General features: G+C 40.1%; 98 protein-coding genes and 2 tRNA genes (2 of these 100 cut by a window edge). 57 read left to right on the top strand and 43 right to left on the bottom strand.

Annotation, left to right across the window (positions count from 1 at the left end):
• The 3 genes in view from DFQ12_RS18240 to DFQ12_RS18230 are tightly spaced (at most 25 nt apart) and all read left to right on the top strand, a layout consistent with a single transcriptional unit that may run on beyond the window.
• On the top strand, positions 1–1,822 hold the 3' portion of the coding sequence (locus DFQ12_RS18240; RefSeq protein ID WP_167457303.1) for a TonB-dependent receptor. The gene continues 1,475 nt to the left of window position 1, outside the view; the window shows 1,822 of its 3,297 coding nt (coding positions 1,476–3,297); its start codon lies off the left edge, out of view; its stop codon occupies positions 1,820–1,822.
• An 8-nt stretch (positions 1,823–1,830) separates the two neighbouring features.
• Positions 1,831–3,672: a RagB/SusD family nutrient uptake outer membrane protein gene (locus DFQ12_RS18235; protein WP_208642581.1), complete on the top strand. Its 1,842-nt coding sequence runs from the start codon at positions 1,831–1,833 to the stop codon at positions 3,670–3,672.
• 25 nt (positions 3,673–3,697) lie between these two features.
• Complete coding sequence (locus tag DFQ12_RS18230) at positions 3,698–5,047, top strand: BT_3987 domain-containing protein (protein WP_167457302.1); 1,350 nt, start codon at positions 3,698–3,700, stop codon at positions 5,045–5,047.
• A gap of 595 nt (positions 5,048–5,642) precedes the next feature.
• Here DFQ12_RS18230 and DFQ12_RS18225 read toward each other — a convergent pair.
• Positions 5,643–5,717: transfer RNA gene (locus tag DFQ12_RS18225), tRNA-Glu, on the bottom strand.
• Positions 5,718–5,828: 111 nt separating this feature from the next.
• Positions 5,829–6,470, bottom strand: a complete 642-nt coding sequence (locus DFQ12_RS18220; RefSeq protein WP_120260459.1) for a 4'-phosphopantetheinyl transferase family protein — start codon at positions 6,468–6,470, stop codon at positions 5,829–5,831.
• A 311-nt stretch (positions 6,471–6,781) separates the two neighbouring features.
• On the opposite strand from DFQ12_RS18220, the gene dcd reads away from it, so the two are divergent.
• Together dcd and DFQ12_RS18210 are read left to right on the top strand one after the other, a co-directional pair.
• Positions 6,782–7,318, top strand: a complete 537-nt coding sequence (gene dcd / locus DFQ12_RS18215) for a dCTP deaminase (protein ID WP_120260458.1) — start codon at positions 6,782–6,784, stop codon at positions 7,316–7,318.
• Position 7,319: 1 nt separating this feature from the next.
• Positions 7,320–8,429 carry an MBL fold metallo-hydrolase gene (locus DFQ12_RS18210; protein WP_120260457.1) on the top strand — a complete coding sequence of 370 codons (1,110 nt, stop codon included), beginning with the start codon at positions 7,320–7,322 and terminating at the stop codon, positions 8,427–8,429.
• On the opposite strand, the gene DFQ12_RS18205 is transcribed toward DFQ12_RS18210, so the two are convergent.
• Complete coding sequence (locus DFQ12_RS18205; RefSeq protein WP_120260456.1) at positions 8,430–9,668, bottom strand: glycosyltransferase; 1,239 nt, start codon at positions 9,666–9,668, stop codon at positions 8,430–8,432. It lies immediately after the preceding gene.
• A 121-nt stretch (positions 9,669–9,789) separates the two neighbouring features.
• Here DFQ12_RS18205 and DFQ12_RS18200 point away from each other — a divergent pair, with 121 nt between their 5' ends.
• The 6 genes from DFQ12_RS18200 to DFQ12_RS18175 all read left to right on the top strand — a co-directional run bounded on the left by DFQ12_RS18200 (position 9,790) and on the right by DFQ12_RS18175 (position 16,783).
• Positions 9,790–12,384, top strand: coding sequence for a phosphatidylglycerol lysyltransferase domain-containing protein (locus DFQ12_RS18200; RefSeq protein WP_120260455.1), 2,595 nt, complete (start codon positions 9,790–9,792; stop codon positions 12,382–12,384).
• Between the two features lie 39 nt (positions 12,385–12,423).
• Complete coding sequence (locus tag DFQ12_RS18195) at positions 12,424–13,092, top strand: AcvB/VirJ family lysyl-phosphatidylglycerol hydrolase (protein WP_120260454.1); 669 nt, start codon at positions 12,424–12,426, stop codon at positions 13,090–13,092.
• 76 nt (positions 13,093–13,168) lie between these two features.
• A complete protein-coding gene (locus DFQ12_RS18190; protein ID WP_120260453.1) occupies positions 13,169–14,209 on the top strand; it encodes an Atu2307/SP_0267 family LLM class monooxygenase in 1,041 nt (346 codons plus the stop codon).
• Positions 14,210–14,281: 72 nt separating this feature from the next.
• Positions 14,282–14,863 (top strand): MiaE family protein, encoded by a 582-nt coding sequence (locus DFQ12_RS18185; RefSeq protein ID WP_120260452.1) that lies wholly within the window; start codon positions 14,282–14,284, stop codon positions 14,861–14,863.
• Positions 14,864–14,971: 108 nt separating this feature from the next.
• The gene (rlmN, locus tag DFQ12_RS18180; protein WP_208642585.1) at positions 14,972–16,039 is read left to right on the top strand and encodes a dual-specificity RNA methyltransferase RlmN; all 1,068 of its coding nucleotides are present in this window, start codon (positions 14,972–14,974) and stop codon (positions 16,037–16,039) included.
• Positions 16,040–16,081: 42 nt separating this feature from the next.
• A complete protein-coding gene (locus tag DFQ12_RS18175) occupies positions 16,082–16,783 on the top strand; it encodes a ComF family protein (protein WP_120260450.1) in 702 nt (233 codons plus the stop codon).
• Positions 16,784–16,868: 85 nt separating this feature from the next.
• Here DFQ12_RS18175 and DFQ12_RS18170 read toward each other — a convergent pair whose 3' ends face one another.
• Entirely contained in the window at positions 16,869–17,252 is a 384-nt protein-coding gene (locus DFQ12_RS18170; RefSeq protein WP_120260449.1) for a VanZ family protein, read from the bottom strand.
• A 155-nt stretch (positions 17,253–17,407) separates the two neighbouring features.
• Here DFQ12_RS18170 and DFQ12_RS18165 point away from each other — a divergent pair, with 155 nt between their 5' ends.
• From DFQ12_RS18165 to DFQ12_RS18155, 3 genes are all read left to right on the top strand, one after another.
• Complete coding sequence (locus DFQ12_RS18165; RefSeq protein ID WP_120260448.1) at positions 17,408–17,779, top strand: PadR family transcriptional regulator; 372 nt, start codon at positions 17,408–17,410, stop codon at positions 17,777–17,779.
• Positions 17,772–19,442, top strand: coding sequence for a PspC domain-containing protein (locus DFQ12_RS18160; protein WP_120260562.1), 1,671 nt, complete (start codon positions 17,772–17,774; stop codon positions 19,440–19,442). The genes DFQ12_RS18165 and DFQ12_RS18160 overlap by 8 nt, the downstream gene beginning before the upstream one ends.
• Positions 19,443–19,590: 148 nt before the next feature.
• The gene (locus DFQ12_RS18155; RefSeq protein WP_244211785.1) at positions 19,591–21,999 is read left to right on the top strand and encodes a TonB-dependent receptor domain-containing protein; all 2,409 of its coding nucleotides are present in this window, start codon (positions 19,591–19,593) and stop codon (positions 21,997–21,999) included.
• A 79-nt stretch (positions 22,000–22,078) separates the two neighbouring features.
• Here the strand turns inward: DFQ12_RS18155 and DFQ12_RS18150 are convergent, their stop codons facing one another.
• The 5 genes from DFQ12_RS18150 to uxaC form a co-directional block, all read right to left on the bottom strand.
• Positions 22,079–23,698 (bottom strand): NADP-dependent glyceraldehyde-3-phosphate dehydrogenase, encoded by a 1,620-nt coding sequence (locus tag DFQ12_RS18150; RefSeq protein WP_120260446.1) that lies wholly within the window; start codon positions 23,696–23,698, stop codon positions 22,079–22,081.
• A gap of 72 nt (positions 23,699–23,770) precedes the next feature.
• The gene (locus tag DFQ12_RS18145; RefSeq protein ID WP_120260561.1) at positions 23,771–25,210 is read right to left on the bottom strand and encodes an MFS transporter; all 1,440 of its coding nucleotides are present in this window, start codon (positions 25,208–25,210) and stop codon (positions 23,771–23,773) included.
• A 32-nt stretch (positions 25,211–25,242) separates the two neighbouring features.
• Positions 25,243–25,887: a bifunctional 4-hydroxy-2-oxoglutarate aldolase/2-dehydro-3-deoxy-phosphogluconate aldolase gene (locus tag DFQ12_RS18140; RefSeq protein ID WP_120260445.1), complete on the bottom strand. Its 645-nt coding sequence runs from the start codon at positions 25,885–25,887 to the stop codon at positions 25,243–25,245.
• Complete coding sequence (locus DFQ12_RS18135; protein WP_244211784.1) at positions 25,884–26,909, bottom strand: sugar kinase; 1,026 nt, start codon at positions 26,907–26,909, stop codon at positions 25,884–25,886. The genes DFQ12_RS18140 and DFQ12_RS18135 overlap by 4 nt, the downstream gene beginning before the upstream one ends.
• A 5-nt stretch (positions 26,910–26,914) precedes the next feature.
• The gene (uxaC, locus tag DFQ12_RS18130; RefSeq protein ID WP_120260443.1) at positions 26,915–28,315 is read right to left on the bottom strand and encodes a glucuronate isomerase; all 1,401 of its coding nucleotides are present in this window, start codon (positions 28,313–28,315) and stop codon (positions 26,915–26,917) included.
• Positions 28,316–28,629: 314 nt separating this feature from the next.
• On the opposite strand from uxaC, the gene DFQ12_RS18125 reads away from it, so the two are divergent.
• The 3 genes from DFQ12_RS18125 (at position 28,630) to DFQ12_RS18115 (ending at position 32,702) form a co-directional block, all read left to right on the top strand.
• On the top strand, positions 28,630–29,931 hold the full coding sequence (locus tag DFQ12_RS18125) for a UDP-N-acetylmuramoyl-tripeptide--D-alanyl-D-alanine ligase (RefSeq protein WP_120260442.1): 1,302 nt from the start codon (positions 28,630–28,632) through the stop codon (positions 29,929–29,931).
• A 243-nt stretch (positions 29,932–30,174) separates the two neighbouring features.
• Entirely contained in the window at positions 30,175–30,930 is a 756-nt protein-coding gene (gene truA, locus DFQ12_RS18120; protein ID WP_120260441.1) for a tRNA pseudouridine(38-40) synthase TruA, read from the top strand.
• An 8-nt stretch (positions 30,931–30,938) separates the two neighbouring features.
• Entirely contained in the window at positions 30,939–32,702 is a 1,764-nt protein-coding gene (locus DFQ12_RS18115; protein WP_120260440.1) for an ABC transporter ATP-binding protein, read from the top strand.
• 3 nt (positions 32,703–32,705) lie between these two features.
• Here the strand turns inward: DFQ12_RS18115 and DFQ12_RS18110 are convergent, their stop codons facing one another.
• Entirely contained in the window at positions 32,706–33,224 is a 519-nt protein-coding gene (locus tag DFQ12_RS18110; RefSeq protein WP_077437273.1) for a PglD-related sugar-binding protein, read from the bottom strand.
• 283 nt (positions 33,225–33,507) lie between these two features.
• On the opposite strand from DFQ12_RS18110, the gene DFQ12_RS18105 reads away from it, so the two are divergent.
• A complete protein-coding gene (locus DFQ12_RS18105) occupies positions 33,508–33,990 on the top strand; it encodes a DUF4293 domain-containing protein (RefSeq protein ID WP_120260439.1) in 483 nt (160 codons plus the stop codon).
• Positions 33,991–34,056: 66 nt separating this feature from the next.
• Positions 34,057–34,524 (top strand): hypothetical protein, encoded by a 468-nt coding sequence (locus tag DFQ12_RS18100; RefSeq protein ID WP_120260438.1) that lies wholly within the window; start codon positions 34,057–34,059, stop codon positions 34,522–34,524.
• A 91-nt stretch (positions 34,525–34,615) separates the two neighbouring features.
• Here the strand turns inward: DFQ12_RS18100 and DFQ12_RS18095 are convergent, their stop codons facing one another.
• Positions 34,616–35,155 (bottom strand): tetratricopeptide repeat protein, encoded by a 540-nt coding sequence (locus DFQ12_RS18095; protein WP_077437270.1) that lies wholly within the window; start codon positions 35,153–35,155, stop codon positions 34,616–34,618.
• 232 nt (positions 35,156–35,387) lie between these two features.
• On the opposite strand from DFQ12_RS18095, the gene ung reads away from it, so the two are divergent.
• Complete coding sequence (gene ung, locus DFQ12_RS18090; RefSeq protein WP_120260437.1) at positions 35,388–36,062, top strand: uracil-DNA glycosylase; 675 nt, start codon at positions 35,388–35,390, stop codon at positions 36,060–36,062.
• Here ung and DFQ12_RS18085 read toward each other — a convergent pair.
• Both DFQ12_RS18085 and DFQ12_RS18080 read right to left on the bottom strand, forming a co-directional pair.
• Positions 36,059–37,132 carry a DUF6695 family protein gene (locus tag DFQ12_RS18085; protein ID WP_120260436.1) on the bottom strand — a complete coding sequence of 358 codons (1,074 nt, stop codon included), beginning with the start codon at positions 37,130–37,132 and terminating at the stop codon, positions 36,059–36,061. The two genes, ung and DFQ12_RS18085, sit on opposite strands and share 4 nt — an antisense overlap.
• A gap of 10 nt (positions 37,133–37,142) precedes the next feature.
• Complete coding sequence (locus DFQ12_RS18080; protein ID WP_028071042.1) at positions 37,143–37,613, bottom strand: Lrp/AsnC family transcriptional regulator; 471 nt, start codon at positions 37,611–37,613, stop codon at positions 37,143–37,145.
• A 333-nt stretch (positions 37,614–37,946) separates the two neighbouring features.
• Between DFQ12_RS18080 and sufB the strand changes: the two genes are divergently transcribed.
• The 4 genes from sufB (at position 37,947) to DFQ12_RS18060 (ending at position 43,192) form a co-directional block, all read left to right on the top strand.
• A complete protein-coding gene (gene sufB, locus DFQ12_RS18075) occupies positions 37,947–39,398 on the top strand; it encodes a Fe-S cluster assembly protein SufB (RefSeq protein ID WP_120260435.1) in 1,452 nt (483 codons plus the stop codon).
• A 63-nt stretch (positions 39,399–39,461) separates the two neighbouring features.
• Entirely contained in the window at positions 39,462–40,220 is a 759-nt protein-coding gene (gene sufC / locus DFQ12_RS18070) for a Fe-S cluster assembly ATPase SufC (protein WP_104383566.1), read from the top strand.
• Between the two features lie 60 nt (positions 40,221–40,280).
• Positions 40,281–41,588 carry a Fe-S cluster assembly protein SufD gene (gene sufD / locus DFQ12_RS18065; protein ID WP_120260434.1) on the top strand — a complete coding sequence of 436 codons (1,308 nt, stop codon included), beginning with the start codon at positions 40,281–40,283 and terminating at the stop codon, positions 41,586–41,588.
• 380 nt (positions 41,589–41,968) lie between these two features.
• Entirely contained in the window at positions 41,969–43,192 is a 1,224-nt protein-coding gene (locus tag DFQ12_RS18060) for an MFS transporter (protein WP_120260433.1), read from the top strand.
• Positions 43,193–43,241: 49 nt separating this feature from the next.
• Here the strand turns inward: DFQ12_RS18060 and DFQ12_RS18055 are convergent.
• Together DFQ12_RS18055 and DFQ12_RS18050 are read right to left on the bottom strand one after the other, a co-directional pair.
• Positions 43,242–43,317: transfer RNA gene (locus DFQ12_RS18055), tRNA-Gly, on the bottom strand.
• Between the two features lie 59 nt (positions 43,318–43,376).
• On the bottom strand, positions 43,377–44,921 hold the full coding sequence (locus DFQ12_RS18050; RefSeq protein WP_120260432.1) for an NAD(P)/FAD-dependent oxidoreductase: 1,545 nt from the start codon (positions 44,919–44,921) through the stop codon (positions 43,377–43,379).
• Between the two features lie 166 nt (positions 44,922–45,087).
• On the opposite strand from DFQ12_RS18050, the gene DFQ12_RS18045 reads away from it, so the two are divergent.
• From DFQ12_RS18045 to DFQ12_RS18025, 5 genes are all read left to right on the top strand, one after another.
• Positions 45,088–45,666 carry a LemA family protein gene (locus DFQ12_RS18045; RefSeq protein ID WP_120260560.1) on the top strand — a complete coding sequence of 193 codons (579 nt, stop codon included), beginning with the start codon at positions 45,088–45,090 and terminating at the stop codon, positions 45,664–45,666.
• Between the two features lie 158 nt (positions 45,667–45,824).
• A complete protein-coding gene (locus tag DFQ12_RS18040; RefSeq protein ID WP_341867866.1) occupies positions 45,825–46,253 on the top strand; it encodes a TPM domain-containing protein in 429 nt (142 codons plus the stop codon).
• 19 nt (positions 46,254–46,272) lie between these two features.
• Complete coding sequence (locus DFQ12_RS18035; protein ID WP_425275601.1) at positions 46,273–47,064, top strand: TPM domain-containing protein; 792 nt, start codon at positions 46,273–46,275, stop codon at positions 47,062–47,064.
• A 74-nt stretch (positions 47,065–47,138) separates the two neighbouring features.
• A complete protein-coding gene (locus DFQ12_RS18030) occupies positions 47,139–48,278 on the top strand; it encodes a TlpA disulfide reductase family protein (protein ID WP_120260559.1) in 1,140 nt (379 codons plus the stop codon).
• Between the two features lie 370 nt (positions 48,279–48,648).
• Entirely contained in the window at positions 48,649–49,095 is a 447-nt protein-coding gene (locus DFQ12_RS18025; RefSeq protein ID WP_244211783.1) for a hypothetical protein, read from the top strand.
• A 215-nt stretch (positions 49,096–49,310) separates the two neighbouring features.
• Here the strand turns inward: DFQ12_RS18025 and pfkA are convergent, their stop codons facing one another.
• The 4 genes from pfkA to DFQ12_RS18005 form a co-directional block, all read right to left on the bottom strand.
• Entirely contained in the window at positions 49,311–50,285 is a 975-nt protein-coding gene (gene pfkA / locus DFQ12_RS18020) for a 6-phosphofructokinase (protein WP_120260428.1), read from the bottom strand.
• Positions 50,286–50,481: 196 nt separating this feature from the next.
• Positions 50,482–52,188: a protein-disulfide reductase DsbD family protein gene (locus DFQ12_RS18015; protein ID WP_120260427.1), complete on the bottom strand. Its 1,707-nt coding sequence runs from the start codon at positions 52,186–52,188 to the stop codon at positions 50,482–50,484.
• A gap of 86 nt (positions 52,189–52,274) precedes the next feature.
• On the bottom strand, positions 52,275–52,724 hold the full coding sequence (locus DFQ12_RS18010) for a protein-disulfide reductase DsbD domain-containing protein (RefSeq protein WP_120260426.1): 450 nt from the start codon (positions 52,722–52,724) through the stop codon (positions 52,275–52,277).
• A 123-nt stretch (positions 52,725–52,847) separates the two neighbouring features.
• The gene (locus DFQ12_RS18005) at positions 52,848–53,618 is read right to left on the bottom strand and encodes a biotin--[acetyl-CoA-carboxylase] ligase (protein WP_244211782.1); all 771 of its coding nucleotides are present in this window, start codon (positions 53,616–53,618) and stop codon (positions 52,848–52,850) included.
• 47 nt (positions 53,619–53,665) lie between these two features.
• On the opposite strand from DFQ12_RS18005, the gene rsfS reads away from it, so the two are divergent.
• The 4 genes from rsfS to DFQ12_RS17985 are packed head-to-tail and all read left to right on the top strand — an operon-like array spanning position 53,666 to position 57,504.
• Positions 53,666–54,040, top strand: a complete 375-nt coding sequence (rsfS, locus tag DFQ12_RS18000; protein ID WP_104383576.1) for a ribosome silencing factor — start codon at positions 53,666–53,668, stop codon at positions 54,038–54,040.
• A 48-nt stretch (positions 54,041–54,088) separates the two neighbouring features.
• Complete coding sequence (gene ftsH, locus DFQ12_RS17995) at positions 54,089–56,173, top strand: ATP-dependent zinc metalloprotease FtsH (RefSeq protein ID WP_120260425.1); 2,085 nt, start codon at positions 54,089–54,091, stop codon at positions 56,171–56,173.
• A 57-nt stretch (positions 56,174–56,230) separates the two neighbouring features.
• Entirely contained in the window at positions 56,231–56,878 is a 648-nt protein-coding gene (locus DFQ12_RS17990) for a LutC/YkgG family protein (RefSeq protein ID WP_120260424.1), read from the top strand.
• Positions 56,879–56,880: 2 nt separating this feature from the next.
• Positions 56,881–57,504: a rhomboid family intramembrane serine protease gene (locus tag DFQ12_RS17985; RefSeq protein ID WP_120260423.1), complete on the top strand. Its 624-nt coding sequence runs from the start codon at positions 56,881–56,883 to the stop codon at positions 57,502–57,504.
• Here the strand turns inward: DFQ12_RS17985 and DFQ12_RS17980 are convergent.
• Entirely contained in the window at positions 57,501–59,045 is a 1,545-nt protein-coding gene (locus DFQ12_RS17980) for a YifB family Mg chelatase-like AAA ATPase (protein WP_120260422.1), read from the bottom strand. The two genes, DFQ12_RS17985 and DFQ12_RS17980, sit on opposite strands and share 4 nt — an antisense overlap.
• Before the next feature lie 238 nt (positions 59,046–59,283).
• Here DFQ12_RS17980 and DFQ12_RS17975 point away from each other — a divergent pair, with 238 nt between their 5' ends.
• From DFQ12_RS17975 to DFQ12_RS17965, 3 genes are all read left to right on the top strand, one after another.
• Positions 59,284–59,553: a YtxH domain-containing protein gene (locus tag DFQ12_RS17975; RefSeq protein WP_120260421.1), complete on the top strand. Its 270-nt coding sequence runs from the start codon at positions 59,284–59,286 to the stop codon at positions 59,551–59,553.
• Between the two features lie 130 nt (positions 59,554–59,683).
• Positions 59,684–60,103: a hypothetical protein gene (locus DFQ12_RS17970; RefSeq protein WP_120260420.1), complete on the top strand. Its 420-nt coding sequence runs from the start codon at positions 59,684–59,686 to the stop codon at positions 60,101–60,103.
• On the top strand, positions 60,096–60,599 hold the full coding sequence (locus tag DFQ12_RS17965) for a hypothetical protein (protein WP_120260419.1): 504 nt from the start codon (positions 60,096–60,098) through the stop codon (positions 60,597–60,599). The genes DFQ12_RS17970 and DFQ12_RS17965 overlap by 8 nt, the downstream gene beginning before the upstream one ends.
• Here the strand turns inward: DFQ12_RS17965 and fcl are convergent.
• Complete coding sequence (gene fcl, locus DFQ12_RS17960) at positions 60,596–61,534, bottom strand: GDP-L-fucose synthase (RefSeq protein WP_120260418.1); 939 nt, start codon at positions 61,532–61,534, stop codon at positions 60,596–60,598. The genes DFQ12_RS17965 and fcl overlap by 4 nt on opposite strands.
• Positions 61,535–61,591: 57 nt before the next feature.
• Here fcl and trmB point away from each other — a divergent pair, with 57 nt between their 5' ends.
• From trmB to DFQ12_RS17930, 5 genes are all read left to right on the top strand, one after another.
• Positions 61,592–62,248 carry a tRNA (guanosine(46)-N7)-methyltransferase TrmB gene (trmB, locus tag DFQ12_RS17955; protein ID WP_120260417.1) on the top strand — a complete coding sequence of 219 codons (657 nt, stop codon included), beginning with the start codon at positions 61,592–61,594 and terminating at the stop codon, positions 62,246–62,248.
• 1,495 nt (positions 62,249–63,743) lie between these two features.
• Positions 63,744–67,010 carry a SusC/RagA family TonB-linked outer membrane protein gene (locus DFQ12_RS17945; protein ID WP_244211781.1) on the top strand — a complete coding sequence of 1,089 codons (3,267 nt, stop codon included), beginning with the start codon at positions 63,744–63,746 and terminating at the stop codon, positions 67,008–67,010.
• 12 nt (positions 67,011–67,022) lie between these two features.
• Positions 67,023–68,567, top strand: a complete 1,545-nt coding sequence (locus DFQ12_RS17940; RefSeq protein ID WP_120260415.1) for a SusD/RagB family nutrient-binding outer membrane lipoprotein — start codon at positions 67,023–67,025, stop codon at positions 68,565–68,567.
• Positions 68,568–68,600: 33 nt separating this feature from the next.
• Positions 68,601–70,127 carry a DUF5689 domain-containing protein gene (locus DFQ12_RS17935; protein WP_120260414.1) on the top strand — a complete coding sequence of 509 codons (1,527 nt, stop codon included), beginning with the start codon at positions 68,601–68,603 and terminating at the stop codon, positions 70,125–70,127.
• A 182-nt stretch (positions 70,128–70,309) separates the two neighbouring features.
• On the top strand, positions 70,310–70,990 hold the full coding sequence (locus DFQ12_RS17930) for a DUF937 domain-containing protein (RefSeq protein WP_120260413.1): 681 nt from the start codon (positions 70,310–70,312) through the stop codon (positions 70,988–70,990).
• A gap of 67 nt (positions 70,991–71,057) precedes the next feature.
• Here the strand turns inward: DFQ12_RS17930 and trhO are convergent, their stop codons facing one another.
• The 10 genes from trhO to DFQ12_RS17880 form a co-directional block, all read right to left on the bottom strand.
• On the bottom strand, positions 71,058–72,044 hold the full coding sequence (gene trhO / locus DFQ12_RS17925) for an oxygen-dependent tRNA uridine(34) hydroxylase TrhO (RefSeq protein ID WP_120260556.1): 987 nt from the start codon (positions 72,042–72,044) through the stop codon (positions 71,058–71,060).
• A gap of 94 nt (positions 72,045–72,138) precedes the next feature.
• A complete protein-coding gene (locus DFQ12_RS17920) occupies positions 72,139–72,354 on the bottom strand; it encodes a DUF3820 family protein (protein ID WP_046673143.1) in 216 nt (71 codons plus the stop codon).
• Positions 72,354–73,109: a glycosyltransferase family 2 protein gene (locus DFQ12_RS17915; RefSeq protein WP_120260412.1), complete on the bottom strand. Its 756-nt coding sequence runs from the start codon at positions 73,107–73,109 to the stop codon at positions 72,354–72,356. Before DFQ12_RS17915 ends, DFQ12_RS17920 begins: the two co-directional genes overlap by 1 nt.
• A 2-nt stretch (positions 73,110–73,111) precedes the next feature.
• Positions 73,112–74,026 carry a glycosyltransferase gene (locus tag DFQ12_RS17910; protein WP_120260411.1) on the bottom strand — a complete coding sequence of 305 codons (915 nt, stop codon included), beginning with the start codon at positions 74,024–74,026 and terminating at the stop codon, positions 73,112–73,114.
• 3 nt (positions 74,027–74,029) lie between these two features.
• Entirely contained in the window at positions 74,030–74,902 is an 873-nt protein-coding gene (locus tag DFQ12_RS17905; RefSeq protein WP_120260410.1) for a glycosyltransferase family 2 protein, read from the bottom strand.
• Positions 74,903–76,363 (bottom strand): lipopolysaccharide biosynthesis protein, encoded by a 1,461-nt coding sequence (locus DFQ12_RS17900; protein ID WP_120260409.1) that lies wholly within the window; start codon positions 76,361–76,363, stop codon positions 74,903–74,905.
• A gap of 23 nt (positions 76,364–76,386) precedes the next feature.
• Entirely contained in the window at positions 76,387–77,130 is a 744-nt protein-coding gene (locus tag DFQ12_RS17895) for a DeoR/GlpR family DNA-binding transcription regulator (protein WP_120260408.1), read from the bottom strand.
• Positions 77,131–77,196: 66 nt separating this feature from the next.
• Positions 77,197–78,738 (bottom strand): hypothetical protein, encoded by a 1,542-nt coding sequence (locus DFQ12_RS17890; RefSeq protein ID WP_120260407.1) that lies wholly within the window; start codon positions 78,736–78,738, stop codon positions 77,197–77,199.
• A gap of 121 nt (positions 78,739–78,859) precedes the next feature.
• Positions 78,860–79,585: a YebC/PmpR family DNA-binding transcriptional regulator gene (locus DFQ12_RS17885; protein ID WP_120260406.1), complete on the bottom strand. Its 726-nt coding sequence runs from the start codon at positions 79,583–79,585 to the stop codon at positions 78,860–78,862.
• A 2-nt stretch (positions 79,586–79,587) separates the two neighbouring features.
• Positions 79,588–80,535, bottom strand: a complete 948-nt coding sequence (locus DFQ12_RS17880; protein WP_120260405.1) for an NAD-dependent epimerase/dehydratase family protein — start codon at positions 80,533–80,535, stop codon at positions 79,588–79,590.
• 405 nt (positions 80,536–80,940) lie between these two features.
• On the opposite strand from DFQ12_RS17880, the gene DFQ12_RS17875 reads away from it, so the two are divergent.
• Entirely contained in the window at positions 80,941–81,930 is a 990-nt protein-coding gene (locus DFQ12_RS17875) for an aspartate-semialdehyde dehydrogenase (protein WP_120260404.1), read from the top strand.
• Between the two features lie 120 nt (positions 81,931–82,050).
• On the opposite strand, the gene def is transcribed toward DFQ12_RS17875, so the two are convergent.
• A complete protein-coding gene (gene def / locus DFQ12_RS17870) occupies positions 82,051–83,277 on the bottom strand; it encodes a peptide deformylase (protein WP_120260403.1) in 1,227 nt (408 codons plus the stop codon).
• A 175-nt stretch (positions 83,278–83,452) separates the two neighbouring features.
• Between def and ruvX the strand changes: the two genes are divergently transcribed.
• From ruvX to DFQ12_RS28725, 3 genes are all read left to right on the top strand, one after another.
• Positions 83,453–83,866: a Holliday junction resolvase RuvX gene (ruvX, locus tag DFQ12_RS17865; RefSeq protein ID WP_120260402.1), complete on the top strand. Its 414-nt coding sequence runs from the start codon at positions 83,453–83,455 to the stop codon at positions 83,864–83,866.
• A gap of 140 nt (positions 83,867–84,006) precedes the next feature.
• Positions 84,007–84,435, top strand: a complete 429-nt coding sequence (ybeY, locus tag DFQ12_RS17860) for an rRNA maturation RNase YbeY (RefSeq protein WP_120260401.1) — start codon at positions 84,007–84,009, stop codon at positions 84,433–84,435.
• Positions 84,436–84,755: 320 nt separating this feature from the next.
• Positions 84,756–85,532 (top strand): class I SAM-dependent methyltransferase, encoded by a 777-nt coding sequence (locus DFQ12_RS28725; RefSeq protein ID WP_120260400.1) that lies wholly within the window; start codon positions 84,756–84,758, stop codon positions 85,530–85,532.
• Positions 85,533–85,600: 68 nt separating this feature from the next.
• On the opposite strand, the gene DFQ12_RS17850 is transcribed toward DFQ12_RS28725, so the two are convergent.
• Positions 85,601–86,020, bottom strand: coding sequence for a nucleoside-diphosphate kinase (locus tag DFQ12_RS17850; RefSeq protein WP_077437233.1), 420 nt, complete (start codon positions 86,018–86,020; stop codon positions 85,601–85,603).
• 301 nt (positions 86,021–86,321) lie between these two features.
• On the opposite strand from DFQ12_RS17850, the gene DFQ12_RS17845 reads away from it, so the two are divergent.
• From DFQ12_RS17845 to galK, 5 genes are all read left to right on the top strand, one after another.
• Positions 86,322–87,170, top strand: a complete 849-nt coding sequence (locus DFQ12_RS17845; RefSeq protein ID WP_120260399.1) for a 4-hydroxy-3-methylbut-2-enyl diphosphate reductase — start codon at positions 86,322–86,324, stop codon at positions 87,168–87,170.
• Between the two features lie 80 nt (positions 87,171–87,250).
• Positions 87,251–88,285 carry a ferrochelatase gene (gene hemH, locus DFQ12_RS17840; protein ID WP_120260398.1) on the top strand — a complete coding sequence of 345 codons (1,035 nt, stop codon included), beginning with the start codon at positions 87,251–87,253 and terminating at the stop codon, positions 88,283–88,285.
• 12 nt (positions 88,286–88,297) lie between these two features.
• Positions 88,298–89,572 (top strand): metallophosphoesterase, encoded by a 1,275-nt coding sequence (locus tag DFQ12_RS17835; RefSeq protein ID WP_120260397.1) that lies wholly within the window; start codon positions 88,298–88,300, stop codon positions 89,570–89,572.
• Between the two features lie 202 nt (positions 89,573–89,774).
• Positions 89,775–90,824, top strand: coding sequence for a UDP-glucose--hexose-1-phosphate uridylyltransferase (locus tag DFQ12_RS17830; protein WP_120260396.1), 1,050 nt, complete (start codon positions 89,775–89,777; stop codon positions 90,822–90,824).
• A gap of 2 nt (positions 90,825–90,826) precedes the next feature.
• Entirely contained in the window at positions 90,827–91,978 is a 1,152-nt protein-coding gene (gene galK / locus DFQ12_RS17825; RefSeq protein ID WP_120260395.1) for a galactokinase, read from the top strand.
• A gap of 94 nt (positions 91,979–92,072) precedes the next feature.
• Here galK and DFQ12_RS17820 read toward each other — a convergent pair whose 3' ends face one another.
• The 6 genes from DFQ12_RS17820 to DFQ12_RS17800 form a co-directional block, all read right to left on the bottom strand.
• The gene (locus DFQ12_RS17820; RefSeq protein WP_120260394.1) at positions 92,073–93,263 is read right to left on the bottom strand and encodes a trans-sulfuration enzyme family protein; all 1,191 of its coding nucleotides are present in this window, start codon (positions 93,261–93,263) and stop codon (positions 92,073–92,075) included.
• A 202-nt stretch (positions 93,264–93,465) separates the two neighbouring features.
• Positions 93,466–96,804, bottom strand: a complete 3,339-nt coding sequence (gene mfd / locus DFQ12_RS17815; protein WP_120260393.1) for a transcription-repair coupling factor — start codon at positions 96,802–96,804, stop codon at positions 93,466–93,468.
• Positions 96,805–97,018: 214 nt separating this feature from the next.
• Positions 97,019–97,150 carry a hypothetical protein gene (locus DFQ12_RS28520; RefSeq protein ID WP_257096529.1) on the bottom strand — a complete coding sequence of 44 codons (132 nt, stop codon included), beginning with the start codon at positions 97,148–97,150 and terminating at the stop codon, positions 97,019–97,021.
• 2 nt (positions 97,151–97,152) lie between these two features.
• A complete protein-coding gene (locus DFQ12_RS17810) occupies positions 97,153–97,737 on the bottom strand; it encodes a hypothetical protein (RefSeq protein ID WP_120260392.1) in 585 nt (194 codons plus the stop codon).
• Between the two features lie 179 nt (positions 97,738–97,916).
• A complete protein-coding gene (locus DFQ12_RS17805) occupies positions 97,917–99,209 on the bottom strand; it encodes an HAD-IB family phosphatase (RefSeq protein WP_120260391.1) in 1,293 nt (430 codons plus the stop codon).
• Positions 99,210–99,509: 300 nt separating this feature from the next.
• Positions 99,510–100,481, bottom strand: coding sequence for an NAD-dependent epimerase/dehydratase family protein (locus DFQ12_RS17800; protein ID WP_120260390.1), 972 nt, complete (start codon positions 100,479–100,481; stop codon positions 99,510–99,512).
• A gap of 108 nt (positions 100,482–100,589) precedes the next feature.
• Here DFQ12_RS17800 and DFQ12_RS17795 point away from each other — a divergent pair, with 108 nt between their 5' ends.
• Both DFQ12_RS17795 and DFQ12_RS17790 read left to right on the top strand, forming a co-directional pair.
• Entirely contained in the window at positions 100,590–101,777 is a 1,188-nt protein-coding gene (locus DFQ12_RS17795) for a formimidoylglutamase (protein WP_120260389.1), read from the top strand.
• A 239-nt stretch (positions 101,778–102,016) separates the two neighbouring features.
• Entirely contained in the window at positions 102,017–103,339 is a 1,323-nt protein-coding gene (locus DFQ12_RS17790; protein ID WP_120260388.1) for a DNA recombination protein RmuC, read from the top strand.
• A 267-nt stretch (positions 103,340–103,606) separates the two neighbouring features.
• Here DFQ12_RS17790 and DFQ12_RS17785 read toward each other — a convergent pair whose 3' ends face one another.
• On the bottom strand, positions 103,607–104,683 hold the full coding sequence (locus tag DFQ12_RS17785) for a DUF4407 domain-containing protein (RefSeq protein ID WP_120260387.1): 1,077 nt from the start codon (positions 104,681–104,683) through the stop codon (positions 103,607–103,609).
• 169 nt (positions 104,684–104,852) lie between these two features.
• Between DFQ12_RS17785 and DFQ12_RS17775 the strand changes: the two genes are divergently transcribed.
• Complete coding sequence (locus DFQ12_RS17775; protein WP_120260385.1) at positions 104,853–106,964, top strand: M3 family metallopeptidase; 2,112 nt, start codon at positions 104,853–104,855, stop codon at positions 106,962–106,964.
• Positions 106,965–107,093: 129 nt separating this feature from the next.
• The gene (locus DFQ12_RS17770) at positions 107,094–107,414 is read left to right on the top strand and encodes a hypothetical protein (RefSeq protein WP_120260384.1); all 321 of its coding nucleotides are present in this window, start codon (positions 107,094–107,096) and stop codon (positions 107,412–107,414) included.
• A 139-nt stretch (positions 107,415–107,553) separates the two neighbouring features.
• On the opposite strand, the gene DFQ12_RS17765 is transcribed toward DFQ12_RS17770, so the two are convergent.
• On the bottom strand, positions 107,554–108,939 hold the full coding sequence (locus DFQ12_RS17765) for a nucleotide sugar dehydrogenase (RefSeq protein ID WP_120260383.1): 1,386 nt from the start codon (positions 108,937–108,939) through the stop codon (positions 107,554–107,556).
• 308 nt (positions 108,940–109,247) lie between these two features.
• On the opposite strand from DFQ12_RS17765, the gene dnaG reads away from it, so the two are divergent.
• The 3 genes from dnaG to DFQ12_RS17750 all read left to right on the top strand — a co-directional run bounded on the left by dnaG (position 109,248) and on the right by DFQ12_RS17750 (position 112,950).
• Positions 109,248–111,251, top strand: coding sequence for a DNA primase (dnaG, locus tag DFQ12_RS17760; RefSeq protein WP_120260382.1), 2,004 nt, complete (start codon positions 109,248–109,250; stop codon positions 111,249–111,251).
• 10 nt (positions 111,252–111,261) lie between these two features.
• The gene (locus DFQ12_RS17755) at positions 111,262–111,618 is read left to right on the top strand and encodes a YraN family protein (protein ID WP_120260381.1); all 357 of its coding nucleotides are present in this window, start codon (positions 111,262–111,264) and stop codon (positions 111,616–111,618) included.
• A 303-nt stretch (positions 111,619–111,921) separates the two neighbouring features.
• Positions 111,922–112,950, top strand: coding sequence for a glutaminyl-peptide cyclotransferase (locus DFQ12_RS17750; RefSeq protein ID WP_120260380.1), 1,029 nt, complete (start codon positions 111,922–111,924; stop codon positions 112,948–112,950).
• Between the two features lie 578 nt (positions 112,951–113,528).
• Here DFQ12_RS17750 and DFQ12_RS17745 read toward each other — a convergent pair.
• Positions 113,529–114,566 carry a Kelch repeat-containing protein gene (locus DFQ12_RS17745; RefSeq protein WP_120260379.1) on the bottom strand — a complete coding sequence of 346 codons (1,038 nt, stop codon included), beginning with the start codon at positions 114,564–114,566 and terminating at the stop codon, positions 113,529–113,531.
• 3 nt (positions 114,567–114,569) lie between these two features.
• Positions 114,570–115,343, bottom strand: the 3' portion of a protein-coding gene (locus tag DFQ12_RS17740) for a DUF4270 family protein (RefSeq protein WP_120260378.1). The gene runs 636 nt beyond the window's last position; only the last 774 of its 1,410 coding nucleotides appear in the window; the start codon falls outside the window, past its right edge — the gene reads right to left on this strand; its stop codon occupies positions 114,570–114,572.

The following is a 115,343-nucleotide window of genomic DNA, read 5'->3' as shown; positions in this document are numbered from 1 at the left end:
TCCAACGCAATTTTCGACAGGAGCCTATGCAATGAGTCCCTATTATTTTCTAAATACAACAGGGTATTCGAAAGATTTTTGGAATAATGCCCAGTCCTTGGTTGGAATAACGCAGGATTTCTCTGAATTAATCACGCCCGGATTAAGAACCAATGTCAAATTTTCTTGGGATGCGAAGAACTCTACATCTTTGGATAGGCGGAAGAATCCAGTCACCTATTATGTAGACAAGAAGAATGCACGGGACAGCGATGGAAATCTTATTTTGATAGATAATGGTGCGGGAAGCGACTATTTCGAACTGGAAGACTTTCATTCTGGCGAACGGGCGATTAACTTTGAAAGTTCTCTGATGTATGATCGGCTGTTCGCTGACAAACATCGTTTAGGTGGGCTATTCTTATTTTCTATGCGCGAGCGAACGAATAATTTTCCAAGTAAAAATTACATTGCAGCGCTTCCTTATCGTAATACTGGGATTGCCTCCCGCCTAACTTATTCATATCAGGACCGCTATTTTATTGAAGGAAACTTTGGCTATAATGGATCGGAAAATTTTGCGCCCAAAAAGCGTTTCGGATTCTTTCCGTCCTTGGCAATGGGCTACGTGTTGAGTAATGAATCGTTCTTTAAACCGTTATTGCCGGTGATAAATTTCCTAAAGATACGGGGATCCATTGGTAAGATCGGTAGTGATAAGATTGATGGGCGCCGCCGATTTGCCTATAACTCGGAGATGGAAGATCGTGGTGGATATACATTTGGCTTAGCAGGGAAGAAAATACTGACTGGAATTGCAACAGGTTATCCAGGAAATCCATTGGTCGCCTGGGAAAGCGCTTTGAAGCGCAATATTGGCGTGGAATTAACCATGTTCAATAAGTTGACGATTCAGGCGGATTATTTTGCCGAGAAACGTGAAGGGATTTATATTCCACAAGAAAGTGTTCCATCTATCGTCGGAGTTAATATAAAGCCGTTAGTGAATATCGGTAAAATGGAGAATAAAGGGATAGAAGGTTCTTTGGAATTTAACCATCATCAAGGAGATTTCGGCCTTCAGGTTCGGGGTAATATCACTTATAATCGCAACAAAAAAATCTTTGATGATAAACCCACCCCGATATGGGCCTACCAATCGGATATAGGACAACGTTGGGGGCAGCAACGTGGTCTAATCGCGATGAGTTTGTTTCAGTCGGAGGAGGAAATCGCACATAGTCCAGTACAAAAATTTAGCCCTCCACGTCCGGGAGATTTGAAGTACCGAGATATCAACGGCGATGGGCAGATATCTTCTGAAGATATGGTCGCTATCGGTGATACCGATATGCCGCAGTTGACGTATGGTTTTGGAACAAGTGTATCTTGGAGAGGTTTCGATATTGCAGCATTTTTTCACGGTGTGGGGGATATCACCCGGATTATTGCGGGAGGACCTTTGTACGGACAGACGGGCAATATCTGGAATTCGGGACAAATTTATGCAGATGTTGCGGATAACCGCTGGAGTGCTGATAATCCCAATCCAAATGCGCTCTACCCACGCCTGTCGCTTAACATTGCAAATAATTCCCAAGCATCAACATGGTGGCAGCGGGACATGAGTTTTATCCGCTTAAAGAATTTGGAGTTTGGCTATACATTGCCCAAACAATGGATTGAAAAATGGAAGTTATCCTCCCTGCGTTTGTATGCACAAGGAGTGAATGTCTTTACATTCAGTAAATTCAAGTTATGGGATCCTGAACTGGAAACAGTGTCCGGAAGCAGCTACCCGCAAATGCGTGTATTTAATATTGGTCTAAGTGTGATATTTTAACTGAAAAAATGATGAAAAAATATATTTACCTCCTGTCTTGTCTTTTGGTGCCATTTTTCTTTGGGGCATGCAGCAAGTATTTAGATGTCGATCTGGCCAATCAAAAAACCCTCGATGAGACGTTTATGAAGCGTATTACAACTGAGAGATATCTAGCTCAGGTATATGGTTATCTACCCGTTGAGCATGATCTGTTTAATAGTGAAGGGGGGAATGTCCCGCTGAGTGATGAAGCGCTATTTTCTTGGGTGGCTTGGGTGCCCTGGCTCAACTTCGCTAATGGAGGATGGGGTGTTACCACGGATGAATATGCGACTTGGGTACATAATTATCAAGGGATCAACCAGGCGACCGTTTTTATCAATAATATTGATAAAAACGTGGAATTAGATGAATCAACCAAAAGCATTATGAAGGCAGAAGCGAGATTCTTACGCGCGTATTTTTATTACTTGCTATTAAGACGCTATGGACCAGTATATATTTGGGGTGATCGAGCTGCTGATGATAAAATCGACGCTAGGTCAGTGGATCGAATGCCTTTGCAAGCCAATGTAGATTTTATTCTCTCCGAATTTGATAAGTCAACAGCGGTATTGCCTCGGGAGATTACAGATCAGGCATGGTATGGTCGCCTGACAAAAGGTGCCGTCATGGCTGCAAAATCGGAACTGTTATTGTATATGGCACGTCCCTTATTTAATGGCGCAAAATTATATGTTGGAATGAAGAATAAAAGCGGAGAATTCTTGTTTCCTCAGACTACCAATCCCACTAAATGGGAGCTGGCGGCCAAAGCGGCCAAAGATGTGATTGATTTAAATCTGTATGCACTGTATCAGGACAATAAAGAGACAAATTCCTTTCGTCGAGCTATAAAGTCTTATATGGGTATTTATTTCGAAAAATGGAATTCAGAAACTATTTGGGGCCGCTGGTCAGACGATGGCTTTAATTATAATGTCCGTACAGCTCCGCCCCGGGTAGTGACAACGGGCTGGGGTGGATATGCGCCATCATTGAAATTAGTAGATGGTTATCCCATGGCAAGTTCTGGACGATATCCGGTAACAGGGTATAGTGCCAATGGCCAACCGATTATCGATGAAAAATCGGGGTATCAAGAAACGGGATTTACAGATAACTATGTCCATCCATTGGACAATTTTGGGAACTTCAAAGCTCATAACAGTTGTGTGGGACGTGATGCCCGCTTCTACGCCTCTATTTTGGCTAATGGAATGTACTGGATCAATACATTACATGGCATGAAGAAGGTTACGTTTTTTGATGGCGGAACATCAACCTATACCACAACAGGTGACTGTGTAAAATCTGGGTACCTTTGGCGAAGAATGAGTGACCCGACAAATGATATCGAGTCGGGAAACTGGGGGCAGTTTGCTTGGCCCTATTATCGCCTTGCTGAGATATACCTCAATTATGCAGAAGCATGTAATGAAAAACCAAACCGGGATGAAGCGGAAGCGTTGCGCTATGTCAATCTGGTGCGTGAACGTAGTGGATTGAATAAAATGGAGGTCGCTTATCCTGAAGTATTAGGAAATAAGGAGTTGCTTCGGGTATTGCTCCGCAAAGAACGGATGGTAGAAATGGCTTTTGAGGGGCATCGCTATCCGGATCTAAGAACTTGGATGATCGCAGAGCAGGAAATGAACGAACCTTATTACACGCGTAATGTTGCCGCCAAAACGTATGAAGCCTCATGGGAAAGAACGAAAGATGTTTTTCCTGGAAGACGAGTTTTTCAGCCAAAGCATTATTTCTTTCCGATACATCAAAAGCAATTGAGCGAGATGGTCAACATTACACAGAACTATGGATGGTAGTGCAAATTTACTAATACTGAAGAAGATGAGAAATTATATATCCTATTGTGTCTTCCTGTTGGCATTTGCCCTGATTCTTGGATGTCAGAAGGATGATCGAATGAATAATATGGTCGATGATACCATTTATTTCAGAGACTTTAAAGAAAATAAAATAACTGTATTTGACTGGGGAAAGTTTGATTACAATGTGACCGTTGTGAAAGCTGGAATTGGGCAGAAGGAAGCGAAGGTGAACTTTAAAATTGATGAAGCATATCTGGCTGATTATAATGCTCGAGAAGGAACAAATTATAGACTGCTTCCAGCAGATTGTTATACAATGGGTAATTCTGTTTTAACATTTGGGGATAAAGACACGCAGCGAGATGTTCCATTTATCTTCGATACTGAGAAAATAAAAGCGCTACAAGGTAAATACAAAGAGCAATATGTGCTTCCCTGCCGTATTGAATCTGAGGGTGGCTTGTTGCAGCCGCTTAAGCCAGAGATGGGAGTCGTCTTACTAATACCTATTGTCAAGGATCCTTTTTTGGAGTTTATCTCGCCGGGATTGCAACTTGATCTGGTCAAATTGACGCCAACAAGTGCCGAACAGATAAAAGGGGAGGCAGGGGTCGCAACAAACTATCCTAATCAGTGGAGTCTTGATTATGAAATCGAGGAGTATCCAGCTGCTTTAGATGCATATAATGCAACCATAAAGGAGGAAGACAAGGATAAACGATTGAAATTGCTTCCAAAGGCAGCTTATCAGTTACCGCAGATGCCCTATAAAGTTGGAGAGAAGAAAAATAAGGCGACCTTTGATTTTACGATCATTAAAAAGGGGCTTGTTAGTGGAACCACAAATTTATTTGGAGAATATGCCTTGCCTTTACGGATTAAATCTGTTTCAAAAAATAGTATTAATCCAGAAGCGTCAACCATATTGATACCCGTTTCATTTCAACCGCCAGATATCGCCCGTACAGGATGGAAGGTTATTCAGGCTTCATCCGAATGGATCGGTGGCGGTGAAAAGGAGAACATTCTGGATGGTAAAACAGAGACCTTTTGGCATAACGTATGGGTGGGGGGAGAACCGCCATTACCTCATTTCTTAATCATTGATTTGGGTAAAGAGCACGAAATGATGGCAATTGAGCTCATAAGACGAGCCAACAATGACCTGAAAACGGTATTATTTGAGGTTAGCACCGATAATAAAACCTATATTCCGGTAGGTAAAGTTGACTTTGGTACAAATAATCCAAAACATACACTTATGACCAATATTCCGACGACGAAAGCACGTTATTTGAAATGTATTGTTACTGAGAGTAACCGTCCACCTTCATCTGCTATCGCCGAAGTATATGTAAAGGGGCTGTAGCGATATTTGATATTTATCGTATTATCTACAGGTAGATTGTTAGTATAGGGCTGTTCGAAAAAAATCGAATGGCCCTATTTTTCTTTAGGGGGAATGTGTTAGGTCTTAAACAAAAAGCACAATAACTTATACCCTTAGACTATTTCGTTATGTAATAAAGAAGATTTGCAAAGCAATAACTTCTATTTGTTAAGCAAAAAAGTGTTTTTGTTAAACAAATAAAATCTGCGTTTATAGGTTGTAAATGCATAAAATAACCTTTTTTTAAATAAGTGGGGGTCAAATTGAGCCAAAAATCAAGTGTTCTTCCAATAATTTTGGCCCGATTTGATCCGCTATAAAAATCTTGAATCAGTTGTCGTGGTTACTTTCATGTGTGTGATAAATAAATTTCGCATTTCGCTGACCAAAATTTTATTTTTTCCAATGTCATATGGTTACATCGAAAAAATGGTCACGGTGTTCTTATTGATTTTTATGGGTCTTGTTCAAAATTTGTCGAGGAGATAAAAAATAATGAGATATCTGCGTATTGGTATCTATTCAAATGGGACCAAAAAAAAAATCCTGCAAATTTTGTTTGCAGGATTTTTTTTGGTAGCCCGTAGGGGAATCGAACCCCTGTTTCAAGAATGAAAATCTTGCGTCCTAACCCCTAGACGAACGGGCCATTTCCTTTGTGATGCTGCAAATATAGAAGCTTTTTCAATAAGCACAAAAAAAAAGTGCGCTTACATCGCTAATTCGCTGAAATTGAGAAAAATTATTTTTTTAAGCGACCTTAGCCAACAGCATATGCAAGCATATATTCATTGAATTTTTCATAATGTACCTCAAAAGTCTGGTGGGTCTGGTTGCTGTCCAGATCAAGTTTCAAGACACCTTGTTTTTGGTATTCGAAGGGTTGTATGGTCATGTTGTTTAAGAAAGAGACACCTGAATTCCCCTGAAGTTTATAGATTGCCTCTTTGGCACACCAACAGGCATACAACTGCTCGTATCGTGTATCCCCCTGTGAAATAAAAGCAAGTTCAACGGGTTTGAGAAACTTATGCTGGATCCGTTCAACTTTCGTCTTGATAATTTCCATATCTATCCCTACTTCTCCTTCGGTACTTATCATTGCTGCGGCATAGTCAAAAGAGTGCGAAAGTGATATTTTCTGCGGGAAATTGGCAAGGTAAGGTTTACCGTTAGCATCAGAAGGGCAGTCAATATAACGTGAAGTATTTAGTAAGGTCCGCAACAACACACGCGTAGCAAGCCAATGTAAGCGCCGCTTCCCCTTATTAAAAGAAGCTAATTTGGCCTTCTCACGCTCATCCAACTGAAGTTTGGACAACAAATCATCATCCGATTCTTCAATCCGCCAAATGGCAAATTTGGTTTGGCTATCTATTTCACGTAAATACACTAGACTCATACCCAAATTTAAAAAACAAATCGCAAATTATCGCACACTCAATGCCAAGCGATTTGAAAAGTTGATTAGCATGTCTGAAAAGAAGAGGACAAAATCAATTTGAGCGGATTGCTGAGATTAGCGTTAATAGCATTTGAAAAACGGGCTGCCGCTCGTCTTTGAAATGATCAAATGAGGCTGATCCGAACCCGACGGAGTGAATTATCAATAAAAACGAGCACTTTAAATAAAAAATAGCATAAAAATTTGTGTGAGAACCGTATTTTTGAATTTATATAGCATGGCCTGATGCTCTTGCTATCTTGATACACATGATTTTATCGGATAAAAGAATTCTTGAAGAAATTGAAAATGGCAGCATTGTCATTCAACCATTTGATCGTAAGTGCTTAGGAACAAATTCCTACGATGTGCATTTGGGTAAATATTTGGCAACTTATGCCGATCGCGTTTTGGATGCCAAAAAACACAATGAAATTAATCATTTTGAAATTCCAGAGGAGGGTTTTGTATTGGAACCTAATACCCTTTATTTAGGCGTCACTCAGGAGTATACAGAAACGCACAAACATGTTCCTTTTTTGGAAGGAAAATCGAGTACTGGTCGTTTGGGAATTGACATCCATGCGACAGCTGGTAAAGGTGATGTGGGCTTTTGCAATACATGGACATTGGAGATATCTGTTGCACAACCCGTGAGAGTCTATGCAGGTATGCCAATCGGTCAATTGATTTATTTTGCTGTAGAAGGCGAGATAGAGACTTTTTACAATACAAAGGGTAATGCAAAATATAATGGTAAGACTATCCGTCCTGTCGAATCCATGATGTGGAAGAATAGTTTTTAAAATGAAAAACGTCGGATGGATTATTTTAGGGATGCTATTGATTGTCTTAGTCAGTGGGTTGCTCTATTATTTTGTCCATCCGATGTTTGGCGGAAGTTTTAAAGGTGCGCGATTGGAGCGGATGAAGCAATCGCCTAATTTCAGAAATGGTGTATTTCATAATCTTGAGGTGACACCATCCTTGAAGAGTGATGTAAACATCGTCTCTTTAATGTGGGATTTTCTTTTCAACAAAAAACCGGGACTGAAGCCATCGGGTGTATTACCAGCCATGAAATGTGATCTAAAAAATCTGCCGTCACAGGATATTCTGGTCTGGTTTGGTCACTCATCCTACCTCCTGAAGATTGATGGTAAATTATTGCTTGTAGACCCTGTATTCAGTGACAACGCTTCGCCCGTTCCGGGGAGCAACAAAGCATTTAAAATCGCTGTGGATTATACTGCGGCAGACTTCCCCAAAATAGATTATTTATTTATCTCCCATGATCATTATGATCATCTTGATTATGGGACCATAATCAAACTGCGTGAGAAGGTCGGTCAGGTCATCTGTGGTTTGGGGGTGGGAGCGCATTTCGAATCCTGGGGTTATAAAGCAGAACAAATTGTCGAAGGCGATTGGTATGATCAGATAAATCTTGTGCCTGATTTTCAGGTAACTTTTACGCCCGCTAGACATTTTTCCGGACGTAGAGTCACGAGAAACAATACCCTTTGGACTTCCTTCGTCCTGAAGACTTCAAAATATAATTTATTTTTAGGAGGCGATAGTGGTTATGGAAAACATTTTAAGACAATCGGTGAACGGTTTGGTCCATTTGACCTGGCTATTTTAGAAAATGGGCAGTACAATGATGCTTGGCATTATATTCACTCTTTACCCGAAGAATGGGGCCTTGAAACCAAAGATCTACAAGCCAAAGTTACACTGCCTGTCCACTCTTCAAAATTTGCTTTGGCCATGCACGGATGGAAAGAGCCAATGGAAAAGTTTTATGAAACTGCTCAAAAGGAACATAGTAAACTTATTACCCCAAAGATAGGAGAACTGGTTCATCTGAATAAATTGGATACTGTATATTCCCCTTGGTGGCGGGAGGTTAATTAATTATTGCTTGTTCTTTTCAGCAATCCACAACGACATATATTTTGTGCTCTGTACCGTATGATGCAGGAGTATCTGGCTAATAAAATTCTGCTGCCGATGTTTATCCAATTGTACTTTAAGTAAAGATAGATTGGTCATGAAATCCGCTTGATATTTTCGTTTTTCATAACGCTCGTTGATAATACGAATACCGTTAGTCTGTGCTGTTTTCCAGGTGATCTCATCGTTATAAAGTTCCACTGTTTTTTGACAGAATATCTCAGGCTCATCTTCAATAAAGCCATCCCAGCTTAGGTTACCTCTCATCGCTTCAGCACCAATGGACGTTGTGATGGAGGGAGTCCCCGTTTGCATGGCATCGATAAATTTGCCCTTTACACCAGCGCCAAATTGGATTGGAGCAACCAGTAGTCTGTAATTGGACATAGTGAGCTTTGCAGAATCAGCTCTTCCTTTGATATGAAAATTCTCCCGGGGGTTATGCAGCTGAAGTACTTTTTGGGTGGGATAAGCCCCATAAATGTGTAATTCTACTTTCGGAAGCATTTTCCGAAGAATTGGCCAAACTGTTGTCTTTAGATATTGCACGGTATGCCAGTTTGGCTCATGGATGAAGTTGCCAATAAATAGCAGGTCTTTTCGCTCTTCAAATGGTTTCCAGGCATTAATATCGGTAGCAGTAATCTCATTTTCAAGAAAAGGGAGATAATATAGAATATCGGGTGAAATGCGGAATACTTCTGTTAGAATTTTCATTTCGGACTCCGAAATGATTAATGATAAATCGCATCGTAATATCGAAGCAATTTCTCTTTTTGCTGTGTCGGTAAATAATTCCTCGAAGGAAAAATCGTCTTTGTTTTTAATACAAGTTTGTCGCGCTTGTCTTAAGAAATGGAGATCCTCGGTGTCAAGTATCCGTAGAGCATCAGGACATTGCTGAGCCACCCGCCAACCATATTGTTCCTCCACCATAAAGCGGTCAAAGACAACAATGTCCGGTTGTAGCGCTGCAATAAATCCGTCAAAACTATCACTGTTCAATACAATGGATTGTTCATCAACACCTAACGGTTTTAATGCGGCACTATAGGGAGACTTCGCGGCGGCGGAAGCAAATGTAATTTGATAGGAACGATCCAGGAATGTCTCGATCAGTTGCATCATCCGAAAGCCGGCAGCTGATGATGTTGGCTCTGGCCACACCAGTCCGATAAACAAAACCCTTTTCTCTTTCATGGGCGAAAATTACAGATTAATGTCAAAAGAATTGACGAAAACTTAACAATTTATCATTTTCAAACGATTAGCTTTATTTCGTGTTTATAATACGGTTGGTTATTATACAATAAACGATAATATGGGCAAGACTATTGTTCAACGCATTCGACATTTTTCGCCAAAGACCTATTGGAAGGAGCTAATAGCTGTTTTGGTCATTTTGTTAGCCTTTGTTTTTTTTAGAAATGAAAGAAAAGAGCTAGCCGCCATTATTCCACAGTTAAAGGCGGCAGATCTGACTTGGGTTTCGGTCGGCATTGGTATAACCCTGCTCTATGTCCTATTGCAAGGCCTGATGTATGTGCAGAGTTTCAAAGCCATTGGTCTTTCAATCAGTTTGAAAATTGCCATAGATCTATTCTTAAAAAGAAACCTGCTCAGTGTATTCCTCCCAGCAGGTGGTATTAGTTCACTCGCCTATACCACCACGCAGTTGCGAAAGAGAAATCTAAATACGACACAGATTCATCAGGCTGGTGCCCTCTATGGTTATGTGGGACTACTAACCGTTTTTCTGATCGGTGTCCCTGTGATATTATATACCATTTGGGACAATAAAAATTTTGGAGATGCTTGGATTTCATTACTGATTTTGGGAGTGCTTTTGGCCGTTGTGTTTTGGTTGGTATGGTCCTTTCGTACGCATAAAGGGATCTATCGGTGGGTAGAATTAAAATTTCCGGCAGTTGCCTCCAATATAGACGAGATATTTTCTGGAGAAGTGAAGATGAAATATCTCTTGGGGACGGTATTGGCTTCAATCGTCGTGGAGTGCTGTGGGATAGCGCATGCTTTTGTCAGTATGTATGCTTTGGGCTTGGATCATTCCTTTGAGGCGGCAGCTATCGCCTATACGGTATCAGTGGTTTTGATGATTGTATCCCCTTTTTTGAGAGGATTGGGGGCGGTGGAACTAACTATGCTATATATCTTCAAAGCATACGGCTACGGTCAGGCCGAAGGTTTGGGTATAACCATTCTTTATCGGGTATTCGAATTCTGGCTGCCGTTATTGTTAGGATTAATCGCTTTCGCTTGGCGCGGTAGGCAGCTTTTAGCGCGTGTAGGACCAGCCTTGCTGATCTTCTTTTTGGGTATGGTCAACATTGTTTCGGTACTGACGCCTCCGTTGGCGGATCGCATGAAGCTAGATCGGTTTTATTTACCTCTCGAAGCTATCCACGCATCTAAGTTTATGGTATTTGTTCTGGGAGTAGGTTTATTGGTTACCTCAGCCTATTTGATCAAGGGCTTTCGCGTGGCATTCTGGATAGCTGTTGTGTTCAGTGCGCTTTCTTTATTTGGACATGTGTTTAAAGCATTGGACTATGAGGAAGCATCAGTAGCCCTGTTGACCCTTATCTTTTTGGGGATTAGCTATAAACAGTATCCAATTAAAAGTAATATTCGCTGGATCAGGATTGGATTCGTAACATTTGCGGTCGGATTGATTGGGGTCTGTTTATTTGAAATATTAAGCTTTTACTTTATTGATAAACAACATTTTGGTATTGAGTTTACTTGGCGACAGTCTATTTATCATACCGTAAGAAGTTTTCTGTTATTCGCTGATGATGATTTGATGCCACATACCAATTTTGGACAGGAATTCCTGCGGATTACGCAAGTTTTGGGGATTTTTTGCTGGTTTCTACTCATCTATGCGTTGGCCCGCCCGCGCTTGATTGCCGATGAGGATTCAAGTAAGTCTGAATTAGAACGGGCACAACAGCTGTTGGACGAATTTGGGCAATCACCGATGGATTTTTTCAAATTGGGGAAGGACAAGTATCTTTTTTTCTCTGAGATTTCTGAGGGTTTTACAGCTTATCGACTAGCAAATGAGTTTGCAATTGTATTGGATGAGCCAGTCTGTGAACAAGGCGATAAAGAAGAACTGGTTGAGGAGTTTGATCGGTATTGTTATGCAAATGGATTAAAAGCTATTTATTATCGGGTTGATGAAAATAGTCTGGTTCATTTCTCATCGCTTCGAAAACAGAAGATAACGATCGGCCAAGAGGCTGTTTTGGAATTAGAGACATTTACACTGGAAGGAAAGGACCGTAAATCACTTCGTAATGGACTTAATGCAATTCAGAAAAAAGGGTTTACCACGGCAGTATTGAAAGCGCCGCAGCAACTAGAGATGTTGGAAGAGCTTAAGGCCATTTCTGACGAATGGCTGAGAGAATTTGATAAAAAAGAAATGGTCTTTTCACAGGGGATGTTCAATGCCGAAACGCTCGTCGAGCAGGATATTATTGTCCTTAAAAATGATAGCGACAAAATCGTGGCCTTCCTGAATATTATTCCTGATTATGCCAAGGATGAATGTACGTATGATATGATCCGAAAGTCGCTGGAAGCACCAGGAGGCAGTATGGATGCACTAATAGTTGAGATGATCAGCTATGCAAAAGCCCAAAATTATAGTTATTTGAATATGGGAATGGTTCCCATGACTGGGTTGGAAACAACAGATAGTCCGGCAGAAAAGATTATGAAATTTGCTTCCACACGGTTGGGAAACTTCAAACATTATCATAGTTTGCGCGATTTTAAAGAGAAATATGCGACCTTTTGGGAAAACAAATACCTTATCTTTGATAATGATTTTGATCTGATACAGCTCCCTATTGCATTAGTTAAGGTGATGAAACCTAATGATTAATATACTTTGGAGCCTTATTTAGCAAGTATTACTGATCCTATGAAGAAGTTGACCGTTTTATTTATCATTGGTTGCATGGCATTTCATGCCCTCGCCCAACAACGTTTGATCGAAATGAAATATTGGAATAATAAAGCAGTATTACCTCTGGTGCTTTACTTGAGTGGAGATGGTGGATTCAATTCTTTTTCAAATAAGATATGTCAGTTGATTGCTGATGCGGGTTACGCTGTGGCTGCTATTGACTCCAAGAACTATTTTTGGAAGAAAAAGACCGCCAAGGATATCGCCGCGGATATTTCGAATACACTCAAAAACCTTATTTTGGCAAGACAGAACCAACAGCTTTTTATTGTGGGCTATTCTTTTGGAGCAGATGCAGTACCTTTTATCATAAACCGTATTGATCCCTTAGTAAAGAAAAATGTGCGAAGCATCGTACTGTTGGAGCCCTCAGTGTCCACAGATTTAGAGATTCATATCGCCGACATCTTAGGACGGAGTAATACCAAACGTAGCCTTGACGTTGTTGCCGAGATTAATCGGATAGAGGGGATTAAAACGAGCATTGTTCTGGGAGATGATGAGACCGAATTTCCGGTAGAAAAGATTCGATTGAAAAACTTTAACAAGAAATATCTTTCAGGTGGACACCATTTTAGTGGCAATGCAGATAAAGTGGTTAAGACAACCCTGTCTCTTTTTTAGTATTTCTTATCCTAGATCAAATAAATTGATAAAAAGACCCACTATTTTTGAATTAGTTTTTAAATAGAGAAGACACATGGAATTAGGAATAGGAATGTTTGGTGACTCCAGGATAGATCCCGCTACAGGTCAGATCCAGGCTGCACAGGATAGAATGAAAGAAATTATTGAAGAAATCAAACTGATGGATCAGGTCGGGTTGGATTTCTTTGGTATCGGCGAGCACCATCGGGAAGATTATGCTGTCGCTGCTCCCGAAATTATACTGGCGGCAGCTTCCACAGTGACCCAAAAAATCAAGTTGGGTAGTGCTGTTTCGGTATTGAGCTCGGCTGACCCGGTCAAATTGTTTCAAGATTTTGCAACAGTCGATCTGTTGTCCGACGGTCGGGCAGAGCTTATGGCAGGTAGGGGCTCGTTTATTGAGTCATTTCCACTATTTGGATATGATTTGAAGGATTATGCGGATTTGTTTGAGGAGAAACTGGAACTATTACTTCGGTTGAATAAACAGAATCCAGTGACTTGGCGTGGAAATTTTAGAGCTCCTTTAATCAATCAAGAAATTTTTCCACGACCAAAGAATGGATCTTTGCCAATCTGGGTTGCAGTAGGGGGGACCACTTCATCTGTTATCCGTGCCGGAAAACTGGGTTTACCTGTCATGTTCGCAATTATTGGGGGAATGTATGAAAGTTTCGACCATTTGTTTGAAATGTATCGGCAAGCTTATGAAGATAATGGACACGATATGTCAAAATTTCAAGTTGGTGTTCACATGCATGCTTTTTTTGGTGATAACAGTGCGCAGATTGCGGATTATTATTATCCGATCTACTCGGCACAGATGAATCGGATCGGAGCAAGTCGCGGATGGCCACCCTATCAAAAGACACAATATGACTTTGGCAGATCGTCTCGGGGGCATCTTATCGTTGGTGATGCAGAATATGCAGTTGACAAAATTTTGGAGATCCATGAGAAATTTGGATTGACCCGTTTCTCGGCACATATGGACGTTGGCGCACCCGGACATAAAGAAATGTTGCGGTCTATTGAGATCTATGGCGAAAAAATAGCACCTAAAATTAGGTCGATACTTAATAAAGATAGCTAAAAGAGCGCATTATCATTTTTTTTAAGCAGAGATATTACCTACCTTTGTCAGTAAATTATTTTAGATAGTAGAATGCTTGGACTTAAGTTGTTGACAGATCCGCGATGGGCAAATATCGCTGAAGGAAATTTGGAGGAGATTCTGACAGATCATGCTTGGTGTGAACAGAAAGCCGCTTCAAATGCAATATCCTTGATCACAAACAACTCAGAGCATGAGGATTTGGTTCATGAATTGACAGCTATAGCCATTGAAGAAATGGAGCATTTCAAAATGGTTATTGACATTATCAAAGAACGGGGCTACACATTGGGGCGTGAACGGAAAGACGACTATGTCGGTCAGCTGATGAAATTCTCCAAAAAAGATGGCAGCCGGAATATGGCTTTTATAGACAGGCTACTATTTGCTGCCATGATCGAAGCGCGTAGCTGTGAGCGGTTTAGGGTTTTATCGCAAAATATTCAAGATAAAGATCTAGCGCAATTTTATTATGATCTGATGGTGTCTGAAGCAAACCATTATACCACATTTCTGAATTTTGCAAGGAAATATTCCGTAGATGTCGACGTAGACAAACGTTGGAAAGAATGGTTGGATTTTGAGGGTAAACTGATCCAGTCTTACGGAAATAAAGAGGCCATACATGGCTAAAGGATAGCGAATCTACCTATTTTAAAACACATACATAACAGTTGTCCCGTTCTATTTTCTTTAGAACGGGATTTTTTGTCACTTAATTATTCTTATCTTTGTACCGTGATTGAAAAAAGTAAAATAATAGATATCAGGAGTTTGTCTTTGAGTCAGATCAAAGATCAACTGACCGCGTTGGGTGAGCAAGGCTTTCGTGCAAAGCAGATTTACGAGTGGCTATGGGAAAAATCCTGTGTAGATTTTGATCAAATGAGTAATTTGAGCAAGCCCCTACGCGAAAAGCTGAAAGAAAATTTTACGATTAATGCTGTCAAGGTTAAGGAGTCGCAAATCAGTTCAGACAAGACGATAAAAAGCAGTTTTAGGCTTTATGATGGTAATATCATAGAAGGTGTACTTATTCCTGCACCCGAACGTATGACCGCCTGTGTTAGTTCGCAAGTCGGCTGTAGTTTGACCTGTAAATTCTGTGCGACGGGTTATATGGATCGAAAACGTAATCTTAATGCGGATGAAATTTATGATCAAGTGGTGCTAATCAGTAAACAAGCTGAGGAAAATTACAATCAGCCGCTGACGAATATTGTCTATATGGGTATGGGCGAACCGCTGTTGAACTATGCTAATATGATGAAGTCTGTTGAGCGTATCACAGCTCCAGATGGTCTTAATATGGCTGCCAAGCGAATCACCGTATCTACTGCCGGTATTGCGAAAATGATCAAAAAATTGGGTGATGATCAGGTGCGTTTTAACTTAGCTCTTTCGTTACATGCAGCCAATGATAAAAAACGGAATGAGATTATGCCGATCAATGAGCAGAATTCCTTAGCTGCATTGGCGGAAGCACTGAAATACTTTTATGCGAAGACGAAGAGCCCAATAACATTTGAATATATTGTTTTCAATAATTTCAATGACGAATTGGAGGACGCAAAGGAACTTGCTAGATTCTGTAAGCATGTGCCTTGTAAAGTAAATTTGATTGAGTACAACCCAATTGCTCTTGCTGACTTCCTGAATGCGGAAGCTGATAAGATCGATGTATTTGCCAACTACCTCAAAAGCCAAGGCATCATTACCAATGTAAGAAGAAGCCGAGGAAAAGATATTGATGCTGCTTGTGGACAATTGGCAATAAAAGACAAGGATAAGGAGACTTCAGAGGCGTAGTTTACAAGATTGTTGGTATCTTTAACTGAGGGAGTTACCTGTATGCAATTTGATCTACGAAATATTCTGGGTGATTTTGTCGCCATATTCTTTCCCAAGGAATGTGCGTGCTGCGGTTGTGCGCTTAAATATCAGGAAAAATATATCTGTATTGCCTGCGATTTCCATTTGCCGTATACCAATTTTCATACTTACTCGGATAACGATACTGCCAGGCAGCTTTGGGGGAAAGTCCCTATCGAAGAAGCTTGCTCTTTTATACTCCTACAAAAGGGGAGTCGTGTGGAGCGTTTAATTTACCAGATTAAATACAATAATCAACCCTTTTTGGCCGAATATTTTGGTTATCAGTATGGTCTCAAACTGCTTGAATCGGAGCTATATCGGGGTTTATCTGCGATTGTTCCAATTCCTTTGCACACGAGTAAACTCAGGAAAAGAGGATATAATCAATCCACATATTTTGGGCAAGGCCTATCTCGGGCAATGAATATTCCTTTGCGGGATGATGTACTGAAACGTCAACGGGCGACAATGACACAAACAGGTAAAGACCGTCTATCACGTTATGAAAATGTAGAAGATGTATTTGTCTGTACACAGCTTTCACAACCGTTGGGAGAACATGTTTTACTTGTTGATGATGTTCTAACAACCGGTGCGACAATCGTTTCGGCTACACTTACGCTGCAGGAATCGTGGGGATGTAAGGTCTCGGTGGCGACTTTGGCTCGTGCCCAATAATTGCCTTTGACAGCCCATGATGAAGCTATCGTTGATCCAAGCGCTCTAAAGTAATAAATAGTTCTGAGTACATGAAGAAGGCCTTCTACACTCTTCTGTTTACGTAATTCAATAGATAGGCAAACCCCGCCATACCAATACCTACAGAGTCAGCAAATAAATCCCACCAATCACCACTACGGTAAGTAAAAATATAAAGCTGAAGTAATTCGGTCAATCCGGCAAATGAAAAGCCTAGGAAAGATACAATGAAAATAGGGAGCCAACGTGTTGGTTTTCCTCTAAATTGCTGTATAACACCGTTATACAAGAGGGTGCAGAAAACGAAAAACATACCTGCATGAACGAGTTTATCCATGCCAGGGTAGCTAGGCACTGTGTCAAAATTATTCCCGGGAAGCGTACACAAAACAATAACTATGATGGCCCAAATAAAACACCATTTATAGTCCAGTAGGATTTTAATCATGGGGATAAATATCCAAAAATTTCCTGATAGAAATGAAATTTAAATAATTTTAAAAAATTATAACACTGATAATCAGTTAATTATTGTATTTATTTTGTTTTATATGGTACTATGTATTGCATGGTACCATAAAATACATATATCTTTGTATTGTTATGATAGCTGAAAATACACAAATCCAAATGAGGAAGGGGATACTTGAATATTGTATCCTATCCATAATTTCTCGAGGAGAAATTTATGCCTCCGATATTATCAGCGAACTGAAGAAAGCCCAATTGTTGGTTGTGGAAGGAACCTTATATCCGCTTTTAACACGTCTAAAAAATAATGGCTTGTTGAGTTATATATGGAAGGAATCGACTTCAGGTCCGCCTAGAAAATATTATGAAATTACCCAAGAAGGGCTCGATGTCCTTTCAAGATTGGATGTTACCTGGAATGAATTAGTGTTTGCTGTAAACACGTCATTGGTAGGTAGAAACAATGATTCAACTAAACCAGTTAAAGACAATAGCGATGAATAAGACAATAATTATCAATATAAATAGCATCGTCTTCCATATTGAGGAGGATGCCTATGAGGTACTGCGGTCGTACATGATTGATATACAGAAGCATTTTGGTCAATCGGAGGATAGCCGCGAGATTTTGGAAGATATTGAGAACCGTATTTCTGAGATGTTTACAGAGAAGATCCAGGCAGGAAGTAAAGAGGTCCTCAATATGGAAGATGTAAACGCTGTTATTGATCAGATGGGAAGGGTGAGTGATTTCGAATCAGAAGATCAGGACGACTATGCTTCTTTTCGCCGCGAGACAAATTCCGACGGTTTTAAGGTTGGCAAAAAGCTGATGCGTGATCCCGATGATCGCGTTTTCAGTGGTGTCTGTAGCGGGCTAGGTCACTTTTTTGGTATTGAGGCCAAATGGGTTAGACTACTTTTTGCACTGTTTGTCATCATCGGAGGATCGGGGCTGTTGGTCTATGTCATTCTTTGGATTGTCATGCCACCAGCTATGACCAGGGCGGATAAAATGGAGATGCGGGGCGAAGCGCCGAATATCCAGAATTTTAAGCGCTCTTTTGATGAGGAAATGAGCGGTGTGCGTGATACGTTTTCACGCGGACTGGATCGAACAGGGGATGGCGTAACAAAACTGTTGCAAATCATTGTAAAAGCCATTGGTGTCTTTTTTGTTATCCTTGTTGGGGCGACACTCATTGGATTGATTATCGGATTAATATTCTTTGCATTAGCTATTGTAAACGTGATTCCTGATGTAATGGACGACTCTGGACCATTCTATTTAATGGAGCCTAACGATGTGCCTTTTGCTTTGATAGCTGGCTTTTTGTCTATATTCATTCCTCTTGCGGGATTATTTTACTTACTTCTACGTGTTCTTTTTGAAAAGAAGCCGATGAATAATTATTTGACAACAACGCTCTTCGTAGTGTGGTTGGCCTCTATAGGAGCGATTATTTACTATTCTACTTCAGTAGCAAAAGAATTTAGAGAATCGAGTACCATTGTTGAAGAAAAGCCTCTACAAAAACAATCTGTATACTTTTTGAGTGAAAATGATATTCGGGTAATCCGTTTAAAAAATGGTGTTAAAAGTGGTGTCGGAATAAAAAGTGATAACTTTTCGTCCTATCTGAAACGTGATATCCGGATCCGGATCGAACGTATTGATTCATTACAGGCTCCCTATGTACGCTATGAATATTCTGCTAAAGGAAATACCTATAAAGTGGCTACCGATAGGGCTGCCAAAATCAATTATGCCCTTAAACAAGATTCAACTGCACTGATTTTTGATAATGCATTCCAGTTGAGTGAGGGTGAGCGTTATCGGGATCAAGAGGTAAATGTTACATTGTTTTTGCCTGTAGGTACCAAACTGGTGATCAATGATAACCTGGAGGATAAGTTACGTGACATCTCATTTTATGATTGCCGCGACCGATACAATAAAGATTTAAGGGATATAAGAGATGTCGAATTTGTGGTGACCTCACTTGGTGTGAAATGTGCTTTGCCGGAAAAGGAATCCGCGGAAGAGGAAAATGATGATTCGGATAGCAATCATATTGTTATTGCTGATACATCCATTGTAATCCGAAGGGATACGATCATCAATGCGAAAAAAGACGGTGTACCCGTTCAGATAAAAAAGAAATAAATCTTTAGAAGTCTTCCGCTCCTATGGGCGGAAGACAAAATATACAAGCCAATACCATTATGAAGCCTTCGTGAGCTTATTGAATCTGCAAAGCCAGATAAATATTTGCCTCATAGGAACTTCATTGCCTTAAAAAATGATTAACCTAATGAAAAAGTGTTTTTACTTCTTACTGTTAAATTTGTTGATTGTCTCCTTTGTCCAAGCGCAGGTGAAGGTTACGGGAAAAGTGCAATCTGCAGATAGTGTGCCGCTGCCTTTAGCAACGGCCTACCTGATGAAAGTCAATTCTGCTGTTGTCCTAAAAGCTGTCGTGACGAATGAATCAGGAGAATACCAATTTACAGATGTGGGGCCGGGGAACTATCTCGTCGAAGCAAAGATGGTGGGGTATGCTTCAAATCGAAGTGCCACCTTTGCTATCAATAAGTCCGATCATTCACTTGCAGTGATCCAGCTTAATGCTGATAACCGAAAATTGCAGGAAGTCACGGTGGAAGGAAAACGCCCAATGGTCGAGAGTAAACCTGGCAAGTTGATTCTAAACGTAGAGAATTCTCCATTAGCAGCGGGCAACAATGCATTGGATATTGTGCAACGTGCACCAGGTGTGAGCCTCGACAACAATAATAATTTGCAGTTGATGGGGCAATCGGGGGTAGCGGTTACCATTGATGGACGGCAAACTTACATGTCTGGTGAACAATTGCTTAATTTTCTGAAAAGTACAGATGGCAATCAAATTAAATCTGTGGAAGTGATTACGACCAGAGCCGCAAAAGATGATGCCGAGGGAGCAGTGGGAACGATTAACATTGTCCTTAAAAAGAATCGGATGGAGGGGTTTAACGGAGCCTTTAATCTGACGGCGGGGCATGGTGAAAAGTTCAGGGGAAATAGTTCCCTTTCATTGAATTACAAAAGGAATAATACCACGCTATTTGGATCATATGCTTATTCTAATGAAAAGTCTTATCGAAGACTTTACATCGATCGTGTCATACAGAATGGAGGGAAAAAGAAATATTTCGAGCAAAAGTCTACATTGGATGAGGATGAACGCAATCATTCTTACCGTTTCGGTGTTGAACAAAAGACATCTTCAAGAAATACATTGACCCTGCAATTCAATGGATCTAACAATACCGAATACAATGACAATAATAGTAAAACTAACATTGGTACAGCTGTTTCCGTTTATGATACAATTTTAAGCTCTTCGTCTTCTTTCAAAGAATTGTTTGACCGTTATTCGGCTAATCTCAATAATGAGTTTAAGATAGATTCTAATGGACGGAAACTGACTGTTGACCTGGACTGGAGTAAATTTAGGAGCAGTAAACGTGTTACTTATCTCAATCAATATGCTGATCTCAATAGTAAACCAATTGGTCCTGCGGAAAATGAACGTAGTGGAATGCCAATTGGTATTGATATCTATGTTGCAAAATTCGACTATGAACATCCCTTATCAAAAAAGTCAAAGCTCGAGATGGGGGCTAAATATTCAAATGTAAAGTCTGATAATGACCTCCTTTTCGAAAAGCTGCAGAATGATTCTTGGGTAAATGATACGACACGGACAAACCATTTTGTATACAGAGAGCAAATCGTTGCTGGTTATCTGGATTATAATACCAGTATTGGAAAGTGGAGCCTTAAGGCGGGGGTGAGGGGAGAATATACGATTTCGGATGGTAATTCTCTTACGACAAGTAAACGTGTGAAACGTGATTATTTTCAACTTTTCCCCAACGCTAATTTGACCTATTCGTTAAATGAAAACCATATACTCTCATTAGGTTACACCAGAAAAGTGACACGTCCTAATTATCGACAATTGAATCCATTTGACTATTATATTGACAAGTTGACCTTTGAGCGTGGAAATCCTTATTTAAATCCTCAATTTTCCAATGAGTTCACATTAAACTATACACTATTGCAACGTTATAATGTGACACTGGGAGTTAATGATGTGAAAGATGCAATTGTCGAAAGCATGGGACAGGATTCGGTTAAAGGTGAAACCTGGGTCATTCGGGAAAATTTAGGGCGGAACCTGAATTCCTATTTAAACCTCAATATTCCTGTGACTGTGTCGAAGATCTGGAGTATGAACAATAATATCACTGGAATCTATTTTGATTTCGATGGAATGATTTCAGGTATTCCGGTCAAACGGAAATCATTTCTGCTTCAAGCGAATTCTATGCATAACCTAAAATTAAGTAAGAGCCTTTCTGCCAATGTTAATTTACGTTATTTCTCACCTTTTAAATATAGTGTATATGATCTAGAAGGGCGATGGGATATGGAAGTCGGTGCGACCAAAACATTTAAGGATCAACGAAGCTCATTAAAACTAGCTGTTAGTGATTTGTTCAATACAGGTAATCAGAATTTGCTCACTACTTTTGGCGAATTTGATTCTAAGATCAGGCAGCGTCAAGATCGCAGGGTAGTACGATTGACTTACTCGTATAAATTTGGTAATCTTAAAAACAATTATCGTAAAAAGGATACAAGTAACGAAGAGAAAGACCGGGCTCAATAGAAAGCTTAATAAAATATGTGGTAACAAAAAAGAGGGCAGTTCAATTAAATGGACGCCCTCTTTTGGTTTATACTAACTACTAAAAAATATACTTTGTACTTAGGAAGTTGGACTCATTTTCGCTAACAATCTCATTTAAGAGTTTTTTGTTTTCCTCGGTAAATTTGGCTGCGACCAATGAACGGATGGAGAACGAGCGTAATGCATCTACCACAGATAATGTTCCCTCGGCGCTATCTTTTCTTCCGGTGAATGGGAAGGTATCTGGACCGCGCTGACATTGGCAATTGATATTGACACGGCTAACCTGATTAACCAATGGGTCGATTAAAGATGAGACTACCGCCGCGTTATTGCTGAAAATGCTCACCTGCTGTCCATGAGATGAACCGATGAGGTATTCGATAGGCTCTTCCAGATCATCAAAAGGTACAACAGGGATGACAGGTCCAAACTGTTCTTCTCTATACAGCTTCATCTGTGAATTTACTGGATAGACAATAGCAGGATAGAAAAACGATTCGGCAACCTGACCGCCGTTCTCGTTCACTACTTTTGCACCATAAGCTTTCGCATCTTCGATACATTCAGTCAGATAAGCGGGTTTATTAACTTCTGGAAGTGGTGTTAAGGATACTCCTTTCTCCCATGGCATTCCATATTTAAGTTTGCTCACTTCGGCAGAGAGACGTTTTAAAAATTCTTGTGCTAAGCTGCGGTGTACATAGATTATTTTCAATGCTGTACAACGTTGTCCGTTGAAAGATAACGAACCTAATACAGTCTCAGAGACAGCTAGATTTAAATCGGCATCTTTTGTAATAATTGCTGCATTTTTGGCATCCAATCCTAAAATTGCACGCAATCTATTCACTTTTGGATGTAACTTTTTAAGTTCGTCAGCTACACGGCTTGAACCGATTAAGGTCAATACATTGATCTTACCGGATTGCATCAAGCTAGGTACGATCTTGTTGCCTCGACCATAGATAGTATTAACTACACCTTTTGGAAAACTTGTTCTAAAAGCTTCTAATAAAGGGTAATGTAATAGCGTTCCGTGTTTAGGTGGTTTGAACAGCATCGTGTTCCCCATGATCAATGCAGGGATCAATGTTGTAAAAGTTTCGTTTAATGGGTAGTTGAATGGTCCCATACATAAGACAACACCTAAAGGAGATCTTCTGATTTGTGCAATGATACCTTGTTCAATCTGAAAACGTGATGAATCGCGGTCTATATCTTTTAGTGCATCGATTGTCGCATAGATATATTCTACTGTGCGATCAAATTCCTTTACAGAGTCTGCATAAGACTTGCCGATTTCCCACATAATAAGCTTGACAACAATGTCCTTCTTGGCAATCATCTTTTGTGTGAAATTTTCAACACAGGTAATACGATCGGCAACACTCATTGTTGGCCATTCTCCACGTCCGTTGTCATATGCTTTTACAGCAGCGTCAAGGGCTTCGATGGACTCTTTTTCTGTACAAACAGGAAAGCTGCCGATGCGCTTACGTTTCAAGCCATCCTTAGTCTTCACACAAATCGGTGAAAATACCTCGTTTACTTGACCCGTCCAAGAAATCATTTCTCCATTGGAAAGGAACTCTCTTTGATCGACCTGTTCGTCCAGTGTAAATTCTGCGGGAATGTCTTTCTCCTCGTAGAAGATACCTTCTAAGTTTAAGCTCATTGTTTTTAAAAAATGGTTTAGATTGATATTTGTAATGATATTGCTAATATAATATAAATTTTACAATATATGTTAATTTTTTATTAAAATTAGTTTAGGTACTAGTGTTTTCATTACGATCCATGCAATCAAATAGGCAATCGCACAAAAAGAGAAGATGATAAAATATCCTGCTTCCTCGCCTTTAAAGCCCATAAAGGTCATTTGCGTTTCCTTGGCATAATCGAATAACCATCCTGATGTTTTATTGATGATAAAAGCACCAACGCCACCCGCAAGTCCACCGATTCCAGTAACCGTTGCAATGGAACGTTTTGGGAATGCATCTCCGATTGTCGAAAAAATATTAGCGGACCATGATTGGTGCGCTGCGCCTGCAAAACCGATCAAGATTACAGGTATCCAGTAGGATATATGTCCCAATGGTTGGGCCAGGAGAACCACTAATGGAACAAAAGCGAATAAAAGCATGGCTTTCATACGACCTTCATAGGCATTCATACCTTTCTTCTCAACAAAATAGGTCGGTAACCAGCCTCCATAAATGGAAAGCATTGTAATTGCATAGAGCACGAATATAGCCAGCTGTCCTTCCGTATCGGACGATTTTATATCGTATACAGCGGAGAGGTAGGCTGGCATCCAAAATAGGAAAAACCACCAAACACCGTCTGTCATAAATTTTCCGAAGACAAAGGCCCAGGTTTGTTTGTATTTAAGGCATTCAGAAATTGTTGTTCTTGGAACTTTTGTATTCCCCTGTAGTTCCGGCTGCTGTTCGTGATCATCCTGATTGATATAGGCTAATTCCGCAGCATTTACTTTCGGATTTTCATCAGGTTTTTTATAAAGAAAGATCCAAAAACCCATCCAAACGAATCCTAGGGCACCAATAATAATGAATGACATTTCCCAGCCCCAATGTGCGGCGATAACAGGGATGGTCAAAGGAGCCGCCAGGGCACCTATTGTTGCACCTGAGTTGAAGATACTTGTCGACAGCGCCCGATCTTTCTTTGGGAAGTACTCGGCGGTAGCTTTGATTGCCGCAGGAAAGTTTCCTGCCTCTCCAACGGCGAGGATAAAACGGGCAAAGATAAATAGGTTGACACTGACGCTAATGACAAGACCCGCATTGTTAACGTGAGAAATCGCTTCTTTTGCGCCTTCAAAGCCTACAAACCATTCTCCAGCGACAATGCCGGAAGTCGCGATGCCACAAAAAGCGTGCAATATGGCGCCAATAGACCAAATGCCAATAGCCCATAAAAATCCTTTTTTTGTATCCATCCAGTCTACAAACCGACCTGCAAAAAGCATACTGATGGCGTAAAAAATCGAAAATAAAGCTGTAATATTACCGTAGTCTGTATTTGTCCAATGGAATTCGGGGCTAATAAAATCTTTCCAGGTCAAAGAGAGTACCTGACGGTCTAAATAATTGATCGTAGTAGCAAAAAATAGTAGGGAGCAGATTACCCAACGGTAATTTCCCTTTTTCTCCGTATTCATCATAATAGGTTTATAAAGTTTGTTTTTTAAGTTTATCGTGCTTTCGACACGAACTCGAGTGCTAGCTTTGTGTTTTCAGCTAGTTGGTCGGTATTTTTTGGATCGATCAGCTTGCTGCCCATACCAACAGCACATACTCCTGACTTGAACCATGCTTTTAAATTTTCCATTTCGATCTCTACACCCCCTGTAGGCATAAATTTTTGACCTTTAAAAAGATCGCGTATAGATGACATAAAGGCTGGCCCCAAGATATTTGCCGGAAACAATTTGATGAGTGCGGCTTTTTGCTGTTGAGCAGTATAAATCTCAGTCGGTGTCATACAACCCGGAATCCAAAGTTTATCTTGTTCATGTACGAGTGCTCCAACCGCAGGATTGACCAGTGGTGCAACGATAAAATCTGCACCGATTTGGAGAAATTGCGTTGCGTCTTCGACGGATTTAATGGTACCTATACCCAGATAAAGATCTGGCATCTCAAGGTCTCTCACGGCGAGCAAGCTTTCGAATACACCTAGTGCTTCAGGTCCACGGTTCGTAAATTCAAAAACACGTATGCCTGCCTGATATAAAGTGCGGAGAATATCAATGCTCTCTTCTTTATCATGATGGAAGAACAAAGGAAGCATCCCCTGTTCAATAATCTTTTCTAATACTTTCTCTTTCAAACTCATGCTATCATTCTATTTTTTATATCTTCAACAGTACTTGTTGTGGCATCGCTGGGAATAAACAGTTTGTCAAATGCAGCGAGCGTTGCAAACTCCAGTGTCTCCGTTGGCGAAAGGTTGGAATACAAGCCATAGATCAGGCCCGCCATAAAACAGTCTCCACTACCTACTTTATCCAAAATCTCTGCCGAGCGGAATTCCGATGATTCAATTAAATTACCCTGATTAAATAGGGTGGTATAATATTTTATCCCTTTGGATTCATAGTCGAATCGGAAGGTATTGGCAACATATTGACACAGCGGGTTGTTCGCTATGATCTCCTTGCTTGTTTGCTCTGCTTGCCGTAATAATTCCTCTTCTTCGTATCCCGCTGACTGTGTGATGAACTTACTGTCGAGCTGCGTGCCAAGCATTTGATGTGCAGCCCAGATGTTGCCCATAATTAGATTACAGTGTTTTGCGATCTCTGGCATAATGTCTTTGGGATCCTTACCATATTTCCAGAGTTTTGAACGATAATTAAGATCTAAAGACACAAAAATTCCTTTTTCTTGCGCCACATTAACAGCTTCAAGGCAGAGGTCGGCAATGTCTGCACTGATCGCAGGACAGATCGCAGAGAAATGGAACCATTGAACACCCGAAAATGCCTGATCCCAGTCTATACTGCCTACTTTTAGGCTAGCAAATGAGGAGTTGGCCCGGTCATAGATTACCCCTGCGTTTTTCAGGTCTTTTCCTTTAGGTAGGTAATAAATTCCTAGCCTATCTCCTGTCCATTGCATGGGAGAGGTGTCTATATTTTTTCGTTTTAAATAGAGATCAATTGCTTCACAGATTGCATTTTGAGGAATGGCTGATAGATAAGACGATGGCACTCCCCAGAGTGCCAAAGCCGTAGCCACATTTAATTCTGCTCCTCCAATATAGAAGGGTAGTTGATGCTGTTCAATCCAATCCTGCTCGATGTCTGGACAGATCCTCAGCAACAATTCTCCGAAACTTAATACTTTACCTTGCATTTTCATTAAAAATCAAAATATTCTTTTGCATTATTATAGCTGATATCCTGTACAATTTTTCCTACCCACTGGATATCATTCGGGATCTCACCATTTTCGATATCCTGTCCGAAGATGTTACAGAGTAATCGCCTGAAATATTCATGCCGTGGAAAGGAAAGGAAGCTTCTAGAATCAGTCAACATACCAACAAATCGACTTAACAGGCCCATATTTGATAAGGTATTGATCTGTTTTGTCATGCCATCTTTTTGATCCAAAAACCACCAAGCCGAACCAAACTGTATTTTCCCTTTTACAGAACCATCATTGAAATTCCCGATCATTGTCGCAAAGAGTTCATTGTCTGCCGGATTCAGATTATATAAGATTGTCTTGGTCAGTTTGTTCTCATTATCTAATTTATTCAAAAATTTTGACAAAGCACGTCCTTGACTGAAATCACCGATTGAGTCCCAGCCTGTATCTGGGCCGATCAAACGGTGCATGCGGGCATTGTTGTTGCGCAATGGGCCAATATGATACTGTTGTACCCAGCCCTTTTCATAATCCCATTCGGCAAAATAGATCAACATGGCCGATTTGAATTTTAGATTCTCGATAGGACTAATTTCTTTTTTACTTCTGATCTTATCGAATATATCCTTAATCTCCTGTTCCGTATAATCCTCCGCATAAATTTGCTCTAACCCGTGGTCAGAAACCTTACAACCATTGGCAGCGAAAAAATCATGTCTCAATTTCAATGCATTCAGGTAGTCTTGCAAATCACTGATTTGCCGATTGCTTATCCTTTCAAGTTCGTCAATATACTGATTGAGCGCTACGATGTTGTCCGCATTCATGGCTTTATCTGGACGGAATGCCGGAAGCATTTTGAAAGATTCCTTTTCTTGGGCAAACTGTTGATGATATTGGAGGTTATCGATCGGGTCATCGGTTGTACATACGACCTCTACATTCATCATCCGAAGCAGCCCGCGTACGGAATGACTGTCTTGTTGTAGTTTGGCTTGGGTGTCTGCATATATTTGGGATGCGGTTTTGGGGGAAAGTAAATCCGTTATACCAAAATAACGCTGCAGCTCAAGATGGGTCCAATGATGAAGCGGATTCCGTAATGTATAAGGAACAGTTTCGGCCCATTTGATGAATTTTTCTTCATCCGATGCATCTCCAGTAATATAGCGCTCATTGATCCCATTTGCCCGCATAGCCCGCCATTTGTAATGGTCTCCATGAAGCCAGGCTTGACTGATGTTGTCAAACTTGATATCGTTGGCTATTTGCTCTGGAATCAAGTGGTTATGGTAATCAATGATGGGTAGATCTTTTGAATAATTGTGGTACAGCTCTTCTGCTGTTTTGTTGTTTAATAAAAAATTCTCGTCTAAGAAAGCTCTCATATATATAATTTATAAGCTTGTATTCTATTTTACTACAGTACCGTTTTTGCGATTACAAAGCATCATAACTTTCGCTGTTGAGGCGAAAGGAAAGAAAAATTGCAAAAGAGTTTAAAGTTTGGTCGTCCGCATTTCAAACTGTCTAATTGGTCAATGAAATTACCAATATTAAAGCCTTAGTTAAAGAAAATTGATTAAAATAAATGCGCAAACGTTATCGGGGATTGTATTTGGGGTCCAATTATTTTAGATGTGCTTCTCCATTTATCTGAAATCAGGCAGAATGGTTATATTTGCTCATCAAATTTCTAAACATGGACATTCAATCGCTATATCAGATTTATAAACAGTATCCAAATATTACAACAGATACGCGTAAAATTGAGAAGGATAGTATATTCTTTGCACTGAAAGGCGCAAATTTCAACGGAAATACCTTTGCGGAGCAGGCTCTTGAAATCGGAGCGAGGTACGTTGTCATTGATGAGGAAATTTATAAAAAAGGGGAACAATATATCTTGGTAGAAGATGTGTTGACAGCGCTACAAGGCTTGGCAAACCATCATCGGAAACAGCTAAATATTCCCGTTATTGGTGTAACAGGAACGAATGGAAAGACAACAACAAAGGAATTATTATATTCCGTTGTCTCTCAGAAATATAATACCTATGCCACAAAGGGGAATCTAAATAATCATATTGGCGTTCCTTTAACCTTGTTGGCTATTGATGCAACTGTTGAAGTTGCCATTATAGAAATGGGGGCAAATCATCTCGGAGAAATAGCCTTTTTATGTGCAATCGCTGAACCAACACACGGACTGATCTCTAATGTGGGTAAGGCACATCTGGAGGGATTTGGTTCTTTTGAAGGTGTTAAGAAAACCAAAGGGGAACTATATGATTGGCTCCAGGATCACCAAGGAACACTTTTTTTGCAGGGGGATAACCCACATCTTGGCGAAATGGCTGCTGCCCGTCAAATTGCTAAAACTGTGACTTACGGATTCTCAGAGAGTAATGATATCATCGGTAAATTGATGAAAGCAAATCCGTTGTTGCAGATTTCCTGGAAGACAAAAGAAGATCCACAAACCTATGTGATAGATACGCAACTTACAGGTTCATACAATACAGAAAACTTTTTAGCCGCTATTGCAGTGGGCCTACATTTCAATATCTCTCCGCAGGAAATCAATTCAGGTATTGAAGGTTATACACCGACCAACAATCGCTCGCAGATCATGAAAACAGCTCAAAATACAGTGATCTGTGATTATTATAATGCCAATGCAACGAGTATGGCTGCTGCATTGGATAATATTCGGATTATTGAGGCCGATAAGAAGGCGGTTATCTTGGGGGATATGTTTGAACTTGGAGCAGAATCTTTTGACGAACATCGGAAAATCGTGGATAATGTAAAGAGTATGTTCGCTGATCGTAAGATTTTTGTCGGAAAGGCATTTTTTGAACATAGAAATGATGATGCCGAGTTTTATGAAACGACAATAGAAGCGAAGACTGCCTTGCAAGAAAAACCGATTATCGGAGCTACCATATTATTAAAAGCTTCCCGTGGTATGGCTTTTGAAAATCTGATAGACATACTGTAAGTTCCTTTTATTTTTCTTAAGGTCAACCAGGTATTAAGGTTGGACTTTGTCTGACCTACCAGCGCAATGTTTTCATGCTTAATGTACTTAAAAAGGTGGACTTTCCACGGACTCAAGGTGCTAAGTTAAATTTAAAAGCAGCGTAAGTTTTGTCATGTGAGGATTAAATATTGACGAAAATGAGCAAAATAGTCCTTCGGGGAAATGTAGCTCATTTGGAAAAATGTACCTTTGTATCGTATAATGGACAAAAGACGTTTTTTTTTAGAAATAGCCTACTTTGGGCAATCATATCATGGCTGGCAGGTTCAAAACAATGCGATTTCTGTACAGGAAGTATTGAATAGTGCTTTGGAGACCTTGTTACGTGAGCCTATCGAGACTACTGGAGCCGGGAGGACAGATACCGGTGTACATGCAAAGCAATTGTATGCTCATTTTGATGCAGCTCCTGTAGGGATATTAGCAAAGCCAGATCGTTTTATTCATTCACTTAATGCCCTATTGCCTTTTGATGTTGCGGTTAAAAGATTAATTGAAGTTGCCGATGATGCACATGCCCGATTCGATGCGACGCATAGATCTTATGAGTACCACCTTCATTTCCATAAGGATCCGTTTATTTATCCCTATTCTTGTTTCATGCGCGACCGCCCTGATGTCGATAAAATGAACGAAGCTGCCCAGTTTTTGTTGGGTAGGCAAGATTTTGAATGTTTTAGCAAGTCTCATACGCAAGTCTTTACAAATATTTGTGATATTCGTAGAGCAGAATGGTTATGGCATAACGAGCAGGATCTCGTTTTTCATATTACCGCTGATCGTTTTTTGCGCAATATGGTTCGTGCTATTGTAGGAACTTCGTTGGAGATCGGACTGAAGGGTAAACCAGCGTCCTTTATGCAAGAAGTGATCAAGAGCAAAAGTCGTGGCAAGGCGGGTGTGTCTGTCCCTGCACATGGATTGTATTTAACAGAAGTAGCGTACCCTTATATATAAATATTAACGTGAGTCAAGATAAAATAACAGGTAAAACATACGATGTCAATTTGTTGCGACGCATGAGTCGCTATATGCGACCCTATCATGTTGCATTTTGGATATCGGTCGTTTTAACGATCCTATTGGCGGCTGTAGCGCCCGCCCTACCTATGCTGATCCAGCATACACTAGACAATTATATCTTGAACTTTGACACTGGCGGACTGTCTTATATGCTGATTGCCATGCTGGCATTGGTCATCGTGCAGACCTTAATCCGTTATTATCATACCCTGATGACAAATACCCTGGGGCAGTCTGTTATCAAGGATATTCGCATCCAGGTCTTTAATCATATTGTGCAGTTACGTCTTAAGTATTTTGATCGGACAGCTTTAGGAAAGCTGATTACACGGACGATATCTGATCTTGAAACACTTTCCAATATCTTCTCTGAGGGATTGATTCAGATTATTGGTGATCTATTGCAACTGGCCGTGATATTGGGGGTCATGTTCTATTCGGATTGGAAATTGACGCTGATCGTGCTTATTCCAATGCCTTTGATGGTCGCCGCAACCTATGTATTTAAAGAAGCGATGAAAGCCGCTTTTATAGATGTCAGGAAATGGGTGTCTAATTTAAATACGTTTTTGCAGGAACATATCACAGGAGTTGGGATTATCCAATATTTTGCACGCGAAAAGCAGGAGATGGATAAATTTAAGGAGATCAATGCACAGCATAGGAATGCTCATATCCGTACGAACTGGTACTTCTCTATCTTTTTCCCTGTTCTGGAAATCATCATGGCTATTTCACTAGGTCTGTTGGTCTGGTTTGGAGCAAAACAGATTATGGGTGACGTGATTTCACCGGGTGTGGTCGTTGCCTTTATCATGTATATCAACATGATTTTTCGACCTATTCGTGAGCTTATCGATAAATTCAATACACTTCAAATGGGTATGGTTAGTGCTGAACGTATTTTTGAGGTTCTGGATACAGACGAGATGACGCCTAATTTGGGTACTTTGAAACCTGATCATATCAAAGGAGAAATTGCTTTTAAGCATGTTTGGTTTGCCTACAACGATGAGAATTGGGTGTTAAGAGATGTGAATTTTAGCGTACAACCTGGTGAAACATTGGCTTTAGTTGGAGCTACGGGAGCCGGAAAATCATCGACTATTAACATCCTAAGCCGATTTTACGAAGTAAATAAGGGTGAGATCTTACTAGATGGTGTAAATATTCGCGATTATGATCTTGATTATTTAAGAAATACCATTGCAACGGTATTACAAGATGTGTTTCTGTTCTCAGATACTGTCATCAATAATATTACATTAGGTGATCCTTCAATTTCGAGGGAACAGGTCATCGAGGCAGCGAAAGAAGTGGGAGCACATGATTTTATTATGCGACTTCCGGGTGGATACGATTATGATGTCAGGGAAAGGGGAGCTACACTGTCAGCAGGGCAGGCGCAATTAATTTCCTTTATTCGGGCATTGGTACATGATCCGAGAATTCTGGTCTTGGATGAAGCGACTTCTTCCGTTGATACTGAAACAGAGGAAATGATCCAAAGTGCAATTGACAATTTAATGCGGGGACGGACATCCATTGTCATTGCGCACCGCTTGTCCACCATTCAAAAGGCAGACAAGATCATCGTATTGGATAAAGGTGAAATTAAGGAAATCGGAACACATCAAGAGCTTTTATCTTTTGATGGTTACTATAAAAAGCTATACGATCTACAGTTCCATTCCGCAGGAATTTAGTCGTTAAACGACACTCTCTTTGGGGATGGTTTCTTCGTCTTCAATATGTGTATTCGCTTTGATTTCTGATCCTCGACCTACGAGTACATTGGCTCCAATGGAGACATTTGGTCCAACGTTCACAAAGTCCTCAATGATGGTGTTGCTTTCAATGACTGCCGAACCCGAAATGATGCAATGATTGCCAATCTGTACATCTGGGGCTATCGTCGCTCCAGGAAGAATGATACAACCTTCGCCGATTTCAGCTCTTTTTGAAACATAGGCTTTAGGGTGTATTAAGGATTGAAAATTCCATTCTGGATTTTCAGAGACAATTCTTTCGCGGAGCCCAGGGTTTTTAACAGCAACAAAGAAATTTTCTGCAGCATCTTTAACCTGATGGTGGAGTTGGACCTCATAGTCAAATACATCCTCTATCAACAAAGATTTGTCAATAAGGCCACCGATTTCGATATCTAAATCCTCTGCAACATCTACCGCAGTTTTTGCATGTGCTGTTGCTCCATATATGTATAGCATGATCTTTTAAATTTGTGCAAAGATAGTGCTTTCTGAAAAGAACTCCATGAGGTAGCTCGCATCAATATTGGAATAGTGAATCGGGACTGGTATTGGATTCGTACACAGTATAGTGGGCATTCCGTTGCCGCAAAGAAAGAGTTTAGAGTAAATTATAGGTGACTTAAAGATCAAAGGGTATGTTTTATCTACCAAAAGTTGCAACAAAATAGCCCTTTCGATTGTTCTGATTTCTAAATAGAAAGAAAGCTTATTATATTTGTTGATATACAAAAATTAAAATATGATTCAACGTATCCAAACTGTTTATTTATTAGTGGCAGGATTAGTTATATTCGGCTTGTTTTTATTCCCTTATGTAAATTACAGTGATTTAGTCGGTTTGGGAAAGAATGTGAAGGTGACAGGTGTTTATGGTGTTGCTGCCGGACAGCCGGTGCATGAAGGTGGTTTTGGTTATATTCTGCAGACCATCGTGACAGCCCTATTGGGATTGCTCCCGATCTTCACGATCTTCAAATTTAAACAGCGTAAGGTACAGCTTCTGCTGATATGGGTGGAGATTGTTGCGATTATCTTTTTCGCGATTTGGCTTTACTCTTCAGCAAGTACACATCTCACTACCGTTAATCAATTTTTGGGAGCAGGTAATATTGGGGTAGGTTTCTTTTTGCTGCCGATATCAATTATTTTCTGTGCACTAGCATTAGGTGGAGTGCGACGGGATGAAAAATTGATTCGCTCAGCTGATCGTTTGCGTGCATAATTTTATTTAAATAGATTTTTAATATGGAAAGCCACGGTTAGCGTGGCTTTTTAAATGGTATAAAATATGAATGTAATTTTTCGTTGTACTGCCACGCTGCTTTTTCTTTGCTTTGTGGGCGGTGCGGTAAAGGCCCAGTCAGCAGATTCATTATTGGTGGTTGATGATATTCAGTTTGATTTAAAAGAGTTTCATGTAGACAAGGCAACAAATGAATTGGTTATTAATTTGTTCGCAATCTCTTATAGCAAAGATCCTCGGGAGTTTAAAATGAATACGTTCTCCACACAGATTTTGGATCAGAAGAAACAGCCTCACTTTTTCTCTTCGATTCAGATGGGAAATGTCCAGATAAGATTTGAGGACAAACAGAACTATTTGCATTACTTGCTTGAGGAGGATAAACCTGTAGATATCCAGGTCATTGTGAAAGACTGGAAGAAGACAGATAAACCCAGTAGTATTAAGCTTGTTTTTGAGAGTAGTGAGGAGGAAGGTAAATTTTTGGATGTCCCTATCTTGCTGAATAAATAGTTGATCGAAGCGGTTAAAGGTTAAAATAGAAAAAGCGCTGTAATCTTCATAGATCACAGCGCTTTTTTAGTCTTTAGCAATTTGCCTCAACCTATCGGTTGTATCGGATTTGTTGTTTGTCCAGCATGCCCATCTGATCTTTCATCATTTTGATCTGGTCAGCCAACAATTTATTCTTGTCTGCTTTTTTAGCTTCTTGAAGTAATTTTTCTGCTTCGCGCTTATTGCGTTTTGCCATGGCAACACCCGCTAAGCTCAATTTTGCCAATGCAATGTTGTGGTCCATGTGGAGCCCTAGTGCCAGTGCTTTTTTGAAATATTTTTCGGATTGCATCGGAGCACGTTGAGATTCAATCAATCCAATCAACATGTTGTAATAACCGTGTTGTTGTGGGATCAATTGTTTTTCATAATTCGTGATTTTCCTCAACCATTTTTCGGCGCTAGCCATATCTTGTTTGCGCATATACCATTGCGCGATGAGCATGTATTCATGAAAAAATACAGTGACAAAACCTAGGATAGTGATCAAGATGCCTAGAATTCCCCATCCCCAATTTCCAGTCCAAAATAAGGCAACTGTTCCAATCAGCAATGCACTGCAAATGATGATTCTAACGAGATTTGACATAAATCTTTGTTTAAAAAATATTTGTGTTCAATTTAATTCTGCAAATATCCGTTAATTTCGTCGTTTAAGCAACTCGTTCAAGTGGTTATTTTGTAAAATTATGTTTTTAATGTAGATGATGGCTATCAAAAATTCCTTGGGGTAGCCGATCATGCTGCAGTTATAAATGCTTTGTGAACAGATGCAAGCGAAAAAATTTGTCATTACATACAACTTTATCTAAGTTTGGTTTATGGAAAAGCTATATGATGAGTCTTGGGCATCGGTGCTGAAACCTTTGTTCAGCCAGCCCTATATGAAACAGTTGTCTGTCTTTGTGCAAGAGGAACGCCAGCGGACAAAGGTGTTTCCGCCTGCTGATCTGGTGATGAATGCTTTTAAGCTTACGCCGATCCAAGATGTTAAGGTCGTTATTCTGGGACAGGATCCATATCATAACGATGGTCAGGCACATGGTTTGTCTTTTTCTGTGCCAGAAGGGATTGCTTTACCTCCCTCGCTAAAAAATATTTTTAAGGAATTACAAGATGATATTGAAGGCTTTGTAGAACCTCGCTCTGGAGATCTGACATCCTGGGCCAAACAGGGGGTATTATTACTCAATGCAACGTTGACTGTGCAGGCACATCTAGCGGGTTCACATCAAAAAAGAGGTTGGGAAGTTTTCACTGATAGTATCATACATGCTATTTCGGAACAGTGTGAGCATGTGGTTTTTCTGCTTTGGGGGAGCTATGCGCAAAAGAAAAGTGTATTAATTGATGCCCGGAAACATCTTATTTTGACATCGGTGCATCCGTCACCACTTTCTGTTTATAGGGGTTTTTTTGGTAGCAAACACTTTTCAAAGGCAAATAAATATTTGGTGGAACATGGTAAGGCTCCGGTTGACTGGCGGTTGTCTTAGGCATATTTGTCATTCTTAGAAAAACCTTTTTCACCAACAGTCAGCACACAAATATGTTCCAGTCTAATGGTATTATTAGCTTGTAGAATATGGCTGAATAGAAAATGGCTGTCATAAGTAATCTGATAAGGGCTTTCAAAATCGATCGATTGGCAGGCTTTTCCGAGTACAGTATATTCTAGTTCCCCTTTCGGAGTAAAGCGATGTATGATTGCCTGACTGGTGCCAATGGGTTCGATATAGAACCAGGCTCCTTCGCCAACGCCACCAAGATATTGTGCTTTGGTTGGGATGGAGTCAGGTTTGTCCTTTTGTACTATTCCGCCGATTGTAATATCTTCAGGTAGGGACTCTGCGAGATCACGACAGATATTCGTTCGTAGTTTTTTTAATAAAAATATTAGCGATGCGAATCTGTTCATTTTCATCATTTCAAGGCCGCCTGATTCTGTATATTTATAGATCGATCTATTCGGAGAGGCATTTACCACATTGCTCATTGGGCTTGCTTTTATCGTTTCGGGGAAATTGATGGAATGCCAGAAATGAAATCTTTTGGAGGCGTGGTTGAGGAGTCTTGCAATAAATCGGGAGCAGTTATTGTTATTGAAGGCTACTGCACCATAGGGGTATGAACCTCTATGGACCCATTGGTCTGCGAAAGATTTTCCGCTATAAAAATCTATTCCCTGGACAATAGAAAAATAAAGATCACCTACACCCTGCATCGCATCTTTTATTTCTTCAAAAAACTGGACAATTTCGAGTAGGTTTACAATGCGGTCGCCGTCAATTTGTGCTTTAGCTTTAATTGTTAATTTGGGATCGGAATCTTTCGAGCGAGTTCTTCCATATCCTCTCGGCGCAATGTATCGGCCAAAATCGTAAAAATGAAGTTCACCTGTATCGCGCTCAATCAGAATAATGCCTGTATGACCGACCTTAAAGTTCAGGTTTTTAACGAATCCTATTTTCTTGAAAAACATCATCCATGCCTCATCACCACGGATTGTAGCATCAGGCCAAGCAAGGATCATCGCTAGATCCTGATATTGGGATGATGTTTTCATAAATATTTTTTTAGTATTCCAATGGGATAATCGGTTCCTTTTTACTGGTAGACATGATCATCATTGTCTGGAATGTTTTTACAAATGGAATTTTGGCAATTTTCTCCATGATAACGCCTTCATAGGCTTTTATGTCTTTCACATAGACTTTGAGGATAAAGTCGCAATTTCCGGTGACGTGATGACATTCTGTGACCTCAGGGATCATTTTTACGGCAGCAACAAATTCGGGAATTGCATTGTGTGTATGGAAGTCCAATGAGATCTGTATAAAGGATTTAATCCCAAGTCCTAGTTTTTCTTCGTCAACAAAAGCATGATAACTCTTGATGAAGCCCGAATTTTCAAGTTTTCTTACACGTTCCAACGTTGGTGCAGGAGAAAGTCCAATACTTGATGCTAATTGCAAATTGGTAATGCGGCCATTCTCTTGTAATAGCTTAAGAATTTTTAAATCTGTTTTGTCTGGTGCAAACGGCATATCTTAGAGTCTTAATAATCAATAGTATTTGTAAATATACAAAATTATATTTGGAAATTTAAAAATATACAAAATTATTGATGATTAATAGATTTTGACTATATTATTCAATCTGTATTATAAGTTTAATTGATTTAAAATCATTTGACTGTCATAATCGTTTGAAATGTGCGCATTTCAATGAAATGGAGTGATAAATGTCATTTTTTTATTAAAAATACCTGTTTGAGGGTACATAAAATGTATTTTATTGGCTTTGAAATTGTAACTTTGCAGTTCGATAGTTGCGGAGGCTAGACCCCTCCCGAATTAGTTAAACCGTGAGAGCGCAATATGAGTACTAAAGACGACGATTTATTAAAAGAGCTGGAGCTCGAAGAATATAAATACGGGTTCACGACAGATATCGAAATGGAAATTGCAGCCAAAGGCCTTACAGAGGATACGGTGCGTTTTATTTCGGCAAAAAAGAATGAACCTGAATGGTTATTGGAGTGGAGATTGAAAGCTTTTCGTCATTTTTTGACGTTAAAGATGCCTACTTGGCAAAATTTCAGAGCTCCAGAGATTGATTTTCAAGATCTATCTTATTATGCTGCCCCTAAAGCAAAACCACAATTAAATTCCATGGACGAAGTTGATCCTGAGTTGATTGCGACTTTTGAAAAGTTGGGTATTCCTTTAGATGAGCAAAAGATTTTGGCAGGTGTGGTTGCTGTCGATGCTGTTTTTGATTCTGTATCGGTAAAAACAACTTTTCGCGAGAAACTGAAAGAACAAGGAGTAATCTTCTGTTCATTTGGTGAAGCTGTGCAAGAGCATCCTGATCTCGTCAAGAAATACTTGGGAACAGTAGTTCCTCAAACAGATAATATCTACGCGGCATTAAACTCTGCTGTTTTTTCAGATGGATCATTTGTTTATGTTCCAAAAGGAGTGCGGTGTCCAATGGAGTTATCAACTTACTTCCGTATTAATGCGCAAAATACAGGTCAGTTCGAACGTACATTAATCGTTGCGGATGAAGGCGCTTATGTGTCCTATCTGGAAGGTTGTACTGCACCAATGCGTGATGAAAATCAACTGCATGCTGCCGTGGTGGAATTGATTGCTGAACGCGATGCGGAGATTAAATACTCTACTGTGCAGAACTGGTATCCTGGTGACAAAGATGGTAAAGGTGGTATTTTTAACTTTGTGACCAAACGTGGTATTTGTAGAGGGGATAACAGCAAGATTTCGTGGACTCAGGTAGAGACTGGATCTGCAATTACCTGGAAGTATCCGGGGGTAATTCTAAAAGGAGATAATTCAATCGGTGAATTTTACTCCGTTGCGATGACCCGTAACTACCAAGTTGCTGATACAGGTACAAAAATGATCCACTTAGGTAAAAACACGAAGTCTAAAATTGTTTCAAAAGGAATTTCTGCTGGAAAAAGCCATAATAGCTACAGAGGTTTGGTGAAAATCGGACCTAATGCAGATAACTCCCGGAACTTTACCCAATGTGATTCCTTATTGATCGGTGATAGATGTGGTGCACATACTTTCCCATATATCGAAAACCGGAATAAGACTGCAAAATTAGAGCACGAAGCAACTACATCAAAAATTGGTGAAGATCAAGTATTTTATCTGAACCAACGTGGTATAGACTCTGAAAAAGCGGTGGGATTAATTGTTAATGGTTATGCCAAAGAGGTGTTAAATCAGCTGCCAATGGAATTTGCTGTTGAGGCACAGAAATTATTGGCGATTTCTTTAGAAGGTTCAGTAGGATAGATAAAAAATAATTGAGCAAGCTAGCTAATGCTGGCTTATCGTTCAATACTCAATAAGAATAAAATGTTAAGCATTAAAAATTTACATGCGTCTGTAGAAGACAAACAAATATTAAAGGGATTAAACCTAGAAGTTAAAGCAGGGGAAGTCCATGCTATTATGGGACCTAATGGAGCTGGAAAAAGTACTTTAGGTAATGTATTGGCTGGCCGTGAATCATACGAAGTGAGTGAAGGTTCTGCTTTATTGGATGGAGTAGATCTATTGGATCTTTCTCCAGAAGACCGTGCCCGTGAGGGTCTATTTCTGGCATTCCAATACCCTGTTGAAATCCCGGGAGTATCGAATATCAATTTCCTGAAAACAGCAGTGAATGATATCCGTGAATATAAAGGTTTGCCTCCTATGGAAGCGAAAGAGTTCTTACAAATGGTAAAAGACAAGCAAAAGCTGGTTGAATTTTCAGCCAACTTAGCTAACCGTTCTTTGAATGAAGGATTCTCTGGTGGTGAGAAAAAACGTAACGAGATTTTTCAATTGGCGATGTTGAATCCTAAATTGTCAATTTTGGATGAGACAGATTCAGGCTTGGATATCGATGCACTTCGCATTGTTGCAAATGGTGTGAATGAGTTGCGTTCTAAAGACAATGCTTTTATTGTCATCACACACTACCAACGTTTATTAGATTATATCGTTCCAGATTTTGTTCACGTATTATACAATGGTCGTATCGTGAAATCAGGCCCTAAAGAATTGGCTTTAGAGCTAGAAGAAAAAGGATACGATTGGTTAAAAGAATATGATACACAAAACGCCTAATCTTTTACACCGGTAAAATAGGAGTAGAAGAGAATTTTGGCGATTTGATTAAAAAATAACATGAGTACATTAGTTTCAGAATCATTACTTCAACAAGTGTTGGGAGCTTTTAAAGAGCAAGGTGTTTCAGACGAACCTGCTTTCTTTACAGAAGCACGTCAACAAGCATTCGAACGTTTCGAAGCAGCAGGCTTTCCCACAGTTAAGAATGAAGAATGGAAATATACAAACATCCACAGTATTATCAATAAGCCCTATGCGCTTGATGTAGATGTGGATATAGAGGGCTTGGATTTTAGTGCGGGAGAGATTCCAAATTTGGATGCGTACCGTATTATTCTGGTTAATGGCCAGTACGTATTGGCGGTGAGTGAGCTGGAAAAGGTAAAAGGACTTGTTGTTATTCCAATGGATGACGCTGTTGCTGAGCCTGCATTTCAAGCACATTTTGCGAAGTACGCTGATAAATCCGATAATATCATGGTGGCGCTTAACACAGCTGCTTTTACCAATGGTGTATTCATCCATTTGAAAAAAGGTGTTGTACTTGATAAGCCTATACAGATTATTCACGTCGCTACAGGAACAGAAGATTTCTTTGCACAAACACGGAATTTGGTTGTTGTTGAAGCTAATGCTGAACTTGAATTGATCGAAAGCTTTATCACTGCAGATGGTGCCGCAAGCAATGTGCATAATAAAGTTTCAGAGATTGTCGTAAAAGAGAATGCTAAAGTCCAACATTACTATCTTCAAGTGGCTCAATCTGTAAGCCGTTACTTTAATCATACGGAAGTATACCAAGAGAAATACAGTCTTTATAATAACTACAACTGTAATTTCCCGGGTGCATCTTTTATCCGTAACAATATTAATGTACGCTTGGATGCAGAAAATGTAGAAAGTCATTTGTACGGTATTAACCTGACCGCAGGAGATCAATTGGTCGATAATCACACTGTCGTAGATCATCTTAAACCACATTGTGAATCATACGAATGGTATAAAAATATCACACAAGATAAATCTACAGCTGTTTTCAACGGAAAAATCTTTGTTCGGGAGGATGCACAAAAAACCAATGCTTTCCAACAGAACAATAATATGTTGATGTCCGATAGCTCAGCGGTTTATACAAAGCCCCAACTAGAGATTTTTGCAGATGATGTGAAATGTTCACACGGATGTACGATCGGTCAGTTTGATAATGAAGCTTTGTTTTATTTGAGAGCACGCGGAATTGGTGAGGAGTCAGCACGTATTCTTCTCGTACATGCTTTCGCATTTGACGTAACAACTCGTTTTTCAAATGAGGTTGTTCGGAGATATGTGGAAGAATTGGTGGAAGAAAGTTTAAGAACGAACTAAACTAAATCACACAAACTATACACTTGATAAGGCGTTTACTGATTCAGTAAACGCCTTATTTTTTGATAAGTATTCCTTTTTCGGTCTTTTTCTTTTACTTTTGTAGTGCTATGTACATGTCTTTATATACAACTTACGCTTATAAACCTTGGGTTTTATAGCTCATTTACGTTTTTAAAATCCTAATAGAACGCATCTGTTCACGAAAGGAATGGCTTGTTTCATACTGAGATATCAAAAAATCAGCTTTAACTGATTTGATACTCGGGAAAGAACTTTCTTCTATTTTATTTCGTTGGTCTGGCATGCGTAATAAACGTTTTATTTTAATGTGTTGGTCATTCTTGATCATACACCTGTTGTATTTTATATAAAATTTTATGGAAAAAAATAACTGGTTTCGTACCTATAGTTATATATGGACTGGGCAATTTATCTCTTTGCTGTCTAGTTCAGCTGTCAACTTTTCGATCATGATATGGTTGAGTTTGACGCACAAGTCTGCTGAAGTATTGGCTTTTGCTGCTATCGCAGGCTTATTGCCACAAGCGATCATCGGGCCATTTGCTGGTGTTTATATTGATCGATGGGATAGAAAGAAAGTCATGATCTTTGCAGATGGCTTTATCGCGCTCTGTACATTAGGAATGACCTTTGTACTCAAAAGTGATGGTACCAATATGTTTCTGATTTATCTGTTAATGGCCTGTCGTTCGATCGGTTCAGCATTTCACTCACCAGCCATGCAGGCAATTGCGCCACTTCTCGTGCCGGAAGACAAATTATTACGTGTTTCAGGTATTAATCAAATGTTACAGTCGGTAAGTAGTATTGCTGGTCCCGCATTGGGAACCTTGGCTATTAGCTATTTCCCTATTTCGAGTGTCTTGTATCTGGATGTCATCGGTGCCGCAGTAGCTATTACATCTTTACTCTTTGTGACTATCCCACACCTGTCCCGTTCTGATGTGAAACCTTCTATTGCTGCTGTTTTGGATGATCTTAAACAGGGAATGCGCGCTATCTATCATAATAAAGGACTAAAAATGTTGTTCCTATATGCTATGGTGGCGACTTTCTGTATTATGCCCGTTGCCATTATGTTTCCCTTGCTGACGATTGGTCATTATAGCGGTGGCAAGTGGGAGATGAGTATTATTGAGATTATTTGGGGGATAGGTATGCTTGTTGGAGGCAGTTTTTTGGGACTTGCAAAAGTGTCTCTATCAAAAGTAGTATTAGTAAACAGCATGCATATTGTATTGGGGATAACCTTTGCGCTATCGGGTTGGTTTCCCTCGACCTGGTTTGTTCCATTTGTCATCATGACAGGTTTAGGTGGAGTCTCCATGTCTATCTTCTCGGCATCATTTATGACAATTATTCAAGAACAGGTACCAGTAGAAATGTTGGGGCGTGTTTTCTCGCTTTATTTTAGCATAGCTATTTTACCGAGCATGATAGGACTTCTTTTTACAGGCTTTATCGCAGACGCAATCGGAGTGGCGACAGCTTTTATTATTGCGGGTCTTATTGTTGTATTGGTCGGACTGCTGTCTTTTTTCAATGCATCAATTATGAGTTTAGGACACACGGAAAAGTAAGTTGAGCACAAATAAAAAACGCTTCCAAATTTTGGAAGCGTTTTTTATTTGGAGCGAAAGACGAGATTCGAACTCGCGACCCCAACCTTGGCAAGGTTGTGCTCTACCAACTGAGCTACTTTCGCGTTGATGCTACAAAAGTAAGGCATTTCTTCTTATTCTGCAAGAGAAAAAGTAAAAAAACTTAACTTAAATCAATTGCATCGACACAATTAATTCCATCTATAGCCGCCGAAATAATACCCCCTGCATAGCCGGCTCCCTCCCCACAAGGGTAAAGTCCTTTGACCTGAGGGTGTTGCAGATTTTCTTTGTTTCGAGGTATACGTATGGGTGAAGATGTCCTAGATTCTACACCGACCAAAATCGCATCATTTGTATAATACCCTTTCATCTTCTTTCCAAATATTGGTAAGGCGCCACGAAGGGCTTCATGCACAAAAGTGGGTAAAACTTCGCTGAGGTCTGCCGAAGATGTCCCAGGTTTGTACGAATTCTCAGGTAGGTCCATCGAGACCCGTCCCTCAACGAAGTCAACCATTCTTTGTGCGGGGGCAACAAGATTTCCTCCACCCACCTCGAAAGCTTTGCGTTCAATTTGCTTCTGAAAATCAAGTAAAGCAAAGGGATCATTTAGGGCATTAGGTACATCTTCGAGGTTGATCTGGATGACGGTGCCTGAATTGGCATGTGGATTATTACGTTTGGAAGGCGACCATCCGTTGACCACGATTTCATCACGGTCTGTTGCACAGGGAGCGATGACGCCACCGGGGCACATACAGAATGAGAATACACCACGATCATTAACCTGTTCGACCAGACTATAATAAGCTGGAGGTAAATGCTCACTTCTGACTTGGCAATGGTATTGTGCCTGATCTATAATAGCCTGTGGGTGTTCTATGCGGACGCCTAATGCAAAGGCTTTTGCTTCGATCAGCCAGTTGTTGCGATGAAACAGTTCAAAAATATCCCTAGCGGAGTGGCCAGTGGCCACGATAACATGATCAGCTTTGATTTCCTCCCCACTGGCTAATTTTACACCACGAACCTGACCAAAGGATTCCAAAATATTATCTACACGTTGGTCGAAAAGAAATTCACCACCAAATTCAATCACACTCTCCCGCATCGCCTCAATAATATGAGGGAGCTTGTTTGTACCGATATGGGGGCGGGCATTCACTAAGATGTCTGTTGTCGCTCCATGAGATACAAAAAGTTTGAGAACTTTGTCTACATCCCCCCTTTTATTGGAGCGAGTATAGAGCTTCCCGTCTGAATAAGTTCCTGCACCACCTTCTCCAAAACAGTAGTTGGATTCAGGGTTTACAACACCTTCGCGGTTCAGTTTCGCAAGATCACGTCTTCGGTCCTGTACTTTTTTTCCTCTTTCCATGACAATCGGTTTGAGGCCACGTTCAATACAGCGAATTGCCGCAAATAAGCCAGCAGGGCCAGCACCAACGATAATGACCGGTTTGCCATCCTGGACAGACTTAAAGTGGTTTTCATAAATCTCCGGTACCGGGAGTTCGTCGATATAATAAATGACCCTTGCTCGATAGACCACCTGCTTACTGCGGGCATCGATAGAACGTTTACGGATTTTATAACCTTTGACCTGTTGTGGTTTCAGACGTAGGGCTTTTACGCCTTGTTGTAGAATATATTGCTCATCTTCGATTTTTTCGGGAAGGATAGCAATCTCAATTTCTTTTTGCATAAGATAAAGGGCTGGGTTTTTATCCCAAAACCGGGACAAAGTTACGGAATATTGGCTGTTTGCCGATTTGGAAATAAAAATATTCTTATCTTAGTAAGAGCTTGGTATATGCTTTGATAGTGTAACCATATAATTTGAATAGTATTTAATTCTTTGAACAATGAAAATGAAAAGATTTTTAGTAGCCCTATGTGGTTTATTTGCATTAGTGTCATTAAACTCATGTGGTTACAATACGATGGTTTCTCAAGATGAGAACGTCAAAGGGAAATGGGCACAAGTTGAAAATGCGTACCAGCGCCGCGCTGATTTGGTGCCAAACTTGGTGAATACTGTCAAAGGTGCAGCAAAACACGAGGAGAGCACATTGACGGCAGTAGTTGAAGCGAGAGCTAAGGCAACATCTGTTACAATTAATGCAGATGACTTAACAGAAGAGAATATTGCGAAGTTCCAAAAAGTTCAAGATCAATTCAGTGGTTCTTTGAGCCGCCTATTGGCTTCGGTAGAGGCATACCCAGATTTGAAGGCAAATCAAAACTTCTTGGAATTACAGGCTCAATTGGAAGGTACTGAAAACCGTATCTCGACCGAACGCAGATCATATAACGAGGCTGTACAGCAATTTAATACGACTGTACGTAGCTTCCCAAATAACTTAATGGCTGGCATGTTTGGATTTAAAGCCAAGGGGACATTTACTGCTGCTCCCGGCTCAGACAAAGCGCCGACCGTATCATTCTAATAAGACCTTTATTAGAAATACACGATATAATGGATGATGCGGCTTGCGTATGGGCCCTTCATCCATTTTTTATACAGAATGTTTTATAGGTAAGTGTTTGCCAGAAGGCATAGTCTGACAGGCGAACGTGCTAATGCGAACATAAATGAAGATATATTATGGCTTTAAATGCTGAGGAACAAGAAAGAGTCGTTCATGCCATCAATGTGGCTGAAAACGAAACATCAGGAGAAATCCGTGTTGTGATCGAAAATCATTGTCCCGATGAAGTTCACGATCGTGCAACGTACTATTTTTCCAAATTGGGCATGCATAAAACCATGCTAAAAAATGGCGTGCTTATTTACATCGCATTGGAGGATCATAAATTTTCTATCATCGGTGATAGGGGTATCAATCAACGGGTGGAAAGCGACTTTTGGAATTGTACCAAAGATCTTATGGTCGAAGAATTCCGTACGGATAAAATTGTTGAAGGTCTTGTGAAGGGAATTGAACATGCGGGCAAACAGTTAGCGAAATTCTTTCCTAGGGAACATGATGATATCAATGAACTTCCAAATGATATTGTTTTTGGTGATCGCTAGTCAATAAAAAATAAAACTTATGTCGAAATTATTTTCTCGGGTTCGGATTCCAGTCATGATGATGGTGCTGTGGGCACTGACTTTCATGACTGCAATAGGGCAGGATTTTCCAGAGACACCCAATAAACTTGTCAACGATTATACAAATACATTGACAGCCAGTCAAAAACAGCAGTTGGAGCAAAAGCTGTTGGCATTTGAAGATTCTACTTCCACACAGATTGCCGTTGTTGTGATGAACTCTACCGGAGGGTATGATATCTCAGATTATGCAGTTCGGCTGGCGAAGAAGTGGGGTGTCGGGAACAAAAAATACAGTAATGGTATTTTATTATTGGCGGCATTGGGCGACCGGGCTGTTACCATTCAGACTGGTTACGGGATTGAAGGAGCTGTGCCAGATGCGATAGCCTATCGTATTATTGAAAATGATATCAAACCAGCGTTTCGTCAGGGTGATTATTATGGTGGAGTTGACAAAGCCACGAATTCCCTGATTTCTTATGCAAAAGGAGAATATAAAGCTGATCCTAAACAGCCTAGTGGTGGTGGGTCGGGATCAATTATATTTGTCATCATTGTAGTGATATTTCTTGTTGTGATGTTTTCAAATCGAGGTGGAGGAGGAAAGGGCGGTGGTCGTGTGATGAATGGTCGCGGCTCGTCCGATATTTTCTGGTGGACCTTGCTTAACGGTCTTGGTGGTGGCGGCCGAGGTGGTGACGGCGGATTCGGTGGTGGATCTGGAGGTGGATTTGGTGGATTCGGCGGCGGCGATTTTGGCGGCGGTGGTGCTTCGGGACGTTGGTAACAACTTTGCTAAATAATGTTAAATAGCATGTCAGTGCAAAGGAAATGTTTTACATTTATGGGAAGTATATAATTATGAAAAAGGGAATATTAATGGGTTTAAGCTTTTTACCAGCCTTATTGATGGCACAAGAAAGCTATACGGTAACAGGAAAAGTGAATGCAGCTTCTGACAAAGCCAAAGTATTTTTGCAGTATCCTAATAATGGTACACGTCAGTTGGATTCAGCAGCTGTCGTTAAAGGTGAGTTTAAATTCAATGGTCAGGTAGCTTCACCAACAAAAGGTGTAATGATTTATTCTCCTGAAGGACTTTCTTTCGGAGAACTAAGAGGTGCTCAAAAGCAACCTGAAACAGCACAATTGTATTTATCCAAAGGGGTGATCAAGGTTGATGCATCCAAAGGATTTAAAGATGCTTCGGTAACAGGTACAGCAATCAATGATGATTTTACCCAATACAAAACTTTTGTAAAACCTCATACAGATGCATATGAGGCATTAAACCAACAATATTTCGCGGCATCTGAAGCTCAAAAACAAGATCCGAAATTTATTGAGGGATTGCAAAAGCAAGCTGGTGAGATTTCTGAAAAGATGGAAAAATCTGACGCTGAATTCATCAATAAGAACCCAAAAAGCTGGTATACATTGGATCTATTGGCGGAAAATGTAAGCGGCGAAAATGTGAATGAATATGTAGCTTCTTTTGATAAACTGTCTCCGGAATTAAAAAATTCTGAAAAAGGAAAAGAACTGGCAGAACGTATTCAGAAATTGAAAGCTGTTGCCGTAGGTTCTGTAGCTCCGGATTTTACATTGCCTGATACGACCGGTAACAATGTTTCTTTATCTTCGTTGAGAGGAAAATATGTCTTGTTAGATTTCTGGGCAAGCTGGTGTGGACCTTGTCGTCATGAAAATCCGAATGTTGTTGCGGCATTCAATAAGTTTAAAGATAAAGGATTTACAGTTTTTGGTGTTTCCTTGGACAATCCAGGTAAGAAAGATGCTTGGATGAAAGCGATCCATGATGATAATTTGCAGCAATGGCCGCATGTATCCGATTTACAAGGTTGGAAATCTGCTCCTGTTAAATTATATGAGGTGCGTGGAATTCCGCAAAACTTCTTAATTGATCCTTCAGGCAAAATTGTCGCTTCAAATCTAAGAGGAGAAGCTTTGGAAGCTAAATTAGCAGAATTGTTGAAATAGTCTGATCTTACAGTCAAAGACTGCGCTATACAAAGACACTTATTTAAAATCTTTTATGTATGAGAGATTTTAAATAAGTGTCTTTTTGTTATGGGGTGTCCTACGTATCTTTTCTTTACCTTTGCTTAAGAAATTAATTTGGGTTTCCCCTTTTAAGCTGTTGAGGATCGTATGAATGCTTTGGAAGGATCCGATTAAGCAAGAAACAAGAAGGATGATTTTTTGTCGATTTATATCCCCCAGATAATCGAATTAGGGTAATTTGTAGGGATGAAATCGAGCAGGACATAATTTTGACCCGCGAGGATAACTGCTCGGGTTTTCATAAGTAATCAAACCGGGTGTCGTAGTACACTCAGAAAATAATAAAATGAGAAAGAGACTGATTGTGGTGATGGCTTTGGCTATATGTGCTGTTGCCTGTAATTCGAAGAAAGAAAATGGCATCCCTGTGGTTAACCTGGAAGCGCTTAATGCAATTCCTTTGGATCATTCTATTGACACACTGGCTAAAGGAACAGCATTTATCGATGTAACACTACCACCTAATGCACGGATAGATGAACTTTCGCAACAGGAACTAGGCTTGTTGAAGGCTGCCGCCTATCGTTTCTATCATCATGTAACATTAACAGACAACCAGTATAAAGTTGATATCAAGGACCCAAAGTCCTTACATATTTCCGATCAGGTTGTCAAAGCCTATGAGCTGGCAATTCTAAATACCAATCATTTTGCCGATTCAATGGCTAGGGCTGGACAGACCATTCAATTACCTGTTGTCAATGAGGAGTATATAAATAACTTGCTGAAATAGCCGTCTCAAAAGAAGATAAGAAAAGGATTTCGAGGTAAGAATATAGTACTAAGAATTCATAAAAAAACGGTGTGTCCGAGCTGGTTGGACACACCGTTTTTTTAGTTTTATTTGTTTCTCCTACAGTTGGTTTTCAGCTATTCAACTTTTAGAGGAAGTACTTCTACTTTTGAGTAGCTTCGTTTTCTTATATCCCAATTTGGAAGCCTATCTTTTTATAAAGAAAGTATCTCAATGATACGAAGCAGATCCTCATTAAGTTTGACGTTATGTTTAATAGCGCTTTTGAAAGGAGTGAATCTGATTTCACTACAGATTAGTCCAGCCATTTCACCTCTACGGCCCGCAACAAGCGCTTCTACTGCGGCTACACCAAGTCTGCTTGCAAGTACACGGTCCATACATGTTGGGCTACCACCACGTTGGATGTGACCTAAAATAGAAAGCCTTACATCATAATGCGGGAAATTTTCTTTTATTTTTTCCGAAACAATCATTCCACCTTCTTTGTCCCCTTCAGCAACGATAATAATACGCGAAGATTTGTTCTTACGGCTCTTATCCAATCTTTTCATGATTGCATCGTAATCCACTTCAAATTCCGGAACCAATACCGCTTCAGCTCCGGTACTTATTCCAGAACGGATGGCGATCAAGCCAGAGTCACGTCCCATAACCTCAATAATAAAAACACGATCGTGAGACTCAGCAGTGTCACGAATCTTATCTACTGCCTGAATAACGGTGTTTATTGCTGTATCATAGCCAATCGTGAAATCAGTTCCGGCCAGATCATTGTCGATTGTACCTGGTAGACCGATAATTGGAAAGTCAAACTCGTCAATGAATTTTGATGCACCTGTAAATGTTCCGTCACCACCGATGACGACCATAGCGTCAATTTCATGGCTACGTAAGTTATCATAAGCTTGTTTACGGCCTTCTATGGTCTTGAAAGCCTCACTGCGCGCAGTTTTTAGGATTGTGCCACCACGTTGTATGATATTGGCTACGGATTTGGCATCCATAGGGAAAATTTCTCCATTTACCAAACCATCATAGCCCCTTCGTACACCAAATACCTCAAGATTGTTAAAGATACCCGCTCTCACTACAGCGCGAATACCAGCATTCATTCCTGGAGCATCTCCTCCAGATGTCAAAACAGCAATTTTTTTAATGTTACTCATACGTACTCAAACTTAGCTATTTTTGTGCTTATATACAATTATATTTCCGTTATAAAAAGTTCTGAATCGCTTAAAAGTGCTTAAATAATTGCCTTATGCTATGCAATTAATCTAAGCGAGTAGCAAACTTCATGTAAACTTTACAATAGCCTTTTACATATTAAATAAGCTATTTACGGTTGTTATATCAGCAGACTTATTTCTTCGCTTTAAAAGCGTCAATTCCGCTTTGTAAAAAAGCTTTGTATTGTTCAATATTATAGTTAGCACCAGTTTGTGGTACTAATACCTTTCCAGAGGCGTCGACAATGACATATAAAGGCTGCGAGTTGCTATTGAAGGTCGATGCCTGAAAATCACTGTTTTTATTACCGATTGTTTTAATTTTTTTGCCGCTATACTTTGAAATGGATTGTTCGTTTGCAGGCAATTCTGTTTTATCATCAACAAACAGTTCGGCCATAACAAATTCTTCTTTTAATAGTTTAGCAACACCGGGATCCGTCCAAACAATTGTTTCCATTTTTCGACAGTTGACACAGTTCCACCCTGTAAAATCTATTAGTACAGGTTTGTTCAATTCTTTTGCAGCTTCTAATGCTTGATCATAATCGTAGTATGGATCAAATCCTTTTGGAGTACCACGCTCATGGAAGATTTCCGCATATTTTTTTACTTTACCATCACTGTGAGCAGGTGTGCTTGCCACTCCAGCCGAAAGGTCGAAGTCCTGTGTTGCAGAAGGTGGTAAGAAAGCGGAGATTGATTTCAATGGTGCCCCCCATAGACCAGGAACCATATAAACGACAAAGGAGAATACAACTATGGCAAGTATTGTACGCGGTACAGAAAGGAATTTCAGTTCACTATCATGCGAAAACTTGATCTTCCCAATAAGATATAAGCCCATGAGACCAAATATGGCAATCCACAAGGATAGGAATACCTCACGATCCAACCAATTCCAGTGATAAGCTAGGTCTACATTGGACAAAAACTTTAAGGCCAAGGCAAGCTCTAAAAATCCAAGAACTACTTTTACCGAATTGAGCCATCCACCTGATTTTGGCAATGACTTTAACATCGAAGGAAACATAGCGAATAGACCGAAAGGAATCGCTAATGCAATAGAAAAACCCAACATACCAATGGCTGGGCCTAAACGTTCACCTTTTGATGCGGCCTCAACAAGCAAGGTGCCGATGATCGGACCCGTACAGGAAAAGGATACAAGCGATAGACTGAATGCCATAAAGAAAAGTCCAATAAGGCCCCCTTTATCTGATTTGGCATCCATTTTATTAACAAAAGAACTTGGTAATGTGATTTCGAAAGCACCAAAGAATGATGCTGCGAAAACAACGAGCAATAGAAAAAATAGGAAATTGAATATCCCATTGGTCGATAAGGCGTTAAGTGCATCCGAACCAAAAGCAATTGTGATAATCATTCCGAGGGCTACATAGATCACAATGATAAAAAGTCCATACAGTAGCGCTTTGCTAATGCCGCTCGCGCGCGTACCAGATTGCTTGGTAAAATAGCTGACTGTAAGTGGTAACATCGGGAATATACATGGCATCAAGAGTGCGGCAAAACCGCCAATTAATCCAGCGATAAAAATACTCCAAAGGGATTTCTTCCCAGTTTCGGAATTACCAGCGGGAATATTTGTGGCTGCCTTATCCAATTTGCTGCTATCTTGAGTCAGGGTTGTATCCGGAGCGTCTGAAAAAGCCAGGTCGTCCGGTACTGCCTCTACTGCAGGTGTAGTATCTGGTGAAGATTCAAATTGAAGCCCTTCTGTGCTCGTTAAACTATCTTGCTCAAAGGCAAAAGTCGTTGTCGTAAGAGAGAGGCTGAAAAAAGCAATTAAAAGTAGAATAAATGTGTTTTTTAACATGAGTGTCTGTTTCTGATGTCAGCTTCAAAAATAAAAAAAGGCGATGAGAATCGCCTTATTATTTTATCTGTGTATGATCATTTTTACTATTTGATTGTCACAGCAAAAGCATATTCGTCAGGAGGAAGACATTGTGATGCATCACAAGCTTGCCATTCGACGGTACCTTTTACTGTTGCTGTACCTTTATTCAACTTTACTTTTTGTTGAAAGATCACTTCATTTGTAAAGTAACCAACGTCCATTTTAAACACCTCTTCGTGTTTAACTTTTGGTTTTGGCTCAGCAGTTTTACCAACTAATGCGTATTCAGCAGCTTTTGCAAAATTAAAAGAAGTTGGAATAGGTCCACCATCTTTTACATTTTGGGAATAAATGTGCCATCCGTTTTGGATTGTTCCTTTGACATAGACAACAGCTTCGTTGTTGTTAAGTTTCTTGCTGGCTACAGTCCATTTTACAGGTTTGTGAATTTGAGCGAAGGCTCCAGTAACTGCGAAAATTACTGCAGTTATTAACAATACTAATTTTTTCATTTTCCTAAATAATTATTGCAGTTCGTTATACACCTTTGATAACTAAAGTTAAAAAAGGTTTAATTTATCCACTTTACAAAAGTAGCATATTCTAAAATGGTTTATCTGTATTTAGTGTAAAGATTAGGATATAAGGTGGCTTATCTCTTTGATGTTAAACTTCTGCAATTTGTTTTCAATAAGCACTTGCAATTGGCCATCAATCCCCACCGCTTTAATAATCCCTGTCTTTTTTTCTCCTGCGATCAAAAATGACCGTTCTTGGTCTCTCCAAAATAGGGACTCATTATAACGGTCCAATATAGGCTGCCAGGATTGGGTGAAGAGGTTGTTGTATTCCTTTTGGATACTATCAAAAAGCTCGACGGCCAGGTCCTTTATGACGTAATCGGCTTTGTTTGTAAGAACAGCTAATGAAGTAATTGTTGTCGCTGTGTCAAAATTGACTTGATTAATATTAATGCCGATTCCGACAATAGACGCTTCAATTTTATTTCCCTTTAATTTATTTTCAATAAGGATGCCAACTATTTTTTTGTTGCCCACATAAATGTCATTGGGCCATTTTACGGTCACATCCTGCTCAGTCTTGCATTTAAGCCAGTTGACTACAGCGATTGCAACTGTCGCTGAGAGCGCAAATTGCTGCGCTATTGATAAGAAATGCGGTTTTAAAAGAATTGATGTAGTCAGGTTTTTTCCAGGTTCACTGACCCAGGTGCTTCCTCGTTGCCCTTTTCCCTGAAACTGTTCTCCTGCTAAAATGGCAGTGCCCTCTGCGAGTGGCTTGAAATTTGACAATAAATCTCTTAAATAATCGTTTGTAGAGGCAACTTTGTCAAGATATATTGTATTTTGACCGATGATAAGTCCCGAAATATTGTTATTTTGCAAACTGAAAGTATTAAATAAATATTAAGTCAAAACTATCATATTTTTTAATGAGTAAAAATAAAAGTTCAGAATTGTCGCAACGTCTATCAGAAATTATCGTTCATGGTATGCAGGAAAAGAAAGCAAACGAGATTGTTCGTTTGGATTTAAGAGATCTTCACAGTTCTGTTTCTGATTATTTTGTGATTTGCCATGCCGACTCCAACATTCAGGTTAACGCTATTGCCAAGAGTGTAGAGGAGGAAGTCTATAAGGCTTTTGGTCAAGAACCCCAATATAAAGAAGGACAATCAAATGGAGAGTGGTTGATTTTGGATTTTGTGGATGTGGTTGTACATATCTTTAAGACCGAAAAAAGAGCGCATTATGCAATCGAGGATTTGTGGGGAGATGCACAAGTTCAGCATTTCCAAAGCGCTTAATAAAAGCCTCAATTCAATAATTTATACAGAAAATATAATTACGATATAATGAAAAAAATCCCAAGTAGTAAGGTAAGCCCGAAACCGCCAAAATTTAATTTTGTGTGGCTTATGATTGCCATGTTTTTAGGTTTTTTTGCCTTGCAATATGTTTTTGGAGAAAACCCGGCTAAGGAAATTAGCTATAGTGATTTTGAAACACGCATGTTAAAAACCGGCGCTGTTGAGCGTTTGGAAGCATATAAGAAAAATGATCTTGTCGAGGTAGAAGTTTATCTAAAAAAGGGCTGGAAAGATAATCCCAATTTTAAAGACGTAACTAAAAGCAATGATCCAATCCCTAGTCTTGCTGGTCAAGAGGAAACAGGTCCGCAGTATATCTTTAAGGATGCCTCAGCAGAGGTTCTGGAGAAAAAGTTAGCTGCATCGCAGGCTGAACTAGCACCAGGAACACCTAAAGTACAATTAAAATATGCTGATCGTTCTAATCCTTGGGCGAGCTGGTTTGTGACATTTATGTTGCCGTTGTTAGTGTTGGCAGCGATCTGGATTTTCTTGATGCGCCGTATGGGCGGTGGTGCTGGTGGTGGCGGTGGTGCGATATTTAATATCGGCAAATCCAAAGCACAGTTATTCGATAAAGAATCACAAATCAATATCACCTTTAATGATGTTGCAGGCTTAGAAGAAGCAAAACAAGAAGTAATGGAAATTGTGGATTTCTTGAAAAATCCACGTAAGTATACGAATCTAGGGGGTAAAATTCCAAAAGGAGCATTGCTGGTAGGCCCTCCGGGAACAGGTAAGACTTTATTGGCAAAAGCTGTTGCTGGTGAAGCACAGGTGCCTTTCTTCTCCCTATCTGGCTCAGACTTCGTAGAGATGTTTGTTGGTGTGGGTGCTTCACGTGTCCGTGACTTGTTCAAACAAGCCAAAGAGAAAGCGCCATGTATTATTTTTATTGATGAGATTGATGCGATCGGTCGTGCCCGCGGTAAAAATTCTATGATGGGTGGTAACGACGAACGTGAAAATACATTGAACCAGTTATTGGTAGAAATGGATGGTTTCGGTACGGATTCGGGTGTTATTATTTTAGCAGCGACAAACCGTATTGATGTATTGGATACTGCATTATTGCGTCCAGGACGTTTCGACCGTCAGATTTCTATTGATAAACCAGATTTAATCGGTCGTGAGCATATTTTTAAAGTGCACTTAAAACCATTGAAGTTATCAGCGGAGGTAGATGCCAAAAAATTGTCGGCACAGACTCCAGGTTTTGCTGGTGCAGAGATCGCTAATGTTTGTAATGAAGCGGCGTTGATTGCTGCACGTAAAAACAAACCTGAGATAGATATGCAAGATTTTCAGGATGCTGTGGATCGTGTGATTGGTGGTCTTGAGAAAAAGAATAAAATCATTTCTCCTGAAGAGAAACGTATCGTTGCTTACCACGAAGCAGGGCATGCTATTGCGGGCTGGTATTTGGAACATGCAGATCCTTTGGTAAAAGTTTCTATTGTTCCGCGTGGAGTAGCGGCTTTGGGATATGCACAATATCTTCCTCGTGAACAGTTCTTATATACAACAGAGCAACTGGTAGACAGCTTATGTATGACTATGGGTGGACGTGTAGCCGAAGATATTACTTTTGGTAGAATTTCCACAGGTGCTCAAAATGACCTGGAACGTATCACGCAGCTTTCTTATGCAATGATTGCCATCTATGGTATGAACGATAAGGTAGGAAATGTGTCTTTCCGTGACAGCTCAGAGGCTTCTTTCCAAAAGCCATACTCTGACAAAACGGCAGAGCTTATTGATGCCGAAGTTCGTAATTTGATTACAGATGTCTATGCACGTACAAAACAACTTTTGTTGGACAAACGCGAGGGGCTGATTAAGATTGCAGAGAAGCTATTGGAAAAAGAGATCCTTTTCCAATCTGACCTTGAAGAGATATTAGGTAAGCGTCCTTTCGATACCAAAACAACTTATGATGAGTTTGTCAACGGTGCGGATGGTGGCGGTGTACCACAGACCGATTTGCCATTGGATGTTCACCCTGAGGAGGCAACTTCAAAAGATGAACAGCGGTTGGATAATCCATCATCGAATAGTTTAAACTAATTTAGATTTTACAGCGCTAGAAAAACTCTAGCGCTGTATTTATATTGCTATTGAGCCATGAACGTGAAGAACGCGACAGCGAAGGAGGTAATGTTAAAACGCATACGTCAGGCATTACTTCAAAAAAACGATAATCCACACCCTAATTTCAAAGAAACACCCCTTTACAAAGAAGAGGATGAATTGGTTGATCTTGTTTTTGTTCGTGAATTGACAGCCGCTGGCGGCAAGTTTCTTTATTGCGATGGTGAGATTGGTCTCATCGAAAATCTGATTACATTAACCGAGGTAAACAATATAAAAAATATCTATGCCTGGGAGCAGGGGATCCAAAATCTGCTGAGTCCCTATGGTTTCCCTTTTTTCAAAACGGAGAAAGACTTTGAGTCTGCCAATGCGAGTATTACCTCATGTGAAGCGTTGATTGCGCGTAATGGCAGTATTATGGTGAGTAATGCAAATGCCTCCGGACGTCGCCTAAGTATCTACCCTCCGATTCACATCGTTGTTGCCAAAGCTTCTCAATTGGTGTGGGACGTGAAAGATGCCTTAGCTTATATGCAGAAACGTTATGGCCAGGAGATTCCAACAATGATATCAACAATTACAGGCCTTTCACGTACTGCGGATATTGAGAAAAGGCTGGTTTTGGGCGCTCATGGGCCTAAAGAGCTATATGTTTTACTTTTAGAAGACCGTTTCTAGCAATGCTTACTTTTTATTTACAACAAACTCCTGTAGCAAGTGTTATTTTCTTTTTTACGCTTGTAACGAGTATCTATACCTTTTCTCATGAGCAGCTTTATGGTAAGTTAATGCTCCATCCGTATAGTATCGCGCGTAAACAGCGCTTGTATACAATATTTACCAGTGGTTTTATCCATAAAGATTGGGGACACCTGCTGTTTAATATGATCACGTTTTATTATTTCGCATTTGGATTGGAACAGATGCTGGCACAGGCAAGCCCCTATGGACATCTTCTCTTTGCTGTTATCTATTTAGGTAGTCTAGTACTGAGTGATATTCCGACCATTATCCAACAGAAAAATAATTACGGTTATTACAGCCTGGGTGCTTCGGGCGCTATCTGTGCTGTTTTATTTAGTTATATCCTTTTTAACCCGAAGATGACTATTGGAGTTATGATGATAATCCCAATGCCAGCTTATTTATTTGCCTTTCTATTTTTGGGTTATTGCATTTGGGCTTCTAAAAAAGCACAGGATGGGATTAACCATGATGCGCATTTCTTTGGTGCATTATCGGGATTGATCTTGACCATTATCTGTTTTCCTTGGGTTATAAAGCATTGTCTGTCACAGTTCTAAAATTTTCCGCCCCAGGTTTCCCTATCCAAATTTCTGTACTGGATTGCTTCAGCGAGATGGTGGTTTTCGATCGTGGAACTATTTTCCATATCCGCGATGGTGCGGGCGACTTTTAATATTCGATCATAGGCCCTGGCGGAAAGATTTAGACGATCAATAGCTGTCTTTAATAGTTTTTTTTGTGGTTCGCCGATCTGACAGATATCTCTGGTTAATTTGGTGCTCATGTGTGCATTACAATGAACATCTGGGATGGATTCGAATCGTTGTTTTTGAATCAACCTCGTTTGGATGACACGATTGCGGACTGTCAGGCTATTTTCAGAAGAACCTGCGGCACTCAGCTCATCGAAAAGTACAGGTGTGACTTCTACATGAAGGTCAATCCGATCTAATAATGGACCCGATATTTTACTTAAATAACGCTGAACAGTGTTGCTGCCACAGATACATTCCTTTTCGGGGTGATTGAAATATCCACAAGGGCATGGGTTCATCGCGGCGATCAACATAAAGCTGGCGGGATAATCTATGGTTAATTTTGCTCTTGATATGGTGATACTTCGGGATTCTAGTGGTTGTCGCATGACTTCAAGGACACTTCGTTTAAATTCAGGAAGTTCATCCAGAAATAGTACGCCATGATGTGATAGTGAAATCTCGCCGGGTTGAGGATTGGAGCCGCCACCCACCATGGCTACATCAGAGATGGTATGGTGAGGGGCGCGAAATGGCCGTATCGTTAGTAAGGCGTCTTTAGCTTTAAGGTTTCCCGAAACAGAGTGAATTTTGGTTGTTTCAAGCGATTCGATCATATTGAGGGGCGGTAATACCGTTGGTAATCTTTTCGCTAACATGGTCTTCCCCGCGCCAGGGGGACCGATTAGAATAACATTATGCCCTCCAGCAGCGGCTATTTCTAATGCTCTCTTGATATTTTCCTGTCCCCGAACATCTGCAAAATCAACATCATACTTATTTGTTTCAGTGTGAAAGAGAGATTGGATATCGACTTTCGTTGGAAGGATATTTTTTGAGTTATTAAGAAACTGTACCACCTCTGTTAGGTTTTCGACGGCAATCACATCGATGCCAGCAACAATGGCGGCTTCCTGTGCATTTTGTTGCGGAAGTATAATTCCCTTAAACCCGTCATTTAATGCCTGTAAGGCAATGGGTAATACACCTCTGATAGGTTTTATACTACCATCCAGAGATAATTCGCCCAAGATCAGATACTGTTCCAATAACTCATTTGTAAGTTGCCCCGAGGAAGCGAGTATACCGATGGCGATCGATAGATCATAACTAGAACCTTCTTTTCTGATGTCAGCTGGTGCCAAGTTGACCACAATTTTCTGTCGTGGCATGTGAAGTTGGCAGGAAGTAATGGCGCTTTCAATACGTCTGAGGCTTTCTTTGACAGCATTGTCAGGAAGCCCGACTATATAATAATGTAGTCCAGTAGAAACAACTACCTCAACTGTTATGGTGCATGCCTCAATACCATAGACGGCACTACAATAGGTTTTGTTTAGCATAAATTCTATAATCGGTTGATTTAAAGATACTAAATATTAAATCATAAATAATAATGCGCTAGTGAATTATTGTAAATCGATAGCGAATTGTTGAAAAATGACTATATTGTAATTATATAGATTCTAGTTAATAATGGATAATCGCCGTATTTGGCAAACGATTTGCTTTATAAATTGTATTATTATCGAAGACTAGATTCATCGTATAATAGAATTAGAACTTTAAAACGAAAAAGAAATGAATGACACAAGTAAAGTAGCTTTGGCGTTATTGGCAGGTCTTGCTGCAGGTGCAGCTTTAGGAGTTTTATTTGCTCCGGACAAAGGATCAGATACGAGAGATAAGATCAATGATTCATTAAGCGATTTGAGTGATGCTATTCGTGAGAGAGCTGAAGAACAATTCGATCAATTGAATGATTTTAAAGAGAAAATTGTCTCCACCTTGAAAGGTAAAATAAACCAAGTCGAGGAAATTGTAGACGATGATATCATCGAGCATGCATAAAAGACAAATTGTCCTTAAGGGCAATTTGAGGAGATACATAGAATTATAGGCTATTTCAAAAGGCTGAATATAAATAATCTATAGAAATTCGTATAAAACTTTTGAGATAGCCTTAATAAATTTAAGATGCATGGAAGAAGAAAAATTTTCACTTAGTGGTACTTTTCAAAAAACAAAGGAGTACATAGATTCCCAGTTTAAGCTCGTTAAGTTGAAGACAATTGAGCGTTCATCGCGCCTGATTGCCAGTTTGGTGGTGGATGCGACCAAATTGATATTCACTTTGTTTGTTGTCTTTTTCTTATGTCTGGCTTTGGGCTTTTGGCTAGGTGAACTGTTGGGAAGTAATTCGTTGGGATTCTTGGCAACAGCAGGTATTTTTATGTTGATTATCGTTATAATCCGGATTTTTGAACCTGCTCTGGAATCGAAGTTTATGGATCTCTCTATCCGCCGTTTTTTGGCCAAATGGAATGACGAGATCGAAGAAGAGGAAGAGGATCTGAAAAAAGAAGAAAAATTTGATAGAGAAGGGACTACAAATGAATAACAAGCAAACGAAAATACGCAATTTACAGGAGCTTAAAACTGAAATCGCTCGTTTAAAGGAACTCAAAAATGAACAAGAGGCTTACCTGAAAACACAGTTTACTTTATTTAATAACAAAATCGAAGCTCCGATTCGTTTTTTCAATTCATTAAAAAATAATATTCCCGGAGTCAATATCATTCAGCAATTATTTGCGAAAAGTAACAATCCTGATTCGGATTGGCTGACAAAAACCTTGCGCATAGGTGTTCCTTTTGTGATGAATAGGCTGTTTTTGAAAAATTCAGGAATGCTGAAAAAAGCGTTAATGTTGCTTTTATCAGAGCGTGCTGTCGGACAGATCAATCAGGATAAAATCAGTGGATTGATAGGTAAACTCAGCAATTTTATCCGTCCCAAAAAGAAGAAAAAGAAAGCCTCACAAATTGACGGGGATGATACCATAAAAGATGAAGTCAATGAATATGGTATTCCTTCCTATAGTGAAACCTACTAGGAGGTTGCCTCTTCTTTACTCAAAAAATCCTCGTAAGCTAATTTAATTCCCTCGCGAAGATTGGTTTTATGCTTCCAGCCTAAGGCGTGTAATTTGGATACGTCCATTAATTTGCGTGGTGTTCCGTCTGGTTTACTTGTATCAAAAGAGATTTTTCCAGTATATCCAATGACCTCTTTAATGAGTTCAGCAAGATCCTTTATGCTTAAATCTTCACCGATGCCGATATTGACGAACTGTTTCTCATTATAGCTATTCATCAAAAACACACAGGCGTCAGCTAGATCATCCGAAAAAAGAAACTCCCTTAAAGGAGTACCCGAACCCCAAATAACCACTTCATCCAGGTTATTTACCTTTGCCTCGTGAAATCTACGGATCAGGGCTGGTAAAACATGCGAGTTCTGTGGATGATAATTATCATTGATACCATAGAGATTCGTTGGCATAACTGATATATAGTTACAGCCATATTGATCACGAAAAGCTTCTGCCATTTTAATACCAGCTATTTTGGCGATGGCATAAGGTTCATTGGTAGGTTCTAAGGTACCTGTCAACAATAAGTCTTCGTTCAAAGGTTGTGGTGCCATTTTGGGGTAGATGCAGCTTGAACCTAAAAACATCAACTTTGTAACCTCATTGTCGTAAGAGGATTTAATAACGTTATTCTGTATCGCCATGTTTTCGTAAATGAAATCTGCGCGATAAGTGTTGTTCGCCATAATCCCACCAACTTTAGCGGCTGCCAGGAAAACATAATCAGGTTTTTCTTCGTTGAAAAAGTCAGCAACTGCTTGTTGATTACACAGATCTAGTTCTTGAGAGGTACGGGTCACGATGTTACTGTATCCCAGTTCTGTTAATTTGCGATATATTGCCGATCCGACCATTCCTCGATGGCCTGCTACGTAAATTTTAGCGTCTTTTTCCACGATAAGTTATTGATTCCTGCAAATATAAGGTTATTTTTGCGGGATATTAATTAAAAAATGGGAAAGGATAAACTACGTAAATTTGCCGAAGTAGCGACTTTTGAGAATGTCATCCAGCTCGATGCCGGCAAAGAATATAAAGGAAAATGGGCTGAGAAGCAATTTGGAAATACAAATCCAGTTGTTTTGGAACTTGCCTGCGGTAAAGGAGAATATACAGTTAATTTGGCGCGCTTGTTTCCGGAAAAGAACTTTATCGGGATTGATTTTAAAGGCAACCGTATCTGGCGTGGCGCAAAAACCGCGTTGGAAGATGGTATCAAAAATGTCGCATTTTTACGGATACAGATTGAAACGCTTCTTGAGCACTTTGCTGAGAATGAAATTGATGAAATTTGGATTACCTTTCCAGATCCACAGCCGCAGGACAGTCGCGAAAAGAAACGCTTGACAGGCCCTAAATTTTTAGACCGTTACAAGATTGTCATGAAGCCAGAAGGGATGATGAATCTAAAGACAGATAATGATGGCTTCTATGCCTATACTCTTGAGCAAATAGAGTTACAGAATCTGAAGAAATATAAAGAGACGACAGATCTGTATCACTCGGACTTGGTCGATAATGTTTTGTCGATCAAAACATACTATGAGAAAAAGTATCTTGCTGACGATAAGAATATAAACTATGTGAAATGGAGCTTTGAGAAACGCTAATATCAAAGTTTTTATTATAAAAGAAAGTCCAAACGAAAGTTTGGGCTTTCTTTTTGTTTTATAATATATTATTGTTACACCCTCCGTATGGTGTTTTTTTGGTAAGCGTATCTTTAAGGTTGGCAAAAATATGTTCTCATAATCACCTGTTCCTAGTAGCTATTTCGGCAGAGCCTTTGAGCTCAAATTTGAAAGGAAGTTGTTGTCCATAAGTAGTATGAAATCCGTTAGGGAGTTCAGCTTCGACGAGATAGATTTTGGCTTTGTCTTGGTTTGTTCCCCAAGTGTTGCTTTTACTGATATTAACCAGTTGATTTCGGTATGTTGAGGGGAAAAGGCGGTTTATCTGTGCTAGAAGGCTATATTTTCTTAAATGTTTGACGACCATACGCTCTATTCTGCTGACGCTGATCAGTGAATTACTAGAAAAAGGTCGGCTTTTACTGATCGGTTTTTGGCTTTTGGTAATCACTTTTCCGAATATTCCGAACAGTTTTTGCCGACAACTGTGCGGTTTTCAGCAAAAGCTGTTCACCCTTTTGAAAAATGTGAACAGTTTTATCCAACGACTGATCACAAATTCTAATGGGCTGATCAGCATTTTAAGAAAAGTGGACACCTTTTGATCGACACCGAACAGAATTTTGAAAAAACAGATCAGTCATTTCAAACAACTGAATGGAGTTTGTAAGAAACCGATCAGTATTCGCTACAGACCATTCACTTGTTGCTAAAAAGTGATCTGTTCTTTGCAAATACTGATCAGTTCCCTCAGAACTCCAGTCGGTATTTGCTATGGAGTGTACAGTTCTCCGTAAAAAGTGATCAGTCTACTGGAGAAAGTGTTCGGGATAATGCAACAAGTGATCGGTTGTTTTAAACAAGTGATCGGTATTTAGAAAAAAGTAGACACTATTTGTGAAATACTGTTCAGTATTTTCCAAATAGTGTTTAGCAAAAGCCAAAAACTAGTCAGGGATTGGGGTAGATCTTTGAGTTTTTTGGGAGTCCATTTTTAAGATCTGTTATTCGATTAAGGTCCGGTATTTATGGTATTTGCGTAGATGATTACGTGCAAAATAAGGGAAGTTGCCCAGCTCCAAATTAATTCTTATAGGTTTGACTTTGGCTGCTACTATATTTTCTTTTTCCTTTCTAGGTATCCCATAAGGGATTGGGTGATAGAATCTTGTTTCGGTTGTGTGTTTTAAATAATTTCGATTTATTTCGTTTTTTAAGGAATATTAATTATTTTCGATTCTATTATAATAAATAACCAAGGTAAAGGCTTGCTTTTTAGACCTAATGCGTGAAATTCCTGTCTGTAATGAATTCTTATGCATTTTTATATGATGTAAATCGGGCAAAATGTTTCTTAAAGGAAATTATATTCGAAACAATTGTTAACAGAAAGAAAACATTAAGTTAAAACAAACTTTTTGTTAAGAGTATACTTTTGTCCCAAATTGCAAATTAACAATTTACACTAATATCTATGTTTAGTATTAACCCTATCCAAATTAATCTAAGGCACTCATCCTCGAAAGTGCTATTTGCAGCGCTGGTAGTTGCTTGCAATCTGGATGTAGCTTCGGCGGCTGTTCCAATGGACAACAGTCATGGAGTCACACATAATTTTAATCAGGGGAAGATTAAAATTAAAGGAAAAGTTGTAGATAGTAAGACACAGGAACCATTAGCTTCAGTTTCTATTCTTTCAGAAGGTATCGCAAAGGCGACAACCGATCGAAACGGTAATTTTGAGGTCGATGTAGAGGTTGGTGGGAAGATACGTTTTCAACTAATCGGTTATGAAGCGCAAACAAAGATATTCGAAGCGACGCAAAGCAATCTACAAATTGCGCTAAATCCGACTTCTGCGGCACTTGAAGAGGTTGTTGTGACAGCATTGGGGATTAAAAGACAAGAACGGGAATTGGGATATAGTGCAACAGTTGTTAAAGGCGAGCAATTGACAGATGCGCTTTCGAATAACTGGAGCGATGCATTGTCAGGAAAAGTAGCAGGGTTGAATCTGATGCGTTCAAATGCGGGTCCTACAGGTTCTACCAAGATTATTTTAAGGGGTGAGGCAAGCTTATCAGGAGATAAGGGTGCTTTGATTGTGATTGATGGTGTTGTTGTAAATGATGGTAGCGGCCGTAGAACGGCTAATCAGGGCGAAAATACTTATGGCACGGGGTCAGATAATATGCCTGCTGATTATGGCTCAGGTATTGACGATATCAATCCGGAAGATATCGAAAACATAACGGTTTTAAAAGGAGCTGGGGCAGCAGCTTTATACGGTCAGCGTGGCGCAAACGGTGCCATTATGATTACGACTAAATCTGGCTCGAAAGGGAAAAAGGGAATAGGAGTTACGGTGAATTCAAATACTTCACTGGAAGCAATCAACCGCATGCCTGACTTGCAATATGAATATGGACAGGGATTGGCAGGGTCAAATTATTATTCTTATGGAACAACAGAAGACGGAGCTAGTACGTCTGGAACAAGTTCGGCTTATGGTCCAAAATTCGATGGACAGTATTTCTATCAATATGATCCTGTTACCCAAAAAGTGGGGACGGAACGGACTCTTTGGCGTCCATATGATAATTTGAAGACTTTCTTTGACGTCGGAAAAACATTTACCAATTCAGTAAGCATTGATGGTGGTACAGAGAAGACCTCCGCAAGATTTTCGGCAACAAATGTCAATAATACGTGGATTGTTCCGAATACGGGATACAAAAGAAATACTGTAGCGTTATCGGTAAACTCCAAGGTGAGTGATAAATTACAAATCAATGCGAAAGTAAACTATACCAATAAATGGTCTGACAATCTACCCGGAGCAGGATATGGCAATCAATCTTTAATGTATTGGTTTATTTTCTGGCAACCCAATGCAGATATGAATTGGTTAAAGGATTATTGGGTACAAGGGTCGGAAGGGCAAAAAATTAAATATCCATTTTCTTCTTACCCTGAAAATCCCTTTGCTATATCAAGGGAATTTATCAATGGGATGAATAGGAACGGGATAACAGGAAACGTCCAAGCAAGCTACCAGTTTAACAAAAATTGGAATTTAATGTTGCGTAGTTCAATGGATATGGCCTATGAAAATCGCGAACAGAAGCGACCTTATGATGCTGGTGCTAAAATGCCTTTCGGCAGCTATCGTACACAATCAATTTTTTCACATGAAACGACTTTAGATTTCTTATTGAAATATGATAAAGAAGTCAATAAGGATTGGAAGGTTTCCGCAACAGTTGGTGGTAGCACAAATGATAATCGCTACAATAAAGATGAGATGCGGGCGGATTCGTTGACTTATCCAGGAGTTTACACCATGGCCAATGCGAAGGGTCAGATACTGAGCTTGCCATACAAGAGCCGTATGCAGTCAAATAGCTTGTATGGTTTTGTTACTGCTGCCTATAAAAACTTTTTATTCGTAGATGGTACTTACCGGGCCGACTGGGCAAGTACATTGGCCTCAGCTTTGGCTCCTGACAAAAGGACTTATTTTACTTATCCTTCCTTAAATGCTAGTTTTATTGCTTCGGAAGTATGGAAATTACCAAAAGCCATTAATTATGCAAAATTAAGGGGGTCTGTTGCTGGGGTTGGTAATGGTGGAGGACTTCCTTATATTATCGATTTTTCGTATGAGAGTGCAGGTCCTCAGTATCCCGGAGGGATTCAGATCCCATCAACTATGGTAAATCCATTTTTAGAGCCCCTAAGGACACTTTCTTTTGAATTTGGAACTGAGGTTCGGATGTTTAGAGATCGTTTTGGTTTTGACGTGGCGGTTTATCAGGGTGCTACACGTAATCAACAATTAAGGCGAGTTGTTGATGCTTCAACAGGTGCACGATACAAGATGGTGAATGCTGGCGAGGTCCGGAATAAAGGAATTGAGGTTGCAATGGATGGTATGCCAATCAAAATTAAAGATGGTTTCAGCTGGAAAGTCTTTGCAACATTCTCTATGAATCAGAATAAAATCACTGAATTAGGTGATTCGACAATGATCTTACAAACCGGACCTGTCGCTGGTGGACAGTTGGTTGCGAAAGTCGGTGGATCTATGGGAGATCTGTATGGAATTGGATATCAAAGATCGCCAGATGGACAGATTATATATGATGGTAAAACGGGCGTTGCATTATTGACGGATGAAGTGGTTTATTTGGGAAATACAATTCCCAAAGGTAAAGTAAGCTTAGGACACGAATTTAAATATAAAGGTTTCCGCTTGAACTTATTGTTTGATGCCCAGTTTGGTGGAGTTTCCCATTCTTTGACCCATTACAAATTAGCGGAGCAGGGAAAAACAAAAAATACCTTGCCCGGACGTTATAGTGGAATTATAGGAAATGGTGTTGTTCAAAATGCAGATGGAACTTATCGAAAAAATGATGTTATCGCAACAGATATTGATGAATATTATCGTTCTCACTATGGGCAGGATAACGCCGAGGGCAGTACCTTCTCAACCAACTTTATCAAATTTAGAGAAGCCCGATTTGATTACTCTTTTTCCAAAGCTTTTGTCAATCGTTTAAAACTACAAAAAGCATCTGTTGGGGTATATGGTAGAAATCTTGTGATCTGGTCTAATTGGCCAAACTTTGATCCGGAATTTGGTACATTGTCAGGATCAGATATTGTCAAAGGATTTGAAATTGCTCAGTTCCCTTCTACACGCACGTATGGTGTTAATTTAATTGTCGGATTTTAACTCAAAGTCATTATGAAATCAACTATAAAATTTTTCGGATTGGGTTGTCTTTTCCTTTCACTAATAGTATTAACACAATCTTGTGATAAGAACTTTCAGGAAATTAATACCGATCCAAACAATAGTACAAAAGTCTATCCTTATCAGCTTATGCAGGCCGCCTTTCGAGATGCTGTCGCATCAAATATGTCACGAAATCGTTCATTAAACAATGAGTTAATGCAGGTGACAGTGAATATTGGCGATGGGGAATATCGCATCTTCCGTTATGATATTAGAAATAACGTAGCAGATGGGCCATGGAATTCTTTATATCCCGAACTGAACAATATTAATGAAATTTATAAGCTTTCGGACGGTGGAATGAATGATAATGCGTCCTATCGGGGTATTGCATTGATTATGAAGACATGGATATACTCTATATTGACCGATACCTATGGTGATATCCCATACAGTGAAGCATTAAAAGGGCTGAGTGATGGTATTATAGAACCGAAGTTTGATACTCAAAAGGAGATCTATATGGATCTTTTTAGACAGCTTGATACGGCTAACACACTTTTGGCTAAAAATACAGCAATCAAAGGGGAATATGACCCCATATATGCAGGTAATATCAGCAAATGGCGAAAATTTGGTAACTCGTTATTTTTACGACTATTACTAAGAGTTTCGGGTAAACAGGATGCCGAAGTGGCTAGCTTTGTGAAAGCTAAGATTTCCGAAATTTTGGTTAATAATGCGTCAACCTACCCGATTATGACTAGTAATGATGATTCAGCAGTGCTTAAATGGACTGGGACGATCCCGTTTGTTTCGCCATTTATGGATGTGCGTGCGCAGGATTTTAGAACACCTTCCTTGGGTAGCTTCTTTATCGATAATTTGGTCGCATGGAATGACCCTAGGATAAATATTCCTACATACGGTTCAAATGGAGTAAATCGTTTGGGGGTGGCGCCCGTGAGCGGTAATTTCGTTGGAGTTCCAAGTGGTTACGCTCCTGGAGAAGGATGGGAGAAGCAATCGTATTTCTATTCTTACGACCAAACAGTAAATAGTATCGCCGTGCGAACAATGATGAATGAACCATTGACCGGCATGATCATGAATTGCGCTGAATTGCAGTTTATTAAGGCGGAATTGGCGTTAAAAGGTTTCTATGATGATAAACCTGGGGATCTTTACAAAGACGGGGTTATGAAAGGAATCACAACTTGGCTTCCGACTTACACAGAGTCTATTGAAGACTATTTAAATAATGGCGATATAAATTGGGACGACAGTGACTCTTTTGAAAAAAAGATGGAGATGATTCATCTACAAAAGTATTATGCCTTATTATTTGTGGATTGTCAACAATGGTTTGAATTTAGAAGAACGGGCTACCCTAAATTACCGAAAGGGACAGGCTTGAAAAATAATGGAGAAATGCCGGCCAGGTTAAACTATCCAATTTATGTTCAGTCAGCAAATCCAACGAATTATAAGCTCGCTGTTCAATCGCAAGGCGGAGATGTGATTAGTACAAAGGTTTGGTGGCAAAAACCATAAGGTGATTTTTCCAGAAATTTTAATTAGCAGACAATGAAGAAATATATTCTTTACACAATAGTGAGCGTGATGGGAGTTTTGTCCCTCGGTTCATGTAGCAAAGATGGAAATTACCCAGGAGGGGTGATAAGTTCATATATAGGTATTTTTGATGTTCGGAGTATCTACAAAGGGCAATCAGTACAAATAAGTCAAGACAATTTGGATGGCTCCACGACGATTGCTGGTGTGGTAGTTTCGGATCATCGAGAAGGTAACTTCCCGGAGGGCTACTTAGTAATTCAAGATCGTAGGCGTTTGAATCAACTTCGGGGAATAACAATCCCCCTAGGTAAGGCGGCTGAAAATTATATAATTGGGGATTCTTTAGAAATCAATATTGTAGGTAGTGAGTTGACCAGGGAAGATGGGGTTCTTCAATTAAAGAATGTTTTAGAATCAAATATCGTGAAAATTGCTTCCGATAGACCAATTCCCAATAATCGTGTTACGGCAAAAGATATTTTAGTAAATCCCGATAAATATGAAAGCACTTTAGTCGCGATTGTTAAAGGCGGTTTTAACCCTTTACCGGCAGCTGGAGATATTTTAGAGGGACAAAAGACCCTTAATGACGGTTTCGGAAATTTAAATATGGTAACCAAATCATCCGCCAAATTTGCGAAAAAGAATCTAAGTGTTTTAGCAAATTATTTTGGCGTGATTTTTAATAAACAAGGTGCTGACGGTAATCTTGTTCCTTATGAGGTTTTACGTAGAGAATCAGATATTCAGGAGCTAAGTTCAGTGATTGAACATACACCCGTAGCTATTTCCGGATTTGCCAGTGATGTAAAAGGTAGTGATGGAAATTACGAATATATTCAACTTTTGGCGATAGAAGATATCGATTTTACAAAGACACCTTATTCAGTTATCGTTAGTAATAATGCTAATGCGTCGACTCCGACCGGGGTTCCGGCAAAAGGTTGGGCTACAGGGGGAATGCGCACCTATAAACTAAATATTACTTCTGGAACTGTTACAAAGGGCCAGTATTTCTACGTTGGTGGAAAATATAAATTGATTAATGGTTCGAGCTCTACGGATATTTCAAATGCAAAATGGGTCCTGAATTATGATTATGTTACCAAAGATGGTTTCGATGGCATTGGTAATAAAACGGGCGGTCTGATGGCGAATAGCGGTAATGCCTTTGGTATCGCGGTATTTAACACAACAACAGTCACAGAAGCAATCAAGCCTGTAGATGTTATGTATATTTCTGGTGGAGGTGCATTAACGGATGGTACCAAAGGGTATCGGATTACCAACAACGATTATTATGATGTGATAGATCCATTGTCATTAAAGGCGCAGCCGTTTTTTATGGCAGGAACAAATAATATTTTCCTGAAATATAATACATCGGATGTGGGGTATTTTGTGAGTTTGGGTGGGGTATATAATACATCTCTGGCGAGATGGACTTCAGCTCGATCCCAGAATAATATTGAGATGACAAAAGCTTCTACGCTGACTGAAATCGAAAACGAATTATCTACGAAGATTGAACAATAAAAGAAATTAGCGATAACTATCGCCAATCTCTTTTATTGTTCGGTCTGTGCATATCAAATAGAAATTGACCCTATAAAAGCCCTGTGTAGTGAAGACTCCACAGGGCTTTCTGTTGTTGGTATATATTTTCTAAACTCCTCATAAAAAATCGTTATCTTCATCATAACTATAAACGAAGATTTATGAACTTAACAGACTTAGTTACAGGAGGAGTTGGCTCGAAAGCAATAGAAGCCATTTCTAAAATGACAGGCGTCAGTGAATCCAAAGCAAAATGGATTGTGGCAGCGGCTGTTCCTTTAATGATTGCAGCATTGAACTACAATGCAAAAAACAAAGGTCAATCGGAAAACATTGACAAAGCGATCGATCAACATAGCGGTGGAGGTATCTTCGATAAGATAGGTGATTTATTTGGTCAGGGTGGATCTGACGACGGGAATAAGATTGTCAACCATATGTTTGGACAAAACACAGAGGTGGTGACACAGAATATTGCCGATAAAGCTGGTATTAGCTCTGCTCAGGTAACTGGGGTTTTAGCAACGTTAGCGCCTATTGTCATGAGTTATTTAGGTCAACAAAAACAGGCGTCTAGTGGCGGTGGTATTGGTGACCTGATTGGATCTGTTTTAGGTGGTGGTGGACAGCAAGGTGCCGGGGGTGGTATGCTAGGAGGGATTCTCGGTTCATTTCTAGGAGGCGGACAGGAAGAGCCTGCACAAGAAACACAACAGGCTTCTACAGGCGGTAGTATGACTGATATGTTGGGCGGTTTGGCCGGCAGCTTCTTTGATAAAAGTAACGATGGTCAATCCAAAGGAAATATCCTTGACTCGATCGCAGGAATGTTTGCGAAGTAAAGCAATCTTACAACATAAAAAAAGTCTGTAACTGATCAGTTACAGACTTTTTTTATGTTGTATTGAATTAATCTTCTACCGTTACTTTCGGTGGAAAATTCTTATGTTTTCTCTTACTGATTTTGTCTACGTTGACTGGTTGAGGTACCTTTACATAGTATCCTGTACCATCATATTCTCGTTTATTCGGGCTTTCTTTGCAGGCAACCGAACAACAGCCGTCCATTTCCTCACCACACTCGTCGCATTGCGTGAAATGTTCATTACAGACAGGATTAGCGCAATTGATCATCTTGGTTGTCTGTTTGCCACAATTGAAACAAGTTGATACGACCGATGGATTGACCGAGTTAACATCTACTGTGACACGATTGTCAAAGACATAACACTGTCCTTCGAAATCTTCACCACCTGCTTCTTTGCCATATTTAATGATTCCACCATGCAATTGGTAGACATCCTCAAATCCCTCTTTTAACAATAGGGCAGAAGCTTTTTCACATTTGATCCCACCAGTACAATAGGTCAATATTTTTTTTCCTCTATATTGTTCAAGCTCTTTGATTTTTTCTGGAAACTCGCGGAAGTTGTCAATGTCCAAAGTCACCGCATTTTTAAAGTGACCTACATTATGCTCGTAGTTTGAACGGACATCTAATACAACGACATCTTCTTGGTCTTTCATCGCCAAGAAATCTTTTGGTTCCAGATGCACACCTGTTTGGCGGTTTGGATCAATTTCTTTTGGATCTCTTAGGCCAGAGTGCACGATTTCAGCTTTGTAGCGACAGTGCATTTTGATGAAAGAAGGTTCTTCAACATGATCGATTTTAAATTCTGTTTTGTTAAAACGACCATCCGCATAAATTGCATCCATATATTGCTGACAAGCTTCAGTGGTCCCCGAAACGGTACCATTCAAGCCTTCATCAGCGACGATAATACGTCCTACTAAGTCAAGTGATTTACAAAATTCAAGGTGATCAGTCGCAAACTGTTCTGCGTTTTCGATAGGGCTGTAACAATAGTACAGCAATGTTTGATATTGTGTCATGATATTCATTGATACCGCTGCAAACGGCGTTTAATGCAAAAATAAATTCACTGCAAAGCTACAAAAAATAATAAATGGAAGGAAATGACCTTCGTCACCTTTTCTTCAAAGGTTCCAGAAGATACTCCAGGCCGTTTAGCTTGATCTCATAAAGTGTGGCCAGTTGCTGTCCTAATTTGCCTTTAGGAAATCCTTTTTGATTGTACCAGACCAAATAAGGCTCCGGAAGATTGCATAAGGTGTAGCCTTGATATTTGCCGAAAGGCATTTTAACTGTTACAAGTTCAGTGAGGATTTCAGGATTTAGCATTAGTCTTGGGGTTTTCCGTAATTAATGCGGTACCAGATCGCTTTTAAAGCGATGATCCCATGATTGAATAAATTGGGAATGGTGCCGTAATAGTGTTTGAAGATGGCGAAGCGTTCTTTTAGCGACTCCTTATGTTTCTGTTTTGACATCCCGCCCACGAGATAGCGCGCTACATATTGATGGGCATTAACAGATTTATTTGCCTTTTTAGCACAGCGAATGACCCAATCTATATCCGCGCATAACTTATAATTGAGATCATACGGTTCTGCAATACTCCGTTTGATATAAATGGCCTGATGACAGATATTCATGCCATAACGAAAACTCTTCCAGTCGAAATTTGCAGGGACCTTATGCCTTCGTTCACCAATAAAAGCCCTATTGTCATCTATCAGTATCGTTTCACCATAGAGGATATCGGCATCATCACTGAGCTTCGCTAGGTTTTCGATGCTGTTGAGATCGTATATTTCATCGCCGGAATTCAAAAAGAGAACATAGTCGCCTGTAGCCAAAGCAAGGCCTTTGTTCATCGCATCGTAAATTCCTTTGTCTTTTTCAGATAATAAGACCGCAATTTTATCCTGATATTTTTGAATAACGGCTAAAGTGCCATCGGATGATTCCCCGTCAATGACGATATATTCAATATTGTCGTAAGTCTGGTTAACAACAGATGTGATGGTATGCTCAATATCCCGCACATTATTGTAAACGACAGTGATGATTGAAAATTTTGGATGAGCAGACATGTCTATTTCTTGAATTTGTTAATTTTTTTCTTGAGGAATCGGATGCCCCGATTGAATAAAGAACCTTTCCGATGTGCGTAGAAATATTTTATAGCTTCATACCCTTGTACATTCTCCGCTATTTCGGTAGGGAAAGCATGTACAGGATGATCTGCTAAAGTGACCTGATAGGTTGATTCTGCAGCTGTATGAGTGCCCGAACCATCGTTACCGATATTCTGTGTCATCGAATTCCTCGGATACAAAACTAGTCCATTTTTTTTGAATACCGAAGCGTACCAACGTATTGCCCAGGAGTTGATCTTTCCCGTGCGAAGCTCCTGTACCTGCTTCCAAAAGTTCTCTTTTCCTTCAATACTGAACTGATGAATCTGTTCTTCCGAAAAATCGGAAACAAGCTCATCTATGTTGGGGTTGAAATGTTGCCAAGCACGATCCCATGTCGCCCAACCCCAGCTATTGGCGACTCGAAAGAAAAACGTTTCAGGAAGCTCATTCAGATTTTTTACCGGATAGCCGTAGCCACTGATCTGCATGACCTGTTCGTCCTCTTTATAGCGGTCTAGTGCTTTATTAAAGTAATCGAGAGCAAATGCTGATGTTTCAAGATCATCTTCTAAGACTATAATCTGCCCATGTTCTTGCACGACTTTGGTAACACCGTCAATGACATTCGCAGCTAAGCCCCAATTTTTGTCCCGCTCGACAATTTTGACCTGTTTAAAATACCAAGGTTTTTTTATAATCCGACGTACCTCTTCTACAGCCTCAATCGCGCGCTCATCTTTTGCCGCATCCGAATAAATATAGAGAATGGTCTGGTCAGCATACTTGTTTCTCTCAAGTGCTGCAAGAGTCTTTAGCGTATGCGCTGGACGATTATACACAAAGAGTAAGACTGGAGCAAGACTGTTCATCTATCAAAAAATTTTGTTAAAAGCCTTTTTATTAGCCTGACGGGTATCACGGACTTCCATGGTCTTACCCAATAGTCTAAAAGCAATATTGAAATAACTTCTTGTTTCAAAAATACGACCTTTACCCAAAGAAGTCAGCATTTTCTTTACGCTCGCTAATATCGCCATTGAGAAAGCCTTTGTAAACGTATAATTGATATTGCAATATTCTGTCAGATGATAGACGAATTCGCTCTTTAGAAAAGCTTTGCGATCTACTTGGCGCTGCTGTCTGTCGTGATAAGCCTTGGCATCTTCGGCTAATACAAAGTTCAATCCATAATAATGGATGCGGTTGGCATAATCTTTATCTTCTCCATAATGGAAGAAAATTGGAGAAAAACCGCCGACTTTTTTGATGACAGCTTTTGGTATCAACCAAAAAGCAGCATTGACGAATGAGCAAGTTCGGTAGGAATTTTCAAACTGCGTATGCTTCGTATAGACTGAGAAGCCATGGTCGAGTTTTTCCTCCGTACCATCGTAGTGGATGGGGGAAATAATTCCCATGTTTGCAGTGTTTACCTTGATCAGGTTGGCGATGCAGTTCTGATCTATCCAAGCGTCCTGATTGACCAAAAAGGCGTAGTCATAATCTTCCTCTAGGGCGATAGTCAATCCAATGTTGTTGGCTTTTCCAAAACCGAGGTTTTCGGGACTTTCTATCAGCCTAACAGCAGGATAAGTTTCTTTGATGATACGGGAAGTATGATCCCTTGAGTTATTATCTATAACAAGGATATCCGTTGGATGGCTTGATAATAACAAACTGTGCAGGCATTTGTGAATCCAAGGTTCAAAATTATAAGAAACGATTATGGTGAGAATCTTGGCCATCTATTTTTTTCGGATAACTGTGATGAAATAGCTGAATAATTCAAGCAAAATACTCGGCTTAAAGACTCTATTGACGATAATATATGCACATACAGCGACAGCGATAGTACTTGCAAACCGAAGGTACAGGTTGGCAATGGATGCGGTGGCATAGTGTGCTGCCAAACAGCTGATACCGGCTAATACAGCATATGAAAAAACATCCTGAATTAGATAACGGAATGAATAGGTCATATAGGGTTTAGCCGAAGCGTACCAGACAAATATCCATAAGGCATTTAATCCGGAGGTTAGGGCGATGAGCATTTCAATGCCAAGCGATTTGCCAAAGACTAAAATAGCGATTTGAAGTAAACCAAAAACAACGATATTTCGCATATAGATCTGGGACTTACCCTTGCTGATAATCAGGCTGGAGAAGACATTGCTTACTGAGTCAAAAGCAGCTCCAATACAGAAAATCTGAAGAAAGATAGCACTTTGCTGCCATTTTTCGGTTATTGTAATCGTAATGAAGTCTTGTGCAACGGTTGTTAAACCAAATAACATTGGAAAAGCTAAAAAAGCCGTAAAGGAGATGAGCTTGCGGAATACACGAACCTGTCTGTCCTTATCGTCTTCTATCTCACGTAGGATAGGTTGTGTGACGTTATTAACCATATTGGTTAAAATAGACTGCGCCATTTGGCTCCATTTATTTGGTTGAACAGTATATCCTAGTTCTTCGGTTGTATAATGTTTTCCCAAAATTGCCGCATATATGTTTTTATTAATATTGATAAAAATATTGGTAACCAGTATTTTACTGCTAAACCCTAGAATATCGCGGATAGGACTGAAATCAAAGGTAAATGAGGGCTTGAATTTGGAGAAATACCAAAAGCCAAGCATATTAAAACCGCTATAGGAAACGATCTGGACCGCAAATGCCCAATAGGCATAACCTTTATAGGCTAAATAGATACCAATTGTATTTGATAAGATAAGGGCCAAAGTCCCGGTGATCACTCTTTCCTTGATCTTTAAATTGCGGAAAAGGTAGGCGTTATGCGCAATCCCGAAACTTCCTAACCAGAAGGACAGAAAGGTGAATCGACTGAGTTCAACAAGTACCGGCTGGTTGTAGTACAGGGCAATGAGAGGAGCTGAAAAGAATAATACAATATAAATAAATGTACCTATTCCAACACTTGTCCAGAATACGGCATTGTAGTCTTTATGTTGAACTTCTTTTTTATTGACAATCCCATACACAAATCCGCTCTCTTGAAATGCTGAGGCAAGAACAGAGAATATGGTAATCATGGCTACTAAACCGTAATCTTCTGCTGTTAGTTTACGATTTAGTAGAATGCCGAAGCCGAAGCCCAAAAACTGCTGGATGATACTGGCCATACCACCCCATAGCAATCCTTTTGTTGTTTTTGATTTTAAAGAGTCATTTCCCGTTTGCGATGACATGCTAAATTAAATGAGCGGCAATATTAAAGTATTGCAATTGTATTCGCAAATTCTTTTAAGGAAACATCAGTCGGATTGATATCAGTAATCAAATAGGAAATATCACGTAGAGGTACCACTTTCATTTTTTGAACGGAATTAAGTTTTTCCGCAATACTGAGTATAGCAACCTTCTTAGAGCATTTGATCATTGCACGTTTGATCTGTACAACTTCCCAGTCTGAATCCGTTACCCCATCTTCTACAGAGAGTGAATTGGTCCCCAGCAAGCAAAGATCTACTTTTAGGTCCGCCAATTCATTGGCCACCTGTGCACCTGATACAATGTTTGTATTACGTGAAAGCTTTCCGCCAACCAAAATCACTTCAAGATTTGGCTTTTCAGCCAGTTCTAATGCAACTAGTGGGCTGATCGTAAAGAATGTACATTGAAGATGGTCTGGAATTGTTCGTGCCAGTTCAATCAAGGTCGTTCCCCCGCCGACCAATACAGTCATACCATTTGAGATTAATGAGCTTGCCTTCTTGGCAATTTCTTTTTTCGCTTCTTTAGCGTAGACATTTCCGTCCTGAAAAGGAAATTGAAATGATTTGGAAAGCGCTCCACCGTAGACTTTTAAAACTTTGCCATTTTCTGCAAGCTCGTTCAAGTCACGTCTGATCGTATCTTCGGATACATTAAGTTGGACACTTAAATCTGAAGATAAAACTTTGTTATGTAGATTGATCTGATGTATAATAAATGCTTGTCTTTCTTCCTTTAACATTGGTCTTTGGTTTTAATCGGAGTTATTAAACTAGTTGAAAAAAAATCAGTTTAAATGTAGTGAAAATTATTCTTCCTTTTTATCAATTTTTGTTAAACCCGCTTTAAAGCGAGGTTTGAATCCTGTAGGCTTGCTAGTTGCAGTTTGTTCCGTTGTAGTATCATCATTCTGCTGGGGTTCAACAGTTGGATTGGCCATATTGCTTCCCGTTGGTGTTGCTTCTGGAGCCGCGGTTTGTTTCGCGTTCGGGTCTTCTGTTGGCGGATCCACTTCCTGTGTAGAGTCCGTATTTGCTGCTGAGGGAACTACTGTCGATGGAGAATCAGTACTTGCTGTTTTGGTTAAACCAGCTTTGAATCTTGGCTTAAAGCCTGTTGGCTTTGATATCTCTGTTGCCGAACTTGTCGCGGATTCCGCAGGTGAGGATGTATTCGCTGTAACAGTGCTATCCTCGACCGCTGAAGGTGTCGTTGCATCCTCTACCGAAGAGTTTGCGGATTGAACAGATTCAGCCGCCTGTTTGTTATCAGTACTTGCTGTTTTCGTTATTCCGGCTTTAAATCTTGGCTTAAAGCCTGTCGGCTTCGATGCTTCTGTTGCCGAGCTGTCCGAGGCCTTCGCAGGTGAGGATGTATCCTCATTAATAGTGCTATCAGTTGTTTTCGTCACACCGGCTTTAAAGCGAGGAGTGAACCCCGTTGGTTTAGCTATTGTTGTTTCCTGCTCGCTGGGTTCCTTTTGCTGCTTGTCAACAGTGTTCTCTACTGTCGCGGGCTTTGTTTGGGAAGAATCCGTATTTTCTGTTTTCGTTACACCAGCTTTAAATCTAGGCTTGAATCCTGAGGGTTTGTTTGCTGCGGTTGTATCCGTTTCAGCGGTATTCTCCTGTTGTGGTTCAATGGATGGATTGGCTGGGCCAGCTTCATCAAAATTTGAAGATGCTGGCTGCAAAGGCTCAGCTGCTTTCGTCAGACCTGCTTTGAATCTTGGCTTAAAGCCTGTCGGCTTCGTTGCTTCTGTTGCCGAGCTGTCCGAGGCCTCTACAGGTGGGGATATATCCTCGTTAACAGTACTATCAGCTGCTTTCGTCACACCTGGCTTGAAACGGGGTTTAAACCCTGTTGGTTTAGCCGTTTCTGGCGCAGTGTCGTTCGACAAAGCTGTAGGTGCGGACGTCTCCTCAGCTGAAGTCGCTGTGTTTTTAGTGATTCCCGGTTTAAAGCGCGGCTTAAATCCTGCGGTAGAATTTGCAGCTGCTGTCGAAGGTTCTGTTGTAGGTTCCTCTTTCTGCTCAGCAGACTCAGTTGTTGGAGTTGTTGCTTTAAACCTAGGTTTGAAACCTGCAGGTTTTGCGGCAGTGGCATCTGTTGCGGCCGGAGCCTTCTCAACAGGATCTGTTTGGATCGGTTTTTTGATAACCACCGTTTCTTCTTCCGCCAGATGGTAGCTTTTACGAAGCTTGTTGAACCAAAACTTCTTGCTATGATCAAAGCTTTTCTCGCCCATAGCAGAATAGTGTGCTCTGAACTCTTCAAATAAAGGTTCATCTGCAGCTTTTAAAGCTTTTAAATCAATTTTCTTTTTCGTGAAAAATTCTTCAAAAGTCATCCTGTTACGAGTTTGATATAGTCTATTACAAATGTAGTAATTTTTCTGACGGCGCTGAGAGGCCTTGCTATAAAAAAAGAGCGACAAGCGCTCTTTTTAGATATTTTGTGAGATCAACAGCTTATGCCATATTATGGTATACCGCCTGAACATCATCATCCTCTTCGATTTTATCGATCATCTTTAACACATCTGCCGCTTGTTCTTCAGTAATATCAGAGTGTGATAAAGCAATACGCTCCAACTTTGCCGAGCTTACTTCGATCCCTTTCTCTTCCAGCAATTTTTGCATATTACCGAAATCTTCAAAAGAAGTCTGAACTACAGCAACATCATTGCCTTCTTCATCAGCTTCAACGTATAATTCTTCCAAACCACCATCGATAAGCTCCAGTTCCAATTCTTCAAGATCCAATTCGTCTGTAGCTGCAAAGCGGAAAATAGACTTGCGATTGAAAATAAAATCCAATGATCCTGTTTTTCCCAATGAACCCCCAGCTTTGGTAAAATAGCTGCGGATATTTCCTACGGTACGGTTGGTATTGTCTGTTGCTGTTTCGATCAAAACCGGAACACCATGTGGGCCATAACCCTCATATACATATTCTTCGTAGCCTTTTGAATCTTTCTCTGAAGCACGTTTTATAGCCGCTTCGATTCGATCTTTAGGCATATTTACAGCCTTAGCATTATGTATTGCTGTGCGAAGTCTCGAGTTGGTTTCAGGGTGAGGGCCGCTTTCTTTAACCGCCATAGCGATCTCTTTACCTAAACGTGTAAATTGCACGGCCATCTTAGCCCAGCGTTTGAATTTCCGCTCTTTTCTGAATTCGAAAGCTCTTCCCATTGTTATATTTTGTTTTTAAGATTCTCAATCATATCGACTGTCATCTTCTGGATGTCAAATTCTGGCTTCCAGTTCCAGTCTTTACTTGCGTATGAATCATCCAGACTTGCAGGCCATGAATCGGCAATCTGTTGTCTTGGGTCATTCTCTACGTAAGAGATTGCAAAATTAGGAAGAATTTTTTTAATTTCTTGTGCGAGTTCTTTTGGAGTAAAAGTAATACCACCAAGGTTATAGGCGTGGCGGATGCTCAGACTTTCCTGTGGCGCGTCCATCAGCTCAAGTGTTCCGCGGATGGCATCTTCCATATATAACATCGGTAATGCTGTATTCTCGGATAGGAAACATTCGTAAGTACCTGTTTTGAGCGCCTCATAGAAGATATCAACAGCATAATCTGTCGTTCCACCTCCCGGTTCTGTCTTCCAGGAAATAATACCTGGATATCTTACGCTACGGATATCCAATCCGCGGTGCTCCTGATACCATTCGATAAGACGTTCACCTGCAAGCTTACTGATTCCATAGATCGTATTCGGATCCATAACACAGTATTGCTCGGTATTTACTTTTGGTGAGTGTGGTCCGAAGACGGCAATGGAACTTGGCCAGAATATTCTTGAAACTTTATATGTAACAGCAAGGTCGAGCACGTTGAGCAATCCATTCATATTAAGCTCCCAGGCTTTTTCAGGATATTTCTCTCCTGTTGCTGAAAGCATGGCTGCCAATAAATATACTTGAGTAGGTTTATATTTTTGAAATAATATGTCTAGACCATTTTTGTCAAGCACATTTGCAATTTCAAAATTCTCGTCGGGGCTTTTTATTTGTGGTTCTCTGATGTCTGTGGTGACAACATTTTCTGCACCAAATTTTTTACGCAGAGCGATTGCCAATTCAGTACCGATTTGGCCGTTTGCACCAATGATAATAATGCTTTCTTTCATGATGCAAATATAACGGCTTTTCAGTATCTAGCAACTGTTTGATGCAAAGGACAGTCTCCTAAAAATGTTAATTTATAGACTCTTGGCGCTGTTTTTATGAGATTTTAAACCGTTTCAATCGTTTGTTCTGTTTTTTTGAACGAGCAGCGAAAATTTTTATTTTTTTTGAATTATCGTTACTTCAATTTTTTTAGGTCAAATATTGCGGTTTGTACTCAATATTTTTTTGATCAAGGCTGAAAAAACGGAGTCGTTGTGACTTTTTTAGCAGAATAAGCGATATTTTGTTATTTTAATATTGTAATTGGGGAATATTTTTTAAATTTGAAGAATTCATTCTTCAAGAATCAACTAAAAACAAATCAAATAACAAATTTTATATACACAATTTAAACACAGACAAAAATGAAAGTGGCAGTAGTCGGCGCAACAGGCCTTGTAGGTACTGAGATGCTAACCGTGTTGGCGGCGCGAAATTTCCCAGTAACAGAATTGATTCCAGTAGCTTCAGAGCGTAGCAAGGGTAAGGAAATTGAATTCAAGGGAAAGAAGTATAAGGTGGTTACACCATCTGAGGCTATTGCTTTGAAACCTGATGTTGCATTGTTCTCCGCAGGAGGTGATACGTCTAAAGAATTTGCACCAAAATTTGCAGAAGCTGGAATTACAGTAATTGACAATTCTTCAGCATGGCGTATGGATCCGACGAAGAAATTGGTCGTTCCAGAAGTAAATGGCGATGTGTTATCTGCTGATGACAAGATCATCGCAAATCCAAATTGCTCAACTATTCAAATGGTAGTGGCGTTAAAACCATTACACGATAAATATAAAATTAAGCGTGTCGTAGTTTCGACTTATCAGTCCGTAACAGGCACAGGGGTAAAAGCCGTTAACCAGTTGATGGATGAACGCGCAGGTAAAGAAGGTGAAAAAGCTTATCCTTATCAGATTGATTTGAATGTCATTCCACATATCGATGTATTCCAGGAAAATGGCTACACCAAAGAGGAAATGAAAATGATTTTGGAAACAAACAAAATCATGCGTGACGATTCAATCAAGGTAACAGCAACAACTGTGCGTATTCCAGTGATGGGCGGGCACTCCGAATCATTGAACATCGAATTTGAAAATGACTTTGATTTAAATGATGTACGTGCTGCATTAGCTGCTCAAAGTGGTTGTATCGTTGTTGATGATCCTGCTAATCTTCAATATCCGATGCCAAAAGATGCACATGGTAGAGATGAGGTTTTTGTAGGACGTATCCGTCGTGATGACTCGCAACCGAATACGTTAAATATGTGGGTAGTAGCAGACAACTTGCGTAAAGGTGCAGCAACAAATGCTGTTCAAGTTGCTGAACTATTGGCAGAAAAAGGATTGATCTAACTCAAGTAGATTCCATAATATTGAGCCCCCATGAAGTAATTCATGGGGGCTCTTTTTATAGATACATTTATGATTTCCAGGAGGACAGGCATTTTTCAGCCAGGTCCAACAAATCTGTTACTATGGAGTCAAGGTCTTTGGCAAGATGGAAAAATCAATCTTATCATTCAATGGTACATAGCTGTCTTTTTCCTGCTCTTCCAGGCGGTCAGGAAATAATATGCCGAAGAGGTGATCCGTTTCATGCTGGAAGATTACTGCGGTAAACCCTTCAATATTTTCTTCGATAACTTTTCCCTCCTTATTGATGTATTGCAAACGGATCGCGTAGCTCCGCAAAACGTCTTCTTTGCGATTTGGTATGGATAGACAGCCTTCCGCACCCTTCCGTTTTAGCTTTGAACGCCACAAGATTTTTGGGTTTACATAAAACTCGAAAGGTTGCTCCGGTTTGTCAAACCGTTGTACCCAGATCAGGTTTTTGTTGATCCCAATTTGAGGTGCCGCTATTCCTACCCCTGGATGGTTTGGATCCCGAACGGTTGCAAACATCCGTTTTGAAAGTGTTTCTAACAGCGGGTCATTGTACTTAACATCACTGCTTGTCGCTTTCAATACCTTTAAATCTTTTTCATCGGTAGTTTGTAATACACGAAGAAGTGTGTTTTCATTCCCTGATAGAATAATCTTCTTGTCAGCTTCCGTAAATTCCTGTCCGGCATTCAGGTTGACCGGTCGCTCATTCTTCGCTTTATGAAAGGCTTTTTCTCCTGCCATAATTTTTGTTTCTAAATTGTTTTCTACTGGGGGAACTGGACAACGATAACCGTTGCTATAGGCGCAATAAGGATTGTAAGCCTTATTAAAATCTATTTCAATGGTACTTCCTTTGATGTCATCTGTGGACAGGTCGATATACCGTCCACCACTATAACTCTCCTGGCCGTTTGTCTGATCTAAAAATGGTAAAAATAAATGTTTTTTGTAAGCAGGATTTTGAAATAAGGCCACACTTTGATAGATATTTAATGTCCTTTCAGCCCCGTTCAATTGAAATGTCACAATCGCATAGCGTTTGTATTCATTGCTGGTACCGTCATAGGTAGGCATGCGAAATACAGGTTCATCAAATAAGACCTCTATTTTTGCTTTAGCTTTATAGTTAGGACTAATAGGAAAGTAATCTAAAGATGCCACTTGATCGGCTTTCAATGGGCCAAATTGTTCTTTGGCTAATTCCAAAGCCTTTTCCTTGCGCTGGGCCAAAATTTGTTGCTCATAATTGCTCTGCGCATGACCATATAGGCAAAATGCAACAAAAAGGCTGGCAATAACTGTTTTTCTCATTTATCTTTTAAATAGTCTATCAAAGTTATAGCTTTTTTAGTGAATTGAAGTTTTACACAATAAAAAATAAAAAAATGATGACACTTCATGGGCTTATAACCTGTAGAAGCAGAATCTCAACACGCATATCTCGATACTCAAATCTAAATTGTACTTTTGTAAAAAACGATTTTCCATGAGGTTAATGGCATTTGATTATGGTACAAAACGAATTGGGGTTGCGGTTACGGATCCGATGCAAATTATTGCTACGGCACTGACAACAGTTCATCCGCAGGATATTTGGACTTTTCTAACGGATTACCTCCAAACGGAACAGATCGAAACATTCGTTGTCGGTAAACCCAAACAACTGGACGGATCGGATTCGGAGTCAGCTTCGCATGTGGTCGGGTTTATGCGCAAATTGAAAAAGACCTACCCTACAATTCCAGTTGTGGAAATTGATGAACGGTTTACTTCTAAAATGGCCTCTGCAGCCATCGCTCAAAGTGGGAAGAAGAAAAAGGACCGTCAACAGAAAGGCCTGGTCGATACAGTCTCAGCGACAATTATCTTGCAGAGCTATATGGAGGGGCGGAATTTTTAAATACGAATTTTATCGTATGAGCCGTTAGCAATAGATAACTCGTTTATTGATGGAGTAATATCAATTTTATGATCATATAGTCCATTTAGGCGATAGAATCAAAACTGAGCATAGCGGGCTCAATTAATACATAGTTACAGATGAAAAGCATATTATTTTTTACAGAAGACATAGATTTCAAATTAAAAGAAAAAGGTAAGATTCGCCAATGGATCGCTGATGCGATTAAAGGTGAGGGATTTAAGCGCGTAGGCGAACTAAGTTTTATCCTCTGTTCGGACGCTTATCTTTTGGAAATCAATAAAGAATACCTGAATCACGATACGTATACAGACATTGTGACTTTTGATTCATCAGAAGATGAGGATACCATTGCTGGAGATATTTTTATCAGCGTGGAACGTATCCGGGAGAATGCACAAAAATTTAAGGTTGATGAACGTGATGAGTTGCATCGCGTCATTATCCACGGTGTTATGCACCTTTGTGGATATCCGGACAAAAAACCGGCTGATAAAGCTAAGATGACGGCTAAAGAAGATGAATATCTAGGGAAAAGAAATTTCTAGTTTATTCTACAGTCCAATGTCAGTGGGGGTGTCCAAAAGAAATGGATACCCTATTTTTTTACTCGTATCCTCTTGGAGCCTCATTTCAGTAGTTAAATTCTCCAGCGGGGTCCTTTCTCTTTTTTGACAACTTCTTGTTTATTTTTTTATACAAGTGATCTGTTATTTTCTGACTCAGTTCTTCCCAGCTGAGGAACACTTAAGTATAAGGTATATACGTGAATATCTCCTAAGTTTTTCCATCAAAAAAACTTGACTTTCCCATTATATTTAATTAGCTTCAAAACACAAATTTACTAAACCATTTATTTGTGTCTAATATGAACGAATTAGAGGAATATTTCCGAAATAACAATGCGAAGCTGATAAACAAATGGATGCATTATTTCGACGTATACGATCGCCATTTCCGTCGATTTAAAGATAAAGAGATTGTTGTGCTGGAAATAGGTGTCTTTCAGGGTGGAAGCCTTCAGATGTGGAAGAAATATTTTGGCGACAAAGCTAAAATCTATGGTGTAGACATCAACCCCAATTGCAAAGAATTAGAAGAGGAGAATGTAGAAATATTTATCGGATCTCAGTCAGACCGTAAATTCCTTCGTAAAGTGAAAGAATCAATCCCACCAATAGATATCCTGATAGATGATGGCGGGCATACCATGCTGCAACAGATTATTACATTTGAAGAGTTATTTGGACATGTAAAAGAGGATGGTGTCTATCTATGTGAAGACCTGCATACCTCTTACCAAGTTTTTTATGGTGGTGGGCATAAACGGAATGGCACTTTCATCGAATACAGTAAGAATTTTATTGATTACATCAATGCCCATCATTCAGAGCAACGCGGACTGAAAGTCAATGAATTTACACGTTCGGTCAACTCCTTGCATTATTACGACAGCATATTGGTTGTTGAGAAACATAAAATGCAGCCACCAACACATATGAGAACAGGTAATGCTACAGTACAGGATTTTGATGCTCCGCCAACAGGGATAAGCGGATTAAAGTGGAAGATTAAGAAGCCAGCGCTAACAGCGATCAATAAATTCCTCCGTTTTTTTAGGATTGGTGGATTTATGTGGAGATAGCAAATCGATAATACATAAAAAAAGCGTTGTACAGCTGTACAACGCTTTTTTTATAGCATTGCTAATGACTAAAATCTTTCAAATTGAGAGAAGAAGAAGTTACCTTCGATAGCCGCATTTTCATCAGAATCAGATCCGTGGATAGCGTTAGCATCGATAGATTTAGCATATTTATTACGGATTGTACCTTCAGCTGCGTCAGCTGGATTAGTAGCACCGATTAATGTACGGAAATCTTCAACAGCGTTGTCTTTTTCTAAGATTGCAGCAACGATAGGACCTGAAGTCATGAATTCTACCAATTCACCGTAGAAAGGACGTTCTTTGTGCACTGCGTAAAATGCGCCAGCAGTTTCTTTTGATAATTGAATGTATTTCATTGCAATGATTTTGAAACCACCAGCAATAATATCGTTTAAGATTGCACCGATGTGACCGTTCGCTACTGCGTCAGGTTTAATCATCGTAAAAGTTCTGTTAGTTGCCATTATTTTAATTTTTTTGCAAACTTAGATAAATTGCTTTTTATATGCAATATAATTAGGTTTATATAAAAAACAATTTATTCACCTTAGTGTGTTAATTTGCGTTACTCATGGTCTTGAAACAAGTCTCAGTTTAACTCTGCTGAATCCGTAAGTTGCGCCTCCCTCCGTCACTGGCAATCTTTTTGCCATGGAAAATGTAATAAGTTCATAGGCAATTGATAATGAACAGAAATAAAAAATCAACTGTAAACAAATCTATTAAATAAATATATTCGATACGAATATGTAACTTTGTAATGTTATGGCATTAAATCTAACAGTAGACATCGATAAGGATTCCGGCTTTTGCTTTGGAGTGGTATACGCTATAGATATGGCAGAGGAGATTTTAGAAGAGGATGGTTACCTCTATTGTCTTGGTGATATCGTACACAATGACGAAGAAGTAGCCCGATTGAAAGCCAAAGGACTGCGTATTATCGATCATGCTGCACTGCCAACATTACAAAACGAGAAGGTACTGATCCGTGCGCATGGTGAAGCCCCCGAAACCTATCGTACAGCGTTAGAAAACAATATTACCCTAATTGATGCATCCTGTCCAGTCGTACTCAAGTTGCAGAATCGGATCAAAACCTCTTTTGATCAGGAGGAAAAGATCTTGATCTTTGGAAAACATGGGCATGCGGAAGTCATCGGTCTACAGGGACAGACAAATAACGAAGCACTCGTATTTCAGGATATAGCTGAGTTGGATGATGCTGATCTGCCAGCTTCATTTACGCTCTATAGTCAGACAACAAAAAGTGTAGATAAATTCTACGCCATCAAAGAAGAGTTGATCAAGAGAGGGTATGAGGTCAAAGCCAATGATACTATCTGTAGGCAAGTGTCTAACAGATATGAGGATCTTGGTGCCTTTGCTCGACAATATGATAAAATTGTTTTTGTGTCCGGTAAAAAGTCTTCCAATGGAAAGGTTTTGTTTGAAGTATGCCAAAAAGCCAATCCCGAAAGTTACTTTATCTCTGACCCTGCCGAACTGGATGCGTCAGTTTTTAGGACTGGTGACCGTATTGGTATATGTGGAGCAACCTCAACACCAATGTGGCTGATGAAAGATGTAAAAGCGAGCCTGGAAGCACTCTAACCTCATTTACCCGTCATAGATATTTCATATTATCGCGAGCGAATCTGCAGTACATGCTTTTTTGTTTATTTTTGTAGGCTATGAGCAATAAAGCCAAAAAAGGTATTCTTTTAGTACAATTAGGTACACCCGATAGTCCAACTACTCCAGACGTAAAAAAATATTTGACCGAATTCCTAATGGATCCCCGCGTCATAGATATTCCTTATTTTCAACGGACATTATTGGTAAAAGGAATTATTGCTCGTACCCGCGCTCCAAAATCAGCGAAAATTTACGAAACAATCTGGGACAAGGAAACTGGCTCTCCCTTGATGCATTACAGTATATTGCAACGAGACCTATTGCAGGAATCGCTAGGGGAGGAGTATCATGTGGAGTTGGCCATGCGTTACCAAAATCCATCCATCGAAGCTGCACTGAGCAAGATGGAGGGGATGCTGCTCGAATCCATTCGCGTTATTCCATTATTCCCACAATATGCATCAGCCACATCAGGCTCGGTAATAGACCGTGTAATGGAGTTGATCCGCAAATGGAATTATTTACCTGAAATTAGTTTTGTAAGCAATTTCTGCACGGATGACTTAATGGCTGAGACATTTGCAGACCATGCTCGAAAACACGATCTTACACATTTCGACCACTTTGTATTTAGCTACCATGGCCTTCCTGTCAGGCAGCTGGGTAAGGTGGATCCCACCGGCAAACTAAAATGCCCTGAATCGGGTTGTGACTCCTGCAAAACAAATGTCAACGCATATTGTTATGTTTCTCAGTGTTATGCGACGACGCGGACGATTGTTGAAAAACTAGGCTTGCAGAAAGAACAATACTCCCTGTGTTTCCAATCCCGTCTGGGCAAAGAACCGTGGATTCAACCCTATACTTCCGATTTGTTGCATGACCTCGCTAGTAAAGGCTATAAAAAATTATTGGTCTTCAGTCCGGCATTTGTGGCAGACTGTATAGAGACTATCGATGAAATTGGCGTGGAATATGCTAATGAATTCAAGGATTTAGGTGGAGAGGAGGTCTGTTTGGTCGAAAGTCTTAATGACGATCCCAAATGGATTGCATCTCTGAAGCAATTGGCACTCAATGCCAAAAATTAAAACGAATTAATGATGTTGTTAGTAAATGCATGTGTTTTACTCATTCTAGATTTTTATATCTTTTTTGCCCTTCGTGCTACGAAGATTAAATTTCCCAAAACAAAAATATTTGCCGTGTTATGGTGGTCGTATTCGGCCCTATTATTATTAGGTGTTTTTATATCCGCCCAATATAACATTCCATTGATTGTACGATCTGTTATTTTGGTCGGGTTCTTTCTGACAGCAGCTTCAAAGATATTCTTCTTTTTGATTTTGTTGATTGATGATATCCGTCGTGGCGGAGTCTGGGTCAAACGCTTGTTCAGCAAGAAAAAATCCGTTGAGGATGTTGTGGCAGATGCTGGCAGCTCGTTACCCGAAAATCCGGTCAAAGGCATCAGTCGATCCGAATTTTTGACCAAAGCGGGTATTTTAATTGGCGCTTCGCCGTTGATTCCATTAAGCTGGGGTATTATTTCTGGCGCATACGATTACCGTGTGAGACGTGTACCTTTATATTTACCTAATCTTCCGAAAGCTTTCCACGGCATGACCATCGCGCAGATATCAGATGTACACTCGGGATCCTTCTATAATAAGACTGCTGTAAACGGTGGAATCGATATGTTACTGAAAGAAAAGGCAGATGTGACATTCTTTACAGGCGATATCGTGAATGCTCAAGCATCTGAAATGCGCGAATACCAAGATATTTTTGCACGGGTGAAGTCTGATTTAGGCGTCTTCTCAACATTGGGTAACCATGATTATGGTGATTACTATTATGGAAAAGAAGATTCTCCCGAGAAGCGAAAAAATTTGAAGGATGTGATTGATGTCCATAAAGTGATGGGCTGGGATCTATTAATGGATGAAAACCGTAAGATTAAAGTAGATGGCGAAGAGCTCTGTATCGTTGGGGTGCAGAACTGGGGAACAGGTCGTTTCCCAAAACATGGCGATATCAAAAAGGCTTTGACGGGAACTGAGGAACAGTCCGTTAAGTTATTATTGTCCCATGACCCTTCTCATTGGCGCGCACAAGTATTGGATACTGATGTCGATGTGATGTTTGCAGGCCATACCCATGGTATGCAGTTCGGTGTACGCGCTGAAATGTTGCAGTGGAGCCCTGTACAATATATTTATAAAGAATGGGCTGGACTCTACCGTGCACAAGAAAATAAGCGTTTATATGTCAATGTCGGCTACGGATTCTTAGGATATCCTGGTCGTGTTGGTATCCTGCCTGAAATTACAATCTTTGAGTTGATTAAAGGACAAGATCCAAAATTTAAGGCTTAATTTACTCTGTATGGAGCCTGTGGCGTTCCGATCTTTGGCTTACTTAACCCTAGAAATGACTAACCATATAGTGGGAAGATGATATCGTTAGTTTTTTTGTTAAGCTTTAAAGGGCTCATCTTTAGATAATTTTACTTTTTAATTTTAACTTTTTACTTAAAAAAGCTAATATTGTGTATTCTGTACACCAGTTATACATAACATGCAATCAACTTTAAACTTTGGGGACTCTCCCCACACACGCGTTAATATTCTTACCGGGGAAAAAGTACTCGTGTCTCCACATCGCAGTAAGCGACCATGGCAAGGACAGGTAGAAGATCTGCCTGGCGATGATAGACCGGCTTATGATCCCAAATGCTATCTATGCCCAACCAATAAACGGGCAGATGGTGATATCAATCCAGATTATAAAGAAAGCTTCGTTTTCGTCAACGATTTTTCGGCATTATTGAAAGATACTAGCCAACAGGAATTTAATGAGGACGAATTGTTTATTGCAGAGACTGAAAAAGGCATCTGTAAAGTTATTGCATTTACACCACGCCATGACCTCACTTTACCCGAAATGGAACAATCAGCTATAAAGGCTGTAGTTGATCTCTGGCAAAAGGAATTTGAGGAACTTTCCAAGGTGGAATGGATCCGTTATATTCAGATTTTTGAAAATAAAGGTGCTATTATGGGTTGTAGTAACCCACATCCACATGGCCAGATCTGGTCACAAAATCATTTACCGGTAGAGATTCAAAAGGAGTGTGTGCAACAGCAAAAGTACTTCGACAGATATCAGCGTACCCTATTAGCCGATTATATCAAAGCCGAACTAAAAAAAGAAGAGCGCATTATTGATGAAAATGATTCTTTTGTCTCTTTGGTGCCTTTTTGGGCCGCTTGGCCTTATGAAGCCATGATTGTCAGCAAGAGAGCTGTGCAAAATATAGCCGGATTTGACGAAAAGGAAAAGGAAGATCTTGCCGCAATACTCAAGTTATTGACCACACGTTACGATAACCTTTTCAAAACATCTTTTCCTTATTCCGCGGGTATGCACCAAGCTCCAGTCAATAATGGAGATCATCCAGAATGGCATTGGCATATGCATTTCTATCCACCCTTATTACGCTCGGCAACAGTCAAAAAATTTATGGTTGGATACGAGATGCTCGCTAATCCACAGCGGGATATTACACCTGAAGTCGCCGCCGAACAATTGCGGAATTGTGCTACCAAACATTATAAATCTAAGTAAGAATGATTGCAAAAGAAACTATAGTAAATAAATTTAAAAGCTTATATCAGGAAGAACCCATTGTGGTTTCCTCTCCGGGCCGAATTAATATAATCGGTGAACATACCGATTATAACGATGGGTTTGTATTACCTGCAGCTATTGACAAGGCTATTTATGTTGCTGTCAGCAGACGTGCGGACGATAATATTGTGTTGTATGCTGAAGACTATCAAGAAAGTCATGAGGTAAAATTAACTGATATCACTATTTCAGAAAAGCACTGGCCGAATTATATCCTTGGTGTGGTGGACCAATACCAAAAGCGAGGTGCCCTATTGGGCGGGTTTAACCTTTATATTGATGGTGATGTGCCATTGGGTGCCGGCTTATCTTCTTCAGCAGCAGTAGAATGTGCTGTTACTTTGGCCCTTAGTGAACTGTTTGAATTAAATGTGGAACAGATTGATATTCCGCAGATCGCACAAAAAGCTGAGCATACCTATGCTGGTGTGATGTGTGGTATCATGGATCAATTTGCGTCGGCCTTTGGTAAAGAGAAAAATGTCATTAAGCTGGATTGTCGCTCCTTGGGATTTGAATATGTGCCACTTGACCTCAAAGGTTATGAAGTGGTCCTATTGAATACAAATGTGAAACACTCCCTTGCTTCGACGGCTTACAATACACGTAGAGAGCAATGTGAGCAGGCATCATCATGGGTAAGAGAGCAATATCCTCAAGTTAAAAATCTGAGAGATGTTACAGTAGATATGCTGGATGAACTGGTTAAAGATAAAGATGCAGATATCTATGCCAAAGCAAGTTTTGTTGTCCGTGAAAATGAACGGGTAGAGAAGTCTTGCGAAGCATTACGCTCTGGGGATATTGAACAGTTGGGGCAATATATTTTTCAGAGTCATGAGGGCTTGAGCAAAGTATATGAAGTGAGTTGTCCTGAATTGGATTATTTGGTTGATTATGTCAAACAATTCCCTGAAGTCATTGGCGCACGGATGATGGGCGGCGGCTTTGGTGGCTGCACAATCAATATTGTTAAAGAGGGTGCCGTTGCATCAATTTTGCCAACCTTGGAGAAAGAATATCAACAAAAATTTGATAAGGAACTTTCAGTCATCCAGGTAGAAATTGCCAATGGTACACGTGTACTTTAGTTAATAAACGAATAAAACAGAAGAGAGCGGGCAGTTGTTATGGACTGTCCGCTCTCTTTTATTTTATAGTATTAAAGGGAGGTGGCGTCCGAATTTAATCAAGTTTCCTCAACGCTTGCTCTAGGTCTTCAATCAAATCTGCTATATTCTCAATCCCAACTGAGATGCGCAGCATGCCCAAAGTAATACCAGAGGCTTTTTTCTGCGCCTGTGTGTGGTGTCCGCCCCACATGCTGGCTGGATGCACGATAAGTGATTCAACCCCGCCTAAACTAGCTGCATTGATGAAAATTTCCAGATTGTTAATTAAAGCCTGTGCATTTTTGAAAGCCTGCTCTTCATCTGTTCCATCAACTTCAATACAGATCATTCCTGAAAAGCCGCGCATCTGGTGGGCCGCCAATTCATGCTGGGGGTGGCTTGAAAGCCCTGGATAACTTACGTTCTTAATCTTAGGATGCCGATCAAGGAAGCTGGCGAGTTCTAACGCATTTGAATTGATTTGTTTGACACGTAGACTCAACGTTTTGAGTCCACGGAGCAGCAGCCAAGAATCCAATGGCGCCAGGGACGCTCCCAGAGCAACACTGCGTTTCCAGACTTTTGCAATATAGTCCTGACTTCCACAGACAATACCAGCCGTTAGATCACTATGCCCACCCAGATATTTCGTAGCACTATGAACAACGATATCAATCCCAAAGTCCCGTGGTGTCTGATTTATGGGGGAGGCAAAGGTATTGTCAACCATACTCAAAATATCATGTTGCTTGGCCAATTCACCAACTGCCTTTAGATCCGTAATATTTAAATTCGGATTGGAAGGAGTTTCGATATAGATGAGTTTGGTGTTTTCCTGAATAGCATGGGCAAAGGCTGCGGTATCCGTTTGGTCCACGGCTGTGACGCTGATGCCATAGTCGGTCAGAAATTCTTTAAAAAAAATAGCTGTTCCTGAGTAATGAGCAAGCTGTGCAACGATATGGTCCCCAGATTTCACAATAGCTAATATGGCGGTACTGATAGCGGCCATGCCCGTCGCAAATACGAGTGCATCTTCTGTTTTCTCCAGTTTGGCGACTACCGCCGCAACTTGGCTATTGGTGGGATTGCCATGACGGTGATAAAAGTAAGGATGTTTGGGTTCGGTCGCTGCCTTGATGTATTCCGCGGGATCACTGTCCGCAATATAAGTTGATGTCTGAAAGATAGGAGCCGTTACAGCAGCGGTTGAATTGAAGTGTTGTCCTTCATGGACGAGTATCGTTTCGGTATTGGATGCCATGCTAATTTTTATTGATAAGTGTCCTTTTTTTAGCTTCAATAGACACATCACATATATGTCTGTTCCTGATAGCCAATAAGAGCCTTCAATATCCTTTCATTGCACTTGGCGCAGATTGCTATAGGAAGGTTTCTTGTATACCCAAATATAAATAAAATCTACTTATTGTGTAGATTTTATTTATAGCTGAGTGCCAAGAGAGTTACGATAACATCTGTTTGAGTAGGTTTAGCGCGTAACTTATTGTATTTACATTACTTAGCGCAAGGCGAAGTTGCCCTTTTACTTCTTTGAGATTGCTGATTTCAGGGTGAGACTGCACAAAAGACAGTACCCGACCAAACTGATCCGATTCAAAATAGCTCGATTTTGGGTTATTGACAAAATACCCTTTTAGTGTATTCTTTTTATAGGATATCTTCTCGAACCCAATTGTTTTTCCAAACCATTGCAGGCGTAAAGTATTGAATAGCTCGAATACTTCGTGCGGGATCGGGCCAAAGCGATCCTCGAGTTCTTTCTCAAATGCCGCCAGCTGCTGCTCGTTCTCGAGTTTGGAAAGCTCCGTATAGAGATTATAGCGTTCGGTGATATTCGTTACGTACTCATCAGGGATTAATACTTCAAGATCGGTGTCTATTTGTGTAAAATTAACATATTTGCGTTCCTGTTCATCCGCAAATACCTCCGAGAACTCATCATCTTTCAGTTCCTGGATGGCTTCATCCAAGATTTTGTGATACATTTCAAAACCTATTTCAGCAATAAAGCCTGATTGCTCTCCGCCCAGTAAATTTCCGGAACCCCGGATATCTAAGTCCCGCATGGCAACATTGAATCCCGAACCTAGCTCTGAGAATTCCTCTATCGCCGAAAGTCGTTTGTATGCCTCCGATGTCAATGTTGATAATGGAGGACTCAATAAGTAACAGAAGGCTTTTTTATTCGAACGACCTACACGGCCCCGCATTTGGTGAAGGTCACTCAAGCCGAACATATGCGCATGGTTGATGATAATGGTATTGGCATTCGGGATATCCAGACCTGCTTCAATAATTGTCGTTGCGATAAGCACGTCAAAGTCATGGTTGATGAATTTGAGCATCACATCTTCCAATTCATCTCCTTCCAGTTGACCATGAGCCACACCGACGCGCGCTCCGGGTACCAGCTTGCGGATTAAATTGCCCAATTGAGGAAGGTCAGCCACACGGTTGTGAATAAAGAAAACCTGTCCACCCCGATCGAGTTCATAACTGACTGCTTCACCGATCAATGATTCATTAAATACGTGAAGCTCGGTCTGTACCGGTTGACGATTGGGCGGAGGAGTAGATATAATGCTTAGATCTCGCGCTCCCATCAAGGAGAAATGCAAGGTCCTTGGGATAGGGGTTGCTGTCAAAGTCAACGAGTCCACATTGGCACGCATAGCCTTTAACTTCTCTTTAGCGGCAACACCAAATTTTTGCTCCTCATCAATAATCATCAAACCAAGGTCCTTGAACTTGACATCCTTACTCACGAGGCGATGTGTACCGATGATGATATCTATTTTTCCTTCCGCAAGACGCGCCAAAGTGTCCTTGATCTGTTTGGTCGTTTTGAAACGGTTGATGTAGTCAATATTGCAGGGAAGTCCTTTCAGACGTTCGGTAAAAGTACGATGGTGCTGTAATGCTAAGATCGTTGTTGGGACTAACACAGCAACCTGTTTGCTGTCAGCAACGGCTTTAAATGCTGCCCGGATGGCAACTTCTGTCTTTCCAAACCCGACATCACCACAGATCAACCGGTCCATTGGATGTGGTGATTCCATGTCTTTTTTTACATCAGCGGTAGCCTTTTCCTGATCTGGCGTATCCTCATAGATAAATGAGGCTTCCAGTTCATTCTGCAAATAGCTGTCCGGAGAGAAGGCATTCCCATGCTGAGCCTTCCGTTTTGCATAGAGCATAATCAGGTCACGGGCAATATCCTTGACTTTCTTCTTGGTCGTTTTCTTTAATTTATCCCAGGCATCCGTACCCAGCTTGTTCATCTTTGGAACTGTACCCTCCTTGCCGGAATATTTTGAAATCCGGTTTAACGAGTTGATATTGACATAAAGCAAATCATTGTCTGCATAGATCAACCGGATCATCTCCTGTGATTTGCCATTGACATCCACCTTTTCCAGGCCGCCATACCGGCCTACCCCATGATCAATATGCGTGATAAAATCTCCGGGTTTAAGGTCCCGTAGATCTTTCAATGTGATTGCCTGCGAACGTTCGTATGCTTTTTTTCGCTTGTATTTGTAGTACCTATCAAATATCTGATGATCTGTATAACAAGCCAATTTTAAGCTGTCGTCCCTAAAGCCTTCTCGCAATGCTTTATGAATAGGGATAAACGTAGCCGCTTTGTCAAGATCCTCTAATATCGTATAGATCCGTTCAACCTGTTTCGTTGAGTCCGAAAAGATCAGATTCTGGATCCGATGGCTCTCATTCTCCTTAAAGTTATGGATCAGCAGATTAAAATCTTTATTAAAAGAAGGTTGTGGATGAATGTCAAACTTGAGTGTGACGTCCCCCTTATAGAAAAACTGCTTTCCAAATTCAATGATCGGGAAATCAAAAAATAGGGCATTGAGGTTTTTCTCGTCGGTAAATTCATACTCCGGATTATGCCAGTCTGGATTATCTTTTTTCTGTTTATCAGTCAAACTGGTCCAGAGTTGTTTTGCTTTTTTCAACCCATCCTTGACAATATCAAGTGTAAACTGGGCGTCTTTGATCCAAATGGAAGCCCCCTGATCGATATATTCCAATAAGGAAATGTGCTGCGAGGTCAGAAACTTGGCCTGAACATTCGGAACAATGGTAACCTTATGGATTTTATTGACCGAGAGCTGAGATTCTATGTCAAATGTCCGAATGCTTTCGATATCATCACCAAAGAATTCGATGCGGTAGGGAAGGTCGTTCGAGAAAGAAAAAATATCTACGATACCTCCTCGTATTGCAAATTGTCCGGGTTCATAGACAAAATCTACACGTTCGAAATCATATTCGATCAAAAACTCATTGATAAAATCAATACTTAAAGCCGTGTTTTCTGTAATCTCCAGCGTGTTTTTCTCCAGATCGGTACGATTGATTACCTTTTCAGCAATTGCTTCGGGGTAAGTGACCACCATCTTTGGTAATTCCGATGTATGATTGAGCGAACTTAATGTTTCTGCACGCTGTAGTACATTTGCCGAATCCGTCTGTGTGAAGTCAAAAGCTTTTCGGTAAGAAGAAGGGAAAAAAAGTACCTGTTTGTCCAGTAAGCTTTCCAGGTCACTTAAAAAGTAGGAGGCATCTTCGTGCGTTGGCAAGATAAAGACCATTGGACGCTCCTGCAATTTGTAGGATGAGACGGCAATAAATGCATCCGAAGAACCGATAAGACCTTTCAGTTGAATCTTTGGATTTTTGGACTGCATGGCCTTTGTAAGCGACTGGACTGATTCGCTTTGGCTGTATTTTTCTAGTATTTCTTGAATTCCCACGAGCAAAAATTTCGAATAATTGCGAATTTAATTAATTCCTCGTAAGTATATGGTATGTTGTGCTAAATTTTTTGGTAAAAAACTTATCGAAAAGATAACTTTTGGTGATAGGACAAGAGGGATATGTCTCTTGAGCTGTGGATGAAAGTACTTTGGCAAACGACCAATTATGCAGCCTGTTACTGAAGACTAGTAATGGAGATTCCGCAATGAACTATTTTGCTAAGTGGAATGTATAGGCAAAGGCCAATAAGATCAAAAGGATCGCCAAATAGAGTAATTTATATTGCTCGTAGGCAGTGACACGATAGGATCCAATTTTAACACGGTTTTTGCTGTTTCTCATAATTAATTCAGGTCAAGCTCAATTCGCTGTTCACTAATATAGCTTTTTAATGTTGTATTACCAAAAGCATGTAGTGCGTTTTGAAAATCTTCCCGATAATCGAACTGAAAGTCCTCATGAAGTTTATCATATTTGCCGACAGCATGTTTAATACGGCCCGTGATATATTTATGCAATTTATGGGCTGCCGATTGATAAGACGAATCAAATAGTCGTTCATAGTCGCCTATGACCCGCTGTAAGATATAAAAGCGAAATTCAGCTTCACTGGTTTTATCTTTGGTGACTTTCTCATGCTCGTTTACCAAACCGCTTGCTTGTTTGACCAGCTTGCTCAGCCCGATAAAATTGCTATGATGCGGTGTATTGCCAATCTGACTTGTTCCGATGTCAAACAATTGAGCTAATTGCTTCCGCAATTTATCAATACGTTCCTCCAGATCATACTCGTTCTCTAACAATTGAAAATGCAATTGTTTCATCAACATTTTGTCCTTACTGATCAGACGGACAAGTAATTTGTCTTTTTCTTTTTGTGGCAGCTCAAGGACAGCTTTCTTTAACTCGGCATCTTGATGTAGAGACATAATGTTTTACGTAAAATGATCTTATTATTAGCGATGAAAGAGCAAAGATGAAAGACGCCTGATTGTTCAGCTAATAGTCTGTTATCCTTGCTCCTTTATCCATATTTTATCAGCGACCTAAAATTAGGTAGACGGGAAGTATCACCCAGACTCTACCGCATAGATCAGCTGGTTGATTGTTAATATAATATTCTAAATTTGATCGTATTGTCAATCTGCTTCAATTGCTTCAATAGATCTTTATCATATTCGCCCTGAATATCTGTAACGGCATAGCCAATATCGCTCCTGGTCATTAAAAACTGTGCAACAATATTGATGTTGTTTTGTGCATAGACCTTATTGATTTGGGCCATGATACCCGGTACGTTTTTATGGATATGCAGCAATCTTGTCACCTGTTTTACTTTTGGTAATACCAGATTTGGGAAATTGCGGCTGAGATAAGTGTCACCATTGTTGATAAATTCGGCCATACGACGTGGTATAAATTCCGAATTTTTCTTTTTACTTTTCTTATCATCAAATACGACAATTCCTTTGGCATTGCAGATATCTTTATTGATATGCCCCTTGATATCGCCCAGATAACCGATTGTTTTTAATTTATCGGCCTGTTGAAGCTGTTCATCAGTGATGTCAATATTGTCGCCTAGCAAAAGCATGCCAACATCTTTTACATATTTCTCTTCGAAAGTCTCTTTCGTACGGATCGAGAAACCATCTCTTTTCAGAATATGGGCAGCAATTTCCGGAACATCACCAACAATGAGACAAAGGATACGGTTTTTAGGGTAAGAGATCGCGCGTGGTAGATCATTTACATATAAGAATTCATCAAAGCTAGGCGTGATGAAATCCGCTTTTTCAGTGACACTTTTACGTTGGATGTTCTCGGTGAAGGCAAAAAACTTTTCGATTAAACCCGATTCTTTCAATTGGAAATCCGAATAACCATCGCCAATACCAAAAAGTCGGCCTTCGATATTCAGTTGTTTTAAGAGCTGTACTTTTCCGCCTTCAGTGGATAGCGGATTATCTTCATCAAAGCCGATGATATTGCCTTCCGCATCGAATCTAAATGTGTTCGCATAGATATTTTCGGTTTTGATATGATAAGGAGTCACCACAGGGGTGATAAATTCCTTAAATCCTCCGGAAACAATCCAGGCCGTATCCGAATGTTTTTTAAAAAATTCACGATTACGTGAGAAAGACGTTGAAACCTTTTTCTTGAGGTGAGATACCAATTTATCCAGGTGACTTTTATTCGCGTTTAGCAATTTCACACGACCGGCCAAGGCTTCACGGAAAGAGAGTTTTCCCTCCATGGCAAGATTGGTGTATCGTTCAATTTCATTGTAGATAGATTCGCGGTCAGGATGATTTTCGAGTGAGATCCGGGCGAGCTCATCGAGCGCTTCTACTTGGGTAAATGTACTATCAAAATCAATGATGTAATAGTTTTTCATCGTAATTATTTGTTTTTTAGTGGTGATGAATCTATCATGAGGATACTTATTTATTACTATCGAACTGTGATTTAGTTAACCATGATGGTTTCATCTTAATTATTTGTTTTTTAATGGCGATGAAGCGATCATGGGCAAACTGTCATTTCCTTGGTAAGCAATTGGAGCTTTTGATGGTTTCATCGGGATACTGTTTAGCAAATGAAACAATCATAAACACGCAGGCTTTATTTTGAATCGGATAGTTTGGTAAGCTCATGACGGGTTCAGGGTTCGGTTGTTTAATATTTTATATTGTTTTTACTGTTTGCTGTACAAATTTGCAATTTCTTTTAATGTCTGTTCCAATGGACGGTAACTGTGGTTCAAGAGTGACTGTACCTTCGCATTGGAGTACTGTAATTTGGCACTCGATGCTGCTGCCGTTTCTTTGGTCAGCGAAGAGTCCGATTTCTTGAAGACAGCGAGCATGCTGGAAACAGTGGATGCGATCTGAAGAAGAGTCTCGGAGACTTCAATCGTAGGTTCGGGCTTGTTCATCAGGACGCTGGCCACACTAATCAGATCTTTATTGGGAATGTTGAGGTGATTGATAATATAGCGTTCAGCAGTAATCTCGCCCTTTTCCATCAATTGGATCATAATTGACGCGACATCCTCCACATCGACGATGCCGACACTCCCTTTCGGATAAAACTTCAATCCCTTATTGATCATTGAGAATATGGCTCCAGATCCTTTGTCTTTGGCCGCCGCTCCCAATATCACCGAAGGGTTTACGATAACGGCATCCAGCCCCTCCGTAATACCGCGCCAAACCTCCATTTCCGCCTGATATTTAGACAGCGAATAGTTGGAGGTTGTGGGGCTATGCTCCCAATGGTCTTTTTCAGATACCGGTAAGTTGTCTTTGTTGGTGCCCAATGCGGCGATCGAACTAACATGGAGTAGACGAATGTTTTTCTCCAGGCAAAGGTTGACAATATTTGCTGTTCCTTCTACATTGACCTTAAAGAGTGATTTAGCATCTTTCTTCTGATAGGACACCAGTGCCGCGCAGTGATACACTTTCGTTACGCCTTCCAGCGCGTCTTCCAGTTCAAAATAATCGTTGATGTCTGCATCAATCCACTGAATCAACGAAGAAGATAACAGGCTGGCTGGAATAATCGATTGAGCTCTCTTGGTCGCAATGACGTCAATTCCTTGATCGATCAATTGTTTGATCAATGTAGATCCTAAAAAACCTGTTCCTCCTGTTATTAATATCACTTGATAAAGATACTGTTAAAAATAATGTTTTCAAAAGTTAGTTAATAAATGGATATTTGTGTGAGTTGCATCCCGAAAAAATAAGATGTTTTAAACAAATTATAGCTTATGTCATCATTGTCCGTATTCTTTAGCCCGATTTCAATTGCAAGTATCTCTCCAGAGCATGGTTTCTTAAATTCCCAATTAGGGAATGTGATTCAGGCTTATGAAACAGATTTTCCCACTTGGGAGGAAAATGAACAACCTCAATTGGCTATTATCGGTGTACAGGAGGATCGGGCATCGGTCAATAACAACGGAACGGATAAAGCTCCGGATGCGGTACGCAAACACCTTTATACCTTGTATCAAGGGGATTATAAGATGAATATTGTCGATCTGGGGAATATAAAAGCAGGTAATACCATTCAGGATACCTACGTGGCCTTGAAATCGGTGGTAGAAGAATTAGTAAAGACGAATATTCTCCCGATTATTATCGGTGGAGGACAGGATCTGACCTATGCACAATACCTAGGCTACCAGAATTTGGAACGGAAGATCGAATTGGCTATTGTGGATTCGCGTTTCGATCTCAATCAGGAGGAAGCTGAAAATGTCAGCCTCAATTCTCGGTCTTATGTCAATCACATTATTTTGCATCAGCCCGATTATCTGTTTAACCTGAATTCCATTGCTTATCAGACCTATCTTGTCAGCAAAGAGTCCATCAATATGTACGACAAATTGTTTTTCAATGCAACCCGAGTAGGGATGATCGCAGGTAAAATGGATCAGTCTGAACCACTTATCCGGGCTGCTGACCTGATCAGTTTCGATATTGGCGCCATACGGGCATCAGAGGCACCGGGCAATGCCAATGCGATTCCAAATGGCTTGTACGGAGACGAAGCTTGTCAGCTTGCACGTTATGCAGGTATGTCGGACAAATGTACTTCTATTGGTTTCTACGAATTGAACCCGACATTTGATCCCATGGAACAGACCGCAATGTTGGTTTCTCAAATGATCTGGTGTTTTATCGACGGTTATTATAATCGCAAGCAGGATACACCGTTGTATCCCAAATCGTCCTATATTATCTATCGTACCACACTTGAAAATGAAGAACACGAATTGGTTTTTGTGAAAAGCAAAAAATCAGACCGCTGGTGGATACAAGTGCCTTATTTTGGATCAAAATCTGTCAACGAAAGGTACTACCTTGTGCCATGCCGTTATGAAGATTACCAAATGGCCGTATCAGGGGAAATGCCCGATCTATGGTGGAAAACCCATCAGAAGTTGCAGTAAATAAGCATAAAGCAATATCTTGCTTGTGTCTTAATGCAATGTCTAAATTAAAGCGGTATTGGATTGAAGAAAGCATTACCCAGTTGCAGCGGCATAAACTCATCAGTCGGTAGTGGTATAACCGGTCAAAAAGATTGTTGCATACTGCTGTTGGCACGCAAACTTAACATTAATCAAATTTGGTAGCAGATGTTCTGTCACGACAGGTAAGAAGCTGCTATTCTCGTAAAATATAAATCATGGAAATATTTTTCTTTGCAGGAATTGTCTTGTTGTTGGTCATTTTGATCATATTGGTGTTGAAAAGAAATGGCGCTCCTACTGTGGATGTGGGGCAGAATAAAGAAGTAGAGGCATTGAAAATAGAACTGGCACGTTCACAACAACGAGAACAAAGTTTGCTGGAAGAACGTTTAATGCTAAGAGATGAATTGGACAAAGAACGTGAGAGTGTATTGGTTGCCGAGCGTTCGCTGGAAAGTACACGTTCATTCTATGAGGCCCAAATGGATAAATTTCAGGAGCAAAAAAATGAAATTGCCGAAATAAAAAGGCAGTTTAACAATGAATTTCAGGTTATCGCCAATAAAATATTGGAAGAGAAAACTCAGAAATTTACCGAAACAAACCACCGCTCACTCGGACTGATCCTAGATCCGCTCAAGGAGAAAATCAAGCTGTTTGAAGAGAAGGTAGATAAAAATTATAATCAGGAAGCGGCCGAACGAAATTCCCTGAAAGGTGTCGTGTTGCAGTTGGTCGAACAAAGTCTCAAGATTAAAGATGAAGCCAATAGCCTTACCAAAGCATTAAAAGGAGATACGAAAAAGCAGGGTAATTGGGGTGAAGTGATTTTGGAAAGAGTCCTGGAGCGTTCGGGACTGATGAAAGACCGTGAGTTTAGGTTACAGGTTTCCTTAATGGATGCTGAGGGGCGGAGAATGCAGCCCGATGCGATTATAGACCTTCCCGAAGATAAACATCTTATTGTCGATTCTAAGGTCTCCTTGATCGCTTATGAGCGTTGGGTAAATGCGGAGACTGATGAAGACCGAGTGATTTTCGCGAAACAACATGTACAGTCCGTTGAAAATCACGTGAAGGAGCTCTCCGCCAAAAACTATCATGAGTTGTACGGGATAGAATCGCCCGAATTTGTCTTGTTGTTTATGCCGATCGAATCTGCATTGAGTATGTCTGTCGCAGAAAAACCAGACCTATTCAGCGATGCTTGGGATCGCAAGGTCGTTATCGTTAGCCCTTCGACACTGTTGGCGACACTGCGTACTATCGCTAGTATATGGAAGCAAGAGCGTCAGACACGCAATGTGATTGAAATCGCCAAAGAAGCAGGAAGTTTGTACGATAAATTTGTGAGCTTCCTGACGGATATGGAGCAGGTTCAAAATCAGTTGGAACGCGCACTGAAGAGCCATGAAGATGCGACCAAAAAACTGTCGACAGGTGCCGGAAATGTCATCGGGAAAGTGGAGAAGCTGAAACGATTGGGAGCAAAAGCAAATAAACAGATCGACGCTAAATTTCTGGACGAAGACGAATAATTAAACCTTCCCGTCCGACAGGTTCTGCAGGCATAAGAACAAAGATTGAAGAGCTGGTCATAAAAGCGCTAGGCTTCTTGCAAACAAGCTCTTCAATCCTCAAACTAAGGCCGTAAGCCGAAGGCTTGAACTCAGTAAAGTTTCACTACTAAATACTCATACCTCAATGCTAATAGATAAAGCCAACTCACTTATATAACATAAGCCGAAGGCTTGACCCACCAAAGTTTCAATACGCACTACTCAATACTCAATACTAATACCTCCCTACAGCTCTTTCATGCGTTTATTGATCGAAACATCGACGTAAGTATCCTTTAGACGATCAACAGCCTCTTTCTCGACAACGAGATTCGTGTCTGATTCGTAATCATGTCGGGTTCTTAGGTTTTGGATTTCATTGTCATAAGGATCACGTCCGGCCAACAGTTTGACAATGACAGGAAGACATTCTAAAAACACAAAGAGTAGCGCGATAAAGAATACCGCATTTGCATTGGATTCATTGACCTTTCCATTGGCATCATAGCGTAGATTACCTAGCGCTGAATTGCGATCCGCAAAACCTGCGACGTTGACTGCACTGTCCAGCGAGGCATTTGACAAAACCTTTTGATCCAGTATTCCCTCAAATTTTTGCTTTTGACGGATAGCATTTTGTTGTGCTGCGATCTTATTACGTAGGGTGTCCAGATAAGCTTCTTTCTTTTTGAGATCTTCTTCCTTCATTTTAGCATAAGGGCCATAACCCATCACACCCGATGTCTCTGTGGTTTTATTCCCATAGATTTCATAATTCAATTTGGTGCGATCGGTCTTGATACTAGATTCCAGTGAATCACGTTCTACACTTATCGCTTTTAGTTGATTGACCTCATTACTGTATTTTTTATTGAATGTACTGTTCAGGGTATCAATTTTTGCGCGTTGGTCAGCGAGGAAACGTACGCGTAAATTCTCACGGATCTCCTTGTCAAAAATTTTCAGTTCCAAAGGCCGAGAAATAACTAAACCAATTAAAATAGCCAAGAGAATACGGGGTAGCGCCTGCAAGAGTTGCATCCAGCCACTTTTTGATTTGTTGATACTCAGTACGATATAGCGGTCCATATTGAAAATAGCCAAGCCCCAAATGATCCCGAATACGATCGCCAGGAACCAGTCTAGTGTTCCCCCACTAAACACAAAATACATAGCATAGCCGCCAGAAAGACTGGCAAACAAACCAGTAAAAAAAATAGTAGCACCTATGGCTGTGTACTTACTATGCTCCTCCGGATACTTTTCAAGAGTTTCTTGATGTACACCTGCACATCTCCAAAAGAAACGGTTAATAGCGCTCATTTAAATATTTTTACCCAAATTGACAGATTATTTTTAACAAGGTTACGAATAAGTTTTTGTTTTACAATAGGATGACGTTTTTTCGGTCGGCTGCGATGCAAAGAACCGGGACTCCTGTATTTGCCTAATTTTATTATCTTTGGAAAAAAATCAGGAATAATCAGACGATATGAAGAAAAGACAACTTTTGCCATTTTTAATGATAGTGGCAACTGCGATTGTTGGTTGTGAGGAAAAAAAAATGATGACAGATAATCCTCTTTTGTTAGCCTATGAAACACCCTTTAATGTTCCACCATTTGACAAGATCAAAACCGAACATTTCAGGCCTGCCTTTGAGGAGGCAATAAAAGTGCATAATTTGGAAATTGACTCTATAGTCGATAATTCCGATAAAGCGACTTTCCAAAATACGATAGTAGCCCTTGAAAATGCTGGAAGCTTGCTAAATAATGTATCTACTGTATTTCATAATCTCAATTACGCAAATACGAACGATAGCATTCAGGCGATCGCAAAAGACCTAGCCCCAATATTGTCTAGCCATTCGGATGAAATTTCGATGAACTCCAAATTATTTGATAAAATCAAGGAAGTTTGGAATAGCCGTAATACACTTGGTCTGGACGCCCAAGACAACAAACTCCTAGAAGAGACTTATAAGAGCTTCGTGCGTTCTGGCGCAAACCTAAAAGATGCGGATAAAGAAAAAATGAAAAAGATCAATGCCGAACTTTCGACATTGACAACACAGTTCGGACAGAACCTATTGGCTGAAACCAATGCCTACCAACTGGTGGTTGATTCGGCGAGTCAATTGGAAGGCCTACCTGAATCATTAAAAACTGCGGCTGCCGAGGAAGCTGTTGCCAAAGGTAAAAAGGATAAATGGGTATTTACCTTACAGAATCCTTCGATCATGCCTTTCCTGCAATATGCCAAAAATCGGGAACTGAGAAAGCAGATCTGGGAAGCATATCAAATGCGTGGCAACCACGATAACACAAATGATAACAAAGAAATCATTCAGAAAATCGTCAACCTTCGTCTTCAAAAAGCGAAGCTATTGGGCTATAAATCGCATGCGGCCTATGTCTTGGAGGAATCCATGGCTAAGACACCTGAAAATGTATATGCTTTATTGAATAAGCTATGGACACCGGCTTTGGCGAAAGCAAAGGGCGAAGAGGCGGATATCGCAAAAGAGATTAAAGGCGAAGGTGGTACTTTTGCGGTTGCGCCTTACGATTGGAGATATTATACAGAAATTATCCGCAAAAAACGCTTTGCACTGGATGAAGATGAAATCAAACCTTATTTGAGCTTACCAACAGTACGTGAAGGCGCTTTTGCAGTAGCAAACAAACTATATGGTTTGACATTTGTTGCCCTCAACAATGTACCGACCTATCATAAAGAAGTAGAGGTTTACGAAGTGAAAGACAAAGATGGTTCACATCTGGGACTTTTGTATGCAGACTTCTTTCCACGTGAATCTAAACGTGGTGGCGCTTGGATGACATCTTACCGCGATCAATCTACAAAAGATGGTAGACGTGTTCCTCCGGTGATCTCTATTGTATGTAATTTCACAAAACCTGTGGGTAAAAACCCTGCATTGCTGACATTTGATGAGGCGACTACGCTATTTCATGAATTTGGACATGCTTTACATGGACTACTTTCCAATGTCAGATACAGATCAATGGCCGGTACTTCCGTACCACGTGACTTTGTCGAATTGCCATCACAGATCATGGAAAATTGGGCCGCAGATCCCGAGGTATTAAAGACCTATGCAAAACATTTTAAGACCAAAGAGGCCATGCCAGATTCATTGATCCAAAAAATGGAAAAAGCAGGTACTTTTGATCAAGGCTTTGCAACAGTGGAATATCTTTCAGCAGCATTGTTGGATATGGATTACCATGCGACAACCAAGGAAATTTCGAAAGATGTCAACGGATTTGAAAAAGCAGCCATGAAGAAAATAGGTATTATTGACGCAATTATCCCGCGTTATAGAAGTACTTATTTTCAGCATATCTTTACTGGAGGTTATTCGGCAGGATACTATGCTTATATCTGGTCGGAAGTATTGGATTCAGATGCTTTTGCAGCCTTCAAAGAGAAATCTTTGTACGATAAAGCAACAGCGGATTCATTCCGTAAGAATGTCCTCGAAAAAGGAGGAACAGATGATCCGGCAAAAATGTACCGTATCTTTAGAGGTGCAGACCCAGATCCGAAATATTTATTGAAAAAAAGAGGATTGAATTAATCCATTGCAAAACAAAAAAAGGAGATATATAAAAATATATCTCCTTTTTTTGTTTTAATACTTGTTATTCTAAAAACAATGCTTACATTTGGATATTATTTATAATGAGTCTAAATAAATGTAGATAGTATGTGTGATACCAAGATTCTAAGTCAACGCGGAGATACCCACATTAGTGTTTGCCATAAGTGCAGAACATATTATATCTGGCAGCAAAGTTTTGTACTGACATTTACACAGAATAAGTTTTTCGATTTTCTGAACATCATTAAGAGTAATGGCGACGAACTTTTCTTCAGTTCATTCCCGGATGGTGAATTTCGCTTGATTATGAAGACGCCTTATCCTGATATTGTTTTCTCGTTTGACGAAGAGCAATGGCAAAACTTTAGGGATGCATTACAAGAATCGTATTACATGAATGAATTTTATGGCATGTTAAACAATTAAGATAAAAAGTCCTGTTGCTTCGCTTGTGTTTCATCTCTCTTTCCTTATGCGTTGCCAACAGGCACAAACAAAACCCTCAGTGATATCCGTATGAACATACAGATAGCTACTGAGGGTTCTTCTTTATCTCGTGATGCGGTTATTCGCCTATCGCATAATATTTAAAATCGAGATCTTCAAGCTGTTTTCGATTCAATAGTTTCCGGCCATCAAATACAAAGGCAGGTTTCTTCATCTGATCTTTTATCTTCTTCCAGTCATAGCTTTTGAATTCATCCCATTCTGTTAATATGGCAACAGCGTGTGCGTCGTCACAGGCTTCATAAGGCGTATTGACAACTTTGACCAAGAGCCTATTTTCTTCCGATGAACGCGTGTTCAGATAATCCAAGTCAGCGTAAATACGTTCCGCAGATACTTTCGGATCGTATACTGTAATTTCGGCCTGTTCATTTAACAGATAATCGGCTACGTAGATCGCCGCAGACTCACGCGTATCATTGGTATCTTTTTTAAACGCCCAGCCCAAAAAGGCAATCTTTTTTCCTGATACCGTATTGTACAATGTCTGGATGATATTGTCAGCAAAACGTTGCTTTTGATAATCATTCATTAAAATAACCTGATCCCAGTATTCAGCGACTTCCGTAAGCCCATAACTGCGTGCGATATAGACGAGGTTGAGAATGTCTTTCTGAAAACATGATCCGCCGAAGCCAACCGATGCTTTTAAAAATTTAGCGCCGATACGTGTGTCCATACCAATCGCTTTGGATACCTCATCGACATTGGCTCCCGTTTTCTCACAAAGAGCAGAGATCGAATTAATAGAAGAGACCCGTTGCGCCAGAAAAGCGTTGGCGGTCAATTTAGAAAGCTCGGAAGACCATAGATTTGTCGTCAAGATTTTGCTTTGATCTACCCAATGCGCATAAATATTCACTAATGCTGCAATTGCTTCTTCATTTTCACCGCCGATAAGTACACGGTCCGGATTGATCAAATCCTGTATTGCCGTCCCTTCGGCCAAGAATTCCGGATTTGATAAAATATGGAAATTCACACCGTTACCGGTATTATCAAGGATACTTTTCAATGCCGCTGCTGTACGTACCGGAAGAGTGGATTTTTCGACAAGAATCTTATCATCTTTGGCGACTGAAGCGATCTGACGAGCACATAGCTCGATATATTTTAAATCCGCAGCCATCCCCTTTCCTTTTCCGTAATTTTTGGTTGGGGTATTGACCGAAATAAAAATCATATCGGCCTCATCAATAGCCTTGTTGATATCGGTTGAGAAAAACAAATTGCGCCCCCTCGCTTCAGCAACGATTTCTTGGAGTCCCGGTTCATAGACAGGGAGGTTTTCCAGGTTTTCATCATTCCAGGCTGCAATGCGCTCGGCATTCATATCAACAATGGTGATCTCAATATGAGGACATTGTTTCGCAACAACCGACATGGTTGGCCCACCCACGTAACCAGCTCCTATACAGCATATTTTCTTGATAGTTTTACTCATTTTGATTATCTTAATCAGCTATAAATTGAACAACAAATGTAAAGAATTCGAAATTGTTTTTTGTCGATAAAAGTCAATATTTCATTTCGAAACTGTAAAAACAGGACGTTATTGTAGCATAGAGGTTCCATCGGAGCCTTTGTTCGGCTCATTTTGAAGGTATAAGAACTAAAGTGGGCGGATTAGCTGGGGTTAAATCTCTTTTTGAGCAGTTTGATTAGACAGTAAAGGGTTGGTATAAATAATTGGATCGGGACTAAAATCTATCAGATTTATACTAATTTTACATTAAAAATAGGAGCACGATTTTGATAAAGCAAGAAGTTATTGACAAAGTACTGGAAACGGCACGGATAGAGGAAGTGGTGGGTGACTTCGTTGATTTAAAGAAGCGTGGTACCTCGTTGATCGGAAACTGTCCATTTCACCACGAAAAAACACCTTCATTCCACGTTTCTGTCTCAAAAGGTATCTACAAATGTTTTGGCTGTGGTGTTGGGGGGGATTCACTCAAATTTGTGATGGAACTGGAAAAGTTCTCCTATCCCGAAGCGATTCGTTACCTGGCTGATAAATATTCCATTGAGATTGAAGAGGTTGAACGTTCTCCAGCACAGCTCGCTGCGCAGGATAAAAGAGAAAGTCTATATGTCTTGAGTGCCTGGGCCGGTAAATTTTTCGTAGAACAGCTCTGGAAAAGTGAAATGGGACAAGTCATCGGACTCAACTATTTCAAAGAGCGGGGATACCGCGAGGATATCATCAAGAAATTCGAACTGGGTTATTCGCCCGAAGAGTGGACGGCACTGGTGGATAAGGCACAGGAAGCCGGCTTCCATCCGGATTACCTGGCTGCAAGTGGACTGGCTATTGAGCGTGACGATAAATCGCTCTACGATCGCTTTAGAGGGCGTGTCATGTTCCCGATCCATAATCTAACCGGACGTATTATCGGGTTTGGTGGACGTACGCTAAAGACTGATAAGAAGGTCGCTAAATATGTAAACTCACCCGAAAGTGAGATTTATCATAAGTCAGATGTACTCTATGGGTTGAATTTTGCCAAAAAGGCAATTATGGAAGAGGACAACTGCTATCTCGTCGAGGGTTATGCGGATGTTCTATCTGTACATCAGGCCGGTGTTGAAAATGTGGTTTCTTCTTCGGGAACCTCCTTGACCACAGGTCAGATTAAATTGATTTCCAGATTTACCAAAAATGTCACTATACTCTATGATGGGGATGAAGCAGGTATAAAAGCCTCATTGCGTGGTACCGATATGTTGCTGGAAGAAGGGTTAAATGTAAAGGTATTGCTCTTCCCGGATGGGAATGACCCTGATTCCTATGTGCAAACCTATGGAGCCACAGCCTTTAAGGATTACGTGAAATCTCATCAGCAGGATTTTATCTTCTATAAGACTAATATTTTACTTCGCGATGCCAACAACGATCCGATCAAAAGGGCAGAAGTAATACGTGATGTTGTTGAAAGTATTGCTTTGATTCCCGATGAGATTAAAGTTTCTGTTTTTATTCGGGAATGTAGCAATTTATTGGATATTGAGGAACGTATTTTGCTTGCTGAGCTCAACAAGATAAGGCTGAATAAGGCAAAAAAGGCCGATAAGGATGCCTCTCGCAAAGCTCAAAATACCCCAGCAAATACGGGTATGCCACCTTTTGGAATGGATGGTCCACCGCCTGATTTCTTTATGACAGATGATGAGCGTGGAGGTGTGCCGGCAATGGAAGCAACGGAGCAGCCTACTCAGCTGACCGCTGAGATCCTGCAGGAACGTGAGATCGTCCGTATCCTGATCAACTACGGCGATTACCTGGCGACCTGGGAAGGGGATGGCGATATTCCGGTTGCAGGTGTCTTGTTGGGTAATATCAGCGATATCGAATTTAAAGATAAGGGTGCTGCATTTATTCTGAAAGCTTATCGGGATGCTGCTGAAAATTACGAAATCCCCGATGCAAAATTATTCTATTCCCATGCTGATTCCGCAGTGTCCGAACTGGCGATCAATTGCGTGGCGACGAAATATTCACTCAGTGAAAATTGGAATGACGATAAACGCAAGATCTATGTGACTCAGGAGTATGAGCATCTCAAACAATTGGTTGTAGAGGCTATCTATCGGATAAAAAAGCAAAAGATAGGCGCAGAAATGCATCATATTCGTGAGGAAATGAAGCAAGAACAGGATGTTGCTAATCTGGAAGTGCTTATCTTTAAGTATCAAAAACTCAAAGAAGCGGAGCGTTTATTGGGGGGATTTTTGGGAAATACGATTGTAAAGTAATCCGGATAATATGGCGAAACATCTTGAAATAGGAATACAGGGCGAACAGTTGGCCATGGAATACCTGATCGAGATGGGCTATAAAATAATGTTAAGAAATTGGCGATTTAAGAATTTAGAAGTAGATTTGATCGTCATGGATGGGGATACCCTGGTATTCGTGGAGGTGAAAACACGTTCGACGACAGATTTCGGTGAGCCTTATGAATTTGTGGATGTGCGCAAGCAACGGCGACTGATTCGGGCGGCGCAAGCCTATATATTAAAACATGCATATAGTGGTGAGGTGAGATTCGATGTCGTAGCGGTAACGAATAGCACACATGCAGAACTTACTTATATTAAAGATGCATTTTGGGATAGTTGAGAATAGTATTGCGCTATTCGATCTGAAATGAAATATCTTGGCTGTGTAAGTCATCAGATTACCAAATTTCTGGTTTTGAATCAGACTTTTTGTATTATAAAGATGAAACGATTACGGTTTATTCAAACATACTGTTTTATAAAAATGCGATCGTTTCATCAGTTTTAAAAATAGATTATATAGATGAAACCATCATGATTTATTCAAACCGAGCAAAGCGAGCTCATGAATGCCGCTTAAAACATACACTCGATGAATAAATCTGATAGCTTCATCACAATATGAATAAACAAATTTATACGGATGAAAAAAATAACGTATTTTATTGCGATTGCAACACTTGCTTTTGCTTCTTGTAAATCGAAAAAATCTGCTTTGGAATTTGCGTCACCAGGTGCAAACCAAGCCGTTTTAAAGGGCAGTCAAGTACAATTAAAATTGAAATTTGACGCAATTACCATGGATTCTGTCGCTTACTTTGTGGACGACAAACATGTTGGCTCCTCTACAGATACTGTAGCGATCACTGTAGAGACCAAAGATATGGCCTATGGTACACGCAATATTTCTGCAACAGTCTATAGTGGTGGTAAGTCAGATTCCGTATCCAGCACGTTCTATGTGGTTCCTGCAAGTGCAAAGAACTATGGATTCCAGGTTGTCAACAAATACCCGCATGATACCACAGCATTTACCCAAGGACTTCAGTTTGCCGATGGCGTATTGTATGAATCAAATGGACGATATGGTGAGTCTAATCTTAGAAAAGTAGACCTGACGACTGGAAAGGTCTTGAAAGAAATCAAATTCGATGAGAAAACTTTCGCTGAAGGGATGACGTTAGTGGGTAATAAATTGTTTATGCTAACCTGGCAGCAAGGTGAGGGATACGTTTTTGATAAAAATTCATTTACAAAAGAGAGCTCATTTAAATACGAAAATAGTAAAGAGGGCTGGGGGATTACCTATGATGGCAAGCGTTTAATTAAGTCAGATGGCTCCAATAAATTGTTCTTCCTGGATGCCGTTACTGGTAAAGAGTTGGGCTCAATTGGTGTATATGATGAGAATGGTCCCGTAGATCAATTGAATGAATTGGAGTATATTGATGGAAAAGTTTACGCGAATGTCTATCAAAAGGATGTTCTCGCAATTATCAATCCAGAGACAGGTGCTGTAGAGAGTAGGATTAATCTGGTCGGAATCTATGAACATACTTCAGCTTATGATAATGAGCTGAATGGAATCGCCTATGATCAAGCCAATAAACGCTTGTTCGTAACTGGTAAGTTGTGGAATACACTGTATGAAATCAAAGCAATAGAAAAATAGCGCGTATTAAGCGAAATGCATATAAAGAAAAGCGATGTCCCTGGGTATCGCTTTTCTTTTTACTGTGAGTCTAACAGCGCCAATATCATGTAAAGGGTATTGATCGTTCATGCGAGGCGACTTGGTCCAGGATAGACCTCCTGAGAAACACAAACTCATATAAATTCGCACGCTGGATATTGATGCATGGATCCTTCAAACATTAAAAAGTAGCCGCCACTCGATATCGCAGGGACCACTTTACATCTTGGCCTCTATAACTAAAGCGATCAGACAGAAACCAACAAAGACAGATCTTGTCGTAAAACCTGTATGCTTTCACAAACGCAAACAGCGATGGAAATCAACTGAAAGTTCTTTTTGGCCAATAAACCTAGGGCTGTGAGCTTATTGATACCTTGAGGAAAAAACGAGAATCAATAGAACCTTCATGCTCTTATAAGCATCAATAGCCATGGAAATCAACTGAAGGTTCTTTCTGACCAATAGAAAACAGACACTTTCAGAAAAAACAGACACTATAAAAAAAGGGATGAAACATATGTTCCATCCCTTTTCTATTGATTTATATTTTGTTATTAATAAACAGGAACAAAGCTCCAGTTATCATCAAAACGAGTTGTACCATTTAGACCTGTAGCAACATAACCAGTTGATCCGATTGTGTAAGCAACAGCATCTTGTCTTGCACCACCACCAAGGGCTGTATTGTCACTTGTCCAATAGTCGCCGCTGATATTATATTTCACAACTGAACTTGTTGCAGTCCCTTTTAATCCACCAGCTAAGAAACCACTATTGCCGATAACGAAAGCAGCAGCATTAGAACGAGTCATATCATAACTATATGTGCCATCGTTTCTGTTTAGATCTGCTAATTGTGTCCATTTGCTACCATCAAATTTGTAAAAATCTGCTGGGTAACCACCATTGGAAACTCCGCCGCCAACATATGCAGCATTACCCGATACAAATACAAAAGCACCTTTTCTCTTAGCTGTAAATGGAGCATCAGGAATTGCTTCCCATTTATTTAAATCTGGGTCATATTTGAAAAACTGATTGGTAAAGGAAGTACCATTTGCAATCGTTGTCTCTCCTGTACCCACATAGGCTTTTCCTCCGATAGTAAATGCTACAGCATTTGCTAATACGATAGGTAAATCAGCAACTTTAGTCCATTGTTTTCCTTTGTCTGCTGAAGGGTCAAATTTATAGAAATCTTTCAAGAAGTTTGCGCCATCATTACCGCCACCTACATAGCCAAAATCTCCGATAGCAAAAGCAATTGCGCCACGACGACCACTACTTTCTGCGTTATTATCCGCTAATGGATCTTTTTCGCTCCACGTATTAGATGCTGGATCATAAGCATAGGTATTTTTTAGGTTAACAGGCTTGCTACCTGCATTGTTTGATTGACCTGTAGTTACATAAGCGATGTTCTTTATTACAAAACTTGCTGCAGAGGAAGTTTGTGGACCTTTGTAAGCTGCTTTTTGAAACCACTCAGTAGATTTATCTTCAGTGTTGTCGTCGCTTTTTTTACAAGAAGAGAATGATGTAACTGTAACTACAAAAGCTGACAATACGAGTAGCCAATTTTTCTTGTTCATAAATTATTGAAATTTAGTATAAAGGATGTTTAATTTAATTCTTGGATCATTACCATCTTTTGCCAATATCAACCGATTCGCTGTACTTGAGAGCTGTGGAGGTATTGCTACTGAAGTCCCACCTACAGTTCCAACTGGTACTGGCAATGGGGGTAAAGATAGATATAATGAAGTGTTTTTATATGCTGTTGTTTTAATTTTATTTAAATAATCAATCAAATTAAAGGTGTATTTACCATTCGCGTCTCCAATTTTAATCAATCGAGCCACTTGCATTGCGTTTGCAGTCTCTAATGATGCTAAGGCACTAACAGGCGTCCCTTCGCTATTTGCGACCATAAGAACCAAATTACTTGGTTGCTCATAGCCTTCCAGTGGGTTGTTTTCTGCTTCAATGACAAGTTCCACCTTATTTATTGAAATTGTTGGATCATTGACCAATGATAATAACGTAGGGAACTCAATTTTCGCTACAACACCACTTGAACCTTCTAAGAATGTATTTCCGTTGGTTTTTTCAACATCAATCTGCGGATTTGATAGCGTCATAGATGAAAACTTTGTCGCAGAACGATCTGTTTCAATTTGGTTATATTGGTATGTTTTGCTGTCAATAGCAAAATACTGCTTGCCTCTTGTCTTGTTTCCCTCATTGTTTTCAAAAGAATAATGCACCTGTAGGAAAACAGTGTCTTTAAAGCCGATAATCGCTGTATTGTTATTATCTGGAACAAGCGCTAACCCTTTGAAATATTCTTGAAAACTCGTGTTATTTTG

Origin of the sequence: Sphingobacterium detergens, from assembly GCF_003610355.1 — a bacterium.
GTDB classification, from domain to species: Bacteria; Bacteroidota; Bacteroidia; order Sphingobacteriales; family Sphingobacteriaceae; genus Sphingobacterium; species Sphingobacterium detergens.
The sequence above is the reverse complement of the archived record's forward strand: the minus strand, read 5'-3'. Positions and strand labels throughout refer to the sequence as shown.

Coding starts and splice junctions, on each gene's coding strand:
- DFQ12_RS18235 (WP_208642581.1), top strand. CDS start 1,831: ATGATGAAAAAATATATTTACCTCCTGTCTTGTCTTTTGGTGCCATTT.
- DFQ12_RS18230 (WP_167457302.1), top strand. CDS start 3,698: ATGAGAAATTATATATCCTATTGTGTCTTCCTGTTGGCATTTGCCCTG.
- DFQ12_RS18220 (WP_120260459.1), bottom strand. CDS start 6,470: ATGAGTCTAGTGTATTTACGTGAAATAGATAGCCAAACCAAATTTGCC.
- dcd (WP_120260458.1), top strand. CDS start 6,782: ATGATTTTATCGGATAAAAGAATTCTTGAAGAAATTGAAAATGGCAGC.
- DFQ12_RS18210 (WP_120260457.1), top strand. CDS start 7,320: ATGAAAAACGTCGGATGGATTATTTTAGGGATGCTATTGATTGTCTTA.
- DFQ12_RS18205 (WP_120260456.1), bottom strand. CDS start 9,668: ATGAAAGAGAAAAGGGTTTTGTTTATCGGACTGGTGTGGCCAGAGCCA.
- DFQ12_RS18200 (WP_120260455.1), top strand. CDS start 9,790: ATGGGCAAGACTATTGTTCAACGCATTCGACATTTTTCGCCAAAGACC.
- DFQ12_RS18195 (WP_120260454.1), top strand. CDS start 12,424: ATGAAGAAGTTGACCGTTTTATTTATCATTGGTTGCATGGCATTTCAT.
- DFQ12_RS18190 (WP_120260453.1), top strand. CDS start 13,169: ATGGAATTAGGAATAGGAATGTTTGGTGACTCCAGGATAGATCCCGCT.
- DFQ12_RS18185 (WP_120260452.1), top strand. CDS start 14,282: ATGCTTGGACTTAAGTTGTTGACAGATCCGCGATGGGCAAATATCGCT.
- DFQ12_RS18175 (WP_120260450.1), top strand. CDS start 16,082: ATGCAATTTGATCTACGAAATATTCTGGGTGATTTTGTCGCCATATTC.
- DFQ12_RS18170 (WP_120260449.1), bottom strand. CDS start 17,252: ATGATTAAAATCCTACTGGACTATAAATGGTGTTTTATTTGGGCCATC.
- DFQ12_RS18165 (WP_120260448.1), top strand. CDS start 17,408: ATGATAGCTGAAAATACACAAATCCAAATGAGGAAGGGGATACTTGAA.
- DFQ12_RS18160 (WP_120260562.1), top strand. CDS start 17,772: ATGAATAAGACAATAATTATCAATATAAATAGCATCGTCTTCCATATT.
- DFQ12_RS18155 (WP_244211785.1), top strand. CDS start 19,591: ATGAAAAAGTGTTTTTACTTCTTACTGTTAAATTTGTTGATTGTCTCC.
- DFQ12_RS18150 (WP_120260446.1), bottom strand. CDS start 23,698: ATGAGCTTAAACTTAGAAGGTATCTTCTACGAGGAGAAAGACATTCCC.
- DFQ12_RS18145 (WP_120260561.1), bottom strand. CDS start 25,210: ATGAATACGGAGAAAAAGGGAAATTACCGTTGGGTAATCTGCTCCCTA.
- DFQ12_RS18140 (WP_120260445.1), bottom strand. CDS start 25,887: ATGAGTTTGAAAGAGAAAGTATTAGAAAAGATTATTGAACAGGGGATG.
- DFQ12_RS18135 (WP_244211784.1), bottom strand. CDS start 26,909: ATGCAAGGTAAAGTATTAAGTTTCGGAGAATTGTTGCTGAGGATCTGT.
- uxaC (WP_120260443.1), bottom strand. CDS start 28,315: ATGAGAGCTTTCTTAGACGAGAATTTTTTATTAAACAACAAAACAGCA.
- DFQ12_RS18125 (WP_120260442.1), top strand. CDS start 28,630: ATGGACATTCAATCGCTATATCAGATTTATAAACAGTATCCAAATATT.
- truA (WP_120260441.1), top strand. CDS start 30,175: ATGGACAAAAGACGTTTTTTTTTAGAAATAGCCTACTTTGGGCAATCA.
- DFQ12_RS18110 (WP_077437273.1), bottom strand. CDS start 33,224: ATGCTATACATATATGGAGCAACAGCACATGCAAAAACTGCGGTAGAT.
- DFQ12_RS18105 (WP_120260439.1), top strand. CDS start 33,508: ATGATTCAACGTATCCAAACTGTTTATTTATTAGTGGCAGGATTAGTT.
- DFQ12_RS18100 (WP_120260438.1), top strand. CDS start 34,057: ATGAATGTAATTTTTCGTTGTACTGCCACGCTGCTTTTTCTTTGCTTT.
- DFQ12_RS18095 (WP_077437270.1), bottom strand. CDS start 35,155: ATGTCAAATCTCGTTAGAATCATCATTTGCAGTGCATTGCTGATTGGA.
- ung (WP_120260437.1), top strand. CDS start 35,388: ATGGAAAAGCTATATGATGAGTCTTGGGCATCGGTGCTGAAACCTTTG.
- DFQ12_RS18085 (WP_120260436.1), bottom strand. CDS start 37,132: ATGAAAACATCATCCCAATATCAGGATCTAGCGATGATCCTTGCTTGG.
- DFQ12_RS18080 (WP_028071042.1), bottom strand. CDS start 37,613: ATGCCGTTTGCACCAGACAAAACAGATTTAAAAATTCTTAAGCTATTA.
- sufB (WP_120260435.1), top strand. CDS start 37,947: ATGAGTACTAAAGACGACGATTTATTAAAAGAGCTGGAGCTCGAAGAA.
- sufC (WP_104383566.1), top strand. CDS start 39,462: ATGTTAAGCATTAAAAATTTACATGCGTCTGTAGAAGACAAACAAATA.
- sufD (WP_120260434.1), top strand. CDS start 40,281: ATGAGTACATTAGTTTCAGAATCATTACTTCAACAAGTGTTGGGAGCT.
- DFQ12_RS18060 (WP_120260433.1), top strand. CDS start 41,969: ATGGAAAAAAATAACTGGTTTCGTACCTATAGTTATATATGGACTGGG.
- DFQ12_RS18050 (WP_120260432.1), bottom strand. CDS start 44,921: ATGCAAAAAGAAATTGAGATTGCTATCCTTCCCGAAAAAATCGAAGAT.
- DFQ12_RS18045 (WP_120260560.1), top strand. CDS start 45,088: ATGAAAAGATTTTTAGTAGCCCTATGTGGTTTATTTGCATTAGTGTCA.
- DFQ12_RS18040 (WP_341867866.1), top strand. CDS start 45,825: ATGGCTTTAAATGCTGAGGAACAAGAAAGAGTCGTTCATGCCATCAAT.
- DFQ12_RS18035 (WP_425275601.1), top strand. CDS start 46,273: ATGTCGAAATTATTTTCTCGGGTTCGGATTCCAGTCATGATGATGGTG.
- DFQ12_RS18030 (WP_120260559.1), top strand. CDS start 47,139: ATGAAAAAGGGAATATTAATGGGTTTAAGCTTTTTACCAGCCTTATTG.
- DFQ12_RS18025 (WP_244211783.1), top strand. CDS start 48,649: ATGAGAAAGAGACTGATTGTGGTGATGGCTTTGGCTATATGTGCTGTT.
- pfkA (WP_120260428.1), bottom strand. CDS start 50,285: ATGAGTAACATTAAAAAAATTGCTGTTTTGACATCTGGAGGAGATGCT.
- DFQ12_RS18015 (WP_120260427.1), bottom strand. CDS start 52,188: ATGTTAAAAAACACATTTATTCTACTTTTAATTGCTTTTTTCAGCCTC.
- DFQ12_RS18010 (WP_120260426.1), bottom strand. CDS start 52,724: ATGAAAAAATTAGTATTGTTAATAACTGCAGTAATTTTCGCAGTTACT.
- rsfS (WP_104383576.1), top strand. CDS start 53,666: ATGAGTAAAAATAAAAGTTCAGAATTGTCGCAACGTCTATCAGAAATT.
- ftsH (WP_120260425.1), top strand. CDS start 54,089: ATGAAAAAAATCCCAAGTAGTAAGGTAAGCCCGAAACCGCCAAAATTT.
- DFQ12_RS17990 (WP_120260424.1), top strand. CDS start 56,231: ATGAACGTGAAGAACGCGACAGCGAAGGAGGTAATGTTAAAACGCATA.
- DFQ12_RS17985 (WP_120260423.1), top strand. CDS start 56,881: ATGCTTACTTTTTATTTACAACAAACTCCTGTAGCAAGTGTTATTTTC.
- DFQ12_RS17980 (WP_120260422.1), bottom strand. CDS start 59,045: ATGCTAAACAAAACCTATTGTAGTGCCGTCTATGGTATTGAGGCATGC.
- DFQ12_RS17975 (WP_120260421.1), top strand. CDS start 59,284: ATGAATGACACAAGTAAAGTAGCTTTGGCGTTATTGGCAGGTCTTGCT.
- DFQ12_RS17970 (WP_120260420.1), top strand. CDS start 59,684: ATGGAAGAAGAAAAATTTTCACTTAGTGGTACTTTTCAAAAAACAAAG.
- DFQ12_RS17965 (WP_120260419.1), top strand. CDS start 60,096: ATGAATAACAAGCAAACGAAAATACGCAATTTACAGGAGCTTAAAACT.
- trmB (WP_120260417.1), top strand. CDS start 61,592: ATGGGAAAGGATAAACTACGTAAATTTGCCGAAGTAGCGACTTTTGAG.
- DFQ12_RS17945 (WP_244211781.1), top strand. CDS start 63,744: ATGTTTAGTATTAACCCTATCCAAATTAATCTAAGGCACTCATCCTCG.
- DFQ12_RS17940 (WP_120260415.1), top strand. CDS start 67,023: ATGAAATCAACTATAAAATTTTTCGGATTGGGTTGTCTTTTCCTTTCA.
- DFQ12_RS17935 (WP_120260414.1), top strand. CDS start 68,601: ATGAAGAAATATATTCTTTACACAATAGTGAGCGTGATGGGAGTTTTG.
- DFQ12_RS17930 (WP_120260413.1), top strand. CDS start 70,310: ATGAACTTAACAGACTTAGTTACAGGAGGAGTTGGCTCGAAAGCAATA.
- trhO (WP_120260556.1), bottom strand. CDS start 72,044: ATGACACAATATCAAACATTGCTGTACTATTGTTACAGCCCTATCGAA.
- DFQ12_RS17920 (WP_046673143.1), bottom strand. CDS start 72,354: ATGCTAAATCCTGAAATCCTCACTGAACTTGTAACAGTTAAAATGCCT.
- DFQ12_RS17915 (WP_120260412.1), bottom strand. CDS start 73,109: ATGTCTGCTCATCCAAAATTTTCAATCATCACTGTCGTTTACAATAAT.
- DFQ12_RS17910 (WP_120260411.1), bottom strand. CDS start 74,026: ATGAACAGTCTTGCTCCAGTCTTACTCTTTGTGTATAATCGTCCAGCG.
- DFQ12_RS17905 (WP_120260410.1), bottom strand. CDS start 74,902: ATGGCCAAGATTCTCACCATAATCGTTTCTTATAATTTTGAACCTTGG.
- DFQ12_RS17900 (WP_120260409.1), bottom strand. CDS start 76,363: ATGTCATCGCAAACGGGAAATGACTCTTTAAAATCAAAAACAACAAAA.
- DFQ12_RS17895 (WP_120260408.1), bottom strand. CDS start 77,130: ATGTTAAAGGAAGAAAGACAAGCATTTATTATACATCAGATCAATCTA.
- DFQ12_RS17890 (WP_120260407.1), bottom strand. CDS start 78,738: ATGACTTTTGAAGAATTTTTCACGAAAAAGAAAATTGATTTAAAAGCT.
- DFQ12_RS17885 (WP_120260406.1), bottom strand. CDS start 79,585: ATGGGAAGAGCTTTCGAATTCAGAAAAGAGCGGAAATTCAAACGCTGG.
- DFQ12_RS17880 (WP_120260405.1), bottom strand. CDS start 80,535: ATGAAAGAAAGCATTATTATCATTGGTGCAAACGGCCAAATCGGTACT.
- DFQ12_RS17875 (WP_120260404.1), top strand. CDS start 80,941: ATGAAAGTGGCAGTAGTCGGCGCAACAGGCCTTGTAGGTACTGAGATG.
- def (WP_120260403.1), bottom strand. CDS start 83,277: ATGAGAAAAACAGTTATTGCCAGCCTTTTTGTTGCATTTTGCCTATAT.
- ruvX (WP_120260402.1), top strand. CDS start 83,453: ATGAGGTTAATGGCATTTGATTATGGTACAAAACGAATTGGGGTTGCG.
- ybeY (WP_120260401.1), top strand. CDS start 84,007: ATGAAAAGCATATTATTTTTTACAGAAGACATAGATTTCAAATTAAAA.
- DFQ12_RS28725 (WP_120260400.1), top strand. CDS start 84,756: ATGAACGAATTAGAGGAATATTTCCGAAATAACAATGCGAAGCTGATA.
- DFQ12_RS17850 (WP_077437233.1), bottom strand. CDS start 86,020: ATGGCAACTAACAGAACTTTTACGATGATTAAACCTGACGCAGTAGCG.
- DFQ12_RS17845 (WP_120260399.1), top strand. CDS start 86,322: ATGGCATTAAATCTAACAGTAGACATCGATAAGGATTCCGGCTTTTGC.
- hemH (WP_120260398.1), top strand. CDS start 87,251: ATGAGCAATAAAGCCAAAAAAGGTATTCTTTTAGTACAATTAGGTACA.
- DFQ12_RS17835 (WP_120260397.1), top strand. CDS start 88,298: ATGTTGTTAGTAAATGCATGTGTTTTACTCATTCTAGATTTTTATATC.
- DFQ12_RS17830 (WP_120260396.1), top strand. CDS start 89,775: ATGCAATCAACTTTAAACTTTGGGGACTCTCCCCACACACGCGTTAAT.
- galK (WP_120260395.1), top strand. CDS start 90,827: ATGATTGCAAAAGAAACTATAGTAAATAAATTTAAAAGCTTATATCAG.
- DFQ12_RS17820 (WP_120260394.1), bottom strand. CDS start 93,263: ATGGCATCCAATACCGAAACGATACTCGTCCATGAAGGACAACACTTC.
- DFQ12_RS28520 (WP_257096529.1), bottom strand. CDS start 97,150: ATGAGAAACAGCAAAAACCGTGTTAAAATTGGATCCTATCGTGTCACT.
- DFQ12_RS17810 (WP_120260392.1), bottom strand. CDS start 97,737: ATGTCTCTACATCAAGATGCCGAGTTAAAGAAAGCTGTCCTTGAGCTG.
- DFQ12_RS17805 (WP_120260391.1), bottom strand. CDS start 99,209: ATGAAAAACTATTACATCATTGATTTTGATAGTACATTTACCCAAGTA.
- DFQ12_RS17795 (WP_120260389.1), top strand. CDS start 100,590: ATGTCATCATTGTCCGTATTCTTTAGCCCGATTTCAATTGCAAGTATC.
- DFQ12_RS17790 (WP_120260388.1), top strand. CDS start 102,017: ATGGAAATATTTTTCTTTGCAGGAATTGTCTTGTTGTTGGTCATTTTG.
- DFQ12_RS17785 (WP_120260387.1), bottom strand. CDS start 104,683: ATGAGCGCTATTAACCGTTTCTTTTGGAGATGTGCAGGTGTACATCAA.
- DFQ12_RS17775 (WP_120260385.1), top strand. CDS start 104,853: ATGAAGAAAAGACAACTTTTGCCATTTTTAATGATAGTGGCAACTGCG.
- DFQ12_RS17770 (WP_120260384.1), top strand. CDS start 107,094: ATGTGTGATACCAAGATTCTAAGTCAACGCGGAGATACCCACATTAGT.
- DFQ12_RS17765 (WP_120260383.1), bottom strand. CDS start 108,939: ATGAGTAAAACTATCAAGAAAATATGCTGTATAGGAGCTGGTTACGTG.
- DFQ12_RS17755 (WP_120260381.1), top strand. CDS start 111,262: ATGGCGAAACATCTTGAAATAGGAATACAGGGCGAACAGTTGGCCATG.
- DFQ12_RS17750 (WP_120260380.1), top strand. CDS start 111,922: ATGAAAAAAATAACGTATTTTATTGCGATTGCAACACTTGCTTTTGCT.
- DFQ12_RS17745 (WP_120260379.1), bottom strand. CDS start 114,566: ATGAACAAGAAAAATTGGCTACTCGTATTGTCAGCTTTTGTAGTTACA.